General features: G+C 71.8%; 97 protein-coding genes, 1 tRNA gene and 5 pseudogenes (1 of these 103 running past the window's edge). 50 read left to right on the top strand and 53 right to left on the bottom strand.

Going from position 1 to position 112,437, the window contains the following annotated elements; all coding sequences use genetic code 11:
- The 4 genes from ACZ4SF_RS19455 to galU all read right to left on the bottom strand — a co-directional run.
- Positions 1-456, bottom strand: the 5' portion of a protein-coding gene (locus ACZ4SF_RS19455; protein WP_468385672.1) for a MogA/MoaB family molybdenum cofactor biosynthesis protein. The gene continues 48 nt to the left of window position 1, outside the view; 456 of the gene's 504 nt are visible here — the first part of the coding sequence; the start codon lies at positions 454-456; the stop codon falls past the left edge of the window.
- Positions 453-965 carry a cyclic pyranopterin monophosphate synthase MoaC gene (gene moaC, locus ACZ4SF_RS19450; protein WP_468385669.1) on the bottom strand — a complete coding sequence of 171 codons (513 nt, stop codon included), beginning with the start codon at positions 963-965 and terminating at the stop codon, positions 453-455. Before moaC ends, ACZ4SF_RS19455 begins: the two co-directional genes overlap by 4 nt.
- A gap of 85 nt (positions 966-1,050) precedes the next feature.
- The gene (glp, locus tag ACZ4SF_RS19445) at positions 1,051-2,373 is read right to left on the bottom strand and encodes a molybdotransferase-like divisome protein Glp (protein WP_468385666.1); all 1,323 of its coding nucleotides are present in this window, start codon (positions 2,371-2,373) and stop codon (positions 1,051-1,053) included.
- Positions 2,370-3,281, bottom strand: coding sequence for a UTP--glucose-1-phosphate uridylyltransferase GalU (gene galU / locus ACZ4SF_RS19440; protein WP_468385663.1), 912 nt, complete (start codon positions 3,279-3,281; stop codon positions 2,370-2,372). Before galU ends, glp begins: the two co-directional genes overlap by 4 nt.
- A 134-nt stretch (positions 3,282-3,415) precedes the next feature.
- Here galU and ACZ4SF_RS19435 point away from each other — a divergent pair, with 134 nt between their 5' ends.
- Complete coding sequence (locus tag ACZ4SF_RS19435) at positions 3,416-3,997, top strand: 5-formyltetrahydrofolate cyclo-ligase (RefSeq protein ID WP_468385995.1); 582 nt, start codon at positions 3,416-3,418, stop codon at positions 3,995-3,997.
- A gap of 124 nt (positions 3,998-4,121) precedes the next feature.
- Here the strand turns inward: ACZ4SF_RS19435 and ACZ4SF_RS19430 are convergent, their stop codons facing one another.
- A complete protein-coding gene (locus ACZ4SF_RS19430) occupies positions 4,122-6,953 on the bottom strand; it encodes a penicillin acylase family protein (RefSeq protein WP_468385661.1) in 2,832 nt (943 codons plus the stop codon).
- Between the two features lie 212 nt (positions 6,954-7,165).
- On the opposite strand from ACZ4SF_RS19430, the gene ACZ4SF_RS19425 reads away from it, so the two are divergent.
- The 6 genes from ACZ4SF_RS19425 to mscL all read left to right on the top strand — a co-directional run bounded on the left by ACZ4SF_RS19425 (position 7,166) and on the right by mscL (position 13,068).
- The gene (locus ACZ4SF_RS19425) at positions 7,166-8,671 is read left to right on the top strand and encodes a potassium/proton antiporter (RefSeq protein ID WP_468385993.1); all 1,506 of its coding nucleotides are present in this window, start codon (positions 7,166-7,168) and stop codon (positions 8,669-8,671) included.
- 424 nt (positions 8,672-9,095) lie between these two features.
- Positions 9,096-10,394, top strand: a complete 1,299-nt coding sequence (locus ACZ4SF_RS19420) for an MFS transporter (RefSeq protein WP_468385658.1) — start codon at positions 9,096-9,098, stop codon at positions 10,392-10,394.
- A 67-nt stretch (positions 10,395-10,461) separates the two neighbouring features.
- On the top strand, positions 10,462-10,758 hold the full coding sequence (locus ACZ4SF_RS19415) for an FmdB family zinc ribbon protein (protein ID WP_468385656.1): 297 nt from the start codon (positions 10,462-10,464) through the stop codon (positions 10,756-10,758).
- Positions 10,759-10,863: 105 nt separating this feature from the next.
- Entirely contained in the window at positions 10,864-11,697 is an 834-nt protein-coding gene (locus ACZ4SF_RS19410; RefSeq protein ID WP_468385653.1) for an S-methyl-5'-thioadenosine phosphorylase, read from the top strand.
- Between the two features lie 153 nt (positions 11,698-11,850).
- The gene (locus ACZ4SF_RS19405) at positions 11,851-12,453 is read left to right on the top strand and encodes a hypothetical protein (protein ID WP_468385650.1); all 603 of its coding nucleotides are present in this window, start codon (positions 11,851-11,853) and stop codon (positions 12,451-12,453) included.
- 138 nt (positions 12,454-12,591) lie between these two features.
- Complete coding sequence (mscL, locus tag ACZ4SF_RS19400) at positions 12,592-13,068, top strand: large conductance mechanosensitive channel protein MscL (RefSeq protein WP_468385647.1); 477 nt, start codon at positions 12,592-12,594, stop codon at positions 13,066-13,068.
- Between the two features lie 19 nt (positions 13,069-13,087).
- On the opposite strand, the gene ACZ4SF_RS19395 is transcribed toward mscL, so the two are convergent.
- Entirely contained in the window at positions 13,088-13,264 is a 177-nt protein-coding gene (locus ACZ4SF_RS19395) for a hypothetical protein (protein WP_468385644.1), read from the bottom strand.
- A 208-nt stretch (positions 13,265-13,472) separates the two neighbouring features.
- Here ACZ4SF_RS19395 and ACZ4SF_RS19390 point away from each other — a divergent pair, with 208 nt between their 5' ends.
- The 4 genes from ACZ4SF_RS19390 to ACZ4SF_RS19375 all read left to right on the top strand — a co-directional run bounded on the left by ACZ4SF_RS19390 (position 13,473) and on the right by ACZ4SF_RS19375 (position 18,076).
- Positions 13,473-14,711 carry a low temperature requirement protein A gene (locus ACZ4SF_RS19390; RefSeq protein WP_468385641.1) on the top strand — a complete coding sequence of 413 codons (1,239 nt, stop codon included), beginning with the start codon at positions 13,473-13,475 and terminating at the stop codon, positions 14,709-14,711.
- Positions 14,712-14,753: 42 nt separating this feature from the next.
- Complete coding sequence (locus ACZ4SF_RS19385; protein ID WP_468385639.1) at positions 14,754-15,779, top strand: P1 family peptidase; 1,026 nt, start codon at positions 14,754-14,756, stop codon at positions 15,777-15,779.
- Between the two features lie 172 nt (positions 15,780-15,951).
- The gene (locus ACZ4SF_RS19380; protein ID WP_468385636.1) at positions 15,952-17,172 is read left to right on the top strand and encodes a L,D-transpeptidase; all 1,221 of its coding nucleotides are present in this window, start codon (positions 15,952-15,954) and stop codon (positions 17,170-17,172) included.
- A gap of 157 nt (positions 17,173-17,329) precedes the next feature.
- A complete protein-coding gene (locus tag ACZ4SF_RS19375; protein WP_468385633.1) occupies positions 17,330-18,076 on the top strand; it encodes a DUF6227 family protein in 747 nt (248 codons plus the stop codon).
- A gap of 129 nt (positions 18,077-18,205) precedes the next feature.
- Here ACZ4SF_RS19375 and ACZ4SF_RS19370 read toward each other — a convergent pair whose 3' ends face one another.
- From ACZ4SF_RS19370 to ACZ4SF_RS19350, 5 genes are all read right to left on the bottom strand, one after another.
- Positions 18,206-18,466: a hypothetical protein gene (locus tag ACZ4SF_RS19370; RefSeq protein ID WP_468385630.1), complete on the bottom strand. Its 261-nt coding sequence runs from the start codon at positions 18,464-18,466 to the stop codon at positions 18,206-18,208.
- A 120-nt stretch (positions 18,467-18,586) separates the two neighbouring features.
- Complete coding sequence (locus ACZ4SF_RS19365) at positions 18,587-20,971, bottom strand: PTS fructose transporter subunit IIABC (protein ID WP_468385627.1); 2,385 nt, start codon at positions 20,969-20,971, stop codon at positions 18,587-18,589.
- 502 nt (positions 20,972-21,473) lie between these two features.
- The gene (pfkB, locus tag ACZ4SF_RS19360) at positions 21,474-22,421 is read right to left on the bottom strand and encodes a 1-phosphofructokinase (protein WP_468385625.1); all 948 of its coding nucleotides are present in this window, start codon (positions 22,419-22,421) and stop codon (positions 21,474-21,476) included.
- Positions 22,418-23,179 carry a DeoR/GlpR family DNA-binding transcription regulator gene (locus ACZ4SF_RS19355; protein WP_468385622.1) on the bottom strand — a complete coding sequence of 254 codons (762 nt, stop codon included), beginning with the start codon at positions 23,177-23,179 and terminating at the stop codon, positions 22,418-22,420. The genes pfkB and ACZ4SF_RS19355 overlap by 4 nt, the downstream gene beginning before the upstream one ends.
- A 360-nt stretch (positions 23,180-23,539) precedes the next feature.
- Positions 23,540-24,979 carry an MFS transporter gene (locus ACZ4SF_RS19350; protein WP_468385991.1) on the bottom strand — a complete coding sequence of 480 codons (1,440 nt, stop codon included), beginning with the start codon at positions 24,977-24,979 and terminating at the stop codon, positions 23,540-23,542.
- Between the two features lie 236 nt (positions 24,980-25,215).
- Here ACZ4SF_RS19350 and ACZ4SF_RS19345 point away from each other — a divergent pair, with 236 nt between their 5' ends.
- On the top strand, positions 25,216-26,208 hold the full coding sequence (locus tag ACZ4SF_RS19345; protein WP_468385619.1) for a helix-turn-helix transcriptional regulator: 993 nt from the start codon (positions 25,216-25,218) through the stop codon (positions 26,206-26,208).
- Positions 26,209-26,445: 237 nt separating this feature from the next.
- Here the strand turns inward: ACZ4SF_RS19345 and ACZ4SF_RS19340 are convergent.
- The 3 genes and pseudogenes from ACZ4SF_RS19340 to ACZ4SF_RS19330 all read right to left on the bottom strand — a co-directional run.
- Positions 26,446-26,610, bottom strand: a pseudogene (locus tag ACZ4SF_RS19340) (TetR family transcriptional regulator); the annotation flags it as partial.
- A gap of 621 nt (positions 26,611-27,231) precedes the next feature.
- Positions 27,232-27,306 (bottom strand): annotated as a pseudogene (locus tag ACZ4SF_RS19335) (TetR family transcriptional regulator); the annotation flags it as partial.
- Between the two features lie 589 nt (positions 27,307-27,895).
- Positions 27,896-28,894 (bottom strand): sigma-70 family RNA polymerase sigma factor, encoded by a 999-nt coding sequence (locus ACZ4SF_RS19330; protein WP_468385616.1) that lies wholly within the window; start codon positions 28,892-28,894, stop codon positions 27,896-27,898.
- Positions 28,895-29,086: 192 nt separating this feature from the next.
- On the opposite strand from ACZ4SF_RS19330, the gene ACZ4SF_RS19325 reads away from it, so the two are divergent.
- Complete coding sequence (locus tag ACZ4SF_RS19325) at positions 29,087-29,671, top strand: GNAT family N-acetyltransferase (RefSeq protein ID WP_468385613.1); 585 nt, start codon at positions 29,087-29,089, stop codon at positions 29,669-29,671.
- 111 nt (positions 29,672-29,782) lie between these two features.
- Here the strand turns inward: ACZ4SF_RS19325 and ACZ4SF_RS19320 are convergent, their stop codons facing one another.
- Positions 29,783-30,574, bottom strand: coding sequence for a dioxygenase family protein (locus tag ACZ4SF_RS19320; RefSeq protein WP_468385610.1), 792 nt, complete (start codon positions 30,572-30,574; stop codon positions 29,783-29,785).
- A 106-nt stretch (positions 30,575-30,680) separates the two neighbouring features.
- On the opposite strand from ACZ4SF_RS19320, the gene ACZ4SF_RS19315 reads away from it, so the two are divergent.
- Positions 30,681-31,193, top strand: coding sequence for a MarR family winged helix-turn-helix transcriptional regulator (locus ACZ4SF_RS19315; RefSeq protein WP_468385608.1), 513 nt, complete (start codon positions 30,681-30,683; stop codon positions 31,191-31,193).
- Positions 31,194-31,255: 62 nt separating this feature from the next.
- Here ACZ4SF_RS19315 and ACZ4SF_RS19310 read toward each other — a convergent pair whose 3' ends face one another.
- Positions 31,256-32,800, bottom strand: coding sequence for an MFS transporter (locus tag ACZ4SF_RS19310; RefSeq protein ID WP_468385605.1), 1,545 nt, complete (start codon positions 32,798-32,800; stop codon positions 31,256-31,258).
- A 198-nt stretch (positions 32,801-32,998) separates the two neighbouring features.
- Positions 32,999-33,646 carry a TetR/AcrR family transcriptional regulator gene (locus ACZ4SF_RS19305; protein WP_468385602.1) on the bottom strand — a complete coding sequence of 216 codons (648 nt, stop codon included), beginning with the start codon at positions 33,644-33,646 and terminating at the stop codon, positions 32,999-33,001.
- Positions 33,647-33,942: 296 nt separating this feature from the next.
- On the opposite strand from ACZ4SF_RS19305, the gene ACZ4SF_RS19300 reads away from it, so the two are divergent.
- Both ACZ4SF_RS19300 and ACZ4SF_RS19295 read left to right on the top strand, forming a co-directional pair.
- Positions 33,943-35,274 (top strand): M6 family metalloprotease domain-containing protein, encoded by a 1,332-nt coding sequence (locus ACZ4SF_RS19300; protein ID WP_468385599.1) that lies wholly within the window; start codon positions 33,943-33,945, stop codon positions 35,272-35,274.
- Positions 35,275-35,632: 358 nt separating this feature from the next.
- Positions 35,633-35,705: transfer RNA gene (locus ACZ4SF_RS19295), tRNA-Arg, on the top strand.
- Positions 35,706-35,787: 82 nt separating this feature from the next.
- On the opposite strand, the pseudogene ACZ4SF_RS19290 reads toward ACZ4SF_RS19295, so the two are convergent.
- Positions 35,788-35,952: pseudogene (locus ACZ4SF_RS19290) on the bottom strand (site-specific integrase); the annotation flags it as partial.
- 276 nt (positions 35,953-36,228) lie between these two features.
- Between ACZ4SF_RS19290 and ACZ4SF_RS19285 the strand changes: the two are divergent.
- The 4 genes and pseudogenes from ACZ4SF_RS19285 to ACZ4SF_RS19270 all read left to right on the top strand — a co-directional run bounded on the left by ACZ4SF_RS19285 (position 36,229) and on the right by ACZ4SF_RS19270 (position 38,628).
- A complete protein-coding gene (locus tag ACZ4SF_RS19285; protein WP_468385596.1) occupies positions 36,229-36,600 on the top strand; it encodes a GIY-YIG nuclease family protein in 372 nt (123 codons plus the stop codon).
- 87 nt (positions 36,601-36,687) lie between these two features.
- Entirely contained in the window at positions 36,688-37,104 is a 417-nt protein-coding gene (locus tag ACZ4SF_RS19280; RefSeq protein WP_468385988.1) for an HNH endonuclease, read from the top strand.
- A gap of 176 nt (positions 37,105-37,280) precedes the next feature.
- A pseudogene (locus ACZ4SF_RS19275) lies at positions 37,281-37,688 on the top strand (UDP-N-acetylglucosamine 1-carboxyvinyltransferase); the annotation flags it as partial.
- A gap of 145 nt (positions 37,689-37,833) precedes the next feature.
- Complete coding sequence (locus tag ACZ4SF_RS19270) at positions 37,834-38,628, top strand: alpha/beta fold hydrolase (RefSeq protein WP_468385594.1); 795 nt, start codon at positions 37,834-37,836, stop codon at positions 38,626-38,628.
- Positions 38,629-38,842: 214 nt separating this feature from the next.
- Here the strand turns inward: ACZ4SF_RS19270 and ACZ4SF_RS19265 are convergent, their stop codons facing one another.
- The 4 genes from ACZ4SF_RS19265 to ACZ4SF_RS19250 form a co-directional block, all read right to left on the bottom strand.
- Entirely contained in the window at positions 38,843-41,122 is a 2,280-nt protein-coding gene (locus tag ACZ4SF_RS19265; RefSeq protein WP_468385591.1) for a beta-propeller fold lactonase family protein, read from the bottom strand.
- Positions 41,123-41,367: 245 nt separating this feature from the next.
- Positions 41,368-41,529: an ATP-binding protein gene (locus ACZ4SF_RS19260; RefSeq protein ID WP_468385588.1), complete on the bottom strand. Its 162-nt coding sequence runs from the start codon at positions 41,527-41,529 to the stop codon at positions 41,368-41,370.
- A gap of 137 nt (positions 41,530-41,666) precedes the next feature.
- Positions 41,667-42,242, bottom strand: coding sequence for a DUF3995 domain-containing protein (locus tag ACZ4SF_RS19255; RefSeq protein WP_468385585.1), 576 nt, complete (start codon positions 42,240-42,242; stop codon positions 41,667-41,669).
- Positions 42,243-42,422: 180 nt separating this feature from the next.
- Complete coding sequence (locus tag ACZ4SF_RS19250; protein ID WP_468385583.1) at positions 42,423-42,674, bottom strand: hypothetical protein; 252 nt, start codon at positions 42,672-42,674, stop codon at positions 42,423-42,425.
- A 73-nt stretch (positions 42,675-42,747) separates the two neighbouring features.
- On the opposite strand from ACZ4SF_RS19250, the gene ACZ4SF_RS19245 reads away from it, so the two are divergent.
- A complete protein-coding gene (locus tag ACZ4SF_RS19245) occupies positions 42,748-43,113 on the top strand; it encodes a DUF6191 domain-containing protein (RefSeq protein WP_468385580.1) in 366 nt (121 codons plus the stop codon).
- A gap of 285 nt (positions 43,114-43,398) precedes the next feature.
- Positions 43,399-44,148: pseudogene (locus ACZ4SF_RS19240) on the top strand (slipin family protein); the annotation flags it as partial.
- A 22-nt stretch (positions 44,149-44,170) separates the two neighbouring features.
- Here the strand turns inward: ACZ4SF_RS19240 and ACZ4SF_RS19235 are convergent.
- Positions 44,171-45,436, bottom strand: a complete 1,266-nt coding sequence (locus tag ACZ4SF_RS19235; RefSeq protein WP_468385578.1) for an MFS transporter — start codon at positions 45,434-45,436, stop codon at positions 44,171-44,173.
- A gap of 127 nt (positions 45,437-45,563) precedes the next feature.
- Between ACZ4SF_RS19235 and ACZ4SF_RS19230 the strand changes: the two genes are divergently transcribed.
- The 3 genes from ACZ4SF_RS19230 (at position 45,564) to ACZ4SF_RS19220 (ending at position 48,132) form a co-directional block, all read left to right on the top strand.
- Positions 45,564-46,571 (top strand): ArsR/SmtB family transcription factor, encoded by a 1,008-nt coding sequence (locus ACZ4SF_RS19230; protein ID WP_468385985.1) that lies wholly within the window; start codon positions 45,564-45,566, stop codon positions 46,569-46,571.
- 125 nt (positions 46,572-46,696) lie between these two features.
- Positions 46,697-47,197, top strand: coding sequence for a glutathione peroxidase (locus ACZ4SF_RS19225; protein ID WP_468385575.1), 501 nt, complete (start codon positions 46,697-46,699; stop codon positions 47,195-47,197).
- A gap of 68 nt (positions 47,198-47,265) precedes the next feature.
- Positions 47,266-48,132 carry a MerR family transcriptional regulator gene (locus ACZ4SF_RS19220; RefSeq protein WP_468385572.1) on the top strand — a complete coding sequence of 289 codons (867 nt, stop codon included), beginning with the start codon at positions 47,266-47,268 and terminating at the stop codon, positions 48,130-48,132.
- Positions 48,133-48,520: 388 nt separating this feature from the next.
- Here the strand turns inward: ACZ4SF_RS19220 and ACZ4SF_RS19215 are convergent, their stop codons facing one another.
- From ACZ4SF_RS19215 to ACZ4SF_RS19205, 3 genes are all read right to left on the bottom strand, one after another.
- Positions 48,521-48,712 carry a DUF397 domain-containing protein gene (locus ACZ4SF_RS19215; RefSeq protein WP_468385570.1) on the bottom strand — a complete coding sequence of 64 codons (192 nt, stop codon included), beginning with the start codon at positions 48,710-48,712 and terminating at the stop codon, positions 48,521-48,523.
- A gap of 189 nt (positions 48,713-48,901) precedes the next feature.
- The gene (locus ACZ4SF_RS19210) at positions 48,902-49,759 is read right to left on the bottom strand and encodes a helix-turn-helix domain-containing protein (RefSeq protein WP_201833508.1); all 858 of its coding nucleotides are present in this window, start codon (positions 49,757-49,759) and stop codon (positions 48,902-48,904) included.
- A gap of 209 nt (positions 49,760-49,968) precedes the next feature.
- Positions 49,969-50,724 (bottom strand): GOLPH3/VPS74 family protein, encoded by a 756-nt coding sequence (locus ACZ4SF_RS19205; RefSeq protein WP_468385567.1) that lies wholly within the window; start codon positions 50,722-50,724, stop codon positions 49,969-49,971.
- 193 nt (positions 50,725-50,917) lie between these two features.
- Between ACZ4SF_RS19205 and ACZ4SF_RS19200 the strand changes: the two genes are divergently transcribed.
- Entirely contained in the window at positions 50,918-53,950 is a 3,033-nt protein-coding gene (locus ACZ4SF_RS19200) for a D-alanyl-D-alanine carboxypeptidase (RefSeq protein ID WP_468385564.1), read from the top strand.
- 199 nt (positions 53,951-54,149) lie between these two features.
- A complete protein-coding gene (locus ACZ4SF_RS19195; protein ID WP_468385561.1) occupies positions 54,150-56,024 on the top strand; it encodes an MFS transporter in 1,875 nt (624 codons plus the stop codon).
- Between the two features lie 94 nt (positions 56,025-56,118).
- Here ACZ4SF_RS19195 and ACZ4SF_RS19190 read toward each other — a convergent pair whose 3' ends face one another.
- Positions 56,119-56,967 (bottom strand): hypothetical protein, encoded by an 849-nt coding sequence (locus ACZ4SF_RS19190; RefSeq protein WP_468385559.1) that lies wholly within the window; start codon positions 56,965-56,967, stop codon positions 56,119-56,121.
- Positions 56,968-57,041: 74 nt separating this feature from the next.
- Here ACZ4SF_RS19190 and ACZ4SF_RS19185 point away from each other — a divergent pair, with 74 nt between their 5' ends.
- The 3 genes from ACZ4SF_RS19185 to ACZ4SF_RS19175 all read left to right on the top strand — a co-directional run bounded on the left by ACZ4SF_RS19185 (position 57,042) and on the right by ACZ4SF_RS19175 (position 60,213).
- Entirely contained in the window at positions 57,042-57,830 is a 789-nt protein-coding gene (locus ACZ4SF_RS19185; RefSeq protein ID WP_468385556.1) for an SDR family oxidoreductase, read from the top strand.
- A gap of 127 nt (positions 57,831-57,957) precedes the next feature.
- Positions 57,958-59,526 carry a sodium:solute symporter family protein gene (locus ACZ4SF_RS19180; protein WP_468385553.1) on the top strand — a complete coding sequence of 523 codons (1,569 nt, stop codon included), beginning with the start codon at positions 57,958-57,960 and terminating at the stop codon, positions 59,524-59,526.
- A gap of 69 nt (positions 59,527-59,595) precedes the next feature.
- Complete coding sequence (locus ACZ4SF_RS19175; RefSeq protein WP_468385550.1) at positions 59,596-60,213, top strand: hypothetical protein; 618 nt, start codon at positions 59,596-59,598, stop codon at positions 60,211-60,213.
- A gap of 2 nt (positions 60,214-60,215) precedes the next feature.
- On the opposite strand, the gene ACZ4SF_RS19170 is transcribed toward ACZ4SF_RS19175, so the two are convergent.
- Together ACZ4SF_RS19170 and ACZ4SF_RS19165 are read right to left on the bottom strand one after the other, a co-directional pair.
- Positions 60,216-61,331: an ADP-ribosylglycohydrolase family protein gene (locus ACZ4SF_RS19170; RefSeq protein ID WP_468385548.1), complete on the bottom strand. Its 1,116-nt coding sequence runs from the start codon at positions 61,329-61,331 to the stop codon at positions 60,216-60,218.
- A 145-nt stretch (positions 61,332-61,476) separates the two neighbouring features.
- Complete coding sequence (locus ACZ4SF_RS19165) at positions 61,477-62,217, bottom strand: TetR/AcrR family transcriptional regulator (protein WP_468385546.1); 741 nt, start codon at positions 62,215-62,217, stop codon at positions 61,477-61,479.
- Between the two features lie 103 nt (positions 62,218-62,320).
- Between ACZ4SF_RS19165 and ACZ4SF_RS19160 the strand changes: the two genes are divergently transcribed.
- Positions 62,321-63,346, top strand: a complete 1,026-nt coding sequence (locus ACZ4SF_RS19160; protein ID WP_468385543.1) for an alpha/beta fold hydrolase — start codon at positions 62,321-62,323, stop codon at positions 63,344-63,346.
- Positions 63,347-63,363: 17 nt separating this feature from the next.
- Here the strand turns inward: ACZ4SF_RS19160 and ACZ4SF_RS19155 are convergent, their stop codons facing one another.
- On the bottom strand, positions 63,364-63,534 hold the full coding sequence (locus ACZ4SF_RS19155; RefSeq protein WP_468385540.1) for a hypothetical protein: 171 nt from the start codon (positions 63,532-63,534) through the stop codon (positions 63,364-63,366).
- A gap of 194 nt (positions 63,535-63,728) precedes the next feature.
- On the opposite strand from ACZ4SF_RS19155, the gene ACZ4SF_RS19150 reads away from it, so the two are divergent.
- Entirely contained in the window at positions 63,729-64,244 is a 516-nt protein-coding gene (locus ACZ4SF_RS19150; protein WP_468385537.1) for a DUF2165 domain-containing protein, read from the top strand.
- 30 nt (positions 64,245-64,274) lie between these two features.
- On the opposite strand, the gene ACZ4SF_RS19145 is transcribed toward ACZ4SF_RS19150, so the two are convergent.
- The 4 genes from ACZ4SF_RS19145 to ACZ4SF_RS19130 all read right to left on the bottom strand — a co-directional run bounded on the left by ACZ4SF_RS19145 (position 64,275) and on the right by ACZ4SF_RS19130 (position 71,281).
- Positions 64,275-64,838: a hypothetical protein gene (locus tag ACZ4SF_RS19145; RefSeq protein ID WP_468385535.1), complete on the bottom strand. Its 564-nt coding sequence runs from the start codon at positions 64,836-64,838 to the stop codon at positions 64,275-64,277.
- A 135-nt stretch (positions 64,839-64,973) separates the two neighbouring features.
- Positions 64,974-67,670, bottom strand: coding sequence for a tetratricopeptide repeat protein (locus tag ACZ4SF_RS19140; protein WP_468385532.1), 2,697 nt, complete (start codon positions 67,668-67,670; stop codon positions 64,974-64,976).
- An 86-nt stretch (positions 67,671-67,756) separates the two neighbouring features.
- Positions 67,757-70,342, bottom strand: coding sequence for a bifunctional FO biosynthesis protein CofGH (locus ACZ4SF_RS19135; RefSeq protein ID WP_468385529.1), 2,586 nt, complete (start codon positions 70,340-70,342; stop codon positions 67,757-67,759).
- 78 nt (positions 70,343-70,420) lie between these two features.
- On the bottom strand, positions 70,421-71,281 hold the full coding sequence (locus tag ACZ4SF_RS19130; RefSeq protein ID WP_468385526.1) for an LLM class F420-dependent oxidoreductase: 861 nt from the start codon (positions 71,279-71,281) through the stop codon (positions 70,421-70,423).
- A 188-nt stretch (positions 71,282-71,469) separates the two neighbouring features.
- Between ACZ4SF_RS19130 and ACZ4SF_RS19125 the strand changes: the two genes are divergently transcribed.
- A complete protein-coding gene (locus ACZ4SF_RS19125) occupies positions 71,470-72,849 on the top strand; it encodes a CehA/McbA family metallohydrolase (RefSeq protein WP_468385982.1) in 1,380 nt (459 codons plus the stop codon).
- Positions 72,850-72,940: 91 nt separating this feature from the next.
- On the opposite strand, the gene ACZ4SF_RS19120 is transcribed toward ACZ4SF_RS19125, so the two are convergent.
- A complete protein-coding gene (locus ACZ4SF_RS19120) occupies positions 72,941-73,453 on the bottom strand; it encodes a PadR family transcriptional regulator (RefSeq protein WP_468385523.1) in 513 nt (170 codons plus the stop codon).
- A gap of 104 nt (positions 73,454-73,557) precedes the next feature.
- Here ACZ4SF_RS19120 and ACZ4SF_RS19115 point away from each other — a divergent pair, with 104 nt between their 5' ends.
- The 3 genes from ACZ4SF_RS19115 (at position 73,558) to ACZ4SF_RS19105 (ending at position 75,597) form a co-directional block, all read left to right on the top strand.
- A complete protein-coding gene (locus ACZ4SF_RS19115; RefSeq protein WP_468385521.1) occupies positions 73,558-74,118 on the top strand; it encodes a hypothetical protein in 561 nt (186 codons plus the stop codon).
- A 155-nt stretch (positions 74,119-74,273) separates the two neighbouring features.
- Positions 74,274-74,669: a nitroreductase family deazaflavin-dependent oxidoreductase gene (locus tag ACZ4SF_RS19110; protein ID WP_468385518.1), complete on the top strand. Its 396-nt coding sequence runs from the start codon at positions 74,274-74,276 to the stop codon at positions 74,667-74,669.
- 34 nt (positions 74,670-74,703) lie between these two features.
- Positions 74,704-75,597, top strand: coding sequence for a YwqG family protein (locus ACZ4SF_RS19105; protein WP_468385515.1), 894 nt, complete (start codon positions 74,704-74,706; stop codon positions 75,595-75,597).
- Positions 75,598-75,646: 49 nt separating this feature from the next.
- Here ACZ4SF_RS19105 and ACZ4SF_RS19100 read toward each other — a convergent pair whose 3' ends face one another.
- The 7 genes from ACZ4SF_RS19100 to ACZ4SF_RS19070 all read right to left on the bottom strand — a co-directional run bounded on the left by ACZ4SF_RS19100 (position 75,647) and on the right by ACZ4SF_RS19070 (position 84,856).
- Complete coding sequence (locus tag ACZ4SF_RS19100; RefSeq protein WP_468385512.1) at positions 75,647-77,098, bottom strand: aldehyde dehydrogenase family protein; 1,452 nt, start codon at positions 77,096-77,098, stop codon at positions 75,647-75,649.
- Positions 77,095-78,900, bottom strand: a complete 1,806-nt coding sequence (locus ACZ4SF_RS19095) for an N-acyl-D-amino-acid deacylase family protein (protein WP_468385510.1) — start codon at positions 78,898-78,900, stop codon at positions 77,095-77,097. The genes ACZ4SF_RS19100 and ACZ4SF_RS19095 overlap by 4 nt, the downstream gene beginning before the upstream one ends.
- Before the next feature lie 13 nt (positions 78,901-78,913).
- The gene (locus ACZ4SF_RS19090) at positions 78,914-80,032 is read right to left on the bottom strand and encodes an LLM class flavin-dependent oxidoreductase (RefSeq protein ID WP_468385508.1); all 1,119 of its coding nucleotides are present in this window, start codon (positions 80,030-80,032) and stop codon (positions 78,914-78,916) included.
- Positions 80,033-80,129: 97 nt separating this feature from the next.
- Positions 80,130-80,900, bottom strand: a complete 771-nt coding sequence (locus tag ACZ4SF_RS19085) for an SDR family NAD(P)-dependent oxidoreductase (protein WP_468385505.1) — start codon at positions 80,898-80,900, stop codon at positions 80,130-80,132.
- Positions 80,901-80,909: 9 nt separating this feature from the next.
- Positions 80,910-81,863, bottom strand: a complete 954-nt coding sequence (locus ACZ4SF_RS19080) for an LLM class F420-dependent oxidoreductase (protein WP_468385502.1) — start codon at positions 81,861-81,863, stop codon at positions 80,910-80,912.
- Positions 81,864-82,004: 141 nt separating this feature from the next.
- Positions 82,005-83,489 carry a VCBS repeat-containing protein gene (locus ACZ4SF_RS19075; RefSeq protein ID WP_468385500.1) on the bottom strand — a complete coding sequence of 495 codons (1,485 nt, stop codon included), beginning with the start codon at positions 83,487-83,489 and terminating at the stop codon, positions 82,005-82,007.
- 128 nt (positions 83,490-83,617) lie between these two features.
- The gene (locus tag ACZ4SF_RS19070) at positions 83,618-84,856 is read right to left on the bottom strand and encodes an amidohydrolase family protein (RefSeq protein ID WP_468385498.1); all 1,239 of its coding nucleotides are present in this window, start codon (positions 84,854-84,856) and stop codon (positions 83,618-83,620) included.
- 189 nt (positions 84,857-85,045) lie between these two features.
- On the opposite strand from ACZ4SF_RS19070, the gene afsR reads away from it, so the two are divergent.
- Both afsR and ACZ4SF_RS19060 read left to right on the top strand, forming a co-directional pair.
- Entirely contained in the window at positions 85,046-88,012 is a 2,967-nt protein-coding gene (gene afsR, locus ACZ4SF_RS19065) for an SARP-family global regulator AfsR (protein WP_468385495.1), read from the top strand.
- A gap of 202 nt (positions 88,013-88,214) precedes the next feature.
- Entirely contained in the window at positions 88,215-88,382 is a 168-nt protein-coding gene (locus tag ACZ4SF_RS19060) for a hypothetical protein (protein ID WP_468385492.1), read from the top strand.
- A gap of 339 nt (positions 88,383-88,721) precedes the next feature.
- Here ACZ4SF_RS19060 and ACZ4SF_RS19055 read toward each other — a convergent pair whose 3' ends face one another.
- Complete coding sequence (locus ACZ4SF_RS19055) at positions 88,722-90,320, bottom strand: FadD3 family acyl-CoA ligase (protein ID WP_468385491.1); 1,599 nt, start codon at positions 90,318-90,320, stop codon at positions 88,722-88,724.
- A gap of 86 nt (positions 90,321-90,406) precedes the next feature.
- Here ACZ4SF_RS19055 and ACZ4SF_RS19050 point away from each other — a divergent pair, with 86 nt between their 5' ends.
- From ACZ4SF_RS19050 to ACZ4SF_RS19040, 3 genes are read left to right on the top strand one after another with little or no spacing between them, the layout of a single operon-like run.
- Positions 90,407-91,561: a lipid-transfer protein gene (locus tag ACZ4SF_RS19050; protein WP_468385490.1), complete on the top strand. Its 1,155-nt coding sequence runs from the start codon at positions 90,407-90,409 to the stop codon at positions 91,559-91,561.
- Positions 91,562-91,563: 2 nt separating this feature from the next.
- Positions 91,564-91,971, top strand: a complete 408-nt coding sequence (locus ACZ4SF_RS19045; RefSeq protein WP_468385487.1) for a Zn-ribbon domain-containing OB-fold protein — start codon at positions 91,564-91,566, stop codon at positions 91,969-91,971.
- Positions 91,968-92,741, top strand: a complete 774-nt coding sequence (locus tag ACZ4SF_RS19040) for an enoyl-CoA hydratase/isomerase family protein (RefSeq protein ID WP_468385484.1) — start codon at positions 91,968-91,970, stop codon at positions 92,739-92,741. Before ACZ4SF_RS19045 ends, ACZ4SF_RS19040 begins: the two co-directional genes overlap by 4 nt.
- A gap of 46 nt (positions 92,742-92,787) precedes the next feature.
- On the opposite strand, the gene ACZ4SF_RS19035 is transcribed toward ACZ4SF_RS19040, so the two are convergent.
- The 3 genes from ACZ4SF_RS19035 to kbpA all read right to left on the bottom strand — a co-directional run bounded on the left by ACZ4SF_RS19035 (position 92,788) and on the right by kbpA (position 96,770).
- Positions 92,788-93,390 carry a hypothetical protein gene (locus ACZ4SF_RS19035; protein ID WP_468385482.1) on the bottom strand — a complete coding sequence of 201 codons (603 nt, stop codon included), beginning with the start codon at positions 93,388-93,390 and terminating at the stop codon, positions 92,788-92,790.
- A 124-nt stretch (positions 93,391-93,514) separates the two neighbouring features.
- The gene (gene afsK / locus ACZ4SF_RS19030) at positions 93,515-95,866 is read right to left on the bottom strand and encodes a protein serine/threonine kinase AfsK (protein ID WP_468385480.1); all 2,352 of its coding nucleotides are present in this window, start codon (positions 95,864-95,866) and stop codon (positions 93,515-93,517) included.
- A 169-nt stretch (positions 95,867-96,035) separates the two neighbouring features.
- A complete protein-coding gene (kbpA, locus tag ACZ4SF_RS19025) occupies positions 96,036-96,770 on the bottom strand; it encodes an AfsK-binding protein KbpA (RefSeq protein ID WP_468385478.1) in 735 nt (244 codons plus the stop codon).
- 134 nt (positions 96,771-96,904) lie between these two features.
- Here kbpA and ACZ4SF_RS19020 point away from each other — a divergent pair, with 134 nt between their 5' ends.
- Positions 96,905-97,540 carry a TetR family transcriptional regulator gene (locus ACZ4SF_RS19020; RefSeq protein ID WP_468385978.1) on the top strand — a complete coding sequence of 212 codons (636 nt, stop codon included), beginning with the start codon at positions 96,905-96,907 and terminating at the stop codon, positions 97,538-97,540.
- A gap of 80 nt (positions 97,541-97,620) precedes the next feature.
- On the opposite strand, the gene ACZ4SF_RS19015 is transcribed toward ACZ4SF_RS19020, so the two are convergent.
- On the bottom strand, positions 97,621-98,073 hold the full coding sequence (locus ACZ4SF_RS19015) for an Lrp/AsnC family transcriptional regulator (RefSeq protein ID WP_468385475.1): 453 nt from the start codon (positions 98,071-98,073) through the stop codon (positions 97,621-97,623).
- An 82-nt stretch (positions 98,074-98,155) separates the two neighbouring features.
- Between ACZ4SF_RS19015 and ACZ4SF_RS19010 the strand changes: the two genes are divergently transcribed.
- Positions 98,156-98,773, top strand: a complete 618-nt coding sequence (locus ACZ4SF_RS19010) for a LysE family translocator (RefSeq protein WP_468385473.1) — start codon at positions 98,156-98,158, stop codon at positions 98,771-98,773.
- A 20-nt stretch (positions 98,774-98,793) separates the two neighbouring features.
- On the opposite strand, the gene ACZ4SF_RS19005 is transcribed toward ACZ4SF_RS19010, so the two are convergent.
- Both ACZ4SF_RS19005 and ACZ4SF_RS19000 read right to left on the bottom strand, forming a co-directional pair.
- Positions 98,794-99,273 carry a nitroreductase family deazaflavin-dependent oxidoreductase gene (locus ACZ4SF_RS19005; protein WP_468385471.1) on the bottom strand — a complete coding sequence of 160 codons (480 nt, stop codon included), beginning with the start codon at positions 99,271-99,273 and terminating at the stop codon, positions 98,794-98,796.
- Complete coding sequence (locus tag ACZ4SF_RS19000) at positions 99,273-100,457, bottom strand: acyl-CoA dehydrogenase family protein (RefSeq protein WP_468385468.1); 1,185 nt, start codon at positions 100,455-100,457, stop codon at positions 99,273-99,275. Before ACZ4SF_RS19000 ends, ACZ4SF_RS19005 begins: the two co-directional genes overlap by 1 nt.
- Before the next feature lie 114 nt (positions 100,458-100,571).
- Here ACZ4SF_RS19000 and ACZ4SF_RS18995 point away from each other — a divergent pair, with 114 nt between their 5' ends.
- Both ACZ4SF_RS18995 and ACZ4SF_RS18990 read left to right on the top strand, forming a co-directional pair.
- Positions 100,572-101,744 (top strand): thiolase C-terminal domain-containing protein, encoded by a 1,173-nt coding sequence (locus ACZ4SF_RS18995; RefSeq protein WP_468385466.1) that lies wholly within the window; start codon positions 100,572-100,574, stop codon positions 101,742-101,744.
- Positions 101,745-101,818: 74 nt separating this feature from the next.
- Entirely contained in the window at positions 101,819-102,487 is a 669-nt protein-coding gene (locus tag ACZ4SF_RS18990; protein WP_468385463.1) for a pyridoxine/pyridoxamine 5'-phosphate oxidase, read from the top strand.
- A 120-nt stretch (positions 102,488-102,607) separates the two neighbouring features.
- On the opposite strand, the gene ACZ4SF_RS18985 is transcribed toward ACZ4SF_RS18990, so the two are convergent.
- Both ACZ4SF_RS18985 and ACZ4SF_RS18980 read right to left on the bottom strand, forming a co-directional pair.
- Positions 102,608-103,036, bottom strand: coding sequence for a Zn-ribbon domain-containing OB-fold protein (locus tag ACZ4SF_RS18985; RefSeq protein ID WP_468385460.1), 429 nt, complete (start codon positions 103,034-103,036; stop codon positions 102,608-102,610).
- Complete coding sequence (locus tag ACZ4SF_RS18980; protein ID WP_468385458.1) at positions 103,036-103,485, bottom strand: DoxX family membrane protein; 450 nt, start codon at positions 103,483-103,485, stop codon at positions 103,036-103,038. Before ACZ4SF_RS18980 ends, ACZ4SF_RS18985 begins: the two co-directional genes overlap by 1 nt.
- 252 nt (positions 103,486-103,737) lie before the next feature.
- On the opposite strand from ACZ4SF_RS18980, the gene ACZ4SF_RS18975 reads away from it, so the two are divergent.
- From ACZ4SF_RS18975 to ACZ4SF_RS18960, 4 genes are all read left to right on the top strand, one after another.
- Positions 103,738-104,925 (top strand): flavin-containing monooxygenase, encoded by a 1,188-nt coding sequence (locus ACZ4SF_RS18975; protein ID WP_468385455.1) that lies wholly within the window; start codon positions 103,738-103,740, stop codon positions 104,923-104,925.
- Between the two features lie 96 nt (positions 104,926-105,021).
- Entirely contained in the window at positions 105,022-107,250 is a 2,229-nt protein-coding gene (locus ACZ4SF_RS18970; protein ID WP_468385452.1) for an acetate--CoA ligase family protein, read from the top strand.
- Positions 107,241-108,032 carry an enoyl-CoA hydratase/isomerase family protein gene (locus ACZ4SF_RS18965; protein WP_468385450.1) on the top strand — a complete coding sequence of 264 codons (792 nt, stop codon included), beginning with the start codon at positions 107,241-107,243 and terminating at the stop codon, positions 108,030-108,032. The genes ACZ4SF_RS18970 and ACZ4SF_RS18965 overlap by 10 nt, the downstream gene beginning before the upstream one ends.
- Before the next feature lie 86 nt (positions 108,033-108,118).
- The gene (locus ACZ4SF_RS18960; protein ID WP_468385449.1) at positions 108,119-108,721 is read left to right on the top strand and encodes a flavin reductase family protein; all 603 of its coding nucleotides are present in this window, start codon (positions 108,119-108,121) and stop codon (positions 108,719-108,721) included.
- Positions 108,722-108,727: 6 nt separating this feature from the next.
- Here the strand turns inward: ACZ4SF_RS18960 and ACZ4SF_RS18955 are convergent, their stop codons facing one another.
- Positions 108,728-110,029: an MFS transporter gene (locus ACZ4SF_RS18955; RefSeq protein ID WP_468385446.1), complete on the bottom strand. Its 1,302-nt coding sequence runs from the start codon at positions 110,027-110,029 to the stop codon at positions 108,728-108,730.
- A gap of 71 nt (positions 110,030-110,100) precedes the next feature.
- Between ACZ4SF_RS18955 and ACZ4SF_RS18950 the strand changes: the two genes are divergently transcribed.
- A complete protein-coding gene (locus tag ACZ4SF_RS18950; RefSeq protein ID WP_468385443.1) occupies positions 110,101-111,129 on the top strand; it encodes a GlxA family transcriptional regulator in 1,029 nt (342 codons plus the stop codon).
- On the opposite strand, the gene ACZ4SF_RS18945 is transcribed toward ACZ4SF_RS18950, so the two are convergent.
- A complete protein-coding gene (locus tag ACZ4SF_RS18945) occupies positions 111,028-112,287 on the bottom strand; it encodes an MFS transporter (RefSeq protein WP_468385441.1) in 1,260 nt (419 codons plus the stop codon). The genes ACZ4SF_RS18950 and ACZ4SF_RS18945 overlap by 102 nt on opposite strands.
- Positions 112,288-112,437 lie beyond the last annotated feature (150 nt).

Raw genomic sequence — 112,437 nt, 5'->3', positions numbered from 1 at the left:
GATCTGGTCGACGGCGTGGATCAGCAGGGGCTCCAGGACGGCGAGGCCGTCCCGCACGCCGCCCGTGGAGCCCGGCAGATTGACGATCAGCGTCCGCCCCGCCACCCCGGCCACACCCCGGGAGAGCGCGGCGGCCGGCACCTTCTCCCGTCCGAACGCCCGGATGGCCTCGGCGATGCCCGGCACCTCGTAGTCGATCACCGCTCGGGTCGCCTCGGGCGTGCGGTCGGTGGGCGAGACGCCGGTGCCGCCGGTGGTGACGACGACGTCGTAACCGGCGTCGGCACCGGCGCGCAGGGCCGCCTCCACGGGGTCCCCGTCGGGGACGACCCGCGGACCGTCGACGCCGAACCCGAGGCCTTTGAGGCCGTCGGCGATCAGGGGGCCGCCCTTGTCCTCGTAGACGCCCGCGGCGGCCCTGTTGGAGGCGGTGACGACCAGCGCGCGGTAGGTCATGACCGGCTCCAGTCGCCCGACTTGCCGCCCGTCTTCTCCTCGACCCGTACGTCCGTGATGACCGCTCCCTTGTCGACCGCCTTGACCATGTCGATCACGGTGAGCGCGGCGACCGTCACCGCGGTGAGGGCCTCCATCTCGACACCCGTGCGGTCCGTGGTCTTCACGGTGGCCAGGATCTCCACGGCGTCGTCCGCGACCGACAGGTCCAGTTTCACACCGGACACCGACAACGGGTGGCACAGCGGGATCAGGTCCGGGGTGCGCTTGGCGCCCATGATGCCCGCGATCCGCGCCGTGGCCAGGGCGTCTCCCTTGGGAACCCCCTCACCGCGCAGCAGCTCGACCACGCGCGGTGAGACGAGGACGCGGCCGCTGGCGCGGGCGGTACGCGCGGTCACGTCCTTCCCGGAGACGTCGACCATGCGGGCCGCGCCCGCCTCGTCGATGTGCGTCAGTCGGTCCTGCACAGAGGGTCCGGGGGTCTCCCCCCGGGAAGGCACAGTCATGGTGTGTGGTGCTCCCGGTCCGGGCCCGTCGCAGTGCGGTGCGCGGGCCTGCTGTGCGCGACACGGTACCGCCAACCATGACGGCTCAGCTCAGCAGGACGACCTCGACCTCGGTACCGGGCTCGACGGACTCCACGTCCTCGGGGACGACGATCAGCGCGTCGGCCTGCGCCAGCGCCGCGATCAGGTGGGAACCGGCACCGCCCACGGGGACCACCTCGCCGTCGGCGTACGCGCCGCGCAGGAACTGGCGGCGCCCCTTCGGCGAGCGCAGCGCCTCGTCCGCTTTCAGGGCGGCCCGCGCGCGGGGCCGGTGGAGGTCGGTGAGGCCCATCAGCGCGCGGATGGCGGGGCGGACGAACAGTTCGAAGGAGACGTACGACGACACGGGGTTGCCGGGCAGCGCCAGCAGCGGGGTGTGGTCGGGGCCGATGGAGCCGAAGCCCTGGGGCTTGCCGGGCTGCATGGCGAGCTTGCGGAAGTCGACGCCGCTGCCCGCCTCGTCCTCGTCGCCGACGTACGACAGCGCCTCCTTGACGACGTCGTACGCACCGACGCTCACGCCGCCCGTGGTCACCAGCAGGTCGGCGCGGATGAGCTGGTCCTCGATGGTGGAGCGGAGGATCTCGGCGTCGTCGGCGACGGCACCCACCCGGTAGGCGATGGCACCCGCGTCCCGCGCGGCGGCGGTGAGGGCGAAGCTGTTGGAGTCGTAGATCCGGCCCGTGTCCAGTTCCGCGCCGGGCTGGACGAGTTCGCTGCCGGTGGACAGGACGACCACGCGCGGGCGCGGACGCACCCGTACCGTGCCGCGGCCGATCGCGGCGAGCAGGGCGATCTGCGGCGGGCCGAGGACCGTACCGGCCTCCAGGGCCCGGTCGCCGGCGCGCACGTCGCTGCCCTTGGCCCGCACGTGCGCGCGTGCCTCGACGGGGCGGTACACGTGCACGTGTCCCTCGGCGCCCTCGGGCGCCAGGCTGCGGGCGCGCATGCCGCTCACCGGGCCCTCGCCGAGCCCTCCGTCGGTCCACTCCACGGGGACGACGGCCTCGGCGCCGGGCGGCAGGGGCGCACCGGTCATGATGCGCGCGGCCTGTCCGGGGCCGACCCGGACCAGGTCGGCCGCGCCCGCCGCGACGTCCCCGACGACCTCCAGGGCGGCCGGGAACTCCTCGCCGGCGCCCGCCACGTCCGCGACCCGCACCGCGTACCCGTCCATGGAACTGTTGTCGAACGGCGGGAGTGAGACCGGCACCGTGACGTCGTCGACCAGGACGCAGCCCTGGGCGTCGAGCAGTTGCAGCTCGATGGGTTCGAGGGGACGGACGGTCGAGAGGATGTCCTCCAGGTGGTCGTCCACCGACCACAGGTCGTCCGGGCCGGCGGGGCGGGTCGCGGCGCTGCTCAAGACTGCTGCATCTCCTCGGCTACGTAACTGCGAAGCCAGGTCCGGAAGTCCGGGCCCAGGTCTTCACGTTCGCACGCGAGTCTGACAATGGCACGCAGATAGTCGCCACGGTCCCCGGTGTCGTAGCGGCGGCCCTTGAAGACGACGCCGTGCACCGGACCGCCGATCTTCTCGTCCTGGGCGAGCTGCTGGAGGGCGTCGGTGAGCTGGATCTCGCCGCCGCGGCCGGGCTCGGTCTTGCGCAGTATGTCGAAGATGTGCGGGTCGAGGACGTAGCGGCCGATGATCGCGTAGCTGGACGGGGCGTCCGCCGGGTCCGGCTTCTCGACGAGTCCGGTCACCTTCACGACGTCGCCGTCGGCGGTGCTCTCCACAGCGGCGCAGCCGTAGAGGTGGATCTGCTCGGGCGCGACCGCCATGAGGGCGATCACGCTGCCGCCGTGCTGCTCCTGGATCTCGATCATGCGCTGCAGCAGCGGGTCCCGCGGGTCGATCAGGTCGTCACCGAGGAGGACGGCGAACGGCTCGTGGCCGACGTGCGGGGCGGCGCACAGCACGGCGTGACCGAGGCCCCTGGGGTCGCCCTGGCGCACGTAGTGCATCGTGGCCAGGTCGCTGGACTCCTGCACCTTCGCGAGCCGTTCGGCGTCGCCCTTCTTCTCGAGCGCCGACTCCAGCTCGTAGTTGCGGTCGAAGTGATCCTCGAGCGGGCGCTTGTTGCGTCCGGTGATCATGAGCACGTCGTCGAGCCCCGCCGACACGGCCTCCTCGACCACGTACTGGATCGCCGGCTTGTCGACGACCGGCAGCATCTCCTTGGGAGTGGCTTTGGTAGCCGGCAGGAACCGGGTGCCGAGGCCGGCTGCGGGAATGACAGCCTTGCTGATCCTGGAGTGGGACTGAGTCATGCCCGCAACCATATCCGGTGCCTTTGCAGGGAATCTGGGGCTCCGGTTGCTTGACCCACATATGACCTGCATTGGGAAAGGTGCGAGAACGACCAGTGGAACACCACGGACGCACGGGCGAGCCTGACAAGCGCATGTTGCGGCGAGAGTTCCTCACGGTGAGGAACAGGTTGACGGCGGATGACGTGCGCGAGGCCGGCCGCGCGCTGGCGGAGCGCGCCCTGGAGCTGCCCGAGCTGGCACACGGGCGCACGGTGGCGGCGTACGTCTCCGTCGGGAGCGAACCGGGCACGCTCGCACTGCTGGACGCGCTGCGCGCGCGGGGCGTGCGTGTCCTGCTCCCCGCGCTGCTGCCGGACAACGACCTGGACTGGGGCGAGTACACCGGCCCCGGCTCCCTGGCGCGGGTTCAACACGGCGGGAAAATGGCGCTCTTCGAGCCCTCGGGCGCGCGTCTCGGCCCGGACGCCGTGACGGCCGCGGACGTCGTCCTGCTGCCCGGGCTCGCGGTGGACACGCGCGGGATGCGGCTGGGGCGCGGCGGCGGATCGTACGACCGCGTGCTGGCCCGCCTGGAGCGTGCGGGCGCTCGTCCCCGGCTCGTGGTGCTGCTCTACGACACGGAGGTCGTCGCCGACGTCCCGGTGGAGACGCACGACAAGCCGGTGCACGCGGTGGTGACGCCCTCCGGCGTGCGCCGCTTCCCGGGCGTCTGACCCGGCGCCCACGCCCTCGCGGGTGCTCCCGGCGTACGGGAAAGGGCCCTCCACGCGCGCGTGGGGGGCCCTTTTCCGTGGTGTGCCGTCCGGGTCCCCGGTCCTCAAGGGCACCGGGGGCGGCTCACGGCTCGAGGACGAGCGTGTCGCTCGTGCTTTCGCCGACCGCCTTCCGGGAGAACGACCAGGGCAGCAGCTCGCCCTTGACCCACTTGCCCGTCTGGTCGGTGTAGTGCGCGTTGTAGGCGTGCCCGGAGGCGCCGGTCAGGTTGATCCACCGGGACTTGTCCAGGTCGCGGAGGTTGACCACCATCCGCATGGACGGCACCCACACGACGTTGTAGCCGCCGGCGGCGTTCCAGCCGCTCGCGTTCACCGTGGCCTCGCCGCCGCTGAGCTTCCAGGGGCCGCGGTTGAGCAGGTACTGCAGGACCTTGGGCCCTTCGGTGCCGAGCGTCTGGTTCTTCAGGAACAGGCGGTGCAGCCGGCCCCAGCTCCAGGTGTCGATGTCCTTGCCGAGCTTGGCGGTCAGCTCCCAGCGGGCGTCGATCATGGCGCGGGCGAACAGCTCGTCGCGGTTCTCGGCCTTGGGCCGGGTGCCCGACGCGGGGGTCTTCCACCAGTCGCTGTCCGGCTTCTCCATCAGGGTCCGCACGACCTCGAACCAGCGGTCGCCGCCGTCCGGCTGCGCCTGGTCGGCATCGCGCTGGCCGCACTCGCGCACCTTGGTGTCGTCGTCCACCGGCCCGGTGCTGTCGATCTTGTCGACCCACAGGCACTGTCCCTTGACGCGCAGTTCCTTGGGCATCTTGTTGCCGAACGCGAGCTTCAGGATGTTGCGCCAGACGGCGTTGAAGTACGCGGCCGCGGCGGAGTCGGCGTCCTGGGTGTAGTCCCAGCCCTCCAGCAGCTTCTGCGCCTCGCGGACCTCCGGGTCGTCCAGGTTGAGCTTCAGCAGCTTGGGCACCAGGAGCTTGGCGATCTCGCTGCTGTTGTCCAGCTGCATCTGCCGCATGTCGTCGGTGGAGATCCGGCCGTCGCCCTTGATCTTGGACTCGATCAGGTCGGTGATGCGCTGGCTGCGGGCACCGTAGGCCCAGTCGGCGGTGAGCGTGTACGGGTACTTGCCCCGGTCGACCACGGCCTGGTTGGCGGTGACGATGTAGCCCCGCTCGGGGTCGTACTCGTAGGGCAGCTCGTCCTGCTCGATGAAGCCGGTCCAGCGGTACTTCGAGTCCCAGCCCGGTACCGGCATGGTGCCGGCGTCCTTGGCGGAGCGCGTGGGGATCTTGCCGGGCAGCGTGTAGCCGATGTGATTGTCCGTGCTGGCGAAGACCAGGTTCTGCGACGGCACGTCGAACAGGGCCGCCCCCGCGCGGAAGTCGCTCCAGTCCGCGGCCTTGTCGATGGCGAAGACGGCGTCCATGGAGGTGCCCGCGTCGAGCGCGGTCCACCTCAGGGCGATGCCGTAGCCGTCGCCCCGGTCGGGCGCGGCGGTGTTCACCGCGGCCTTCCTGCCGGCCTGGACCAGTTCGTCGTCACGGTCGGACAGCAGCGGCATCCCGTCCCGCGTCTGCCGGACGACGATCGTCTTCGGGGAGCCGCCGGCGACCTTGATGGTCTCCTCGCGGGTCTTGAAGGGCCGGACCTTGCCGTCGTACAGGTAGCCGCCCGAGCTGACCTTCTCCAGGTACAGGTCCGTGACGTCGACGCCGGAGTTGGTCATACCCCAGGCGATCTTGTCGTTGTGGCCGATGATCACACCGGGCATGCCGGCAAAGGTGTAGCCGGTGACGTCGAACTGGCACTTGTCCGAGACGGTCCGGCAGTGCAGGCCCATCTGGTACCAGACGGAGGGCAGGGACGCCGACAGGTGCGGGTCGTTGGCGAGCAGCGGCTTGCCGGTGATGGTGTACTTCCCCGCGACCACCCATGAGTTGGAGCCGATGCCCTGGCCGTTCACGCCGACGGCCGTGGGGAGATCGTCGAGGACCTTGTAGAGGCCTCCCAGCTGGCTCGTGAGGCCCGAACCTGTGCCTGCCGAGGTGGAGGAGCCGGTCGTGCCCGTCGTGCCCTGAGAGCCGCTCGTGGTGCCGCCGGCCGTGCCCTGGGAACCGCCGGCCGTGCCCTGACCGGTATTGGCGGATCCGCTCTGCTCGAAGGCCTTGGTCAGCTCGTCGTACCGGCCTTCCTGCACGATCGGCTTGTGACGGCCGTAGGGGTAGGCCGGGTACAGGTCCTGGATCTGCTGCGGGCCGAGGCGGCTGGTCATCAGGGCGCGGTCGACCTCGTCCTGCATGTTGCCGCGCAGGTCCCAGGCCATCGCCTTCAGCCAGGAGACCGAGTCGACCGGGGTCCACTTCTCCGGCTTGTAGTCGTTGTCGAAGCCCAGGGCCGCGTACTCCAGGGAGATGTCCTTGCCGTCCTTGCCCTGGAGGTAGGCGTTGACCCCCTTGGCGTAGGCCTGGAGGTACTTCTTCGTGGAGGCCGAGAGCTTGGTCTCGTACTCCTGCGCGGCGATCCGGTCCCAGCCCAGAGTGCGCAGGAACTCGTCGTTCTCGACCTGGCCCTTGCCGAACATCTCCGACAGGCGCCCGGAGGTCATGTGCCGGCGCACGTCCATCTCGTAGAACCGGTCCTGCGCCTGGACGTAGCCCTGCGCCATGAACAGGTCCTCGTCCGAGGACGCGTAGACCTGCGGGATGCCGTAGCCGTCCCGCTTGACGTCGACCGGTCCGGACAGGCCGTCGAGCTTGATGGTGCCCGTGGTCTGCGGGAAGGAGGCCCGGACGGTACTGATCGACCACCACGCGCCGTAGGCGATGCCTCCGATGATGGCCAGAACCAGCACAAGCACGACCAGTCGGGCTTTGCGCCCCTTCTTCCTGCCGGACTTGACGGACGTGGCACCCGTTGTGGCGGTGTCACCCGTTGTGGCGGTGGTGTTGGGGGGCATCGCTGTCCTTGCTGTCCTAACGCGAGCGGCAGGTCGGGCTGTGACTTTGAATGAGCGCTGGAGCAACCATAGGCGTAGGGCCCTGTCCCGCTTGACGCGGAGTCGGGAACCAGCGCGTACGAGCGTTCGATCTTGCCTTGGCGAACGTCAAGAAAGCGTCAAGAGTTAGGTAAGGTAACGAAGTAACCGGAGGTCCCCAGAGGAGGCGCCCGCTGACTGTCCACCACCTCAACCAGCTCCTGCTCGCCTGCTCCGTCGTCCTGCTCGTCGCCGTCGCGGCCGTCCGGGTCTCCTCGCGCAGCGGGCTCCCCAGCCTGCTCATCTACCTCGGGATCGGCGTCCTGATGGGCCAGGACGGCATCGCGGACATCCACTTCAACAGCGCCGAAGTGACCCAGGTCATGGGCTACGCCGCCCTGGTCGTGATCCTCGCCGAGGGCGGCCTGGGCACGAAGTGGAAGGAGGTCCGGCCGGTCCTGTCGTCCGCCGCCACCCTGGCGACCCTGGGCGTCGCGGTCAGCGTGGGGGTGACCGCGGCGGGCGCGCACTATCTGGTCGGGCTGGAATGGCGGCAGGCGCTCATCATCGGTGCGGTGGTGTCGTCGACGGACGCGGCGGCGGTCTTCTCGGTGCTGCGCAGAATCCCCCTCCCCGCGCGCGTGACGGGCACGCTGGAGGCGGAGTCCGGCTTCAACGACGCCCCGGTGGTCATCCTGGTCGTCGCCTTCTCCACGGCCGGCCCGGTGGAGCACTGGTACGTCCTGCTGGGCGAGATCGTCCTGGAACTGGCCATCGGCGCGGCCACAGGGCTCGCGGTGGGCTGGTTCGGCGCCTGGGGCCTCCGGCACGTCGCCCTCCCGGCGTCCGGCCTCTACCCGATCGCCGTGCTCGCCATCGCCGTCACGGCCTACGCCGCCGGCGCCCTGGGGCACGGCAGCGGCTTCCTGGCCGTCTACCTGGCCTCCATGGTGCTCGGCAACGCCAGGCTTCCCCACTGGGCCGCCACGCGCGGCTTCGCCGAGGGACTCGGCTGGATCGCCCAGATCGGCATGTTCGTCGTACTCGGCCTGCTGGTCACCCCGCACGAGCTGGGCGACGACATCTGGCCCGCCCTGGTCATCGGGCTGGTGCTGACCATGGTGGCCCGGCCGCTGAGCGTGGTGTTCAGCCTGACGCCGTTCCGGGTGCCGTGGCGGGAGCAGGCCCTGATGTCGTGGGCGGGACTGCGCGGCGCCGTGCCCATCATCCTGGCGACCATCCCCATGGTGAACGGCGTCGCCGGCAGCCGCAGCATCTTCAACATCGTCTTCGTCCTGGTCGTCGTCTACACCCTCGTCCAGGGGCCGACCCTGCCCTGGCTGGCCCGCACCCTGCGCCTGGGCGAGCAGGGCGAGGCCTCCGACCTCGGCATCGAGTCGGCGCCCCTGGAGCGGCTGCGCGGGCACCTGCTGTCCGTCTCGATCCCCGAGGAATCCCGGATGCACGGCGTGGAGGTCAACGAGCTGCGGCTGCCGGCCGGCGCTGCCGTCACCCTCGTGGTCCGCGAAGGGAAATCGTTCGTTCCGCTGCCCTCGACGGTGCTGCGGCGCGGCGACGAGCTGCTGGTCGTCGCCACCGACCCGGTCCGCGACGCGGCGGAACGGCGCCTGCGGGCGGTCGCCCACGGCGGCAAGCTGGCGGGCTGGCTGGGCACCGACGGGGCGGGCGGCTCACGCTGAGGCGGGCAGGCCGCACGGCGGGCAGTTCGCACCGAGGGCAGCTCACGCCGAAGCGGGCAGTTCGCCTGACGGCGGGCGGCTCATCTCAAGGGCGCACCCGCGCGCGCAGAGCGTCCAGGTCCCCTCAAGTACGGGCGGCTGCCGTGAAGGGCGGATTCCGTGCCGTTCGCGCCTTCCGAATCCCAGGTGACCAGGCCGCATGGTGCTCGCTTTCACAGCCGCACAAGGCGCTGGTCCCTGTAGGATGACGGAACCTGATCGAACCAACTCTGCCTGACGCAGAGCTGGCGCGACCGTATGGCGGCCGCGTCGCCCCCCACCCGCAGTGGGCGCCGGTATCTACCGCAGTCCGCGCAAGAGGACAGCTCTCGGCGCCCGGGCCCGCACGGGGCCCGCGCTACCAGGCGGCAGAAAGGCACGGGCCGTGGGATCCACGGTCACCACCACCGAGCCGGAGAAGACCTCGCCGGCGTCGTCCCGCCCGGGATACGGACAGCTGCTGCGCACCCGCGGCGCCTGGACCTTCCTGCTCCCCGGCTTCGCAGCACGTCAGCCGTTCGCGATGCTGACGATCTCCATCGTGCTGCTCGTCCAGCACACCACCGGCTCCTACGGCGCCGCGGGTGCCGCCGCGGCCGCGACCGGCGTCTCCATGGCACTGTTCGCGCCCTACAGCGGCCGCCTCGCCGACCGCTACGGCCAGCGCGCCGTGCTGATCCCCGGTGTCCTGGTGCACACCCTCTCCGGCCTGACCCTGACGGTGCTCGCGCTGGCCCACGCGCCCCTGTGGGCGCTGTTCCTGGCGGCCGTCCCGACCGGCGCCTCGGTGCCGCAGGTCGGTCCCATGGTGCGGGCGCGCTGGGGTGTGAAGCTGCAGGGTTCGCCGCTGATGGCGACGGCGGCGGCCTTCGAGTCGGTCACCGACGAGCTGACCTTCGTCCTCGGCCCCCTGCTGGCGACCGCGCTGTGCACCACCGTGACACCGTCGGCCGGCCTGGTCACGGAGGCCGCGCTGACCCTCGTCGGCGGTCTGCTGTTCGCCGCGCAGAAGAGCACCCAGCCTGCGGTGACCGCCCGGGACGGGCACGCGCGCGTGGAGCACGCCTCCGCCCTGCGCATCCCGGGCGTGCGGGTGCTGGTCGTGACCTTCCTCGGCATCGGTTCGGTCTTCGGCGGCATGCAGGTGGCGCTCGCGGCCTTCACCGAGTCGATCGGCGAGCCCGGCCTGAACGGCGTCCTGTACGGCACGTTCGCCGCCGGCAACATGCTCTCCGGCATCGCCTGCGGCGCGATCGCCTGGAAGGTGGCCCCGCACAAGCGCCTGGTCGTCGGCTACACGGCACTGGCACTGGCCGCGTCCGCCCTGTGGACGGCACACTCGGTGCTGCTGCTCGCCGCGCTCGGCCTGCTGGTCGGCATGTGCATCGCCCCGGCCCTGATCACGGGCTACACGCTGGTCGAGGGCCTGGTCCCGGCCGGCGCCCGCACCGAGGCCTTCACCTGGCTGACCGGCGCGGTCGCTCTCGGCCAGGCCGCCGCCGTCACGGTCGCCGGACAGCTGGAGGACCGGCTCTGGGGCGGCGCGGGATTCCTGGTGCCCATGGCCGGCACGGTGCTCGCGCTGGCGGTCCTGGTGGCGCTGCGGTCGCTGCTGATCGCGCGGCCGGTGAACCGTACGGTCGCACGTGGCGTCGGTCACCGCGTGCCGGTGACGGTGGACTGATCCCCGGGAATACGTCACTATGGACCGTCGTTAGCACTCATCGAGTGAGAGTGCCAGGAGGAAGACAGTGCCGACCTACCAGTACCAGTGCACCGAGTGCGGCGAGGGCCTCGAGGCGGTGCAGAAGTTCACCGACGACGCCCTGACCGAGTGCCCCGACTGCCAGGGCCGCCTGAAGAAGGTGTTCTCCGCGGTCGGCATCGTCTTCAAGGGCTCCGGCTTCTACCGCAACGACTCCCGCGGCTCCACGTCGAGCAGCACGCCGGCGTCGAAGCCGTCCAGCACGTCGACCGACTCGAAGGCGTCCTCGTCGACGACCTCGTCCTCGTCGTCGTCCTCGTCGTCCTCCAGCTCCGCCGCCTGAGGCCCGTCCTCTCACCCCGACCCTGCCGTCCGAGCGACGGCAGGGTCTTCGGCGTTCCCCGGCACCGTCTGCCCCGCTGTCCGGCCGCCAGCTAGTGTGCTGGTCATGGCGAACGCAGAGATCGGCGTAATTGGCGGCTCGGGTTTCTACTCGTTCCTGGACGACGTGACCGAGATCCAGGTGGAGACCCCCTACGGGCCGCCCAGCGACTCCCTCTTCCTCGGCGAGGTCGCCGGCCGCCGGGTCGCCTTCCTGCCCCGGCACGGCCGGGGGCACCATCTGCCGCCGCATCGCATCAACTACCGAGCCAACCTGTGGGCGCTGCGCTCGGTCGGGGTCCGGCAGGTCCTCGGTCCCTGCGCGGTCGGCGGGCTGCGGCCCGAGTACGGCCCCGGCACCCTGCTCGTGCCGGACCAGATGGTGGACCGTACGAAGTCCCGGGCGCAGACCTACTTCGACGGGCTGCCCCTGCCCGACGGCACCATTCCGAACGTCGTGCACGTCTCCCTGGCCGACCCCTACTGCCCCAGTGGGCGGGCCGCCGCGTTGAAGGCGGCGCGCGGCCGGGACTGGGAGCCGGTGGACGGCGGGACGCTGGTCGTGGTCGAGGGTCCGCGCTTCTCGACACGCGCCGAATCCCTGTGGCACCAGGCGCAGGGCTGGTCGGTGGTGGGCATGACGGGCCATCCCGAAGCGGCACTCGCCCGGGAACTGGAGCTGTGCTACACCTCGCTGTCGCTGGTCACCGACCTCGACGCGGGCGCCGAGACCGGCGAGGGCGTCTCGCACGAGGAGGTGCTGCAGGTCTTCGCGGCCAACGTGGACCGGCTCCGCGGGGTGCTGTTCGACGCGGTGGCGGCACTGCCGGACACGGAGGCACGGGACTGCCTGTGCTTGGACGCGCTCGGCGGGATGCATCCGGGGTTCGACCTGCCGTAGGGGACGCCCGGGCTGCGGCGCCGGGCGGAACTCATCGTTCGGGTGGGCGAGTTTTCCACAATCGGCCCGTATTCCACCGGCTCCGGCGAGATTCGGTGCGAGGCCTCATCGTGGCATCGCAAGCCGAATTCCTCGTCGCAGGCGGTGATTCCCGTGCCTTCCTCCTCGTCGACCCCGACGCCGTCCTCGCTCGCCCGCCCCACCCGCTCCTCTTTCCCGCCGCCGCTCCGGCCGCCGCGCCCGCTGGGCACGGACGCCCCGGCGACCTGCGCAGTACCGCCGTTCGACCCCGTGCGCGTGCGCGGCGGGCGGTACCAGCTGCAGCGGCTCGTACGGCATCGCCGGCGTGCCATCGCGGCCGGCCTCGCAGTGACCGCCGCGGCGCTCGTGGCCGCGGGGCCCCGGTCCGGTCCGGCCCCGCGGGAGGCGGAGCGGCCCCGCGGACCCGCGATCGCGGAACCGGTACGACGGCACCCCGCGGCGGACCTGGTGACGGCACCGGTGCGGATCGCCGACGCCGCCACGGTGCACCTGCTCCGGCCCGGTGACCGCGTCGACGTCATCGCCGCCGAGGACCCCCCGGCCGCGGGTGGCGCCCGGGTCCTCGCCCGCGGTGTGCGGGTGACGAAGGTGCCGGAGCCGCTGGACGGTGCCACCGAGAGCGGGGCTTTGGTCGTGCTGTCGGTGCCACGGGCCACGGCGGCACGGCTGGTCGGTGCGAGCGCCACCGCCCGCCTGGCGGTGACGCTGTGCTGAACCGGCTCTTACGTGTTCTCGGCGGCTTCCTGGCACATAACCGGATCGTGCCGGGGGACTGGACACGACGGCCGCACCGTGCCGTAGGTTGCGGAGCGTTTCGTTCCACACCCGGTGCATGCGAGGAGAGTTCTCTAGGTGAGTGCGAAGAACGAACCGAGCGTCCTGCGGGGCTTCAAAGCCTTCCTGATGCGCGGCAACGTAGTCGAGCTGGCGGTCGCGGTGGTCATCGGCGCGGCTTTCACGAACATCGTGAACGCGCTGGTGAAGGGGATCATCAATCCGCTGGTCGGAGCGATCGGCACGCAGAACCTCGACAACTACAGCTCCTGCCTGAAGGACCCGTGCAAGGTGACCGCGGACGGCACGGTGAAGAGCGGCGTGCCCATCCTGTGGGGTTCCGTCCTGGGATCCGCGCTCACCTTCGTGATCACCGCGGCGGTGGTGTACTTCCTGATGGTCCTGCCGATGTCGAAGTACCTGGCCCGGCAGGCGGCCCGCAAGGCGGCGCGGGAGGGCACGCAGAAGGTCGCCGAGGTGACCGAGCTGGAGGTGCTCAAGGAGATACGCGACGCTCTGGTCGCCCAGCGCGGCGCGGGGCACGGCGAGCGCTAGCACCGCTGCCGCGGCCGGCTCAGAGGTGGTGGGGCGGCTTCTCGTCGAGGAAGCGCTTCAGGTCGGCGGCGCTGTCGCGGTCCGAGCGCTCGCCCCAGCCACGGTCGGTGTCGTCCGAGGACTGCTGGTCCAGCGGGTCGTCGAAGACCAGCGCAGGCTTCTGGTCGCGCTGCTCGGGTCGGGGGGCGGTGCTCATGCCTCAAGGGTACGGCTCCTGCCGGGACGGCCCGGCCGGGCTCGCGCGGCGGGTGCCCGACGGCGGGGGGGCGCCGGTGGCCTCGGGGCACGGTGACCGGGTGGGAGAAGCGTTCCGCGAACCGGAGATATGGACGGACCTGGGCACTTCGTTCACTTGTGCGCCTGTTCGCAAGATTTTGGGCCGGTTTTCTGCTGTCCTGGGAATCATGACGTCGAGTTCCGCTCCGGCGCCCGCCCCCTCGGGCGCACCGCAGCCCTCCGGCCCCCTGCGACGGCTCACCGCACGCGAACGTCACGAGGCACACCGCGTCGCCTCCCCCCTGGAACTGTTCTTCGACCTGTGCTTCGTCGTGGCGGTCGCGCAGGCGGGCATGCAACTGGTGCACGCAGTCGCGGAAGGGCACGCGGGCGAGGGAATCCTCAACTACGCGATGGTGTTCTTCGCCATCTGGTGGGCGTGGATGAACTTCAGCTGGTTCGCCTCGGCGTACGACAACGACGACGCGCTCTACCGCGTCGTCACCCTGGTGCAGGTCGCCGGTGTCCTGGTCCTGGCCGCCGGTGTCTCCCGGGCGTTCGTGCACCACGACTTCCTGCTGGTCCTGCTCGGTTACGTGATCATGCGGCTGGCGGTGGCCGCGCAGTGGCTGAGAGCCGCCCGGTCGGCGACGGACGCGGAACGCTCCATGGCGGTGCGGTACGCGTGCGGCGTGCTGCTGTGTCAGGTGGGCTGGGTCGGCCTGGTGCTGCTGCCCGAGCCGGCCCGGCCCTGGGTGTTCCTGGTGATGGCGACCGCGGAACTGTGCGTGCCGCTGTACGCCGAGAGGCACCACGAGACCTCCTGGCATCCGCATCACATCGCCGAGCGGTACGGCCTGTTCACGATCATCGTGCTCGGCGAGACGATCGCCGCGGCCACGGTCGCCGTGAAGTCGGGCGTGGACGAGCACCGCGCGCTGGGCGAACTGCTGCCCATCGCGGCGGGCGGGCTGCTGATCGTCTTCTCCGCGTGGTGGATCTACTTCGTGGTGCCCATCCACGGTCATCTCCGGTCCAGCAGGCGGGCGTTCGTCTGGGGCTACGGCCACTATCTGGTCTTCGCCTCGGCAGCGGCGATCGGCGCGGGGCTGGAGGTGGCCGTGGAGCAGGCGGTCGGCAAGGCGCACATCTCGACGCTGTCCGCGTCCGCGGCCGTCACCCTGCCGACGGCGCTGTACCTGCTGAGCGTGTGGGCGTTGCACTCGCGCCACTTCAAGGTGGGCATCGCCGAGCAACTGGTGCTGCCGGCCGCGGCTCTCCTGGTGATCTGCTGCACCTTCCTGGGCGACTGGGCGGTACTCGCGGCGGGACTCGTGTCCTCGGCCGCGGTGGCGGTCGGGGTGACACTGACGGCGCGTACGAGCAGCCGGCAGCGAGAGGCGGACGCCACCGACCCGGCCGGCTGAAGTCCGCCGGGGGGCGTTGCCACCTGGGCCAGACTGGCCCGCATGACAGCTGACGCTTTGACGGACGTCGCCGGGCTGCGCGTGGGGCACGCCACCCGTACCGGCGACGGTTGGCTCACCGGCACCACGGTCGTCCTCGCCCCCGAGGGCGGCGCCGTCGCTGCCGTGGACGTGCGCGGCGGCGGACCCGGCACCAAGGAGACCGACGCGCTCGACCCGCGCAACCTGGTGCAGAAGGTGGACGCCATCGTGCTGACCGGAGGCAGTGCCTACGGGCTGGACGCGGCCTCCGGGGTGATGGCCTGGCTGGAGGAGGAGCGGCGCGGCGTGCGGGTGGGGACGGATCCGGCGCACGTCGTGCCGGTGGTGCCCGCCGCGTGCGTCTTCGACCTGGGGCGCGGCGGCGACTTCCGTGCGCGTCCGGACGCGGAGACCGGGCGCGCGGCGGTGGAGGCCGCCGCGGCGAGCAGGCCGGGCGCGCGGGTGGCCGAGGGGTGCGTGGGGGCCGGGACGGGCGCCGTCGTCGGACGGGTCAAGGGCGGGGTGGGCACCGCGAGTACGGTGCTCGGCTCGGGGATCACCGTGGCGGCGCTGGTGGTCGCGAACGCCGCGGGGTCGGCGGTGGATCCGGAGACGGGGGTGCTGTACGGCGAGTTGTTCCAGGGGCGGGTGCGGTACCCGAAGGCGCACGTGCACGAGGCCGCACGCCGGCGCCTGGACGAGAGCGCGGGCGGGAACCCGCCGGCACCGCTCAACACGACGCTGGCGGTGGTCGCGACGGACGCGGGTCTCTCCAAGGCACAGGCGCAGAAGCTCGCGGGCACGGCGCACGACGGGATCGCACGCGCCGTACGGCCGGTGCATCTCCTCAACGACGGGGACACGGTGTTCGCGCTGTCGACCAGCGGGCGTTCGCTCGACGTGCACCCCTTGGCGCTCAACGAGGTGCTCGCGGCCGGAGCGGATGTCGTGACCCGCGCGATCGTACGGGCCCTGCGCGCCGCCGAGTCGGTCGACGGACCGGGCGGGGCGTGGCCGTCGTACGGGGAGTTGTACGGGAGCGGCTGAAGCGCACGGGGACGGTGACGGGCCTCGTGGTGGCGGTTGTGGCCGTGGATTGTCGCGGTTCTGTCACGTGATGGCGTTCACGGGGGATGGATGGAACCTTCCCCGGCGTCGGCGCCCTCTCTCCTCACGGACGGGAACGGATCACCCACATCACACGAACTTGGAGCAGCCCGTGACAACGCCGGACATCACAGCGCGGCGCGTACTCGGGGCCTGTGCCGCCCTGATGGTCGGCGCCCTCACCCTGACCGCCTGCGGCGGGAGTGCCAACGCCAACAACGACGACGGCAAGGGCGGCAACAACTCCCCGAAGACGTCGACGGCGAAGATCAAGATCTCGGCCAAGGACGGCTCGACCGACGCGTCCATCAACGCCACCGGCGTGAAGGTCAGTGACGGCAAGCTGACCGACGTGAAGATGACCGCGTCGGACTCCGGCCAGGAGGTGCCCGGATCCATATCGGCGGACGGCAGCACCTGGAAGCCGAAGGAGCAGCTGGAGCGCGGCACGAAGTACCGGATAGCCGCGACCGCCAAGGACTCCGCAGGACGCACGGCGGCGGCCAACTCCATCTTCACCACCGTCACCACGGCGAACAGCTTCATCGGCACCTACACGCCGGACAACGGCGCGACGGTCGGCACAGGCATGCCGGTCTCCTTCACCTTCGACAAGGCGATCACCGACAAGAAGGCCGTGCAGTCGCACATCACGGTGAACTCCAGCAGCGGCCAGCAGGTGGTCGGGCACTGGTTCGGGAACCAGCGGCTGGACTTCCGGCCGCAGGAGTACTGGAAGGCCGGCTCCAAGGTCACGATGAAGATCGACCTGGACGGCGTGCAGGGCGCGAAGGGCGTCTACGGCGTGCAGAAGAAGAGCGTCTCCTTCACCATCGGGCGGTCGCAGGTCTCCACGGTCGACGTCAACACGCAGACCATGACGGTCGTGCGGGACGGCAAGACCATCAAGTCGGTGCCGATCTCGGCGGGCAGCGCGCAGCACACGACGTACAACGGGCAGATGGTGATCTCCGAGAAGTTCGTGCAGACCCGCATGAACGGCTCGACGGTCGGCTTCGGCGGGGAGTACGACATCCCGGACGTGCCGCACGCGATGCGACTGACGACGTCGGGGACGTTCATCCACGGCAACTACTGGTACAACAGGGGCAACCCGCCGTTCGGCCGGGAGGGCACCAGCCACGGCTGTGTCGGGCTCGCGGACGTGCAGGGGGCACAGGGCGCCACCTCGGCCAAGTGGTTCTTCGACAACTCGCTCGTCGGCGACGTCGTGATCGTCAAGAACTCCCCCGACACGACGGTCTCACCCGACAACGGCCTCAACGGCTGGAACATGTCCTGGAGCGCCTGGACCGCCGGGAGCGCCTCCTGAGCGGCGGGTTCTGACAGGTCAGCGGGCCGGGCGGGAACTTTCCGCGCGGCCCGCGCGTTTTCCCGGCGCACGTTTTCTCGGTTCCCGGACATGATGTCCGACCGAGGGGCTACGGTATGCACCCACAAGGTGACATGCAGCAACGCCGGGAGATGCCTTGAGCGTTCCGTACGAGACGGCAGCGTACGAACCAGCCGAGTCGCCCGAGTCTCCGGAGGAGCATCTCGCGCGACTCCTCGGCCGTGCCCTGAACTCCTTCGAGCTGCCCGACGAAGTGATACGGCAGCTCGACTGCGCGCTGGCGCACGACAGTTCGCTGCACTCGGCCTACCACAGCTCGGGACTGCGCCGTGAGACGTACCGGCACACCTGGCTGCTCGCCGACGGCTCGGCGGTCACCCTGTGGGAGCTGGTGCACAACCCCACGCCCGGCAGCGCCCCGGAGCACGAGGTGTACGTCGACGAGGAGGAGCTGCAGGCCGCCACGGCACGGCTCGGGCTGCCCCCGGACACGCAGGACTTCGAACTGCCCGCGCTCATGCGGCTGTGGGCGATTCCCGAGCCGAGGCAGATGTTCGCCTCCGACGACTCGGCGGACCACGCACGCCGGCTGCTGCGCCGCGCGGAGAACGCCGACCGGCCCGGCGCCGAGACGGCGGCGCTGCTCGCGACGGCGACCGCGCACGAGATCACGCAGGCGTTCGGGCGACCCGGCCGGGCCGGACGGGCGGGTCTGAGCTACGCGCTGTACGAGCACGCCTTCCTGCTGCCCGACGGCACCGAGATCTCCCTGTGGGAGGTCGAGCACACGGCGACCCCCGACGGGCGGCACATGTGCGAGGTGTACATGTCGGAGAACGCGGCCCGGGACGCCATGGAGAGGCGCGCGGCGCGGCAGGGGTAGCCGCCGCGGACACGGCCCGGTGCGCGCCTCTGCGCCGCCGGCCGGCTTCCCCCACCGGGCAGGACGGCACGGCCGGACCCGCGCCTTCGCGTCCGCCCGGGCGGGACGAGCCCCATCCCCCGTCTTGTCTCAGCCGTTGGCGAATTGCCGTACGAGGCCCGCGAAGGCGTCCCGTTCCGCGGGAGTCAGCTCGACCGACTCCAGCGCGGGTCCGACACGGTTCTGGCGCGGCAGGGCCGGGAGCGGCGCGCAGGGGCGCCGGACGGCGGCCGGGCGGCCGGTGCCGCGCAGCAGGCGCAGCAGGCGGTACAGGACGACGGCCCAGGCGACGGCCGCCACAGCGAGGACGGCCACGCCGATCAGCTGGAGAGGCGGGACGTGATCAGGCATGCGCCCCAGTACACACCACAGTCCGGGACTTTGGCCCCGGACCGTGATGTATCTCGCAGGTGCCGTGAACAAGTCACAGCGCACTAAAGGGACAAGGTGCCGTGCGCTCGGGTACGGCGGTCAGGCCGCTATCGGCTGCTTGGTCTCCTTCGGTGCGGCACCCGGGTCCGCCGCGGGGTCGGTGGCCGTGGCCTCCTCAACCCGCTTGCGCATGCCCTTCAGGAGGACGACCAGGACCGTGGTGGCGCAGACGCCGGCCACGATGGCGACGAGGTACAGGAACGGGTTGCCGATCAGCGGGACCACGAAGATGCCGCCGTGCGGGGCGCGCAGGGTGGTGTCGAAGACCATCGCCATGGCGCCGGTGAGCGCACCGCCCACCATCGACGACGGGATGACCCGCAGCGGGTCCGCCGCCGCGAACGGGATCGCGCCCTCGGAGATGAAGGACGCGCCCAGCACCCAGGCGGCCTTGCCGTTCTCACGTTCCGCCCTGGTGAACAGCCTGCCGCGCACGGTGGTGGCCAGGGCCATCGCCAGCGGCGGGACCATGCCGGCCGCCATCACCGCGGCCATGATCTTCATCGCGGAGTCGCTGGGGTTCGAGACCGCGATGCCGGCGGTGGCGAAGGTGTAGGCGACCTTGTTGACCGGGCCACCGAGGTCGAAACACATCATCAGGCCGAGCAGGGCGCCCAGCAGGACGGCGTTCGCGCCGGTGAGGCTGTTCAGCCAGTCGGTGAGGCCCTTCTGGGCGGTGGCGATGGGCTTGCCGATCACGACGAGCACCAGGAACCCGACGATCGCCGAGGAGATCAGCGGGATCACGACCACCGGCATGATGCCGCGCAACGCCGCCGGGATCCGCACCTTCTGGATCGCCATCACCACGCCACCGGCGACCAGACCGGCCGCCAGGCCGCCGAGGAAGCCCGCGTTGATGTCGAGGGCTATCGCGCCGCCGACGAAACCGGGGACGAGGCCGGGGCGGTCGGCCATGCCGTACGCGATGTAGCCGGCCAGGACCGGGACGAGGAACTTGAAGGCCACGCCGCCGATCTGGTAGAGCAGGGCGCCCCAGCTGCCGGTCTGGGTCCACGCGAAGTGGTCCACGACCGACGGTGCCTTGTCGACCTGCCACCCGCCGATCGCGAAGCCCAGGGCGATGAGGAGACCGCCGGCGGCGACGAACGGAACCATGTAGCTGACGCCGGACATCAGCCAGGTGCGGAGCCTGGTGCCGTAGCCCTCGGTGGCGTCGCCGGCGCGCTCGACCGGCGTGCCGGCCGGCGCCTGCGCCGGGGCGCTCGCCTCGCCTCGCGCCGCCTTCTCACGGACCTCCGTGATGAGTTCGGCGGGGCGGTTGATACCCGCCTTGACGCCCACGTCGACGGCCGGCTTGCCGGCGAAGCGGTCCTTGTCGCGTACGGGGACGTCGTGCGCGAAGATCACGGCGTCTGCCGCGGCGATCACCGCGGGGTCCAGCCGGGTGAAGCCGGCCGAGCCCTGCGTCTCGACGACCACCTCGACGCCCGCCTCACGGCCGGCGTTCTCCAGGGACTCGGCGGCCATGTACGTGTGCGCGATGCCGGTGGGGCAGGAGGTGACGGCGACGACCCGGAAGGGCGACGCGTCGGATCCGGCGCCGCCTTCGGCACCGGAACGGGAGCCGGCACCGGTGGCAGCGGTGCCGGTGGGAGCAGTGCCGGTGGCAGCGGTGCCGGTGGCACCGGTGCCGGCTGCGGCCTCGGCAGGGGGCGTGCCCTCGACACCAGCGCCCTCAGCGCCGGTGGCCGCAGCACCAGCACCCTCAGCGCCCGCATCCCCAGCTCCCGCGCGCCCGGCGTCTGTGCCCTCGACGCTTGCGTCAGCCCTGCGCGCCGTACTGCCCGCCGCGGCGCCGGCGGAGGCCGCCACCGGTGCCGCGGCGGTGTCTTCGGAGGTGCCCGCGGCACCCTGACCGGTGCCGGGGGCACCCTGACCGGCGCTCGCGTCACCTCGCGCGCTCCCGGCGGCCGGAGCAGCGCCCGCGGCCTCCTCCTGCGCGCCCTCACTCGACGGCACCTCGTCCCCCCGGATCAGCGCCGCAGCCGTCTCCGCGTCGCTCACCGCCCGCAGCGCGGAGGTGAACTCGGTGTTCATCAACTGGCGCGCCAGGGAGGACAGGATCGTCAGGTGGGCGTCGTCGGCGCCGGCCGGTGCGGCGATCAGGAAGATCAGGTCCGCCGGGCCGTCCGGGGCACCGAAGTCGATGCCGGCGGCGCTGCGGCCGAAGGCGAGGGTCGGTTCGGTGACATGGGCGCTGCGGCAGTGCGGGATGCCGATGCCGCCGTCGAGCCCGGTCGGCATCTGGGCCTCGCGGGCGGCCACGTCGGCGAGGAAGCCGTCCAGGTCGGTCACCCGGCCCTGGGCCACCATGCGCTCGGCGAGGGAGCGCGCCGCCGCTTCCTTGGTTTCGGCGGACAGGTCGAGGGCGACCAGGTCCGCGGTGATCATGTCGCTCATCGCGGGCTCCTAAGCACGCGTATCGCCCGGGGGGAGGGATGGGCGGAGGTGGGGACGGGGGTGTGGTGCGGGAACGGGACGGTGTGGGAGACAGGGCTGGGGGAACCCTGACTCCCCGCGACGGCGCGGCGGTTCGGACGACCCGGACTCCCCGACGCGACGCGGCAACTCAGACCGCCCGGACCCCCCACGACAGCGCAGCAGCTCAGACGGCCCGGACTCCCCGACGCGGCGCGGCAACTCAGACGGCGCGGACCCCCCACGGCGGCGCAGCAGCTCGGACCGCCCTGACTCACCGACGCGGCGCAGCAGCTCGGACGACCCTGCCTCACCGACTCTGTGCGGTGGTTCGGACGGCCGTGTCGCCGCGGGGCCGCGGCGAATGGCGGGGAGCATCGGCGCTTGGGGACGGGTCGGGTGGGTGCGTCCGGGCGGGCGGGCGTGGGCCGTCCGCCACCCAGGTGCCGGGTTCCGGGGCGAGTTCCGCGGAGCGTGAGGGAGTTCATGACGTCGGCTCCGTGAGTGCTCGGTCGACCGGGATGTCCGCCGTGACCGTGACCGCCGTCGGGTCGAGGTCGGCGGGAGTCGGCATCACGCTGCCGGGGAGCCGTACGGCGGCGGCGCCGTGGGCGACTGCGGAGGCCAGGGCCTCGGGGCCGGTGCCGCCGGCGATGAGGAAGCCGGCGAGTGAGGCGTCGCCGGCGCCGACGTTGCTGCGGACGGCGGCCACGCGTGCGCAGCCGAACCAGGCACCGGTGTCCGACACCAGGAGCTGGCCGTCGGCGCCCAGGCTCGCGAGCACGGCGCGTGCGCCCAGCGCGCGCACTTCCTCGGCCGCCTTGAGCGCGTCGCCCACGGTTGCCAGGGGGCGCCCGACCGCCTCCGCCAGCTCCTCGGCGTTGGGCTTCACCACGTCGGGTTGCGCGCGCAGCGCCTCCAGCAGCGCACGCCCCGAGGTGTCCAGGGCGATGCGCGCGCCCCCAGCGTGCGCTCGCATGACGACGTCGGCGTACCAGGAGGGCGCAAGCCCCCGGGGGAGGCTGCCGCAGCACGCGATCCAGTCGGCGCTCCGCGACTGCTCGCGCACCGTCTCCAGGAGCCGCTCCTGCTCCGCCGGCGACAGCTCGGGCCCGGGCGCGTTGATCTTCGTGAGCACTCCGCCGGACTCTGCGAGGGCGATGTTGGAGCGGGTGGCGCCGGCGACCGGCACCGGCGCGACCTCGATGCCCTGCAGGTCGAGCAGGTCCGCGAGGAGCGCCCCCGGCGCACCGCCCAGGGGCAGGACCGCGACCGTGCGCCGGCCGCCGGCGGCGACGGCACGCGACACGTTCACGCCCTTGCCGCCGGGGTCCATGCGCTCGGCGTCGGCGCGGTTGACCTCGCCGCGCTCCAGGGCGGGAACCTCGTAGGTGCGGTCGAGGGAGGGGTTGGGGGTGACGGTGAGGATCATGCGCGTACTACTTCCGTGCCGCCGCGTTCGATGGCGGCGGTGTCTTCGGGGCTCATCCCGCTGTCGGTGATCAGCAGGTCCACGTCGCTCAGGCCGCCGAACCGGGCGAAGTGCTCCTGACCGTGCTTGGCGGAGTCGGCCAGCAGCACCACGCGCCGCGCGGCGGTGATCGCCGCGCGCTTGACCGCGGCCTCGGCGAGGTCGGGGGTGGTCAGACCGTGCGCGGCGGAGAAGCCGTTGGCGGCGACGAAGAGGACGTCGGCGCGGATCTCGCCGTACGCGCGCAGCGCCCAGGCGTCCACGGCGGCGCGCGTGCGGTGCCGTACCCGCCCCCCGACCAGATGGAGCTGGATGCCCGGATGGTCGGCGAGACGGGCGGCGATGGGCAGGCTGTGCGTGACGACGGTGAGGGAGGCCTCCAGCGGGATCGCGGCCGCCAGGCGCGCCACCGTCGTGCCGGCGTCGAGGATCATCGTGCCCTCGGCCGGCAGTTCGGTGAGGGCGGACTTGGCGATCCGGTCCTTCTCGTCGGCGGCGGTGGACTCGCGTTCGGCGAGGTCCGGCTCGAAGTCGAGACGGCCGGCCGGGATGGCGCCGCCGTGCACCCGGCGGAGGAGCCCGGCGCGGTCGAGGGCCTTCAGGTCGCGGCGGATGGTCTCCGCGGTGACCTGGAACTCCTCGGCCAGCGACAGTACGTCCACCCGGCCGCCGTCACGGGCCAGCCGGAGGATCTCCTGCTGCCGTTCCGGTGCGTACATGTCCGCTCGCCTCCGCCTCGTTGTCCGGTCGCTTCCGCCTCGTTGTCCGGTCACTTCCGAAGTCATGCCCGAACGTGTGGTTTCACTCGAGAGTACGTCTGGATTTCCCGGAAAGTAAATAGGTTCGGGCGAAAGCGGGCATGAACGGACTTCCGGGTCCGGGCTGGGACTCTCCCGCACGACCGGCAGCACGAAGCGGTACGCCACGGGAACAGCCGGTACGCGACCAGAGACCCGATGCACGGCGGAGGGCCCGGTACACGGCGGACGGCCCGGTACACGGCCGAGGACCACCGGTACGCGGCGGAGGGCCCGGTACCTGGTCGGTACCGGGCCCTTCCTCGCGTCTGTCCCGGACACTCAGGACACGAGTGCGCGCTCCTTCTCCACCACCGCGGGCTCCTCCTCGCCGGCCCCCTCCACATGCTGGGCCGGGCGCTTCGGCAGGGCGAACATCAGCAGGAAGATCGCGCCCATGATCCCGGCGACCCACCACAGCGCGTGCTGGAAGGCGTGGACGAAGGCCGGGCCGATCTGGGCCGAGGTCAGCCGGTCACCGATCTCCCCGAAGAACACGACCGACACGAGACCCAGTCCGAGCGCGTTGCCCATCTGCTGAACGGTGTTGATCAGCCCGGACGCCGAGCCGGCGTGCTCGCGCGGCACCTCCGAGAGCACCGCGTCGGTCAGCGGGGCGACGATCAGCCCCATGCCGACGCCCATCACCACGAGCGGCAGGGCCATCTGCCAGGAGGCGATGCCGAGGCCGTACCGGTGGGCCTCCCAGAGGTAGAGCAGCACGCCCACGCCCATGACCAGCGCGCCCGCCTGGAGCACCTTGCGGCCGAACCGCGGGACGAGCTGCTGCACCGACAGTCCGGCCGCCGTGGACACCGCGATCGAGAACGGTACGCCCGTCAGTCCGGCCCGCAGCGGGCGCCAGCCCAGGCCGATCTGCATGTACAGCGTCCAGACCAGGAAGAAGATGCCGAGCGCGACACCGAAGACGGTCTGTACGGCGATGCCCGCGGCGAAGCTCTTCACCTTGAACAGCGACAGTTCGACCAGCGGCGAGCCGTCCCGGGCCGCCTTGCGCCGCTCGTACGCCACCAGCGCCACGAAGACACCGAGGGCGCCGGCCATCGAGACGTACCCCCACAGCGGCCAGTCCAGCTCCCGCCCGCGGGTGAGCGGGTAGAGCAGCATCAGCAGGCCCAGCGAGACCAGGGCGACACCGACGAGGTCCAGCTTCAGCGCCTTCGGGGCGCGGGACTCCGTGATGAAGCGGCGGCCGAGGAGGAAGGAGACGACGCCGACGGGCAGGTTGATCAGGAAGATCGGACGCCACTCGAGTCCGAACAGGTTCCACTCCGTCAGCAGGGCGCCCAGCAGCGGACCGGAGACCGCGCCGAGACCGACGACCGCACCGAACAAGCCGAAAACCTTGCCGCGCTCGTGGGCCGGGAAGGTGGCGTGCACGATCGACAGCACCTGCGGCACCATCATCGCCGCCATGCCGCCCTGCAGGATGCGCGAGGCGACCAGCATCTCCGGGTTCGCGGCGAAGCCGCACAGGGCGGAGGCGAGGGTGAAGCCGCCGATGCCGATGAGGAACACCCGCTTGCGGCCGTGGATGTCGCCGAGCCGGCCGCCGGTGATCAGTCCGGCGGCGAAGGCGAGGGCGTAGCCGGCGGTTATCCACTGGATCTGGCTGACCGAGGCGTGGGCGGTCCGCTCGATGGACGGGATGGCGATGTTGACGATCGTCACGTCGACCAGGTCCATGAAGGCGGCGGTCATGACGATGGCGAGGGCGAACCAGCGGGTGCGGCCGGAGGCCGGTCCGGAGGACCCCGTCGTGGCGCCTGCGGCGGGCAGGCCCTCCGTCGCCGGGATCGGCCGGCTGTCCGTCGTCCGGGTCTGCTCGGGCAGTTCCCCGCGCACCTTCGGGGTTTTGCGGTCGTTCGGTGTCATGAGTTCAAGGTAGGACCTCACTAGGTCAGGTCGTGTCCTATATCTCCGGCATCCTCGTTGTTATGACGACCGACACTCCGGCACGGCTGCTGCAGCTTCTCTCCCTCCTCCAGACGCCCCGCGAGTGGCCCGGCGGCGAGCTGGCCGATCGGCTCGGGGTGTCCCGGCGTACCGTGCGCCGGGACATCGACCGGCTGCGCGAGCTGGGCTATCCGGTGCAGGCCACCAAGGGGTCCGACGGCGGGTACCGGCTGGTCGCGGGCAAGGCGATGCCACCGCTGGTGCTGGACGACGAGGAGGCGGTCGCCATCGCGGTGGGCCTGCGGGCCGGCGCCGGGCACGCGGTGGAGGGCGTGGACGAGGCGTCCGTACGGGCCCTGGCCAAGCTGGAGCAGGTGCTGCCGGCCCGGCTGCGCCACCGGGTGTCCACGCTGCAGGCCGCGACCACACCGCTGACCAGTGGTGACGGGCCGAGCATCGCGCCCGAGACGCTGACCGTGATGGCGTCGACGGTCGCGGGGCACGAGCGGCTGCGGTTCGCCTACCGCGACAAGGACGGCAGCGCGTCCCGCCGCCTGACCGAACCGCACCGGCTGGTGTCGACCGGGCGGCGCTGGTACCTGGTCGCCTACGACCTCGACCGGACGGACTGGCGTACCTTCCGGGTGGACCGCGTGAGCGAGCCCTTCGCGACCGGAGTCCGGTTCGCACCAAGGGAGTTGCCGACCGGCAGCGCCGCCGAGTACCTGCGGCAGTCCATCCACCGGCGCCAGGACACGTACACCTTCGAGGTGCGGTTCGCCGCACCGGCGGAGCAGGTCTCCGCACGGGTGCCGGGATGGCTCGGGACACCGGAGGACGACGGCACGGACACCTGCGTCCTGCGGGGCACCACCGGCGACCCCGTGCAGTGGCTGGCGGTACGGCTGGCCATGGCGGGGTGCGAGTTCGAGGTACGCAGGCCGAAGGAACTGGTGCTGTGCGTACGCGAGATGGGCGGCCGACTCGCACGGGCGGGGGGCGGCACCGCACGCCCGGACACCGGGGCCCACTAGGAGAACCGACGCCTCGGGAAGCCCCCTCACCCGGGGGTGTCGTTCGGATCAGGTCGGATCGGGCCGCGGCGTCCGGTGCGGTGCATCGCACGGCGGAGGATCTCGCGCGTACCGGGCATACTCGGGTGATCCGACGACGCGACGAGGTACCGTGCCAGGCGTCGCGGGGTGCCGTGCCAGGCGTCGCGACCCCGGGCTGAACCACACGACATGCCCTGGTCGTCCTCCCGGCAGGGCCTAGTCCTTCTCCCCCCACGCGAACCCTCGCAGCGCGGCCAGATTGCGCAGCGCCAGTGCCGCCGGGCCGGCCGGGCCCGTCGGCGGGGCCTCCGTGCCGGCCCAGGACTCCACGGCCACACGGACGGCGGCGCCTGCGACGGCAGCGGCGAAACGGAGATCGGGGGCGACAGCCACCGGGCTGGTGGTCCGAACCGGATCCGAAGACGCCGCCACCCGGCCCGCAGCGCCCTGCACCGGCCCCGCCGCACCCGGCTCCGAAGCGCCCGGCGCCCAGCCCGGTTCCCCGGGCGGTGCGCCGGCATTGGCGGCATCGGCGTTGGCAGCGCCAGCGTCGGCGGCGTTGGCGGCGGCGTTGGCGCCAGCGTCGGCAGCATCGGCGTTGGCGGCGCCTGCGTTGGCGGCGCCTGCGTCGGCGGCATCGACGGCATCGGTGTCGGCGGCGCCCTCGCCAACCGTCCCCGGCCTCCGCGCCGTCAGGATCTCCGCCAGCACTCCTTCCGACGCCTGGCACACCTCCGCCCAGACCTTGCGCAGAGCCGTGCTGGTGCCGGCCATGCGGATCAGGGTGCGAACCCACTCCCAGGACGCGGCGGAGACAGCGGCTCCCGGGGTGAGGGTGTGGCGGACGGCGTGTTCCAGTGCCTCCGCGACTGGAAGGTGGGCCGGGGCCGCGCGGACCGCTTCCGCCCAGCGCTGGGCGCCGGCCGCGTAAAGGGGGGCCACCGCCTCCTCCTTGGTGGCGAAATAGCGATAGAACGTGCGCGGTGCGATGCCGGCGGCCTGGGCGATGTCCTCGGCGCGGGTTGCCCGCAAGCCCTGCTGGACGAAGAGCGCTGCCGCCGCCCGCGCGATCTCCATCCGGGTCTCGGCCTTCCGGCGTTCCGTGAGGGAGGGCTGCGCGGAGGCGGAAAACGGCTGGTGGGCGGTGTTGCGGGTGGTGCTCATCCCGGCAGGGTATGCCCGTGTGGCAGAATCTGCCATCCGGCGGTCCACCCCGGGGTTCAGGTACGGGGTGGGCCGCCGTTCCAGTTGCGGTCTCCCTGCCTGGGCCCATGGGGAAACGAAGAAGCCGGACTCCGGCGCCCGGGGGGATAGGCGCCGAAGTCCGGCTCGGGGACGTCCCGGCGCCGGGGGGGATTGCGGCGGGACGCGGCTTGCGTGGGGTCGGCCGAGATCGGCCGGGTGCGGTTGGTGGGGAGTGCGGTACCCGGGGCTCCTGCTCCTGGGCTCGGAAGGGTTTTTCCCGCGGGCCCTCGGGTTGAAGCGACGGGACTACGTCATGTTTGCGCCGTCTTTCGCCACCGGGCGTGCGCGCCGCGCGAGGCACCGTACGCCTCGCGCGCCACCCCGCCGTACGGCCGTTACGGCAGCCTTCGCACATCCGTCAGGGCACCCCGTGCCTCACCCCGGGCGCGCCCGGGCATCGACATCCGTTGCGCCGCCGCCGTCACGCCGCCGCGTCGAAGCCGGTGCTGCGGGCCAGCTTCTTCAGTTCGAGGAGGGCGTGCTTCTCGATCTGACGGATGCGCTCGCGGGTCAGTCCGTGTTCCTTGCCGACCTCTGTGAGGGTGCGCTCGCGGCCGTCCTCGATGCCGTACCGCATCTTGATGATGGAGGCCGTGCGCTGGTCCAGGCGGCCGATCAGGTCGTCCAGTTCCTCGCTGCGCAGGAGGGTGAGGACCGACTGCTCGGGAGAGACGGCGGAAGTGTCCTCCAGCAGGTCGCCGAACTGGGTCTCGCCCTCGTCGTCCACCGACATGTTCAGGGACACCGGGTCGCGGGCCCAGTCGAGGACATCGATGACGCGCTCCGGCGTCGAACCCAGCTCCGCGGCGATCTCGGCCGGCTCAGGCTCGCGGCCGTTCTCGCGGTTGAACTCGCGCTGGATGCGGCGGATACGGCCCAGCTCCTCCACCAGGTGGACGGGGAGCCGGATCGTGCGGGACTGGTCGGCGATGGAGCGGGTGATGGCCTGACGGATCCACCAGGTGGCGTACGTCGAGAACTTGAAGCCCTTGCGGTAGTCGAACTTCTCCACGGCGCGCACCAGGCCTGCGTTGCCCTCCTGGATCAGGTCGAGCAGGGGCAGGCCGCTGCGCGGGTAGCGCCGGGCGACCGCGACGACCAGGCGGAGGTTGGAGCGGATGAAGACGTCCTTGGCCCGCTCACCGGCGGCGACCAGGGCCTCGAGCTCCTCGCGGGAGGCGTCCGACTTGGACTCCTCCTCGCCGTCGAGTACCTGCCTCGCGAAGACACCCGCCTCGATGGTCTGGGACAGCTCGACCTCTTTGGCGGCGTCGAGCAGCGGCGTACGCGCGATCTCGTCGAGGTACATGCCGACCAGGTCGCGGTCTGCGATCTCGCCGCCATGAGCGCGAACACTGCTTGCCGAGTCGGCCGTCTCGCCGGTGGCGGACTGACGACGGGCGACGGCACGGGTTGCCATGCGTGCTCCCTTGCGTTGGTGGGCTGGCGGGTGGTCCGGGTGAACGCTCGGCACGGGGAGGGCTGTCTTGGGGACTCTCTCCGAGTGCCCTGCATCCGTGGGGAACAACGACTGGAATCCGGACAGAATTCCCAACCCACCCCTCTATTTTTCTGATCATGCAGTACCCTGTCGGCCACGCAGGGAGGCATGATGCCGTCGGAACATGCTGAGGTGCAGGTCAGGCCAGGAGCCGAGGAGGACCTCGATGCCCTCACGGCGATCTACAACCACTACGTTCGCGAGACGGCCATCACGTTCGACACCACGATCTTCACCCCGGAGGAGCGCCGCCCTTGGCTGCTCTCCCACCCGGAAGACGGGCCCTACCGGCTGATGGTTGCCAGGCAGAAGGACTCTCGGCGAATTCTGGGGTACGCCACGTCCAGCCCCTTCCGGCCGAAGCCGGCGTACGGGACGTCCGTGGAGACGTCGGTGTACCTCGCCCCGGCACCCTCAGGGGGCACGCCCGGCGGGCGCGGGATCGGCAGCCTGCTCTACGGCGCCCTCTTCGAGGCCCTGGCCGGCGAGGACGTGCACCGCGCGTACGCCGGGATCGCCCAGCCGAACGAGGCGTCAACCCGGCTGCACGAGCGCTTCGGCTTTCGGTACGTCGGCACGTACCGCGAGGTGGGCCGCAAGTTCGGCCGCTACTGGGACGTGGCCTGGTACGAGAAGGAACTGCAGGCCGCGGGGAGCCGTGGGCCGCGAGGAGCTGTCGACCGCGAAGAGCCGTGAGCAGCCATGGATCCGGGGGGAAGCCGTGGGTCGCAAGCAGCCATGGATCCGCGGGGAAGCCGTCGGTCGCGAGCAGCCTTGGCGGCGGGGAGCTGTGGGCCGCCGGGAGGCTCAGCCGAACTGCACCGACCGCTTCGCCATTCCCATCCAGAACCCGTCGATCACCGACTTCTGCGCATCCGGTTCGCCGCCCGCCTCGGCCGCACCCATGGTGACGAAGAGCGGGGCGAAGTGTTCGGTGCGCGGGTGGGCGTAGCAGCCGGCCGGGGCCTTGTGCAGGAAGTCGAGCAGGGCGTCCCAGTCGCGGGCCTCCAGCGCTCGCCGGCCCCAGTCGTCGAACTCGGCCGACCAGCTCGGCACGCCGGGGCCGGTGTGGCGCAGGGCGGCGAGGTTGTGGGTGAAGAAGCCGGAGCCGACGATCAGCACGCCCTCGTCGCGCAGCGGGGCGAGCTTGCGGCCGATGTCCATCAGACGGACGGGGTCGAGGGTGGGCAGGGAGATCTGCAGGACGGGGATGTCGGCGGCGGGGAACATCTCGACGAGGGGGACGTAGGCGCCGTGGTCGAGGCCGCGGTCGGGGATGTCCTGGACGGGGATGCCGGGGGCGCGCAGCAGCTTGCGGACGGAGTCGGCGAGCGCGGGGGCGCCGGGGGCGGCGTACCGGACCCGGTAGTAGTGCTCGGGGAAGCCCCAGAAGTCGTACACGAGGGGGACGGTCTCGACCGCGCCGAGGGCGAGCGGGGCCTCCTCCCAGTGGGCGGAGACCATGAGGATCGCCCGGGGGCGGGGCAGGCCGGCGGACCATGCGGCGAGCTGAGCGGGCCATATCGGGTCGTCGGCGAGCGGCGGGGCGCCGTGGCTGAGGTACAGGGCGGGCATGCGTTCCTGGGCGGTGGCGGACATCGCGGCGGCTCCCTGCGCTTCCAGATACTTTAATTCTCAAGCTCTCAGGGAAACCCTACGCCGCACTTGTTCAAGTTTCAAGGAGATGCCTCGTACAGTGGAACGCATGAACAGGGCACCGGACCCCGCCGCCGCACCGCACCGCTGGCTCACCGATGAGGAACAGCGCGTCTGGCGCGCCTACCTGCACGCCACCACCCTCCTGGAGGACCATCTCGACCGGCAGCTGCAGCGCGACGCGGGCATGCCGCACATCTACTACGGCCTCCTCGTGGGTCTCGCCGAGGCACCGCGCCGCCGGCTGCGGATGACCGAGCTGGCGATGCAGGCGAAGATCACCCGCTCCCGGCTCTCGCACGCGATCGCCCGGCTGGAGAAGAACGGCTGGGTGCGCCGGGAGGACTGCCCCTCCGACAAGCGGGGCCAGTTCGCGGTGCTCACCGACGAGGGCCAGGAGGTGCTGCGGCGCACCGCGCCCGGCCATGTGACCGCAGTACGGCTCGCCCTGTTCGAGCGGCTGAGCCCGGAGCAGCAGAAGACCCTCGGCGAGATCATGGAGATCGTCGCCGAGGGCCTCCAGCCCGACGAAGCGGGTGCGGACCTGCCCTGGCTCCGCTAGGGGGCGTTCGGATCAGGCCCGGACCGATCCGAACGACACCTCCTGGATCACCGTACGGACGCTCAGTGGGCCACCACCGGCACCGGCACCTCGTCCTCGACGCCCTCGCCCGCACCCGAGGCCACCGTGACGGAACCCGGACGGCCGGCGTTGACGAAGGTGAAGGCGATCAGGGAGGCGAGACCCAGGATGCCGACGGCGAACCAGATCGCCGCGGCGTAGCCGTGCACCAGGCCCTGCAGCTCGACCAGCGCCTGCTGCGGCTTGGCGGTGACACCCGCGCTGTGGTCCTTGACGAACGACGTCGTCGCGGAGGAGGCGATCGTGTTCAGCAGGGCGGTGCCGATCGCTCCGCCCACCTGCTGCGAGGTGTTGACCATCGCGGAGGCGACACCGGCGTCCCGGGGCTCGACGCCCATGGTGGCCAGGGACATGGCCGGCATGAACGCGGTGCCCATGCCGAGGCCGAGCAGCAGCATCGCGGGCAGCAGCAGGGCGGGGTACGAGGAGTCGACCTCCAGCTGGGTCAGCAGCAGCATGCCGATGCCGGCGACCAGGAAGCCGGGGCCCATCAGCAGCCGGGCCGGGATCCGGGTCATCAGCCGGGTGCCGATCTGGGTGGAGCCGGCGATCATGCCCGCGATCATCGGGAGGAACGCGAAGCCGGTCTTGACGGGCGAGTAGCCCTTCACGAGCTGCAGGTAGTAGGTCAGGAAGAGGAACAGCCCGAACATGCCGATGATCGCGAGGCCGAGCGAGAGGTAGATGCCTCCGCGGTTGCGGTCGGTCACCACGCGCAGCGGCAGCAGCGGCGCCTTGACCCGGGACTCGACGACGACGAAGGCGAGCAGCAGCACCACGGACGCCACGAACATCGACACGGTCACGGCGTCGCTCCAGCCGTCGGACTCGGCGCGGGTGAAGCCGTAGACGAGGGCGACCAGACCCAGGGTGGAGAGGATCACGCCGGGGACGTCGAGCGGGGAGCGGTTGCGGCCGCCCTCCGGCTCACGGATGACGAAGTAGGCACCGAGCGCGGCGACGACGGCGAACGGGATGTTCACGAAGAAGGTCCAGCGCCAGTTCAGGTACTCGGTGAGGAAGCCGCCGAGGATCAGGCCGACGGCACCGCCACCGCCCGCGATGGCGCCGTAGATGCCGAACGCCTTGGCGCGCTCCTTGGCGTCGGTGAACATCACCGCGAGCAGGGACAGCGCGGCAGGGGCGAGCAGGGCACCGAAGGCACCCTGGAGGGCGCGGGCGCCGAACATCAGCGGGCCGGAGGTTGCGGCACCGCCGAGCGCCGAGGCGAGGGCGAAGCCGGCCAGGCCGGTCACGAAGGCGCGCTTGCGACCCCACTTGTCGGCGATCCGGCCGCCGAAGAGCAGCAGGCCGCCGAAGGCGAGGGCGTAGGCCGTGACGACCCACTGCCGGTTGCCGTCGGATATGCCGAGGTCGGTCTGGGCGGAGGGCAGGGCGATGTTCACGATGGTGGCGTCCAGGACGACCATCAGCTGGGCGAGCGCGATGAAGACGAGCGCCTTCCAGCGGTTGGCATCGCCGGCCGGGACGGCGACGCCGGGAGCCTTGAGGGCTGTTTCGGACATGGGGGTACCCACTTCGGGACTTCGGGACTTCACAGGGAAGGCCTGGGTGACGGAGGTCGTGGTGAAAAAGGGCGAAAAAACGCAGTAAGGGGGTAAGGAACCGTCGTACTGTGTGCGGTACTTGCCTGGGGCTGGAGTCGGGCCGAACCGATCGGGTGGCCGGTCAGGGCAGGAGCCGACCGGTCGGCGGCTGATCGGTCAGCAGTCGCGCAGCTCCTTGATGTTCACGGCCCGGCCCGGCAGGGCTGAACGGGCGGGGGCCCGCAGACCGTCGAGGAACAGCTGCAGATGGCGGTGGACGAACCGGTCGCCGCGGACGCAGTCCGTGCCGGCCGGGGGCCGGCTCAGCTGGGCCACGACGATCAGCAGGTCACCGACACCTACATCCGGTCGGAGCTGACCGGCCGCCTTGGCCCGGCCCATGATCTTCTCGACGAGCTGCTCGATGCGCTCCCGGGAGGCTTCCAGGTCGGGGTGGTGCTGGTCGAAGGTGCTCGACACCATGGGGCACAGCGCGCTGATCCGCTCGTCGGCTGCGGTGTGCACGAAGCGCTCCAGGGCGGCGAAGGCGTCCCCGGTCTCGGCGAGGGCCAGCTCGGCCGCCTCGGCCGTGCGGTCCATCACGGAGCACACGACCTCGCGGACGAGGGCGTCCCGGTCGGGAAAGTTGCGGTACACCGTGGCGTTGCCGACGCCGGCCCGGCGGGCGATCTCGTCGAGCGGCACGTCCGGCCCGTACTCGACGAACATCTCGCGGGCGGCGGTGACGATCCGCTCCCGGTTGCGCAGGGCATCGGCGCGGGGCCGGGGCGCCTTGCGCACGGCGGGGGCGGTGGTGGCCGACACAGTGGACTCCTTGGGCTGTTGGACGGCGAGGTATCGAGGGCGGCGATCCGGGGACCGGGTCCCCGTTTCGCTCGGACGCTGGGTTAAACGGGGAAAGCGTCCCCGGTTATTTCCCGACCTTCCGACCAATCACTGTGACCTGAGACACACTCACCATTCGCCGGGATTCACCCCCGTGCGGACCCTCATTCCCACGATCGGTCTCCTCCAGCGCGCGTCCCCCTCCCCACCGACACAGGGTGAGCGCAAGGGTGCAGCCGGAGACCGGCGGCTGCCGCGGAGCGAAGGGTCCCTGCATGCAGCCGCAGCCGCAGCGCCACCGCATACGCCCACGCCACCGCACCGGCCCGCGTCATCGCGTACGCCCACGCCACCGCATACGCCCGCGCCGGGTGGCCGCCCTCGCCGTCGTGACCGCACTGACCCTCACGGTCAGCACCTCGGCCGGAACCGGACACCTGCCGGCGCCCACCGCAGCCGGGCCGATCAGTCTGGCCCGCTCCTCCGCCCTCGTACCCTGCCTGATCCACAGCGGACCGGACGTGCAGATGACCGAGGGCCTGCCCACCCCGTCCGGCTACTCCCGCTCCACGGGCACGGTCCACGCCCTGACCCTGATGGTCGACTTCGCCGACGCCCCCGGCCAGGGCAGCGCCATGGACCGCTTCCACGAGTTCTTCCCGCAGACCGAGGAGTGGTTCCGCACCGCGTCGTACGGCCGGCTCGACTACCACGCCGAAACCCCCGTCACCTCCTGGCTGCGCATGCCGAAGCGGTTCCGGGAGTACGGCATAGAGCGCGGCGCCCCCTTCGACCCCGGCTACCGGCGTCTGGTGCAGGACATCGTGGCCGCCGCCGACCCGGCCGTCGACTTCCACAGCTACGACCTGCTCAACGTGCTCATCACCCCGAACGCCGGCCCCTCCGCCCTGGACACCGTGCTGTCCGTGACCTTCGCCGGCAACGACGACGCCCCGGTCGCCGACGGCATCCGCATATCCAACGCGTCCTTCGTCTACTCCCGCCAGGACGACGGCTCCGGCTCCTACACCCAGACCGGATACCGGGTGCTGCCGCACGAGAACGGCCACACCTTCGGCCTGCCCGACCTCTACACCCAGGAGGGCGGGGGCGCGGTCGGGCACTGGGACATCATGAGCGAGGACTGGGGGGCCAACAACGACCTCCTCGGCTGGCACAAGTGGAAACTCGGCTGGCTGGACGGCAACCAGGTCGGCTGCGCGGCGGCAACCGGCCGCGCCGAGTACACGCTGACACCGCTGTACAAGACGGGCGGTGGCAAGCTGCTCCTGGTCCCGGTGACCGCGCGCAGCACCTACGCCCTGGAAGTACGGGCCCAGGGCGGCAACGACGAGGCGGTGTGCCGGCCGGGCCTGCTCATCTACAAGGTCGACGCCTTGGTGGACACCGGCCGCGGCCCGGTCACCGTCTACGACAGCCACCGCGGCAGCGGCGGCTGCACCAGCAGCCCCAACGTCCACGCCGAACTCTCGGACGCCCCCTTCGCACCGGGCGAGAGCTTCAAGGATCCGGGCCACGGGGTCACGGTGGAGGTGATGAGCATGGACACGGAGGGGAACTGCCGGGTACGGATCACTCGGGCGTGAGGGTGGCCGATCGCAGCGCTGAACGTCTCCACGCACCCCGCGCCCACGCACCCTGCGTCCACGCACCCTGTGCCCACGCACCCCGCGTCCACGCACCCTGCGCGCCGCACCCTGACCGACTGCGGCGGCGAACTGCTCCCCGCGCGCCGTACCCTGACCGACTGCGTCGGCGAACTGCTCCCCGCTCTCCGCCGGACGGCCGCCGACATCCAGACGGACCTGCACACCGCATCCAGACCGACCTGCACACCGCATCCCACTTCACCCGAGTCCCCCTGACCTGACCCCAGGTCCCCACCCCACCCACGCCCTGATCCGGTACCCTGTGGACCGAGCGCCCACCAGGACGCCCACCCATGCCTTCGTAGCTCAGGGGATAGAGCACCGCTCTCCTAAAGCGGGTGTCGCAGGTTCGAATCCTGCCGGGGGCACAGCGAGAAGGGCCAGCTCAGGGAGGAATTGCCTCCCAGGCTGGCCCTCCGGCGTTCCAGGGGTCGTGCCGCAGGCGTGCCACTACGGGCCCGCAGGGCCCTTCTCGGAGGGCTCGGGAGCCACTCCCCCACCGCCCCGGATCATGGCACCGAGCCGGTCGGCGATGGCACGGTCCCGGTCGCTGGTCATGTGCTGATAGATCAGCGCGGCTCGCGAGCTGCTGTGGCCCATGCGGGTCATCAGCTGAGTGTCTCCTGTTGTCGGAGCCGTGGCCCGCATGCCGTGGACGTCTCGTGTCGTTGTCGCCGAGTAGCCTGCCCCATCGCACTTTCCAGCGTTGGAGGTTCCGTGGATGCGACCGCCCTCACCAGTCCTGCACGGCTGTGGTCGGCGCGAGAGGTCTTGGTGCGGCAATGCCCTGTACCAGCAGCGGCCGGAGTCTACGGGTGGCACTTCAAGGAGGCGCCACACCCCGACTTGGCCCCCGGACGACTGCTCTACGTCGGCATAGCTCCGCGCCACATGTCAAACCGGACCAGCACACAGAACCTGAGGAAGCGCGTCCGATACCACTACCGGGGCAACGCGGCTGGATCAACTCTGCGGCTCACCCTTGGCTGCCTGCTCGAGCTCGAGCTACGCCGCGTTGGTAGTGGGAACCGCCTGACGTTCGGTAAGAGCGGGGAAGCCAGCCTCAGCCAATGGATGGCCGACCACGCGCAAGTGTGCTGGCTGGAACACGACGAACCGTGGACGTTGGAGTCGGAGCTCATCGCTCAGCATGACCTTCCCCTGAACCTCGACCAGAACCGCCGCAATGGCTTTCACGACCGCCTCAAAGAAGTGCGTGCCAAAGCTCGGCAGCGGGCAAGGGCCTTGCCCATCAGCGAGTAGAAGGAAGCACAGGTGAGCAACGCAGACCTGCCCACCCCTCGGCACAGCGAAGCCAAGCGCGCCCAGGATCGGCGTCGCCGTGAGCGCATGCGGAGCAATGGGAGCGTCGAACGCTACACAGCGGTAGAGATCGGTGAACGAGACGGCTGGATCTGTGGCCTGTGCCAAGATCCAGTGGACCAGGCCTATCGGCATCCAGACCCTCGGTCGCCGAGCATCGACCACGTCCGGACTATCGCGGCCGGCGGCGCTGACACGCGCGACAATGTGCGCCTCACCCATTGGGGCTGCAACCATGAGCGCAATGCCAGCACCCCGCTGGGGACTGTCGAGGAAGCCGAAGCACAGCGCGCTGTCCTCCTCCGGATACCTGCGCTCCAGGCCTACGCAGAAAGCCTCAGGGCCGAGGACATGGTCCGCCGCTCTCAGGCTTTCCATTCACCTGAGAGGTATCGCGCCAAGTTGGCGCGTCGAGTGGAACGCTACGAACGCGAAGGACGCTGACCGCGCACGCCTCTACGAAGAAGGCGCGTGCCACAGCCGTGCCAGATGCGACGGTCAGCCACGGTCAACCAGGGTGGCTGACGGGCGCACTCGTGCCCGCTGGCTCGGCCGGCAGAGCCTCAGGTCACCCGCAGACGCGGGAGCCGATTGGCCTCACCCTCCGCGCCCAGGGGACAGCCCCCACTGGTCGTCCCCTGCGGGCCATCGCCTCCCTGAGCCCGGCCGGGCTGGGCGCTGACTTCGGACCACCGCTCATGGCGCTCGCTCTCGGACTGCCCGGCGCGCATCTGCTCGCCGATGCCGTCGATCCCGGCCGCCACGGCAACCTGCTGCCGCAGCTGACCCGCCTGGGCGCCGGGGTCGAGGAGATCTCCCCCACCCTATGCGGCCTGACCGGGCCTCAGCAGTTGGCGGGCGCGGGCGTCGAAGCCACCGGCATCCGCACGGAATACGCCCTCATGGTCGCCGGCCTCACCGCCCGAGGAGTCACCACCGTCGGCGGCCTCGGCCAGTTGCGCCGCGGCCACGCCGACCTGTCCGGCAAGCTGCGCGCCCTGGGCGCCGGCATCTGCGAGGTCAATCCGTGGCCACGGACGGCCGGCACCTGCGCAGATCGCTGTCATGACGGACGTCCGCGATTCGTCGGACTGGGCAGGCGGCGCCAAATTCATACGCCCGTATTACACAAACGTCTTGTACGACTGTATAGATATCGGCTACGGTCGACCCATGAACACCGACCACGCCAAGCGTTCCGCACTCAGCATCGACGGCCGCACCCTGTCCTACGTGGACTTCGGCGGACCGGGCCGCCCGCTGATCGCCCTGCACGGACACATGTCCGAGGGCATGTCGTACGCCGATCTCGCCGCCCGTCTCGCCCCGGACTGGCGGGTCATAGCCCCCGACCAGCGCGGCCACGGAGACTCCGACCGGGCGGCCGACTACAGCCGGGAGGGCTACCTCGCCGACCTGGAAGCCCTCATGGACCACCTGGCACTGGACCGCGCTGCCCTCCTCGGCCACTCGCTCGGCGCGATCAACGCCTACCAGTTCGCCGCCCGCCACCCCGATCGCGTGACCGCGCTGGTCAACGGCGAGGGCTGCGCCGAACTCGGCCTGGACGGCAGCAACCCGCTGGCGTTCGTGCTGAACCTTCCGGAAGGCACCTGCCCCAGCCGGGAGGCGTTCGTGGCACAGCTGGGCCCGTTCGCCCCCTTCCTCGAATCCGCCGTCCGCGAGCGGCCGGACGGAGCGTGGGGCCTGCACTTCCATCCCAAGGACATCTACGAATCGGAGGACCAGGTCCACGGCGACCACTGGGCCGACTGGACCGGCTCCACCTGCCCGGCGCTGCTGATCCGCGGCGCCGAAGGCGGTGTGCTGTCGGCCGAGCAGGCAGCGCAGATGGTCTCCCGGCGACCCGCCACCCGCCTCGTCGAACTCGGGACGGACCACTTCCTGTACGCCAACGACCCGGTCGGCTTCGCGGCCGCGGTCCGGGACTTCCTCGCCTCGGCGTAGCCATGGCCCGCAGCCTTTCCGACCCCTGGGTTCGCGCCGGCTTCCTGACCGGCTCGAACAGCCGGGACACGCACACGTTGACGAGTCCCGGCTGTCCCCGGCCTGCTTCGGCCTGTTTCGGGCTGCGACGCGGCTTCCCCGTCACAGCCGCCACTTTCAGGAGCCCGGCCGGCGGCGGCTCGGCGCTTCTCCACCGACGGCCCGGTCCCGCTGATCAGTTGGTGAAGTAGATGTACTTCCAGGAGCTGTAGGTGGTGGAGTTGACGTTGTCTCCGGAGGAGTCGTTGATGTAGGCCGACCGGACCCGGACGCGGACGCCCGCCTCGTCGGAGCCGCCGAGGTCGATGACGCTCTTGCCGTCGGCGCCCAGCTCGAAGAACTCCTCGTCACCGCGGTGCCACGCGCCCTGGTAGTAGACGTCGATGTCCAGCCGGTGGCTGCGGCCCGGGTAGTAACTCATCGTGGTCGTGAACAGCGGGCCGGTGTTCTTCCGGTACCAGTAGTACGTCGAGGAGTTGGCGCTGACCTTGCCGGTCTTGTAGTACTTCGTCAGCGAGGTGGAGACGCTCACCTTGGCGTACGCGGTGACCTTGACCGACTTCGGGGCGGTGCGGGCGTCACCGGCGAAGACCGCGGTGACGGTGGTGTCCCGCTTCATGTCCACCACGGCGGAGACGTTTCCGCTGGAGTTGACGGTCGCCTTCTTCACCAGGACGTTGGGCTTGTCCGAGCCATAGGGGTTGGCCCAGATCTCCACCGTGCGGCTCTTGTAGGTGGTGCCCAGGTGCGCGGTGAAGGTGACGTCCTGACCGTAGGAGTACACCTTGCCGCTGTTGTTCAGGCTCAGCGTGGTGGCGGTCCGGGAGACGGCCACCGTGTCCGAGCCGGAGGCCGGGGCGCGGGTGGCGTCGCCCGCGTAGGAGACGGTGTACTTCACGTCGCCGCCGGCAGGTGGGGTGTCGGTGAAGGAGAAGGTGCCGTCCGCCTTGGTGTTCACCGAGGTCAGCGACTTGCCGGAGGGCGACTCCAGGTCGGTGCGCTTGACGGTCAGCGCCGTGCCGGCCGGCAGCGCGTCGGCGTTGGCGGCCTTGCCGGTGACGGTCAGCGTCTTGGCGCGGGTGGCCGTGGCGGGCGCGCTCACCGTCACCGTGGTGGCGGTCCGGGAGACGGCCACGGTCCGCGAGGCGGACGCCGGAGCGTGGCCGGCGTCGCCCGCGTAGGAGACGGTGTACTTCGCATCGCCTTCGACCGACGGGGTGTCGGTGAAGGAGAACGTCCCGTCCTCGCCGGTCGTCACCGGGGCCAGCTCCTTGCCCGACGGCGACTCCGCATCGGTCCGGGTGACCGTCAGCGGCGTCCCGGCCGGCAGCGCATCGCCGCCGGTGACCTTCCCGGTGACGGTCAGCGGCTTACCGGGAACAGCCGAGGAGGGCGCGCTCACCGTCACGGTGGTGGCGGCCTTGGTGGGCGCGTCCAGCGTGTTGAGGCGGTACGTGCTGCCGCTGCCGGTGACCGCGAAGAGGTGGTTGCCGTCCGGCTCCCAGGCCAAGCCGTCCGGAACCAGGGTGCCGGTGCCGGTGTCGGCGAATTCGTACTTCCGGACCGGCTGGGTGGTACCGGGCTTGAAGATGTAGACGTCCGGCTCGTACGAGCCGTCGATGCCCGCGGCGACGGTGCCGTCCGCGGCGATGTCGACGGCGTTCGGGTAGGCGTCGGTCGGGTAGCTGCCGACTTCCTTCAGGTCGGTGGTGGACAGCACCTGGTGCTTGTAGGGCCAGCCGCTGGCCGTGACGACCTGGTTGCCGTCGGGGGTCACCGCGAGATCGCGCAGGTTGCTGCCGGCCTCGCCCTGGGCGATGAGCCTGGGCGCGTCGGCGCCGGAGACGTCATAGGTCGCCACGGCGGCGGGGCTCATGCCCGGCTCGGCGGCGGCCAGCACACCGGGCGCGGCCGGGTTGGACTCCAGCCGGGGCGCGTAGTACCAGCGGCTGCCGCTGTCCTGGGCCACGTCGAGGACGGGATCCGGGCCCGAGAGGTCGAGGGAGCCGATGTCCCCGTGCGTCGTCGTTCCGTAGCCGAACCACAGCTTCCCGCCGGCGCGGGCGAGGGTCGTCGGGGCGTCGGCGGTGCCGGTCGAGTAGCGCGCGGACTCGGTGAGGCCGGCTGTGTCGATCGCCACGATCTCGTCGCTGCCCGCGACGGCCACGTACAGCGTCTGAGAGTCGGCCGAGAGTTCCAGGCCGTTGGCCTCCGGCAGCGAGCCGAGCGTCCCGACGACGTTGCCGCTGTAGTCGGTGGCGACGACCTTGCCGTCGGTCCGGTCGCTGACGAAGACGCGCTGGTGCACGCTGTCCACGACGATGTCGGCGACCGAGGCGACGGGCAGGACGGCGTTGCCGTCGGCGTGGGCGGCCGTGGACCCGAGGCCCGTCAGCGCCACGGAACTGAAGAGGACGGCGAGTGTCGTCGCGGTGGAGATTCTGCGGTTGCGCAAAGTGGTTCAAACCCCATGAGCCGTGGGAGGCCGCGCGTCACCGGAGGTCGGAAGGCAACGGGCGCGGCATGTTCCGGATGCCTATGACACGGGTGTGACAACGGAGCCGCCGGAATGGTTGTGCGCGGGAAGAAGGGATTCCGGGGCCCCCTCCCACGGCGATGTCCGCAAAGCCGTCCCTCTGCACGAAGCCACCCTGATGCACGAAGCCACCCTGGTGATCGACTCGTAGCGGCGGAGCTTCTTCAGCTCCGCCTCCAGCCGGCCCGAGTAGTGGCGTCGGCCAGGCGGGCGATCCAGTTGCCGGCAGTGCCGGACAGGACCGAGTAGCCGGCGTGGGCGGCCATGACGCCGAGGCCGATGCCCAGGTGCGTCTTCCCGGTCCCCGGCAGGCCGAGCAGGATCACGTTCTCCGGTCGGGTCCAAGGGACACGAGCTTCCCAGGCCGATGGCTCCCCTGTGTGCCTGCATGCACCGACCATGCTTGACATCAAGGACACCGAACGCGGGCACCCTGGTCGGTGGCCGAACCCGTGTCACCTGGTCAGAGGGTGACTGCGGTTCTCTCTGCCGTCCGGCTCGCCATGTTCTTGGCGAAGCCGCGCGTTGCCAGCCCGAACAGCAGGCCGCCGAGAATGAACCAGGGGTTCCATAAGGCGAGCGTCCAGAATTTCTGCGCGGCACTGACCTCGCCGACGGTGGACGCCCCGGCGATGAGCAGCACCTCGATGAGGAGCCCCCGGACCAGCAGCAGTGTGCAGATCGCGACGCCGAGCCACCGGAGCGCACGCCACCGGCGCCCCTGCACCCCGCGCTGCTGCAGCCCGAGTGCCACCGCGGCGCCGACCAGGCACAGAAAGCCCACTCCCCAGAGGCCTCCGGCCACGAACCAGGCCGGCCGTTCGGACGCGAGACGCTCACCGGACGAGACGTCCAGCCCTGCTTGCCCGCCGAGGGCCCAGAAGAAATGCAAACCAGCGAAGGCCACCGCCCAACCGGCAGCAAGGTACCCGTAGCAGCGCGACGAACCGAACCGCAACTCGCCACCCCCGTACTGCGCACCCCCTCGCAGTACCCTGCGACACTGCCGATTCTTTACCAGCAGCATCAGTCGCGGCAAGTACCCACCTTTGATACGGCAATCAACTACCCGTCGTGCAGGCGATGTTGAACAGCAGGTCCGGCCGGGGACCCTCGTCCCGCCGGGACGGCCCGCCTCAGCGATCGGCCGCCGAAAGCCTTGCCCGCAGGGCGGGAGCGAGCTGCGGGCAACACCTTCGATTCCGTCGTCCGATCGTGCTCACAATCGATCTCGATCTCCGTGATCCGGCCCGCGGTCAATGGTTGCCGGCGCAATGCGAAGTCGGGCACATCGGGATGCCTGCCCTTCGTCGGGGCGGCCGGCGATGGGCGAGCCGAGCGGGAGGTCCGTGCCGGCGCCCAGTCGGCTCAGCAGCGCGGCGAGCACCGCGCGGCTCAGCAGCGCGGCCAGCGCCGCCTGCACCACCGTGTACCGGTCGTCCTCGCCGCCGAGCAGCTCCTGCTGCCACATCCCGCGGGAACGGGCCTCGGTCGGCGGATAGCCTCGAATCTTCAGTCAGGAGGCTTATCCGATGACAGGTGTGTTGAGCCAGGCCGTGATCCCCGGGCTCGCGTTGGTGCTGTTCATCTGCTGCGGATCGGAGCTGGTGCTGCGGCGCTTCTTCAAGCGCAGCATCCTCTTCCGGCGCGGCAACTCACGGCGCCCTTTGACCGGTTCCGCGTTCGACGAGTTCAACCTGATCTTCAATGCCAACAAGCGTGTCGAGATCAAGCAGCAGCAGCGGATGGAACTGCAGCGTGACGAGGTGGGCGACGGCGCCCCGCCGCGGACGCGCATCGATCTGACGAACGGCACCGCGCATGTCGTCCTGCCCGGCGAGGACGGGGTTTCCGGTCCGCGTCCGGCCGCCGACCGCCCGTCGGGCGCCGAGGAGGATCGCTCCCGGTGACGCCGTCGCAGACCTTGTATCTCCTCCTGGACCTGGCTCTGATCCTCGGCCTCGCGCGCGCCCGGCCGGTTCCCCGTCGTCGACCAGGGTGAGCATGGGCTTGCTTGCCCGGCTCACAGATCATGGTGGCGGCGAAAGGCGGTTTCGCGGACTGCAGCCGGCTTCCTTGTGGTGACAGCCCTGGATCGGCACTTCTTTACGTTTCCCTGACGCCCGGCGCGCATCCGCCGGCCCGTCTCACGGTGTCCTCCCCGTTGTCCGTATCGCGTCGGAGATGGGAGTGCCATGGAGGGCACCGTCGTCGCAGTGGTGGTCGTGGCCGCGCTTCTGCTGCTCGTGCTGAAGAGCGGGATGCGGGTCGTCAACCAGGTGGAGCGTGGGGTCGTCTTCCGGTGGGGCAAGGCCCTGCCGAGCCACCGGCAGCCCGGCATCACCTTCCTGATCCCGTTCGCCGACCGGATGCGCAAGGTGAACGTGCAGGTCGTGACCATGCCGGTGCCCACCCAGGAGGGCATCACCCGGGACAACGTGTCGGTGAAGGTCGACGCCGTCGTCTACTTCCGGGTGACCGACCCGGTGCGCGCGGCCATCGAGGTGCAGGACTACGTCTTCGCCGTCGGGCAGGTCGCCCAGTCCTCCCTGCGGTCCATCATCGGCAAGAGCGATCTCGATGATCTGCTGAGCGACCGGGAGCGGCTGCACGAGGGCCTGGCGTTGATGATCGACAGCCCGGCCGCGGGGTGGGGCATCCACATCGACCGGGTCGAGATCAAGGACGTACAGCTTCCGGAGTCGCTGAAGCGGTCCATGTCGCGGCAGGCCGAGGCCGAGCGGGAGCGGCGGGCCCGGGTCATCACCGCGGACGGTGAGTTCCAGGCCGCGCAGCAGCTCGCCAACGCGTCCCGGATCATGTCGGACACGCCCGAGGCGATGCAGCTGCGGCTCCTCCAGACCGTCGTCGAGGTGGCCGCCGAGAAGAACTCCACGCTCGTGATGCCGTTCCCGGTCGAGCTGCTGCGTTACTTCGACCGGGCCGTGGCGAAGATCGACACCGACCTCAGCCAGAAGCAGCGCGAGAAGAGCCGGGAGAACCGGGAGAGCGGGGAGGGTGAGGAGAGCCGGGAGCACCGGGAGAGCGGGGAGACGGTTCCGGTGCAGCGGGGGCAGGAGCTCGGCGAGCAGCCGTAGCCAGCGTCAGCGTCACGAGCAGCGACACCACCGCCATGGCCGTCATCGCGGCGGCCGGTGAGGTCAGTTGGGCCAGCGAACCGGCCAACGCCGCGCTCACGCCCTGCAGGGTCAGCATGCCCGCCGAGTGCAACCCCAGGGCGTGACCGGCGAGTTCGTCGGGGGTCAGGGCCATGAGCCGTTCCTGCTGGGCCAGGCTCGCACCGAAGCCCACGGAGGCCACGGTCGCGCAGACCGCCGCGAGCGGCAGTGGCGGGTGCAGGAAGAAGAGAAGGTAGGGCGCCGCCAGGAGGAGGAGCAGGCGGGTGGCCGCGCGGGGGCGGGCGGCGGGCGGAAGCAGCCGGCCCACCGTCACGTCCCCGGCGAACATGCCGAGCGCCGCGCACGCGAACAGGGTGCCGGCCGCGCCGGGGGCGTACGACACGTACAGGGACTCGCAGCCGACGATCAGACCGTTGGGCAGCCACAGGCCCAGGTAGGTCAGCCGGCGCGGGCGGGACGACCACAGCTCGGCGTTGGTGCGCCAGGTCGCCGACGGTGAGGGCCGGCCCGTGGAACGGGGCGGGCGGGCGGTCAGGCCCAGGCGCAGGGTGAGCGCGGCCGTCAGGTACAGGGCGGCGGCGAGCAGCAGGCAGGTCCGCGGGGAGAGGGCGGTCAGCAGGGCGCCGCCCGTGGCGTAACCGGTGATCTGCGTCAGGCCACTCATCATGTTGAACAGCGAACGGCCGGGCAGGTAACCGTCCTTGGCGAGGATCTCGTTCAGCAGGCCCCAGCGGACACCGCCGCCCAGCGAGGCGACCAGGCCCAGCAGGAGTACGACGGTCAGCAGCGCGCCGGCCGGGAGGCCGGGCAGCGCCTGGACCGCCGTACCGGCCGCGAAGGTCAGTGAGACGGCGGTCAGGGTCGTTCGCGGGGGCAGCCGGTCGGCGCCGGAGAGCAGGAAGGTCGCGCCCAGCACCTGGGCGAGCGACTGGCCGAACATGCTCAGCGCCGACAGCAGCGGGGAGCCGGTCGCCCGGTACACGAGCGTGGCGAGGGCGAGGCCGCCGATGGTGCCGGCGGCGTTCTGGGCGGCGGTGCCAAGGAAGAGCGGCATGAACTCCGCGGTGCGGAACAGGGATCGGTAACCGGGCATGGCCCGGAGTCTCGGGCGGATGGAGAGGGACTCGTTATTGTTTCGCCGGCACGCGAAAGGTTGCCGGGCGGCCGGGCGTACTGCTCAAGGTGGTGCTCGGCAGGAGTGACAGGCGGAGGGCGGAGTCCTGGGGTGGTGGCAGCTCAACGCGGACACGCTGGCGCGCTGCCGGTTCGTGGTCTCCCCGCTCGCCGAGACCTTCGCGAGCCTGAAGCTGCTGCACGCGGGTGCGGGCTCCCACCCTGGTGAGCGGGAGTGGCTGCACGCACATCTGTCCGGCTACCGGGCGCGGCTCTCCGCCGATCCGGTGACGGCCCGGCTGGTGCGGGCGGGACTGGGGCGGGACTGGATCGCCGACTTCCTCACGCCCACGCCGCGCGGTGACGAGAGCTTCGGCGAGGAGCTGGCCCGGGTGCGCGCGGCCGGGGCCGGCGACGCCCGTGCCCATCTGCGGCTCTCGCTCGCCGGGCCGCTGCCCGCCGTACTCGACCGGGACGACCTTCCGGCGCGGGCCGCCTCGCTGCTGGAGTGGGTGTGGCAGGAGACCGTACGGCCGTACTGGGAGCGGCGCCGGCGGGTGCTGGAGGCGGACGTGGTGGCGCGCACCGCGCAGGTGAGCCGGGCCGGCTGGGCGAGCGTGCTGGACTCCTTGCGGCCGGGCGGCACACGGTGGCTCGGGGAGAACCGCTTCCAGGTCAACCTGCACGAGTACCCGCCGCGTGAGATCTCCGGCGCCGAGTTGTTGTTCGTACCGGTGACTCCGCAGCGGGTGGGGTGGGTCGCGTGGGAGGAGCGGGAACGGTACGCCGTCGTCTATCCCTGCGCGGGTGTGCTCGCGGGGGACGGCGCCGGGGCCGTGCCCGCCGGTCTGGGCGCGCTGCTGGGGGCCGGCCGGGCCGCGGTGCTGGTGCTCCTCGCCTCCCCCATGAGCACCACCCAGCTGACCGCGGTGACCGGGCAGGGGCTGGGCTCGGTGGGGCGGCACCTGAAGGTGCTGCGAGAGGCGGGGCTGGTGGAGCGGCGGCGGGCCGGGCGCTCGGTGCTGTACGCGCGGACCGCGGCGGGAGACGTGCTGGTGGAGGCGGCGGGCGGGGCGTGGGGCCGGCGAGAGCCGCGGGGGCGGAGGGAGGCGTGAGCGGCGGGCCTCGGGCGAGGAACCGGTGCAGGGGGCGGGCGGGGCGTGGGGCCGGCGAGGGCGTACCGGGCGTACCGGGAGGCCCTCGGGCGAGGGGCGTGACCCGGCGGGGCTAGCATCCCGGCATGACGACTGCTGACCACAACGTGCTGAATGTCGAGATCGGGGCCCTCACCGGCGGCTCCGCCAACCTGCCGCAGTACGCCGGCAAGGCCGTGCTCATCGTGAACGTGGCCTCCAAGTGCGGCCTCACCCCGCAGTACACGGGCCTCGAGAAGCTCCAGGCGCGATACGCCGAGCAGGGCTTCACCGTGCTGGGCGTGCCCTGCAACCAGTTCCTCGGGCAGGAGCCCGGCACCGCCGAGGAGATCGCCGAGTTCTGCTCGGCGACGTACGGCGTCACCTTCCCGCTGACCGAGAAGGTGGAGGTGAACGGGGAGGGCCGGCACGCGCTGTACGAGCGGCTGGTCGGTTTCGCGGACGCCGAGGGCCACACCGGGGACATCCGCTGGAACTTCGAGAAGTTCCTGATCGGGCGGGACGGCCAGGTCGTCGCGCGGTTCTCGCCGCAGACCGAGCCGGAGTCGGCCGAGGTCGTCGCCGCCGTCGAGGGCCAGCTCGGCTGAGCCCTGCTTGACCTTGTCCCTGGGGCAAGGACCAGCGTCCTCCTCACCGGGCGGAACGGAACCGCCCGGTGACGGAGGATGGCATCGTGAACGAGGAGCTGCTCACCATCGGCGCCTTCGCCGCGCGGGCCCGGCTGTCGGCCAAGGCCCTGCGGCTGTACGACCGGCTCGGCCTGCTGGCTCCGGCCCAGGTCGACGAGGCGAGCGGCTACCGCTACTACCGCGCCGACCAGGTCGAGCGCGCTCGTCTGGTCGCCATGCTGCGGCAGCTGGACATGCCGCTCGCCCGGGTCGCCGAGGTGGTCGGGGCCGAGGGCATCGAGGCCGCCGACCGGCTCGCCGCCTACTGGGCCGACGTGGAGGCCCGGATGGCCGGGCAGCGCACCCTCGCCGAGTACCTCCGTGGACGACTGTCGGGGAGGAACTCCGAGATGTACGAGAAGTTCGTGATCGAGACCGCCGAGGTGCCGCCACAGGTGGTGATCACCGAGTCCCGGCACACGCTGGCGGACGAGCTGCCGGCCTGGATCGGCGCGTCCCTGGGGCGGCTGGAGGCGGCGGCCCGGGAGTGCGGGGGCGTCACGGGTGCGCCGTTCGTCGTCTACCACTCCGAGGTGTCGATGGAGAGCGACGGACCGGCCGAGTCCTGTGTGCCGGTGGCGGACGAGGCGGCGGCCCGGGCGTGGGCCGAGCGGCAGGGCCGGGCCTGGGAGACGACGGTCCGGGTGGAGCCCGCCGCCCGGCTGGCCTACACCCGGATCACCAAGGCTCAGGTGGCGCACCCGCAGATCCTGGCCGCCTTCGAGGCGGTGGAGCAGTGGATGGCCGCGGAGGGGCTGGAGATGGCGGGGCCCTGCCGGGAGGTGTACTTCGCGGACTGGGAGGCGGCGGGAGCCGAGGATCCGGTGTGTGACGTGGCGTTCCCGGTGCGGTGACCCCTGCGGGCTTCCGCACGGCGGCCTACGGCCGGTGAGCCGAAGGGCGCGCCGTGCAGCGCGCCCGGAGGCGGAGCGAGGTCCTGAATGACCCCGGCCTGGTGAAGGCCCTGACCCGGCAAGGACCAGGTTCACAAGACCCGGGTCCAGAAGACCCCGGCTCTGAAGACCCCGGGCCCAGAAGACCTCAGGTCCACAAGCTCCCGAAGCCAGGAGACCTCAGGTTCACAAGACCCCGGATCCAGGAGACCTCAGGTCCACAGGACCCCGGAGCCAGGAGACAGGAAGGCCCGGAGAAGAGGGTGCCCTCTCGGCAAGGACGGCGACTGGTCGAGAGGGCTTTCCTGGTGGTGCTTGTGCAGTTGTCCGGACCAGGGTCAGGGGCCCCTTACGCCTTGACCGAGGCCACGAAGACGTTCCACGCGTCGGCGGGGAACGCCAGGATCGGGCCCTCGGAGACCTTGGAGTCGCGGACGGCGAGTTCGGTGCTGGTGGGCGACTTGACCTCGACGCAGGCGCCGTTGCCCGCGGAATAGGAGGACTTCATCCACGTCTCCGAAGCGCCCTGAATCAGTGCCATGTCCACTCCTGTTGCGAGTTGCGGTAGTGCGGTTCACGCCAACCATGTCGTCTGATTGGCGTGATCGACGCTACCGGGCAACTGCTTCCGCCGGAGGAGTCGTTCACTCGACCGGATGGCATATTCCAGGTGAGCCTTCCACTGGAGTGGACCAACGGTGTACGATCCGGCGCCCTCTGTGAGAGGACCTCAGTCCGCGTACAGTTTCGCCACATCGGCGATGTATTGCCGGGATGCCTCCACATTGAGGGACTGTGCCCGCAGATGCTCGTACATCACGGCGTACTTCTGCACGTCCTGCGCCTTCTCCAAGTACAGGTCGCTGGTGACGCCCTCCAGGTACACCACACTGGAGTCGGCCGCGTCGGCGAACTCCAGGATGGCGTACTGGCCGTTGAGCCCCGGGTGCGCACCCACCTCGAACGGCAGCACCTGCACGGTGACGTGCGGAAGCTGGGACATCTCGATCAGGTGCTCCAGTTGCTCGCGCATCACCAGCTTGCTGCCGACGACCCGGCGCAGCGCAGCCTCGTCCAGCACGACCCACAGCCGGAGCGGGTTGATCTCGGCGGTGATACGTTCCTGTCGGCGCATCCGCACCTGGACCCGCTTCTCGATCTCGGCCGTCGACGTCTCCGGCAACGCGCCCTGCACCAGGGCCTCGGCGTAGGCGCGGGTCTGCAACAGGCCGGTCACCAGTTGGGGTTCGTACACGCGCAGCGACTCGGCGTCGGTCTCCAGGCCGATGTAGACGCTGTACGGGATGTCCCCGAAGGTGTGCCACCACCCCTGCTGTCTGGAATCCCGGGCCATTTCCATCAGCGAGTCGACGATCCGCTGGTCCTCGACCTCGTACACCCCGCACAGATCGCGCACATCACGCTGACTGATGCTTCTGCGGCCGTTCTCCAGCCGGCTGATCTTCGACTGCGACACGAGCAGCCGCTCCGCCACTTCTTCGGCCGTCATGCCCTTGAGCTCGCGGAGCCTGCGCAGCTCCTGGCCCAGCCGGCGCCGCCGGACGGTGGGATTGACATTGGACGCCACGGGACGTGCACCTCCGGCTGCCTGCCTGTTACTTGACACTTTCCGTATCTGCTGTTGAGCAGACTGCCACCAAGGTGGTTTCTACCGCTGGGAAACGGAGGATATGCAGCGCGGACACAGTCGAGCGGGGCGGCGAGACCGCAAGCGTCTCGCCGCCCCGCTCGGACCAGCGGCTCCCGAACCGGGTCTGTGGGGACCGGGGTTACGGCTCAGTGGGCCACGGCGCGTGCCATGGACCCGTGGCGCGGCTGCATCGGAACTCCACGTGCGGGTTCCACCGCGGGCCGGGCGCCGGGCGCGGCCTGCCGGCCTGCCGAGGCCGGGCCCCGGCGCGGCTGGGCGGCCGCACCGTTCTGCACGTCCATCACGGCGTGGGCGACGAGCCCGCCCATGGGGTCGTGCCGGATCAGGTCCCGCAGCCGGGACCGCGAGGACCGGCCCTCGTTGCCCGGATACAGGTGCTTGCCGAGCCCGACGGCGTGTGCCAGGGCGGCGAGCGCCGCGGTCCGCGGGTCCGGCGGTACGCCGGTGCGGATCGCGGAGTCCAGCCGGGCACGGATCTCCCGGCTGATGTCGTTGTCGGTGGCCTGGTAGCGCGTCGTCGGCAGCACCCCGCACATCTGTCCCGGCACGGCGGCAACCATGCCGCACCGCTCCAGATGCGAGAGATAGGTCTGCCTGAGGCCCAGCCGGGGCCCACCGATCCAATGGACGGCACGCACAGGAGCGCCACGCCTTCGCAGCAACTCCAACGCGCAGTCCAGGGTCGGATCTCCTGTCGGCCGTGGCACCACCACGGCGATACGATCCCCGTCTGGGGCTATCCGTCCGGCCAGCGCCAGCTCCACTAGCTGTGCTCCGGCCAGACCGAGGTCGAGCGACTGCGGCTGTGCAGTGGTACCCGTGGCCGGGTCCAGTGCCAGCAGCAGAAGCTCCTCCGGAAGTGTTCTGCGGCTCCTGCCCATCCATGCCTCCCCGCGTGGATGAATGACAGGGTGACCCCTCTCACATTGGTCTGTCGAGGGTGCGTGACCGGTTCGTGAGGGAACCGGCAGGTATGTCGTTCTCGTCTACCGCAGGGGCCAAGCCCTCACACAGGACACTGGTACATGGTTCGGACAGGGCGCGCTTAGGCGTGCGGCGCATGAGGAGGCATCGGTGGCGGGCGAGTCCCCCGACAGGTCGAAGCAGCGCGAGTCGTCGGCGAAACCGACGTCGGGGAGCGCAGGTTCGGTTCCCGAGGCGCGCGATCCGCGGCTCGCAGTGGCCCGCGAAAAGGATTCCTCGGGTGACGCCGCGGACACGGCGACGAAGATCCTGACGGTACGGCCCGGAACCCCGTCCGCACCGGACGAACCGGTCGGCCCGGACCCCGAGGACGCCGCCCTCCGCGCGGCGGTCTCGGCGTGGGTGCGCGAGCCGCGAACGGACGCGGGTGCGAAGCAGGCGGAGTCCGCGAGCACCGGGGACGAGAAGGACGCCGGTACGGCCTCGCCGACGGACACCGGGGCAGGCACGTCCTCCGACACCGCCGCCAAGGCATCGAAGGGCGACACAGAAGCAAAGAGCACCACGGACACCGAGGCTGACGTGAGGCCAGAGGACGACTCGCACCGCAAGGCTGACGCAGAGCGAAAGGCAACCGCGCCCAGCGAGACCGGCACGGACGCCGACGCGGCCATGGAAGCCGGCACGGACGCAGAGGGCGGCTCGGACGCCGACGCGCCCATGAAGGCCGGCGCGGACGCCGACGCGGCCACGAAGGCCGGCACGGACGCAGAGCGCGGCGCCGACGCGAACGCTGAGGACGACGCGAACACCGAGGCTGACGGCGAGACCAAGGCCGCCTCGGAGGACACGGCCGCTGCCGAGGGCAAGACTGCCCCGAAGACCGGGGCGGGCGCGGCCACGAAGGCCGAGGAGAGCGCCAAGCCTGAAGCAGACGCAAAGCGTGACGCCCCCGCAAAGACCGACGCAGGGACGAAGGCCGACACGGACACTGAGGCCGAAGCAGCCGCAAAGGCTGACACCCCCGCAAAGGCCGACGCGGACGCCGGGACTGACGCGAGCACGAAGGCTGACGCGGAGACCAAGACCGGCGCCCCCGCTAAGGGCGACGCGGCCGCCAAGGCCGACACCGCCGCAGAGGCCGACACGGACGCCGAGGTTGGCGCGGACGCGAAGGCCGGCACGGACGCCAAGGCCGACACCCCCGCGAAGGCCGACGCGGACGCCAAGGCCGGCACCCCCGCGAAGGCTGACGCGGACGCCAAGGCCGGCACTGCCGCGAAGGCGGCCGTGGGCGAAGGCGTAGCCGAGGCGGGAGAGGCCGGTGACGGGCCGGAGGCCGCCGACGGCGAGGACGACCCGCAGGGGCCACCCGCAGCCGACGACGAGACCCGCACGGGTGGTGCGGGTGGGAACGAGGACGCCGAAGGCGAAGCCGAGGCGGCGGCCGAACCCGCCGACGCGCCGCAGGCAACCGGTGCGGGTGGGAACGAGGACGCCGAAGGCGAAGCCGAGGCGGCGGCCGAACCCACCGACGCCCGCCCCGTCGATCAGCCGACCGCCGTCTTCAAGGCCGTACAGCCCAAGAAGCCCGCCGTCGATCAGCCGACGACCATGCTCAAGCTCGGCGGCCAGTCCAAGCCCAAGCCCCCGGAGTCCGACTCCGAGCGCACCAGCAAGTTCGTCGCGCTGAAGGACGACATGCGCCCGGCCGGTAAGGCGAAGGCACCGGCACCGGCCCAGACGCAGCCGCCGGCACCCGCACAACCGTCGGCACAGGCGCAGCCGTCGGCAAAGGCCCCGGCGCCCGCATCGGCATCCGCATCCGCACCCGCACCCGCCCCCGACGCCACCACCACCGTCCCTCAGGTCGGCCCCGAGCGCACCACCCAGCAGCCGCTCCCGCCCAAGCCTCCGCTGGACCTGCTGGCCGAGCTGACGAACACCCCGCCGCCCCCGGAGACCCCGGTCCGCACGATCGTGCGCCGGGTCAAGATCTGGACCCCCCTGGTCCTGCTCCTGGTGATCGTCTTCGCGGTCGTACAGGCGTTCCGCCCGCTGCCGTCCCCCACGCTCCAGCTCACCGGCAAGGACAGCTACACGTTCGCCGGTGACAAGCTGCAGCTTCCCTGGCCGAACGAGGGCCAGGGCTGGATAGAAGGTGACGGCATCGGCACGATGGGCTCCTTCGGCAAGCAGACCCCCGTGGCCATCGGCTCGGTCGCCAAGACCATGACCGCGTACATCATCCTGAGGGAACATCCGCTGAAGCCCGGGGCGGAAGGCCCCAAGATCGAGATCGACGAGAAGGCCGAGACGGAGGGCGGCTACTTCAAGGACGGCGAGTCCACGCTGAACACCGTCAAGGCCGGCGACCACCTCACCGAGAAGCAGGCCCTGTCGGCCGTCATGATCCCCTCCGCCAACAACATCGCGCGGCTGCTCGCGCGCTGGGACGCGGGTTCGGAGGCGGCGTTCGTCAAGAAGATGAACGCCACCGCCAAGGAGCTGGGGATGACCCACACGACGTACACCGATCCCTCGGGCCTGAAGGAGACCACCGTCTCCACCGCCGAGGACCAGGTGAAGCTCGGTCAGGCGGTCGTCAAGGTCCCGGCCCTGGTCGCCATCACCAGTGCGGCCAGCTGGACCGACCCCTCCGGGCAGTACTGGAACAACAACAACGCGCTGCCGTACCGGATGGGCGCGATCGGCATCAAGACCGGCAGCACCTCCGCGGCCGGCGGCAACCTGCTCTTCGCCTCCCGCAAGCAGGTCGGCGGGCAGACGGTGACGATCGTCGGCGCGATCCTCGACCAGCAGAAGCCGAAGATCCTCGAGACGGTCAACGCGGTCAGCGAGACCGCGCTGCGCGCCGCCCAGTCCGCGCTGACCTCGTCGAAGATCCTGAAGAAGGGCGACGTGGTCGGCTACGTGGACGACGGTCTCGGCGGTCACACTCCGGTCGTGGTCACCAAGGACGTCCCCGCCGTCGGCTGGGCCGGTCTGAAGGTGAAGCTGTCCTTCGCGTCCGGCACCGTGCCCCACACCGCGAAGGCCGGCGCCACGGTCGGCACGCTCACTGTGGGTGACGGTTCGGCCGGTGCCGTGAAGGTCCCGGTGGCCCTGCAGAAGGATCTGGCGGAGCCCGGTTTCGGTGCGAAGCTGACCCGCCTGGGCTGATCACGCCTCCCCTGTCCCACCCGCGCACCCCGCCTGCGGAGCCCCACCCGGGAGCCCCGCGGCGGGGTGCGTGCTAGCGTCACGAATCGGGGCAGCTCGCCGGTCCGGGGGAACGGGGCCGCGAACTGGACGGGAAGCGGCCGGGAACCTCGCGGGAAGCGGCCGAGAACAGAAGACGGGACACGGGGAGTGCCTTCAGGTGGCCACAGCGGAGCCGACACGCGCCGACGACGCAGATCCGGGCCCGGTATCCGGCCCGCGAATACGCCTGTCCATGACTGACACCGCGACCGGCACGGTGACGGACAGGGGGACGGACACGGCCGCCGGCACCGCGGCGCTCGCGGCGTCGCACACGGAGAGTCACCGCGCCGAGACCGAACTCGGCGCACGTGCCCGTCTGCTCGCGGCGCTCGAACCCCTCCGGCAGCGGCTGCTGCGGCACCCGGTGCTGTCCGTGACCGCCCTCGCGGGCGTACTGCACATCGTCTGGTTCTTCACGTTCGCGAACAGCGGTGGCGATCTCGCGGCGCAGGACGCCTGGGCGGAGTTCGTCGGCCGGCACCCGGACTCGGCGTACAACCTCGCCTGGTACGGGGGCATGCACCCGGTGTCGTACAGCGTGGTGTCGCCGTACCTCATGTCGGTCCTCGGCGTCCGTACGACGATGATGATCGCCGGGACGGTGTCCGCGGGGCTGCTGACGCTGGTCCTCATCCGCAGCCGGGCGGTGAAGAACCCGCTGTGGGCTTCGCTCGCCGGGGTCGTCGCGCTCCTGTGCAACGCGATATCCGGCCGGGTGACCTTCGGGCTCGGCACCATGTTCGCGCTCGGCGCGACCGCGGCCGTCTTCTGCTGGCCGTACCGGTGGCGGTACAAACGCTGGGCGAAGGCGCTGGTCACCGCCCCGCTGGCCGCGCTGGCCACGATGGCCTCGCCGGTGGCGGGTCTGTTCGTGGGTCTGATCGCGGCCGGGCTGTTCCTGCAGAAGCGGCGGCCGGGCGCCTGGGCGCTGGGGCTCGCGCCGTCGGCGGTGGTCGCGGTGTCCGCCTGGCTGTTCCCGTTCTCCGGCACCCAGCCGATGGCGTTCGCCTCGGTGATCCTGCCGCTGTCGTACGGCCTGCTCTGCCTGTTCCTGGTGCCCAAGGAGTGGCGGACCGTCCGGCTGACGGCCGCCGTCTACAGCCTCGGCGTCGTCCTGGTGTGGCTCATCAGCTCGCAGATCGGCACGAACATCTCCCGGCTGCCGATGCTGTTCGCGGGTGCGACACTGGTCGCCGCCCTGCCGTACACGGTGCCGAAGTCGCGCAAGTGGTACGTGACCGTGCTCGCGCTCCTGGGCTTCACCGGCTGGGTCGGCTTCAAGACGGTGGACGACATCATCCACACCACCCCGGCGGCGTCGTGGGCGCGGGAACTCGCCCCGCTGGTGAACGAGCTGCAGAAGAACGGCGCCGAGAAGGGCCGCGTCGAGGTGATCCCGGCCCGCTCGCACCGCGAGGCCTCCGCGCTCGCGCCGTACGTCAACCTGGCCCGCGGCTGGAACCGGCAGGCCGACATGGAGCGCAACCCGCTCTTCTACGACGACACCCTCAACTCGGCGAACTACCACGAGTGGCTCCAGCGGTGGGCCGTGCACTTCGTGGTGCTGCCCAAGGACAACCCGGACGGGGACGGCGGCGTGCGCGAGCGGGCGCTGGTGCGGCGTGGGATGCCGTATCTGCAGCAGATCTGGGGCGACGCCAACTGGCAGTTGTTCAAGGTGACCGACCCGGCGCCGCTCGCCGAGCCGAACGCGGTGGTGCAGCGGGCCGAGCAGGGTGAGATGACGCTCGAGGTGAGCAAGCCCGGGCGGATCCTCGTCAAGATCCCTTACTCGCCGTGGCTGAGCATCGTCGACGAGGACGGCAAGAGCCTTCCGTACGAGAAGGTCCACGCGTGCGTGATGGGCACGGAGGAGGACGCGGACGGGGACAAGTGGACCGTGCTGATCGCGCCCAAGGCCGGGACGTACCGGCTGGCCGCGCCCTATCAGCTGCCACGCGGTACTCCGTGCCCCGACGACCTGAGATGAGCCTGCCCGGCCGGCTCGGCCTACCCGGCCGGCTCGGTCAGCCCGGTCGGCCCGGCCGGCTCGGTCGGCCCGGCCGGCCCGGCCGGCCCGGGTGCTACTCCGCTCCCCGTAGCTCGGTCACGTAGCGGTCGGTGCCCGGTACCGTCGGGATGAACGGCGCCAGCAGCTCCACGCGGCCGAGCCCCGACCCGGCCACCTGCTCGTCCAGGCCCGTGAAGTGCTCCTCCCAGCACTCCCTGGGGTCGGCCTCCAGGAACCACAGCAGTGTCAGCCGGGTGTCGACGCCCTCCACCTGCTTCACGTACGTCATCCGGTCGCCCGGCAGCGGCGTCGGCCGGAACACCGTCACCATGGCGGACGGGGAACCCGCGAGGCGCCGGGGCAGGTGCCGGGTGCCGAGCCAGTCCAGCAGTTGTGCCCGCTGCTCCGCCGACTCCGCGTCGATCACCTCCAGCACCAGCCCCGCGTAGGGGTGGTCGAGGGCGTGGTGGTCCCGCGGGCCCGCCGCGCCGTCCCGGTACACCGTCGTCTGGTGGTCCTGGAAGGCCGTGAAGACGTGGGTGCGGCCGTGATGGACGCGGGCGTCCCTGTTGAGGCGCTTGTTGATGGCGACCGTCCACTTCATGTGGTCGTCGTAACGGCCGTCGGTGATCCAGTACGTGGAGAGGTAGCAGCCGGCGGTGACCGGCTGGGCGACGGCCGACTTCTCGGGGCGGCGCAGGAGCTGCAGGTCACGGGTGGCGACCCAGCGGCGGCCGGCGTACATCCAGGGCATGGCCATCGCGCCGGCGTAGTAGTGGTCGTCCTCGTACCAGCGGTTGTAGGCGTACTCGTGGCCGGGGTGCGGCTCGACCATCGTGATCAGGGCGTGCCCGGGGCGGACGCCGTAGGGGCCGACGGCGGCCAGTTCGGCGTACAGCTCGCTGCGGGTGTCCTCGCTCATGCGGTTCCCCTTTCGTGCGGTCGCCCATACTCTGACGCCCCGTCAGATGAAGCGCCATAGCAGGGGAGGCCGGAATGTCTCTGCTCGCGGGCAAGACCGTCGTCGTCTCGGGGGTCGGGGCCGGGCTCGGCCATCAGGTCGCGGCGGCCGTCGTACGGGACGGCGGGAACGCGGTGCTGGGGGCGCGCACCGAGGCGAACCTCGCCAAGAGCGCCGCCGGGATCGATCCGGAGGGCGCGCGCACGGCGTACCGGGCGACCGACATCACCGACGAGGGGCAGTGCGAGGCACTGGCCGCGCTGGCGTGGGAGCGGTTCGGCGGGATCGACGCCGTGGTGCAGGTGGCGGCCTGGGACTCGTACTTCGGCGGGCTGGAGGACGCCGACTTCGCGACCTGGCAGTCGGTCATCGACGTGAACCTGCTGGGGACCCTGCGGATGACCCGGGCCTGCCTGCCGGCGCTGAAGGCGGGCGGGGGCGGGTCGGTGGTGTTCATCGGGACGCAGTCGGCGGTGGCAGCGCCCTCGCAGGTGCGGCAGGCCGCGTACGCCGCCTCGAAAGGGGCGCTGAGCAGCGCGATGTACTCGCTGGCCCGGGAGCTGGGGTCGCACCGGATCCGGGTCAACACCGTGTTGCCGGGCTGGATGTGGGGGCCGCCGGTGCAGGCGTACGTGCAGTTCACCGCGCAGGCCGAGGGGGTGCCGGAGGACGAGGTGCTGGGGCGGCTGAGCGAGCGGATGGCGTTGCCGGAGCTGGCCACCGACGGGGATGTGGCGGACGCGGCGGTGTTCCTGGCCTCGGACCGGGCACGGGCGATCACGGGTCAGTCCTTGCTGGTCAACGCGGGTGAGCTGATGCGCTGACGACAGAAGCGACTCCAACGACCCTGTTCATATGCATGAATAGAGGTCAATGACACGAACAATTTTGCCGTGACTTGACCTTACACTTGCTTGTCGTGTTCATGTGCTCGCACCCACGATCGGGCACATGAACAGTCTCGACTGGGCCGTGCTCATCGGCTACTTCGGTGTGATGGTCGCGATCGGCGTCTGGTCGCACAAGCGCGTGGACAACGTCTCCGACTTCTTCACGGCCGGCGGCAAGATGCCCTGGTGGCTCTCGGGCATCTCGCACCACATGTCGGGCTACAGCGCCGTGATGTTCACCGGGTACGCGGGCATCGCCTACACCTACGGCGTCACCTCCTTCATCACCTGGTCCTTCCCCATCGCGATCGGCATCGCCATCGGGTCGAAGCTGTTCGCGCCGCGCATCAACCGGCTGCGGTCCCGGCTCCATGTGGCCTCCCCGCTGGAGTACCTGAAGAACCGCTACAACCAGCCCACCCAGCAGGCGCTCGCCTGGTCCGGCATGCTGCTGAAGATCGTGGACGTGGGCGCCAAGTGGGCGGCGATCGCGACGCTGTTGTCCGTGTTCACGGGGGTGTCCCTGAACCAGGGCATCCTCATCACCGGTGCGATCACCGCGGTCTACTGCACGATCGGCGGACTGTGGGCGGACGCGCTGACCGAACTCGGCCAGTTCGTCATCCAGTTGCTGGCCGGCATCTCGATGTTCGTGGCCGTCGTGGTGAAGCTGAGCGACAAGGACATCGGCTTCCTCGGCGCCTGGGACGAGCCCGCGCTGCACGGGCACGGCAAGCCGCTGGTCGGCCCGTACGGCACGGTGTTCCTGCTGGCGTTCCTGTTCATCAAGCTCTTCGAGTACAACGGCGGCATGCTCAACCAGGCCCAGCGCTACATGGCCACCGGCAGCGCCTACGAGGCCGAGCGCTCGGCCCGGCTGTCGGCGATCCTGTGGCTGGTGTGGCCGGTGGTCCTGTTCTTCCCGATGTGGATGTCCCCGCTGCTGGTCCACGCGCAGAAGCCGGACGGCTCGGACTCCTACGCCCTGATGACCGAACAGCTGCTGCCGCACGGCCTGCTGGGCCTGGTCATCGTCGGCTTCTTCTCGCACACCATGGCCATGTGCTCCTCCGACGCGAACGCGATAGCGGCGGTGTTCACCCGTGACGTCGCTCCGGCGCTGTCCTCCCGTGCCCGGGCGTGGGGCGACCGCTCGGGCCTGATCGCGGCCCGGATGACGACGGTCGTCTTCCTCGGGCTGTCCATGGCGGTGGCGACCCAGGTCAACTCCCCTGCCTTCAAGGACATCATCACCGTCGTCATCAAGTGGGTGGCCGGTCTGATGGGCCCGATCGCCATCCCGATGATGCTCGGCCTGCTCCGCCCGTTCCGCCGCTCCGGCCCGACCGCGGCGCTCACCGGCTGGGCGGCGGGCCTCCTGGCCTTCTGGCTGGTCAACTACCCCGTCACCTGGAACGTCGACGGCGGCGTCCCCCTCCAGTACCAGGTCTCGGTCCCGCTCGCGGTCTCCCTGGTCCTGTACATCCTGATCGGCTACGCGAAGCCGGAGGACACCCCGGAACGGCTGGCGGTCATCGAACGGGTCAACACGGACGGCGACGCGTCGGCGATCCCGGTACCGGCCGCGGCGGGTGACGACATCGTGGGAGCACCCAACCAGGCCTTGTAGATCGTGGGAGCACCCAACCCGGCCTTGTAGTCTGCCCGTTGATCTTCAAAGGGCAGGAACGGGGAAACGATGAGTCTGGACGAAGTGCGGGCGGCCTCCCGGCTGGTGGGCCGCCGAACCACCCTGCGGTATCTGGCCATCGGTGTCGGCGCGTCGCTGCTCGCCGCGTGCAAGGGCAACGGGAACGACAAGGGCCACGAAAGCGGCGACAACGGCAACGGCAACGGCAAGACGAGCGGCGGCGGCAGCCAGAGCGGGGCCACCGGCGTGACGGGCAGGGCGTTCGCGGCCTTCGTGCGCGGTTCGTGGAAGGTCACCTCGCAGCCGCCGGGTGCGAGCGCCGAGCCGTACAGCTACACCGTCACCGTGGGCGACGGGACGTGGGCCATGAACGCCGGCGACCGGTCGCCGAAGGGCACGTGGGCGCTCCAGGGCGGCCGGCTCGCCCTCCAGGTGCCCGAACGGCTCGACCCCGACAGCAGCGACATGGACGAGGCCGCCGCCGCGAACGTGCCGGCCACGGTGGGGGACTCCGTCTCCCTCATGCTGCCGTGGCAGCCGCCCGGTGTCTCGGGCACCGCTTCCGGCGAGCGGCTGGACGTGCAGTACAACAAGCAGGCCGGCCTGCGCATCCGCCACTTCGACGCGCACGGCAGCATGACCGTCCACCACTGCGTCCGCGCCTGAGGTCAGGCACGCGGATACCGTGCCAGCCAGCCCGGTGACGACCCGGCGGGGCCGTGCAGGGCCGGGCCCTGGGTCATTTCCATGGCGAAGTCGTCGGCCAGTTCCAGGGTCGTGGGGCGGCCCTCCAGCTCGGCCAGCCAGGCCGGGGGGAGGGCCGTTTCGCCGTGGAGGGCGCCCAGGAGGCCGCCGGTGAGGGCGCCCGCGGCGGCCGAGGGGCCACTCTGGTTCACCGCCAGGCACAGGCCGTGCCGTACGTCCTCCCCCACCAGCGCGCAGTACACGGACGCGGCCAGCAGCCCGTCCGCCGTGCCGTCGCCGGCCAGCTCCTCCACCCGGGCGGGGGTCGGCATCCCCTGCCGTACCGCGCCCAGTGCGTGCTGCAGTGCGTCCGAGACCGGCTGGTGGCCGGGGCGGACGGCGAGCAGGGCGAGGGCCCGCTGCACCGCGCCGTCCAGGCTGTCGCCACGGGCCAGCGCGTGCACGATCACCGCGTACGCGCCCGCCGACAGGTAGGCGATGGGGTGCCCGTGGGTCTGGGCCGCGCACTCCACGGCCAGCTGCACGACGAGCTGCGGCTCCCAGCCGACCAGCAGTCCGAACGGCGCCGAGCGGGCGACGGCCTCCGGCCCCAGCTCGCCGGGGTTCTTCGGGGACTCCAGTGTGCCCATGGTCTCGTCGCCGAGTCCGACGAGCAGGGCCCGGGTCGGGTCACGGCGGGCGTACAGCCACTCCTCCCGGGCCAGCCACCCGTCGTCCTTGCGGCGCTCGTCGGGGCCCCAGTCCCGCTGGGTGGCGGCCCAGCGCAGATACGCCCGGTGCAGATCGGTCGGCGGATGCCAGGCGCCGGTGTCACGGCGCACCTGGGCGCGGATCAGCCCGTCGACGGTGAACAGGGTGAGCTGGGTGTGGTGGGTGACCGTGCCGCGCCGGCCGTGTCCGAAGGCCAGGTCCAGCAGGCCCTCGCCGCCGTACGCGGCCCGGATCTCCTCCAGGGACAGCGGGTCGGCCGGCCCGCCCAGCGCGTCGCCCACGGCGACCCCGAGCAGGGTGCCGCGCACCCTGCTGCGGAAGTCCTGCTGTTCGGCGCGGCCCCAGACGGCACCGGACGTCATCGTCACCAGACCTCCTCACGGCACCGTCCGCCCGTACGACGCTAGGCACTGTAATCGACCGGGAATGGTCCGTTCAGCGGGGCGAAACAGCCACCGGAGGGCATTTCCGGTCAGTCGATCCGGCCTGGCCCTCCTGGCCGTGCGGTCCGTCCTACGCCCCGGAGGCGACGAGCGCTTCGACGCCGTCCAGGATGCGGTCGAGCCCGAACTCCAGCGGATCGGTGCCGTCCGGCTGAAAGGCGCCCTCGGCGACGGCCTTGGTGAGGGCCGGGAAGCGGTCGGCGTGCCGGGCGAGGAGGTCGGCGGTGAGCCGGTCCCACTCCCGTCCCTGCGCCTCCTCGTGGTCGCTGCGCTGCTGGGCGAGGTTGCGGACCAGGCCGATGAGCAGCAGGAAGATCTGATGGCGCCGGGCACCGCCGAGGCCGGTGGGCTCCAGGGCGGCGAGAGCGGTGTCCAGCCAGTGCAGCTGGCAGGGGCCCATGATCTGCCGGCGCATGGCGGTGGCGTGGAGCAGCCAGGGGTGGGCGGCGTAGACGCGTGCGCACTGGCGGGTCCATTCCCGCACGGCCGTACGCCAGTCACCGTCCGGTACGTCGGACAGGTCCGGGCCCTCGGCGAGGACCGACTCCACCATCAGCTCCACGAGTTCGGTCTTGCCGGGGACGTACCGGTACAGCGCCATGGCCGAAACGCCGAATCCGCCGGCGACCTTGTTCATGGACACGGCGTCCAGGCCCTCGGCATCGGCCAGTTCGGCGCCGGCCGCGGCGATGCGCTGCGGGCTCAGCTTGGGCTTGGGACCGCGGGTGGGCTGCTCCTGTTCACCCCAGAGCAGCGCGAGGCTCGCCCGTGGGTCGCGTGACTTGTCCTGGTCCTTGTTCCGTCCGGCCATCGGCCCCTCCCTCTGTGCTCCGGCGAAGCCCGTTGACTCCGCACTCCAACTGTATATACCGTAAACACAACTGCTGACGACATAAACAGTTCAGGGGGGCACCATGCTGCTCACCTACCGCGCCCTCAAGCGCCGCGCCCACGCCAAGAACCTGCGGATCACGGCCCCGCACGGCATCGACCAGTCCTCGTACGTCCGCATCGGCGGCATCGACCAGTGGATCTCGATCCGCGGCGAGGACCTGGCGAATCCGGTGATCCTGGAGATCCACGGCGGCCCCGGCGCCTCCAACCTCGTCTTCGCGCCGCGCACCCGCGCCTGGGAGCGGCATTTCACGATCGTCCGCTGGGACATGCGGGGCGCCGGCAAGACCTTCACGGCGGGCGGCCCGCAGGGCCAGGGCGAGATGACCCTCGACCGCCTCTACGCCGACGCCCTGGAGGTGACGGCCCATGTCCGCGCCCGTCTCGGCGTCGCCAAGGTGCTGCTGGTCGCCAACAGCTTCGGCACGGTCACCGGTCTCCGCCTGGCCCGCAACCACCCCGAGCTGTACTCGGCGTACGTGGGCACCGACCAGAACATCATCGGCGGCGGCCGGGACACCTCGGCGTACCAGGCGCTGCGGGAGCGGCTGCGGAAGGCCGGCAAGAAGAAGGAGCTGGCGAAGGTGGTGGCCATGGGAGCGGACCGGTCCGTCTGGTCGGCGCGCGAGTGGTCGGAGTACGCGAAGATCGTGGCCACCACCGATCCGCTGACCTACGACACGATGAAGACGGTCGTCATCCGCTCCCTGTGGTTCTCGCCCCTCCACGACCTGCGCGGACTGCGCACGTACATGAGAGGCATGAACTTCTCCGAACAACTGGGCCCGCAGGCGACGACGATCGACGAGCGGGCCGAGGGCACCGCCTTCCGCCTGCCCTTCTTCCTCTTCCAGGGCGACAGCGACGTCCTCACCCCGCCGGAGCCGGCCCGCGCCTTCTTCGAGGACGTCACGGCCCCGGTGAAGGACTTCGCCCTGATCCGGGGGGCGAGCCACTTCGCGTCCTTCCGGCACCCCGACCAGTTCCTGGACCTGCTGCTCACCAAGGTCCGGCCGGTGGTGACGGGCGAGGCCGCACGGCACTGAAAGCCGTCAGGGCGGGCTCAGCCGTACCAAGTGATGTTGCAGACGTAGACGCGTTCGTGCCGGAGTACGGCGAGGAAACCGATGACGCCGCGCCCGCCGAGGATGTCGAACTCGCGCAGTCCGCCCTCGCGGTCGAACCAGGTCGGCTTGCGTCCCGCCGAGTTGACGACTGACCTCCGTGCCGACATCGAGCACCTGGTGCACCGGGTCGTGGATACGCGGGACCCGGCCTCCCGGGACTCCCCACTCTCATGGGCGACGATCCCGACACGTAGGGTGAGCCACGAAGGGCGAGGAGGCCGCCGCTGACGGCAAGCCGGGCGCCGTCGCCTCGCGGCCGAAAACGGCTGACAGCCAGGGGGGATCGGGAAGAATCCCGGTCATGACCATGACCCCCACCACCCCCGCGCGCCACACCGGCCTCCAGCTTGCCGCCGGTGTGCTCACCGGCATACTCGCCCTCTACATCGCCCTGGTCGCCCTCGGGAACATCACCGACTTCGGGACCAACCAGCAGTTCGTGCGGCACGTGCTGGCGATGGACACGACCTTCAAGGACGACGACCTGATGTGGCGGGCGATCACCAGCACCGCCCTGCAGGACACGGCCTACGTCCTGATCATCGTGTGGGAGACGGTTGCGGCGCTCGTGCTGATCCGGGGGACGTGGCTCTGGGCGCGGCGCGATGACGACCGCGCCCGGCGGTTCTCCACCTACGGGCTGCTGATGCTTCTGCTGCTCTTCGGCGCCGGGTTCATCGCGATCGGCGGTGAGTGGTTCTCGATGTGGCAGTCGAAGACCTGGAACGGGCTGGACGCGGCGGCCCGGGTGTTCCTGCTCAGCGGGGTGGCGTTGATCGTCAACCACCTGCCCGTCCCGCGGCGGGACGCCAGTTGACGGCCGCCATGTCGGTGTCCTGAACGGACGCTAGTCGACGACGGCCACCTTGGTGCCCTGATCGCCGAAGGACCAGAGCGCGGCTCCGTCCTCCTTGTGCATGCGGATGCCGCCCAGCTTCTGGCCGTTGGCCGGCGGCGGCGACGCGCCGTCGAGGGCGTTGGAGAAGGCGACGTTCACACCGGCCACCTTGGTGAAGTACATGACGTGCTCGATCTCCACGCCGTCCGAGCCCTTGAGGGACTGGGTGCGCAGGGTGATCGAGTAGCGGCCGGGCTGCGGGCTGACCGTGCCCGGCCACACGGTGAACGTGCGGGTCGCCCGGCCGGTCGCGTCGACGAGCCAGACCCGCTTCTCGCCCACCGAGTAGACGATCCGGCGGCCCTCACCGGACTGGTCCGGCAGCGCGGGGGCCGCCGGTGCCTCCGGGCTCGTGCTCGGGTGGGCGCTCGGCGACGCCGATGCGCTGGGCCGGGTCGTCGCGGCCGTGGGATGCGGCCCGTGGTCCGCCTGGACGGCGAGGACGACCACGGCCGCGGTCGCTCCCGCCGTCAGACCGGTGACCCAGGCCCACGAGGGCAGTCGGGCAGCCACGGGTACGCATCTCCTCGCTACTCAACCCCTCCGCCGGGGGTCGCATCATCGTACTGCTGCCCCGCGGCCCCTCCCCTCGCCGGTTCCCGCCCCAGTCCGCCCAGCCCGCCCCGGTCCGGCCCCTCCGCCCCTCCGTCACTCCTCGTCCGGGACGGCGCGGGCGCCGTCCCGTCCGGACATCCGGGCGAAGGCCGGGTTGGCGGCGGCCGAGGACTCCACACGCGCCGCCTCGACCGAGGCACCCTCGGCGTGCAGCGCCCGGACCAGGTCGTGCAGCACGATCGCCTCGTTCCACTCGTAGGCACCACCCCGGTAGACGGCCAGCGCCGCCTCCAGATCGGCACGTGCCTGCTGCGGATGACCCAGTTCGCGGTGGGCGACTCCGCGCAGGTGCAGGGCCATGGCCTCGGCGTAGGCGTCGCCGGCCCGCTGTGTCACCTCCACCGCCTCCGTGAGCGGAGCCGACGCCTCGGCGGGCCGGCCCTGGCGCAGGTGCAGCCAGCCGACGTCGCGCTGCGTATGGGCGTGCCACACCTCGTGCCCCAGCTGCCGGAAGACGGCGAGGGACGCCTGGGCCGCGGTCCAGGCGTCGTCGTAGCGTTCCATCCCGGCGTACACGCGGATGCGCGCGTTGTCGATGCGGCCGACCCAGAGCCGTTCGCCCATGGGGCCGAAGATCTCCTCGGCCTTGTCGTACTCCTGAAGCGCCTTCTCGCGGCGGCCGAGCAGCCGGTAGATCTTGCCCAGCGCGTACCGGCTCGCGCCCTCCCAGAAGCGGTCGCCCAAGACCCGGAAGTCGTGCACGGCCTGCTCCAGGAGCGGTGCGGCCTCCTCGGGCCGGCGCAGATAGCCGAGCGTTTCGGCCAGGGTGCGGCGCAACCGGGCCTGGGACCGCCGGTCCTCGAACTCCTCCGCCAGGCTCAGCGCCTCCCGCTGGCTCTCCTCCGCCTTCTCGGGCTGCCCGCGCCACCGCTGGAACTCGCCGAGCTTCTCCAGGGAGGACAGCACGTGCCACCGGTCGTGGTCCGCGCGCAGTTCCCGCACGGCCGTCGTCATGTGGTCGAGGGCCGCCGGGTAGTCGCTCTTGGCCGCGTAGGCGCGCGCCACGACGATCCGGTCCCGCGCGGCGAGCGGAGCGGCGGAATCGGAACCGCCCCCGGGCAGGAACACGTCCAGCGCCGCGTCCGGTCTGCCGTTGTTCAGGGCTGCCGCGGCGCGGCCGCGCCGCAGACTGCCGAGCACCCGGGCCCGCTGCTCGGTGGGTGCGTCGAAGAGCCACTGCTCGGACTCGCCGGGCAGGGTGACGTCGTCGAGGAAGTAGGTGAAGCCCTCGGCCAGCTCCGCGCCCTCGGATTCCAGGCCGAGGCGCCGGGCACGGCCGATCGCCCACTGGATGCGTGCGCTCTCCCCCGCCACCCAGACTCCCGCCGTGCCGCGGTCCAGGTTGCCTGCGCGGTCGCGCGACGACTCCGCCCCGAGTTCCGGAGCACGGGCCGCGGCCAGGTACACGACCGCTTCACGATAGGCGCGGACCAGGCGCTGTTCGGCGGTGCGGCGCTCCTGCGGCGGCAGGGCGTCGTACTGCTCCTGAGCGAAGACACGCACCAGGTCGTGGAGGCGGTAGCCGGATTCCTCGGCACCGTCACCGCTGCCCTGCGCCTCCATCAGTCCCACGCCGACGAGTTCGTCGGCGACGACGCCCGCCCCGGCCGCCGTCGGCAGGCACCGGCCGACGTGCCAGTCGGTGAGTCTGCCCACGGGCAGGGCGGCCATCAGCGCGAACGCGTGCCGGGCGGTCTCCGGGAGGTCCCGGTGGATGAGGGACAGGCAGGCCTGCAGATTCCAGTTCTCGAAGACCAGTTCCTGCAACCGGTCGCGCTCGTCCTGGAGACGGGCGTGCATCCGCCGCAGCGTCAGGTCGTCACGGGTCGCCAGCTTTCCGCCGACGATGCGCAGCGCCAGCGGAAGCCGTCCGCAGAACCGCACGATCTCCAGGGCCGTCACGGGGTCCGCGGCGATCCGCTCCCGGCCCGCGTGCGCACTCAGGACCTCCAGGGCCTCGTCCTCGTCGGGGAGCACCACCTTCTCGCTGTGGCGCCGGGTGCTGCTCCCCGCCGACAGGGAACGCCGGCTCGTCACCAGCACCGAGCAGCCGGATCCGACGGGCAGAAGCGGCTGGATCTGTTCGGTGCTGTGCGCGTTGTCGAGGACGACGAGCAGCCGAAGGTTGTTCGTCAGGCTGCGGAAGCGCGCGGCCCGGTCGTCCGTCCGGCGGGGGATGTCCTCGGAAGCCGTGCCGAGGACGTGGAGGAACTCCCCCAGGACCTCGCCGCTGTCACGCGGGCTGTCCCCGTCCCCCCACAGGTCGACGTACAGCTGCCCGTCCGGATAGTGCTCCACGACCCGGTGCGCCACGTGCACGGCGAGAGCGGTCTTGCCCGTTCCGGCCGCGCCGTGCAGCACGATCACCGCTGCCTGCCCTGCGGCCGGATCTCCCGGCAGGGTGCCGCTCGCCGGGGTCGGTACGTCCCGGAGCCGGGCGACCAGGCCGGCGCTCAGGACGTCGCGGCCCACCAGGACGTCCGCGCGGGGGAGTTGGCGGGGTGGGTTCGGTCCCAGGTGTGCCGGCTCGCTCCGTTCGCCCTCCGAGTGGCGGTGCATGACCGCGGTCAGGCCCCCCACCAGCGCGACCGCACCGGCGAAGGCCCCCAGGGCCCACTCGCCCTTCAGCTCACTGAAGATCAGGTCACCGGACATCCCGGTCACGGCCAGCGCCACCGCGGTGCCTATCACCAGCCGCCGCGTGCGGCGGGCCTGAACCTCGCTCGACACCCTCACGCCCCCTGGAGTCAACGTGGCGGGATGATGGCACGGATCTTCCCGCCCGTGAGGTGCGCAGGCGCGGTATCCGGACAGGCTCAGTCCAGGACCGGCAGCAGCTCGGGGAGGTGGCCGTCGGACGCCTCGGCCGCCCGCCGGCGTTCCTCGGGGACCTCGCCGTAGAGCGTGGTGCGGGGCTTCGCGGGCCGGCCGGCCGCCTCGGCCACCGCCACCAGGTCCCGGACCGACTTGTACGAGCCGTACGACGAGCCCGCCATCCGGGAGATCGTCTCCTCCATGAGGGTGCCGCCCAGGTCGTTGGCGCCGGAGCGGAGCATCTCGGCCGCCCCCTCGGCGCCCAGTTTCACCCAGCTTGTCTGGATGTTGGGGATCCAGGGGTGCAGGAGCAGCCGGGCCGTCGCGGTGACCGCCCGGTTGTCCCGCATCGTCGGGCCCGGGCGGGAGATGCCCGCCAGGTAGACCGGTGCGTTGGTGTGGATGAAGGGCAGGGTCACGAACTCGGTGAAGCCGCCCGTCTCGCGCTGGACCCGGGCCAGGGTGCGCAGATGGCCGAGCCAGTGGCGGGGCTGGTCCACGTGGCCGTACATCATCGTGGAGGACGAGCGGATGCCCAGCTCGTGCGCCGTCGTGATGACCTCGATCCAGGTGGCCGTGGGCAGCTTGCCCTTGGTCAGCACCCAGCGGACCTCGTCGTCCAGGATCTCCGCCGCCGTACCCGGGACGGAGTCCAGCCCGGCCTCCTTGGCGGCCGTCAGCCACTCCCGGATCGGCATGCCCGTGCGGGTGGCACCGTTCACCACCTCCATCGGCGAGAAGGCGTGCACATGCATGCCGGGGACCCGCTCCTTCACCGCCCTGGCGATGTCGAAGTACGCCGTGCCCGGCAGGTCCGGGTGGATGCCGCCCTGCATGCACACCTCGACCGCGCCCACCTCCCAGGCCTGCTCGGCCCGGTCGGCCACCTGCTCCAGCGAGAGCGTGTACGCGTCGGCGTCCGTGCGGCGCTGTGCGAAGGCGCAGAAGCGGCAGCCCGTGTAACAGACGTTGGTGAAGTTGATGTTGCGGGTGACGATGTAGGTGACGTCGTCGCCGACCGCCGAGCGGCGTACGTCGTCGGCGATCCGGCACAGCGCGTCCAGCGCCGGGCCGTCCGCGTGCAGCAGGGCCAGGGCCTCGGCGTCGGTCAGCCGGGTCGGGTCGTCGGCCGCGGTGCGCAGCGCCTCGCGCACGTCGGCCTCGATGCGCTCCGGCGCCATGCCGGGGGCCGCCGCCTCGCGCAGCGCCTCCCAGTCGCCGTACACCTCGTCGAAGTCGGCGCGCCGGTCGCCCGTACGGCCCTCGGTGTCGATCGAGGTGTGCAGGTCCGTACGGCCCGACGCCACGAAGACCTCCTCGGGCTCCTGCCACGGGTGCCCCTGGACCACCGCGTCCGGGAGGGCCAGGCCCGTCTCCGGGTCGGCCAGGGCGCTGACGTGCGGGCGCAGCCGGGGATCCAGCCAGGGCTCGCCACGGCGGACGAACTCCGGGTACACACAGAGGCGTTCGCGCAGCTCGAAGCCGGCGGCCCGGGACCGCTCGGCCAGCTCCTCGATCTGCGGCCAGGGGCGTTCCGGGTTGACGTGGTCGATGGTCAGGGGCGACACCCCGCCCCAGTCGTCGATGCCGGCGCCGATCAGCCGCCCGTACTCGGAGTCGACGAGGTTCGGCGGGGCCTGGAGGCAGGCGCTCGGGCCCATGATGTGCCGGGCCACGGCCACCGTGGCGACGAGTTCGTCCAGTTCGGCGTCCGGCATGCCGCGCATCGCCGTGTCCGGCTTGGCGCGGAAGTTCTGGATGATCAGTTCCTGGATGCCGTGGTGGGCGCGGGAGACCTTCCGGAGGGCGAACAGGGACTCGGCGCGCTCCTCGTGGGTCTCGCCGATGCCGATGAGGAGGCCGGAGGTGAACGGCACGGAGGAACGGCCGGCGTCCTCCAGGACGCGCAGCCGTACGGCGGGTTCCTTGTCCGGGGAGCCGTGGTGCGGGCCGCCGGGCTCGGACCAGAGCCGCTCGGCGGTCGTCTCCAGCATCATGCCCATGCTCGGCGCGACCGGCTTCAGCCGCTGGAAGTCCGTCCAGCTCATCACGCCCGGGTTGAGGTGGGGCAGCAGGCCCGTCTCCTCCAGGATGCGGATGGAGACGGCCCGGACATAGGCGATGGTGTCGTCGTAGCCGTGCGCATCGAGCCACTCGCGCGCCTCGGGCCACCGGTCCTCGGGCTTGTCGCCGAGGGTGATCAGGGCTTCCTTGCAGCCGAGTGCGGCCCCCTTGCGGGCGATGTCCAGCACCTCGTCCGGGGACATGAACATCCCGTGCCCGGCGCGGCGCAGCTTGCCGGGCACGGTGGCGAAGGTGCAGTAGTGGCACTTGTCCCGGCACAGCCGGGTCAGGGGGATGAAGACGCTCTTCGAGTACGTGATGACGCCGGGCCTGCCCGCCGCCTGCAGCCCCGCGTCCCGTACCCGGGCAGCGGACGCGGCGAGGTCGGTGAGGGCCTCGCCGCGCGCCTGGAGCAGGACCGACGCCTCGGCGACATCGAGGGCGACGCCGTCCCGGGCACGTTTGAGGGCGCGACGCATGGAGTTCTCGGTGGGGCCGGTTCCGGGGGTCGCGGAAGTCGTCATCCCTTGAGCATACGTAGGGGCTGCGCCGGTTCGGCGAGGTCAGGGGCCCGGCAGGACACGCCGCCCGAGCCGGTGCCCTCACGCACTGTTCGCCCGCAGGAAGTTGCCGTACGCGTCCAGCGTCTTCAGCACCTCCGCCTCCCCCGCCGGCGGCAGTTGCAGGACGACTTCCTGCACGCCGAGTTCGGCGTAGTGCGCGAGTTTGCCGGGGCTGGGCAGGACGGCGTACGGGACCACCTGGAGGGACGCCGGGTCGCGGCCCGCGTCTGCCCAGACCGAGCGCAGCACCGGCAGGGACTCGGCGAGACCGCGCCCGCCGATCGGCATCCAGCCGTCCGCGTACTCGGCGATGTGCGCGAACAGCCTGGGCCCCGCGGCCCCGCCGACGAGCGTCCGCGGGCCCACCACCGGACCCCGCGGCTTCTGCACCGGCTTGGGGAACGCGAAGCTCGGCCGGACGCCGCCGAAACGCCCTTCGTGACCCGCCGGTTCCTCGGACCACAGGGCGCGCATGAGGCCCATCCGGTCCCGGACCAGTTCCCGGCGTTCGCGCCACTCGACGCCGTGGTCGGCGGCCTCCTCGACGTTCCAGCCGAAGCCGAGGCCGAGGGTGAAGCGACCGCCGCAGAGGTGGTCGAGGGTGGCGATCTGCTTGGCCAGGGCGATCGGGTCGTGCTGGGCGACGAGTGTGATCCCGGTGCCGAGCGCCAGCCGCTCGGTGACGGCCGCGGCCTGGGCGAGGGCGACGAAGGGGTCGAGGGTGCGGCCGTACTCGCGGGGCAGGTCGCCGCCGGCCGGGTACGGGGTGGTGCGTTCGACGGGGATGTGGGTGTGTTCGGGGAGGTAGAGGCCGGCGAAGCCGCGCGTTTCCAGCTCATGCGCGAGCCGGACGGGGGTGATGGTCTCGTCCGTGAGGAAGATCGTGACGGCGATACGCATGGGCCATCTGTACCGGGTGCGATGCGAAGTGTCCATACCGACTGGTTGGTTGTCCGCGGCCGGCGGGACCGGCCGATCGTCCACCGGCGGGGGCGGGCACCCTGTGGCCGATCGGGCCCGTGCGGCGAAGCCGCAAATCGGTACTGTCCCGCGCCCCTGTGGTGCCTTACGTTGAGGGAGTGACGACGATGCGCGGCACCCTTCCCGCGGGCTCCCCCGACTACGTCTACCTCCCGGTCGAAGTCCCCCCCGGCACGGCCGAGTTGAAGGTCACCTACACCTACGACAAGCCCTCCGTCCCGCCCGGCACACCCGGCAACGCCCTCGACATCGGGCTCTTCGACGAGCGCGGCCACGAACTGGGCGGCCGGGGCTTCCGGGGCTGGTCGGGCGGCGCCCGGACGGAGTTCTTCGTGCGGGCCGACGAGGCGACACCCGGCTATCTCCCCGGACCGCTGCGTCCCGGCACCTGGCACATCGTGCTCGGGCCCTACACGGTGGCGCCGCAGGGGCTGTCGTACGAGGTCACGGTCACGCTGACCGCCGGGGAGAGCGGGAAGGCGCCCGCGCCGGTGTATCCGCCCTCCCGGGCGCCGGGCCGGGGCTGCGCCTGGTACCGGGGCGACTGCCATCTGCACTCCTGGCACTCCGACGGCCGCCGCACCCCGGCCGAGATCGCGGACCTGGCCCGGGCGGCCGGGCTGGACTTCATCAACAGCTCCGACCACAACACGAACGCCTCGCACGCCCACTGGGCCGACGCCGCGGGCGACGACCTGCTGGTGCTGCTCGGCGAGGAGGTCACGACCAGGAACGGTCACGTCCTGGCGCTCGGCATCGAGCCGGGCACCTTCGTCGACTGGCGTTACCGGGCCCGGGACAACCGCTGGGCCCACTTCGCGCGGGCGGTCCGCCGGGCCGGCGGTCTGGTCGTACCGGCCCATCCGCACGCCACCTGTGTCGGCTGCGGCTGGAAGTTCGGGTTCGCCGAGGCCGACGCCGTCGAGGTGTGGAACGGAGCCTGGACGCCCGACGACGAGGTGACCCTGGCCGCGTGGGACGCGCAGCTCGTCGCGTCGGTGCGGGACGGGCGGGCGTGGCTGCCGGCGATGGGCGACAGCGACGCGCACCGCGATCCGGACGTGGTCGGGATGCCGCAGACGGTCGTCCTGGCCGACGAGCTGACCAGGGAAGCCATCCTGGAGGGGCTGCGGGCGGGCCGCTCCTACGTGGCCGAGTCGAAGAGTGTCTCGCTGTCCTTCTCGGTGACGGCCGAGGGCGGCGAACAGGCGGGCATCGGCGAGCGGTTGGCGGTCGCCCCCGGCACCACGGTGACCGCCCGGCTGGAGGTGTCCGGCGCGCCGCGCTGCTCGGTCCGGTTCGTCACCGACCAGGGCGTCCTGTTCACCGGCGAGCCGCTGCCCGTGTCCGGCACGGGCACGGTGGAGTGGCGGACGACCCCTGCGTACGCGGCCTACGTCCGGGCGGAGCTGCGGCACGAGACGGCGGCCGGACCGGTGCCGGGGGTGATGGCGGCCTTCACCAACCCGGTGTTCCTGGGACGGTGAGGCGGGCACCCCCCGGCCGCACGCCGGCCGCCCCGCGCCCTGATCCTCGCCACCGACCCCGTGTGATCCGGCGCCTCGCGCCGCCCGGCCGCTACCCGATCTGCTCCACGGCCCACTCGGCCCACTCCTGCCGCATCGCGTTGAAGCGCAGGCCGTACTCGAGGGTGATCCGGCCGTGGACCGAGAGGTTGTCGTCGTCCCAGTCGATGGAGTCGGCGAGCTGCCGCAACTGCTCGTGTTCCGTACGGGACATCTCGATCAGGCCGGTCAAGTAGGCGCGTGCCTGGGCGGGTTCGAGCACGCCGAGGAAGAAGACCCGCAGCAGGATGTCGCTGCGGGTGTTGCGCTGCGGCCGGGTCTCGGTCAGCCACTGGCGCAGTTCGGCCATGCCCGCGTCGGTGAGGGCGTACTCCTTGCGGCCGCGGGGGCCCTCGGCGGCCACGGTGATCAGCCCGGAGCCCGCCAGCTTGGTCAGCTCGGTGTAGATCTGGCTCTGGGTCGCCGGCCAGACGTTGACCAGCGACGTGTCGAACGTCTTCAGCAGGTCGTAGCCGCTGGCCGGACGCTCCGACAGCAGGCCGAGCAGTGCGTGTCTGAGGCTCATACCACCACCTTACCTTCCAGTATTGACATGTCGAGGGTTGACCTTCTAGTTTTGACATGTCGAAACAGGAACCATCCTGTGGACCGGACCGATCGGGGGATCCCATGTCGTACCTGCGCACCTTCCTGCCGTGGATCGTCTTCGCCGTCTTCCCCTCGGGGGACTGGCAGTGGGGCGCCCTGGCCGCCCTGGCGGTCTCCGCCGTACTCATCGCCCGGGAGAAGCGGTCGGGCTCCGGGTTCGACGCCCTCGTCATCGAGACGGGCTCCGCCGTCTTCTTCGCCGTCCTCGCGGCCGTCGCCTTCGCCGATCCGCACTCGGGCGTGCACGACTACTCCGCCGCCCTCTCCTCCGGCACCCTCGCCGTCATCGCCGGCCTCTCGCTCGCGGTCGGCCGGCCGTTCACCCTGGGGATCGCCAAGCGCACCACCCCGCGCGAAGTCTGGTCCCTCAAGCCGTTCGTCCGGACCAACGTGATCATCACCGGTGTATGGACCGCCGCGTTCGCCCTGACGGCCGGTGCCCTCGCCCTGGTCGCCCACGCCGGACAGGGCCACTCGACGCCCGCCACCCTGATCCAGGTCGCCGGCTTCGTCCTGCCGATGGTCTTCACCGTCCGCTACGTCGCCCACGTCCAGGCGAAGGCCGCGCAGGTGACCCGCTGACCACCGTCCCGGCCCCCCGTTGCCGACATCACGGAGGCGCGGGAGGCTGCACGCGTCCGCACACGACCGTGGACGCGTCGCACACCCCGCACGGGCCGCCACAGCATCCCCGCAGCGCGCAGTCCGTGCCGCGGGAGAGCAGGAGAACCGGAGACATGTCAGGCCGCGCCGACCGCAAACACCGCATCGTGACCCGCTTCCAGCGGCACCTCGCCAACCCGCTCAACCGGCGGCTGCCGTTCCAGACCCTGCTGGAGACCACCGGCCGCAAGTCCGGCCTGCCCCGGCAGACCCCGGTCGGCGGGCGCCGGGTCGGGGACTCCTTCTGGCTGGTGTCGGAGTTCGGCCTCAGGTCACAGTACGTACGCAACATCCAGGCCCGTCCCGAGGTACGCGTCCGCATCGCCGGCCGCTGGCACCACGGCACCGCCCACCTGCTCCCCGACGACGACGCCCTGGCCCGGCTGCGCGCCCTGCCCCGCTTCAACAGCGCGGCCGTACGCGCGTTCGGCACGGACCTGCTGACGGTCCGGGTGGACCTGACGGACTGAGGGGCCGGCCCGGCGGGTCTGCGACACTGCGCGCGTGACCCTCACCACCGCACCCTCCGCCGTCGACCCGGCCGTCGACTTCCCGGAGCTGGCACCCCACGCCCGCACCACCGTCCGGCTGCATCCGCGGCGCGGCACACCCGGTCCGCGCGACAGCCACATCGGGGGTCCGCTGTGGTGGCCGGCGGCCGAGCCCTGGCCGGAGTGCACCGGGCACAAAGACGTCAACGGCCGCCCGAAAGGGCCGTACCCGCTGGTCGCGGTGGCCCAGTTCACGGCGGTGGACTTCCCCGGGATCCGGTTCCCGGCGGGCACCGACCTCGTCCAGCTGCTGTGGTGCCCCGACTGGCACGACCAGCCGCACCCGGAGGGCTGGGGCCAGGGCTGCCGGCTGGTCTGGCGCCGGGCCGCCGACGTGACCGATCCGCTCACCCGGCAGCCGGATCCGGAAGAACACTGGGCCTACGACAGGGACATGGTCCCGCGCGCGTGTGTGCTGCACCCGGAGCGGCTGACCGAATACCCGTGGCACGAGGAACTGCCGGCGGGCCTGGCGGAGCGGTTCGAGGCCTGGCTGGACGAACGGGAGCTGCCCGACGACGTCTCGGTGATCCCCGGCTGGAAGCTGGGCGGCAGCATGGGCTGGGGCGTCACGGACATGCCCCGGCGGCTCGACTGCGGTGCGTGCGGGGCGCCGCTGGAACTGTTCCTGCAGTGCGACACGTGCGAGTACGAGCCTGGCCCCTTCGGTCCCGACGGCATGCCGCACCGCTTCCGGCCCCTCGAGGAACGCCACCTGGAGCCGCGCACCGAGCAGGAGAACGCGGCCCGCGAACCGACCGGCATGATGGTCGGCCGGGGCGGTCACGCGGGCCTGTACACCTGCTCGGCGGATCCCCGGCACCCGGCGTCGCTCTTCACCCAGTGACCCCGCGCGGCCGGTGCCCGGGGTCAGCGGTCCGCTCACGGCGGCGGACTCAGCCCGGCCAGACGAGGGCCTGGACCTCGCTGTAGGCGTGCAGGGCGTACACGCCCACGTCCCGGCCGACCCCGCTCTTCTTGAACCCGCCGAACGGGGCCTCCATGTTGCGGCCGACCGTGTTGATGCCGACGCCGCCGGCCCGCAGCCGCCGCGCCACCCGGAAGGCGCGGGCCACGTCACCGGACCAGACGTAGTCGATGAGCCCGTAGTCGGAGTCGTTGGCGAGGGCCACGCCTTCGTCCTCGTCGTCGAAGGGGATCACCACCACCACGGGTCCGAAGATCTCCTCCCGGGCCACCCGCATGTCGTTGGTGCAGTCGGCGAGCAGGGTGGGGGCGACGTAGAACCCGGTCTCCGCCGGCGGCCGTTCCCCGCCCGCCACCACGGTGGCCCCTTCCTTGCGGCCGAGTTCGACGTACGACTCCACGCGCGTCCGGTGCTCGGCGGAGATCAGCGGCCCGACGACCGTGTCCGGCTCCCGCGGGTCCCCCACCTTCAGCCTGGCCGCGTAGGCGGCGAGTTGCTCGACCAGGGGCTCGTACACGCCACGCTGCGCCAGCACCCGGGTCGGTGCCGTGCAGATCTGGCCGCTGTAGAAGGAGAAGGTGGTGCCGATGCCGGCGACGGCCGAGGCGAGGTCGGCGTCGTCCAGGACGAGCGCGGCCCCCTTGCCGCCCAGCTCCATCAGCTGGCGTTTCATGTCCCGCCCGCACACCTCGGCGATGCGCTGCCCGACGGCCGTGGACCCGGTGAAGCTCACCATGTCGACGTCGTCGGACGCCACCACGGCCTCGCCCACCGAGACGTCCCGCCCGGAGACCACGTTCACCACGCCCGGCGGCACCCCGGCGTCCGCCAGGGCCTCGGCCATCCGGTACACGGACAGCGGGTCCTGCGGCGCGGGTTTCACCACCACCGTGTTGCCCATGGCCAGGGCCGGGGCGATCTTCCCTGCGGGGTTGGCCCACGGGTTGTTGTACGAGGTGATGCAGGTGACGACCCCGACGGGCTGCCGTACGGCGAGCGCCCCCATCACCCCGGCCTTCCCCATCGGCCCGGCTTCGTTGATCTGCGGGGCGACGGCCCACTCGGCGGGCTCCACGCTCGCGTACCGGCGGAAGCGGGCGGCGGCCACCCCGACCTGCATCGCGCGGGCGGTCGCGAGGGTCGCCCCGGTCTCGGCGCAGGCCAGGTCGGCGTAGGGCACCAGCCGGTCCCGGATGATCCCGGCGGCCCGCCCCAGCAGCTCCGCCCGTTCCCCGGGCCGGGTCCGCGACCACGCCCCGAACGCCTCCCGGGCCGCGGCGCAGGCCGCCCGCGCCTGCTCCGGCGAGGCCTGTGGGGCCCAGCCGACGGTCTCCTCGGTGGCCGGGTCGGTCACCGGGTGGTGTCCGCCGCCCGGCTCCACCCACTCCCCGCCGACGAACAGCCGCTGTCCCTCGCTCACCGGGTGCTCACCGTCCGCGTGTCCCGGCCGGACCGCAGCACCCGGCCCGGTACGGCCCCGGTCACCACGTCGTCCCGGATCGCCTCGACACCGTTGACCCACACGGCCCGCACCCCGAGCGCCCGCGAGTCCAGCCGGGGGCTGTCGCCCGGCAGGTCGTGCACCAGACGGGCCCGGCCCGCGTCGATCCGCTCCGGGTCGAAGAGAACGAGATCCGCGTGCCAGCCCTCCCGCACCTGCCCGCGCTCACGCAGCCCGAACAACCGCGCCGGGTCGCCGGTCAGCATCCGTACCGCCTGTTCGAGACCGACCAGCTTCCGGCCGCGCAGACAGTCCCCGAGGAACCGGGTGGTGTACGGCGCCCCGCACATCCGGTCCAGGTGGGCGCCCGCGTCCGAGCCGCCGAGCAGCACGTCCTCGTGCTGCCAGGTCTCGGCGCGCAGCGCCCAGGAGGCGGGGTCGTTGTCGCTCGGCATCGGCCACAGGACCGTACGCAGTTCGTCGTCGGCGCAGATCTCCACCAGGCAGCCGAAGGGGTCCTGGCCCCGCTCCCGCGCGATGTCCCGTACGACCCGGCCGGTCAGCCCGCGGTTGGCCTCGCTGTAGGTGTCGCCGATGACGTACCGCCCGAAGTCCGCCAGCCGCCGGAAGACCCCCGCCTCCCTGGACTCGGCGCGCCGCAGCATCTCGGCCCGGACGCCGGGGTCCCGCAGCCGGGCGATCCGCTCGGGAACCGGAAGCCCCAGGATCTCGCCCCAGCCGGGGATCAGGTTGAGCGCGCAGAAGGTGCCCAGCGACATGTTCATCGGCGTGAGGATCGGCATGGTGAGGGCCACCACCCGCCCGCCGGCCTTCCTGGCCCGCTCGCTCGCGCTGAGCTGCCGGGGCACGCGCTCCGGAACGGCCGCGTCGATGGTCAGGACGTTCCAGTTCAGGGGCCGTCCGGCGACCGCGCTCAGCTCCACGAGGAGGTCGATCTCGTCGTCGCTGAACTGGTCCAGGCAGCCGGCGACGATGGCCTCGATCTGGGTGCCCTCGTGCTCACCCACGGCCTTCGCGAGGGCCAGCAGTTCCGCGGGCCGCGCATGCCGGGAGGCCACGGGCTGCCCGTCCCCGTCGGAGTGGGTGCCGGACTGGGTGGTGGACAGCCCCCAGGCCCCGGCCGCCATGGCCTCGTGGAACAGCCGCAGCATCTCCCCGAGCTGCGCCTCGCTCGGCTGCCCCCCGACGGCCGCCGGCCCCATCACGTACCGCCGCAGCGCACAGTGCCCCACCATGAACCCGGCGTTGACGGCGATCCGCCCTTCCAGGGCGTCCAGATACTCCCCGAAGGAGTGCCAGGACCAGGGCGCCCCCTCCTCCAGCGCGACCAGGGACATGCCCTCGACCTTGGACATCATGCGGCGCGTGTAGTCGGCGTCCTCGGGGCGGGCCGGGTTGAGCGGCGCGAGCGTGAACCCGCAGTTCCCGGCGGCGACGGTGGTGACGCCGTGGTTGAGGGAGGGGGTGGCGTAGGGGTCCCAGAAGAGCTGGGCGTCGTAGTGGGTGTGGGGGTCGACGAAGCCGGGGGCGAGGACGAGACCGTGCGCGTCCTCGGCCGTACGGGCGTCTTCGGCGACCTCGCCGACAACGGCGATACGGCCGTCGCGTATGCCCACGTCGGCGGTGCGGGCGGGGGCGCCGGTACCGTCCACGACGGTCGCACCCCTGATGACGTGATCAAGCATGGGGCTCCCTTTTCGACTGCGGTGTTGAGAAGAGGGGCGCGGGGAAGTGCGCGGCCGGCCGCAGACGGCCCGCACCCCGCAACGGCGCTTACACAGCCGCCCGGAACCGGGACGTCCGGTGCACCGGATCCGTGTCGATCTTCGGGATCACGTGCTCCCCGATCAGCCGGATCGTCTGCAGCGTCTCCTCCTTCGGCACCCCCACCGGCAGCCCGAAGCTCAGCTGGTCCGCACCGGCCTGCTCCCACCGCTTGCACTGCCGCAGCACCTCGTCCGGGTCGCCGCAGATCAGCAGCTCCTCCTCGATGAGCAGCTCCACGAACTCGGGCGTGTACTCGGGCAGCGTCTCCGGCCACACCGGGAACCCCTCCGGCCGGGGGAAGGTGTCGTGGTACCGGAAGACCAGCGAGGGCAGGTAGTGCAGCCCGCCGTGCACCGCGATGTCGATGGCCTCGGCGTGGGTCGGGGCGCAGATGGCCGTGGTCGTGACCATCACGTTGTCGTTGACGAAGTCGCCGACCGGCTCCGCGTTCACGACCGCCGTCTTGTACTGCTCCAGCACCCACTCCATGTCGGAGACCTTCTGGATGCTGAAGCCGAGCACGCCGAGCCCCTTCTTCGCGGCCATGGCGTACGACGGCGGGGAGCCGGCCGCGTACCACATCGCCGGGTGCGACTTCCCGTACGGCTTCGGCAGGACCTTGCGCGGCGGCAGCTGCCAGTGCTTGCCCTGGAAGCCCGCGTACTCGTCCTGGAGCCACATCTTCGGGAACTCGGCGATGGTCTCCTCCCAGATCTCCTTCGTGTGATTCATGTCGGTGATGCCGGGCAGGAAGCCGAGGATCTCGTGCGATCCGGCCCCGCGCCCGCTGCCGAACTCGAAGCGGCCCTCGCTGAGGTGGTCGAGCATGGCGACCTTCTCGGCGACCTTGACCGGGTGGTTGACCTGCGCGAGCGGGTTGAAGATCCCGGAGCCCAGATGGATCCGCTCGGTCGCGTGGGCGAGGTAGCCGAGGAAGACGTCGTTGGCGGAGAGGTGCGAGTACTCCTCCAGGAAGTGGTGCTCGGAGGCCCAGGCGTACTTGAAGCCGGACGTGTCCGCCTGGATGACGTACTCGGTCTCCTCCATCAGCGCCTTGTGCTCGGCCAGCGGGTCGGTCTCGGCGCGCTTGCCCACGTATCCCTGTACAAAGAGCCCGAATTCCACGGCGGTTCACCGTCCCAAGTTTTCTGACGCATCGTCAGATCGGTTTGTTGGCCGACTGTGGCACCGGCCGTCGCGACCGTCAATAGCTGACGAGTCGTCAGATAACGCTGACCCCGGCCAGCCACCCGCCGTCGATCACGAACGGCTGCCCGGTGATGTACGAGGAGTCGTCCGAGGTCAGGAAGAGGGCCAGCCGGGCGACCTCCTCCGGCTGCCCGACCCGGCCGAGCGGCACGAGCTTGCGGTACAGCTCGTCCAGGGCCCGGCCCGTCTCCACCGGATCGGCGTCCGGGTCCAGCCGGGCCGGGTTGGACATCGCCGTGTCGATGGCGCCCGGGCAGATGGCGTTGACCCGTATCCGCCGGCCCGCCAGCTCCAGCGCGGCCACCCGGGTCAGCCCGAGCACCGCGTGCTTGGTGGCCGTGTACGTGCCCACGGCCGCCATTCCGGTGAGCGCCGTGTAGGAGGCGGTGTTGACGATCGTCCCGCCGTCCGCCAGCTCCGGCGCCACGGTCTTCATACCCAGGAAGCAGCCGACCTGGTTGACCTGCACGACCTGCATGAACTCCTCCAGCGGGGTGTCCACGAGGGCGTTGAAGCGGAGGATGCCCGCATTGTTGACCAGCCCGTCGATGCGCCCGTACGTCTGCTTGACGGTCCCGACGGCCCCTCGCCATCCGTCCTCGGTGCCCACGTCGAGATGGACGTACAGCGCCCCGATCTCCTTCGCGAGCGCCTCCCCCTGCTCGTCCAGCACGTCGGCGACGGCCACCTGCGCGCCCTCCGCCCGGAAGAGCCGCGCCTCCTGCTCACCCTGCCCGCGCGCCGCCCCGGTGACCAGGACGACCCGCCCGTCCAGCTTGCCCATACCGCCTCCTCAGTCCAGCCGGGGTGCGACCTCCGCCCCGAACAAGCCGATCTGCTCGATGAGTTCGGCCCGGCTCCGGCTGCGGAACCGCACCTGGATCTGGTCCACGCCCAGCGCCCGGTACGCCCGCAGCGACTCGGCGATCCCTTCCGGCGCCCCGGTGATCGTGCGCCGCCCGACGTCCCAGCCGGCCCGGCCGACGTACAGCGGCTCGGTGATGGCACCGACGGTGTACGCCCCGTCGAGACCGGCCTCCTCGCGCAGCCGCCGGATCCGGGCGATCTGCGCCGGCAGCCGTTCCCGCGGGTCCCCCTGCGGCAGCCAGCCGTCGCCCTTGAGTGCGGCCCGGCGCACGGCGGCGGGCGAGGACCCGCCGACCCAGAGGGGCACGTGCCGCTGGGCCGGCCGGGGCCGCTGGCCCAGGCCGGCGAAGTCGTAGAACTTCCCGTGGTGCTCCGGGAACTCCTCGGGCCCGAGGGCGGCCCGCAGCGCGTCGACCGCCTCGTCCAGCACGGGCCCGCGCCGTTCGAAGTCCACGCCCAGGACCTCGAACTCCTCCCGCACGTGCCCGGCCCCGACGCCGAGGACCAGCCGCCCGCCGGACAGGTGGTCCACGGTGGCGTACTGCTTGGCGGTGAGCAGCGGATGCCGGAGCCCGACGACGGCCACATGGCTGAGCAGCCGCACCCGCTCCGTGACGGCGGCGAGATGGGCGAGGGTGGCGACGGGGTCGTACCAGACCGTGCTCATCGTCGGTGCGAGCCGGCGCGGGATGGCGACGTGGTCGCAGCAGGCGACGTAGTCGAACCCCGCGCGGTCGGCGGTACGGGCGATCTCGACCAGGTCCGCGGGGCCGGCGGAGGCTTCCCAGGGCTCGGCGTAGATGGTGCTCTGGGACTGCACGGGGAGCTGGATGCCGTAGGCGAGGCGTTCCTGGAGGCGCTTCTCGGGCGAAACGGGCACGACGACCCCCTGTCTGACTGACGGTCCGTCAGGTCTGACATGACTCGCACATCGTCATGGCTGACGCCTCGTCAGACAAGGGGCAGCCCCGGCGGAACATGTCCGCCGGGGCTGTTGCTCGGGCGAGGCCCATGGGGTGTGTCAGCGAGCGAAGCCTTCGCCGAAGTGGGCGTCGGTGACGGGCGCGCGGAGGGTGGCGGGCCCGAAGGAGACCGAGCCGGAGGCGGTCGGGCCGCTGCTGGTGGAGCGGAAGCCCCAGACGGCGCCGTCATAGGTGTTCTCGCCGTGCGCGGCGACGTACAGCTCGGCGCGGCCGTCGTGGTTGGTGTCGGCAAGCGCGGTGTGCCCGCCGAAGAGGTCGCCCTTCTCGGCGGTACCGGGCACACCCGTGGTGTCCTGGGTGAAGGACGCGGCGCCGCTGCCGGTGAGGCCGGAGGCTCCGCCGCGCAGCACGGCCACGCCGCCCGCCGAGGCGACCGTGCCCACGGCCTCACCCGGGGAGCCGACGGCGACGTCCGCGTACCCGTCGCCGTTGACGTCCCCGACGGAGATGCCCAGGCCGAAATCGTCGCCGTACTCGGACACTCCGGGCACACCCGCCGTGTCCTGGTTGATCACCGTCGTACGGGAGGCGTCGGGCCCGCTCGCCGAGCCGTACACCACGCCGACCTGCCCGCCGAGGAGCGCCGGGTCGCGGGAGTCCTCACCGTGGCCGTCGACAGGGCGCCCGATGAGGAGGTCGGCGTACCCGTCCTTGTCCACGTCGCCGATGCCGAGGCTGGAGCCGCCGGGCACGTTGGTTCCGTCGGTCTGCTTCAGGGCGACCGGGGCGCTCAGCCCCTGCCGGGTGCCGTGGAGGTAGGCGACGCGGTAGCCGATGCCCGGCCCCTCCTCGTCGTAGGTGTGGATGAGCCCGACGAGGTCGGTGATGCCGTCGTGGTCGACGTCCCCGGCGGCGACGTCGTCGATGATGAAGCCGGCGTCTTCGTAGCCGGGGTCGAAGGCGATGTCCGCGGAGGCCGCGGCACCGGAGGTGCGGGTGAACGGACCGGTCAGCAGATGGTTGTCCGTGGCCACGTCGAGCCGGCCGTCGCCGTTGAAGTCGCCGACGGTGGCGTGCCGGGGCTTGACCTGGTCGAGCATGGCGCCGGTCGCCACGACCTTGCCGCCGGACAGCCCCGCCTTCCCGCCCCAGACGACGGTCAGGGTGCCCGCCTCCTGCACGGACCCGACGTCCTCGCTCGGGGCGCCGACGACCAGGTCCGTGCACCCGTCGCCGTCCAGGTCGCCGAGGGACAGGCCCCAGCCGAACCAGTCGCCGGTCTCGGCGGCGCCGGGTATGCCGGCCGTGTCCTGGCTGATGAGCTGCCGGTGCGTGGTGTCCAGCCCCTTCGAGGAGCCGTACACGACGCTCACGTACCCCGCACGGGCGTACCCGCCGACCGTGGCCCAGGGGGCGGCGACGGCGAGGTCCGTGTACCCGTCGCCGTTGAAGTCGGCACGCACGCTCTGCGCCCCGGCACTCGCCGTACCTGCCGCGTGCGCGCTCACCGGGCCGACGACGGCTCCGGCGACGGCCACGGCGGCCACGAGTCCGAGGCGGGAACGAAACCTGCGCTTGCTCATGTGGAACCCAACTCCTGCAGTGGAAGCACTTGCCCGACGCAGGAGTCAAGATCCTCCCGCCGTCGCCCGGTACGACTCCCCTGGTGGTGGCAGGGTTGCCCTGGAAGACGGCGGGTGTTTCCAGATCGTCAACCGGCGCCGCCCCCGGGCCACAGCCCGTCCTTCGTCAGCCCCAGCAGCTCGACGGCGTTGCCGCGGACGATCCGCTCGACCACGTCGGCCGGCAGGTGCCCCATCTGGGCCTCGCCGACCTCCCGGGACTTGGGCCAGGTGGAGTCGGAGTGCGGGTAGTCGGTCTCGTACAGGACGTTGCCGACGCCGATGGAGTCGAGGTTCCTGAGCCCGAAGGCGTCGTCGAAGAAGCAGCCGTAGACGTGCTCGGCGAACAGCTCGGACGGCGGCCGGCTGACCTTGTCGGCGACCCCGCCCCAGCCCCGGTTCTCCTCCCAGACGACGTCCGCGCGCTCGAGGATGTACGGGATCCAGCCGATCTGCCCCTCCGCGTACATGACCTTGAGGCGGGGGAAGCGCTCGAACTTGCCGCTCATCAGCCAGTCCACCATCGAGAAGCAGCAGTTGGCGAAGGTGATGGTGGAGCCGACGGCGGGCGGGGCGTCGGCGGAGGTGGACGGCATGCGGCTGCTGGAGCCGATGTGCATGGCGACGACCGTGCCGGTCTCGTCGCAGGCCGCGAGGAACGGGTCCCAGTCGTCGGTGTGCACGGACGGCAGCCCGAGGTGCGGGGGTATCTCGGAGAAGGCGACGGCCCGGACGCCGCGCTCGGCGTTGCGCCGCACCTCCTGTGCCGCCAGCCCGGGGTCCCACAGGGGGATGAGCGTGAGCGGTACGAGCCGGCCGTGCGCCTGGGGCCCGCACCACTCCTCCACCATCCAGTCGTTGTAGGCGCGGACGCAGAGCAGGGCGAGGTCCTTGTCGGCCGCCTCGGTGAACGTCTGGCCGCAGAAGCGGGGGAAGGTCGGGAAGCAGACGGCGGACTGCACGTGGTTGACGTCCATGTCGGCGAGGCGGGCCGGCACGTCGTACGACCCGGCCCGCATCTGCTCGTAGGTGATGACCTCGAGCCTGACCTCGTCCCTGGCACACCCGACGGCGGTGTCGAGGCGGGTGAGCGGGCGGTGCAGGTCCTCGTACACCCACCAGTCGCCGACCGGGCCGTCCGTGCTGCCGGGATCGCCCATGACGGGCTTGAACCGCCCGCCCAGGAAGGTCATCTCCTTCAGCGGCGCGCGCACGATCCGGGGCCCCGCGTCCCGGTACCTGCGTGGCAAACGGTCCTGCCACACGCCGGGAGGCTCCACGGTGTGGTCGTCGACGGAGATGATCAGCGGGAACTGTGTGGTCTCCATGCCGCTCACGGTAGCGCTGATCTGACGACCCGTCAGCTATCGTTCCCGGGCAACCGGTGTGCGAAGACCGTGTGAGGGCCTTGTGGACCGCCGGCCGAGCCCTGTGATCGGCGTCTCGCACGGCTGACGCAACCGGCCGGAACAAGGCAAACTGACAGGGTTGTTCGTGACGCCGAGGGGGACGAACGCATGGACGGTGGGCCGCGGGTACCTGAGCAGCGGCGTGCCGGCTCCGCGGCCATCGCGGAGCCGGACCTGCTGCGCTTCGGCGTGCTCGGCCCCGTGCGGGCCTGGCGCGGCGAGGTGGCGCTCAGCACCGGCTCCCCCCAGCAGCGCGCCCTGCTCGCCGCCCTGCTGCTGCGGGAGGGCCGTACGGCCACGGCGGCGGAACTCATCGACGCGCTGTGGGGGTCCGAGCCGCCGTCCCAGGCACTGGCGGCGGTCCGCACCTACGCGTCCCGGCTGCGCAAGATCCTGGACCCCGGGGTGCTGGTCAGCGAGTCCGGCGGCTACGCCGTCCGCGGGCTGCGCGACGGCGCCCTGGACGCGGCGGTCGCGCAGGACCTCGCGGCGGAGGCCGAGAAGGCCCGCGGTGCCGGGGACCTGGGCCAGGCCCGGGACCTGCTGAACCGCGCCCTGGCGCTCTGGGAGGGAGAGCCGCTCGCGGGCGTCCCCGGCCCGTACGCCGAGGCCCAGCGGGCCCGGCTGGAGGAGTGGCGCCTTGGCCTGCTGGAGTCCCGCCTGGACATGGACCTGGAGCAGGGCTGCCACGCCGAGGCCGTCTCGGAACTGACGGCACTGACCGCGGCGCACCCCCTGCGGGAGCGGCTGCGGGAACTGCTGATGCTGGCGCTGTACCGCAGCGGTCGCCAGGCGGAGGCCCTCGCGGTGTACGCCGACACGCGCCGCCTGCTGGCCGAGGAACTCGGCGTGGACCCGCGCCCCGGCCTCCGTGAGCTCCAGCAGCGGATCCTCCAGGCCGACCCGGCCCTGGCGGAACCCTCGGCCCCGGTGGCGGAGCCGACCGTGGCCGCCGTCCGCCCCGCCCAACTCCCCGCGTCGGTTCCCGACTTCACGGGCCGCACGGCCTTCGTCACGGAACTGAGCGAGGTGTTGTCCTCCGCGTCCGAGGCGGAGGGCCGGGTCATGGCGGTGTCGGCGCTGGCCGGGATCGGCGGCGTGGGCAAGACGACGCTGGCGGTGCACGTGGCCCACCGCGCGCGCCCCTCGTTCCCGGACGGCCAGCTGTACGTGGACCTGCAGGGTGCGGGCCCGCGCCCGGCGGAACCGGAGACGGTGCTGGGTTCGTTCCTGCGCGCGCTGGGCACGGCGGACTCGGCGATCCCGGACAGCCTGGAGGAACGGGCGGCCCTCTACCGCTCGGTCCTGGACGGCAGACGGGTGCTGGTCCTGCTGGACAACGCGAAGGACGCGGCCCAGGTACGACCGCTGCTGCCCGGCACGGAGGGCTGCGCGGCCCTGGTCACTTCGCGGGTCCGGATGCTGGACCTGGCGGGCGCCCACCTGGTCGACCTGGACGTCATGTCCCCCGACGAGGCGCTGGCCCTGTTCGTCAGGATCGTGGGCGAGGAGCGGGTGGCGTCGGAGCGGGAGGCGGCACTGGACGTGGTCGCGGCGTGCGGTTTCCTGCCGCTGGCGATCCGCATCGCGGCGTCCCGCCTGGCGGCCCGCCGCACCTGGACGGTGTCGGTGCTGGCGGCCAAGCTCGCCGACGAACGCCGCCGCCTGGACGAACTCCAGGCCGGCGACCTCGCGGTCAAGGCAACCTTCGAACTCGGCTACGGCCAACTCGAACCGGCCCAGGCCCGCGCCTTCCGCCTGCTGGGTCTGGCCGACGGCCCGGACATCTCCCTGCCGGCCGCGGCAGCGGTCCTGGACCTCCCCGCGGAGGACACCGAGGACCTGCTGGAGTCCCTGGTGGACACGTCCCTGCTGGAGTCGGCGGCACCCGGGCGGTACCGGTTCCACGACCTGGTGCGCCTGTATGCCCGGTCATGCGCGGAGAGGGACGAACAGCCACCGAGCGAGCGGGAGGCGGCGCTGTCGCGGCTGCTGGACTTCTATCTGGCAACGGCGGCGGGGGTTTATGCGATCGAACGGCCCGAGGACCGGCTGGTGGATCACCTGGAGGCAACGCAGTACCCGGGGCTGACGTTCGAAGACCGGCATCAGGCTCAGGACTGGCTGTATGCCGAGGCAATCTGCACGCTGGCGTGCGTGCGGCAGTCAACCAGTCCGGACAGGCTGCCACGCGCTGTCGATCTGTTGTGGGCGGCCATGGATCTGACGGAGTCCGGCGCCAACTCCAGGGAGTACGAGACGACCGGGACGTCCATGCGCGCGGCCGCGCGTACGGTGGGGGACCTACGCACAGAAGCCAGAGCTCTCGTCACCTTGGCCAACGGCCACCATGTCTCCGGCCGGTTCGAGCTCGCGGATCAAGAGGCCGCCGAGGCCTACCGGCTGGCGCAGGTGGCGGGAGACCCTCTCACCAGTTGCTGGGCATCCAACGTGCTCGGAGTCATCGCGCTCTACCAGGGGCGCAACGAAGACGGTGAGACGCACCTGACCCGCGCCATCGAGAGCTTCCGCAACCACGGAGACCGCGCCGGTGAGGCGGCTGCCATGTGCAACCTGTCCCGGATCCACCTGGCCTTGGGGCGGATGGCGAGCGCGGTGTCTGTGGCCCAGCAGGTCACCGACATGTACGACGACATGGGGCACGCCTTGAGAGGGGCCAACGGGCGGTACGCGCTGGGCCTCGCACTCACCCAGAGCGGGCAGCTCGCGGAGGCCACCCACCGCCTCCAAGAGGCCCTCGACGTCTTCCGCGACAGCCGGCAGCGGCTGTGGGAGGGCATGACCCTCTTCCGCCTGGCAGAGGTCGACCTTGCCGCGGGGCGTCTGGCGCAGGCCGCCACCAACGCGGAATCGGCACTGACCCTCCTCCGTGGAATCGGCGGCGAGTGGCGGCGCGGAAACGTACTCACGGCGCTCGGGCGGGCGCTGAGCGGCATCGGACAGAGCGGTCGTGCGCAGGTCTGTCTGCAAGAAGCGCTGACCATCTTCGAGGCGCTGAGTGCCCCAGAGGCCGACGACGTCCGGGCTCTGCTCAAGCCGCTCACAGTGGCCTGAGCAGGCTCCCTGGACGTTCATCGTTCGTTTATCGCCGCAGGGCACTCTCAGTCCTGTCGTTCCGTCGTGTCGGGGGGCAGACGGGGCGTCACATGGGCTCACCTTAAGGTGTAGCGGCCCATAAGTACCCGCCCGGCGGCTCTCGGGGGAGCTGCCGAGCGGGCCCTTCCGACCCATCGCACAGAGCATCAGGGGAGCAGTCATGAGCGACGCCAAGAACACGACGCAGACAGAGACCTCGATCGACGAGGTGACCACGCTGAACACGCACGCCACCAGCGAGCCGATCAAGCCGATCACTCTGGCCACGGGTCAGGACGGCGGCGTGGCTACTCCGGACAACACACACGCCACTGACGAGAAGGCCTGACAAGACCTTCCACCACAGGGGGATCGGCCGCGGCGGCGCGGAGGGGGAGCCGTCGCGGCCGAGGTGTGTCCGGGGTGGGGGAACACTCGTCCCGCTGCGAGCAGCCGTCACTCACTCCACTGACCTGAGCGACGTCGTGCGGCGCAAGAGCAGCTGCAACAACCGCACTGGCGGCGAGTGCGTCGAGATCTCGGACGCTCGCCCCGGCATGATGATCCCCAACTCCGAGGAGGCGCAGGACGGCCCCCGTACTCCCGGCGTCCAGGCGGAGCGCGGGTGCGCGGCACGTCAATGGCGGAGGAGCGGCGGCCCAGGACGGTCGATGGGTGCCGGGCCGGGTCACCTCCTCCCCCGCAACTCCCCCTTCACCACCTTGCCGCTCGCGTTCCGCGGCAGCTCACCCACGAACTGCACCGCCCTCGGCACCTTGTAGTTCGCCATCTCGCGGCGGGCCCAGGCGATCAGGTCGTCGGCGGTGAGGAGCGAGCCGGGGCGGCGGACGACGTAGGCCTTGCCGACCTCGCCGAGGCGGGCGTCCGGTACGCCGATGACCGCCACGTCGGCCACGTCCGGGTGGATGCCGAGCAGTTGCTCTATCTCCGCCGGGTAGGCGTTGAAGCCGCCGACGATGTACATGTCCTTGATGCGGTCCGTGATGCGCAGGTTGCCGGACGGGTCCAGGACGCCCACGTCGCCCGTGCTCAGCCAGCCGTCCGGGGAGATCACCTCCGAGGTGGCCCTGGCGTCCTCGTAGTAGCCGCGCATGACGTTGAAGCCGCGGACCAGGACTTCGCCCGGCGTGCCGGCGGGCACCGGGGTGCCGTGTGCGTCGGCCACCCGTACCTCCGTGCCGGGGATCGCCCGCCCGGAGGAGGCGGCGATCACCGACGGGGCGTCACCGCGCCGGCACATCGTGACGATGCCGCTCGCCTCGGAGAGGCCGTACGCCGTCAGGACCGTGTCCACGCCCAGTTCGCCGCGCAGGCGTTCCACCAGCCGCAGCGGCACCACCGCCGCGCCCGTCACCACCAGCCGCAGGGCCGTCAGGTCGTACGCGCCCCGGGCGGGGTGGTCCAGGAGCTGCTGGTGCAGGGTCGGCGGGCCCGGCAGCACCGAAACCCGTTCCGCCGCGATGTTCGCCAGCGCCGTGTCCACGTTGAACACCGGCTGCGGGATCATCGTCGCCCCGCGCATGAGACAGGCGAGCACCCCCGCCTTGTAGCCGAAGGTGTGGAAGAAGGGGTTGATGATCAGGTAGCGGTCCGTGTGGCGCAGGCCTGCCAGGTCCGCCCAGATCTCGTACGCGCGCAGGGTCTGGCCGTGTGTGATCACCGCACCCTTCGGGCGGCCCGTCGTGCCGGAGGTGTAGACGATGTCCGACACCGCCGACCCGTCCAACCGGGCCGACCTCGCTCGCACTTGCGACGGCGGCAGCCCTTCTCCGGTCGCCAGGAAGTCCTTCCACGTGTGGAAGTCCGGCGGTGCGTCCTCCGACAGGACCACCACCCGCTCCAGCTCCGGCAGGCCGGGCAGCGGGCCCCGGCCGTCGGACCCGCCATCGCCCGCCGCCCGGCGCAGTGCGGCGACGTAGGACGCGCCCAGGAAGGTTCCCGTCACGAACAGCAGCCGGGCCCCGCTGCGGCGCAGGACGTCCGCCGCCTCCGTGCCCTTGAAGCGGGTGTTCAGCGGGACGAGGACCGCGCCCGCCGTCACCGCGCCGAGGGACGCCACGATCCAGTCCAGGGAGTTGGGGGCCCAGACGGCCACCCGGTCGCCCACCCGCACGCCGCTCGCGAGGCAGGCCGCCGCCGCGCGTTCGACGCGGGCACCGAGTTCGGCGTAGGTGATGCGGGTGCGGCCGTCGACCACGGCCTCGGTGTCCGCGTAGCGCCCGGCCGCCGACCGGACCAGTTCAGGGATGGTGTCCCACGCGACCACGGCCGCCTCCCCGCTCAGTGACCCCACGAGCTGACTAACCGTCAGATTAGCGGTAATCTGACGACCTGTCAGGAGAGGGGGTCCACATGGCAGGACCAGGACTCAAGGACGCCACCGCCGTCGTCGGGATCGGGCAGACCGCCTTCGCCAAGCACCTCCCGGAGGACGAGAAGACGCTCGCCTGCCGGGCCGTGCTCGCCGCCCTCGACGACGCGGGCATCGCACCCGGCGAGGTCGACGCGGTCGCCTCCTACACCATGGAGGAGACCGACGAGGTGGAGCTGGCGAAGGCCGTCGGGTTCGGGGATCTGACCTTCTTCAGCAAGGTGGGGTACGGGGGCGGCGGCTCCTGCGCCACGGTCGCGCACCTCGCCGCCGCCATCGCCGCCGGACAGGCCACCGTGGGCGTCGCCTGGCGGTCCCGGAAGCGGGGCAGCGGGCCCCGGCCGTGGACGAACACCGCGGTGCAGCTGCCCACGCCCGCGCAGTGGACCCGGCCCTTCGGGCTGCTGCGGCCGGCCGACGAGATCGCCATGCTGGCCCGGCGGTACATGCACGAGTACGGCGTCACCCGGGACCACCTCTTCAACGTGGCCCTGGCCTGCCGCAACCGGGCCAACCAGAACCCGGCCGCCGTGATGTACGAACGGCCGCTGACCCGGGAGATGTACATGACCTCCCGGTGGATCAGTGAGCCGCTGTGCCTCTACGACAACTGCCTGGAGACGGACGGCGCACTGGCCTGTGTGATCGTCGGACGGGAGCGGGCCCGGGACTGCGCCCGGCAGCCGGTGTACGTGCATGCCGCCGCGCAGGGCCTGCCCGCCCAGCACCACGGCATGGTCAACTACTGGAACGACGATCCCCTCACCGGCCCCGCCTGGACGGCCGCCCGGCACCTGTGGAAGCACGCGGACATCACCCCGGACGACGTCGACGTGGCCCAGATCTACGACGCGTTCACGGCCCTGGTCCCGCTGTCCCTGGAGGGCTACGGCTTCTGCGCCCGCGGCGAGGGCGGCGCCTTCACCGAGCAGGGCGCCCTGGAGACCGGCGGGCGGCTGCCGGTCAACACCGGGGGCGGCGGGCTCAGCGAGGCGTACGTGCACGGCTTCAACCTCATCAACGAGGGCGTCAAGCAATTGCGCGGGACCAGTACCGCCCAGGTCCCCGGCGCTGCCACCTGCCTGGTCACGGCCGGTGAAGGCGTTCCCACCTCCGCTCTCCTCCTCAGGAGCTGATCATGCTGATTCCGGTCAGGGACCCCGCCGGCGCGCCCTTCTGGGAGTACGCGGACCGCGGCGAGCTGCGTGTCCAGGCGTGCGGCGACTGCGGTGAACTGCGCTTCCCGCCCCGGCCCTGCTGCCCGCACTGCCAGTCCTTCGCGAGCCGGTGGCGGCCGGTCTCCGGGCGCGGGCGTGTGTGGTCCTACGTCGTCCCGCATCCGCCGCTGCTGCCCGACTACGCGGAACAGGCCCCGTACAACGTGGTCGTCGTGGAACTGGCGGAGGACCCGGGCATACGGCTGGTCGGGAATCTGGTCAGCGGTCCGGGGGCGCGGCTGGACTCCGTCGATCCGGCGCGCATCCGGATCGGCGCCCGGGTGCAGGCGGTCTTCTCCGGCGGGCTTCCGCAGTGGGTGCTCGCGTGAACACCGTCCGCCTCGCCACCGACAAGGACACCGGTGTCGCCGTGGTCACGCTGGCCCGGCCCGAGCGGCTCAACGCCATCGACCTCACGATGGCACAGGAACTCGCCGCGCTCTGGCGCGAGCTGCGGTTCGACGACTCCGTGCGGGCCGTCGTGCTCACCGGGGCCGGGGAGCGGGCGTTCTGCACGGGCATCGACCGCAGCGCCGTCGTGCCGCAGCCCTCGTCGCCGTACATGCAGGACGATCCGCTGCTGGGCGTCGGCCCGAAGGCGAACGACCTGTGGAAGCCGGTCGTGGCGGCCGTGCGTGGGATGGCCTGCGGCGGGGCCTTCTATCTGCTGGGCGAGGCCGAGTTCGTGATCGCCGACGACACCGCGGTCTTCTTCGACCCGCACACCACGTACGGCATGGTCAGCGCCTACGAGTCCGTGCTCATGGCCGGGCGGATGCCGTACGGGGAGGTCGCGCGGATGATGCTCATGGGCACGGCCGAGCGGATCTCCGCCCGGCGGGCCCATGAGGTGGGGCTGGTCTCCGAAGTCACGGTGGAGGGAGGCGCGCTGGAGAGTGCCGTGCGCTGTGCCGCCGTCATCGCCGGGTATCCGTCGGAGGGGGTGCAGGGGACCGTGCGGGCGCTGTGGTCGGCCAGGGAGGCGGCGCGTGCGCAGGCGTTCGCGCAGGCACCGCATCTCATCGCCCTCGGCAATCTGCCGGCCGGACGGCAGGCGGAGCTGTTCGCGGGAAGGCCGAGGGAGTACCGGGTGCGTTAGACCGTGCCTTTCGGCACGGCCCGGCTAGCCTTCCGGCACGGCCTGGCTAGGTCCCGAGCCGGGCGACCGGGTCCACGGTGCAGTGGTCGAGCCTGAGGACGAGGCCGTCGTCGCGCACCCCGAAGCTGCCCACCAGCTCCACCTGGACGCGCGCCGTGCCATGGGCCGGGACGGTGACCGTGGCGGCGTTGTCGCCGATCGCCGAGTCCTGCCCGTCGTCGAACTCGACGTGCGCCTTGAAGTCGGCTTCGCGGCCGTTCGGGTTGCTGACCTCGACGGTCGCGTACTGCGCCTTCTCGGTGGCGCAGCTCACCAGTCTCGCCTTCCCGTCCTTCAGCGCCGTCCCGCTGCCCGGGGAGGACGTGGAGCGCTGGGTGGGCCGGCGGTGGTAGGCGCCGCCACCGGTGCCGCCCGAGGTGTTCGTGCCGCCGCTGCCGTAGGTGTCGTCGTCCGAGTCGTCGTAGGAGCCTCCCGAGGACGACGAGGACGAGCTGTCGTGGTCCTGGTGGGAGCTGCTGCAGCCGCCCCCACCGCCTCCGCCCCCGTGGTGGTGGCCGTGCCGGCCGGTCGAGAAGCCGGTGAGAGCGAGGACCGTGAAGGTCAGTACGGCCGTGAACTTGAGCGTGCGCATCCGTGTATGCATGGCCATGACATCACCCTAACCATCGGCTCCGACCCTCTGGCGGGTGCCCGGCGCCGGGGGTAGCGTCAGCCCTGGACGGCCGCCGTCTGGAGCCCTTCCGTGAAAAACCCGGTACGACGGCCGTCACGCACTACGCGCTCCGCGCGGTTCCCGTGCCCTTCTCCGCATCCAGCGCGTACACGCACCGGTCCTTGCTGCACGCGTACACCACGCCGTCCTTGACCACCGGGGAGCCGGTGATCTCGCCGCCGGTGGCGAGCTTCCAGCGCAGCCGGCCGTCGTCGGCCTTCAGGGTGTAGAGGAGGTGGTCGGTGGAGCCGAAGTGGATGCGGCCCTCCGCCACCGCGGGGGCGCCCACCACGTCGCCGCCGGCCTGGAAGCGCCACTTGGGCGTGCCGGTGACCGCGTCCAGGGTGTACAGGCCCTTGCCGCTGCCGACGTGCACGTGCCCGGCGGCGACCAGCACCGGCTCCACGGACGAGCGGGCCTCGGTGGCGATGCGCCAGCGGTCACGGCCGTCGTTGGCGTCCAGGGCGTACACCGTGCCGAGGTAGTCGGCGAGGTAGATGCCGCCGCCGGTGACGGCCGGCCCGGGGGCGAAGGCCGGCGGGCACAGGAAGACCGCCGGGGCCTCGAAGTGCCAGCGCACCATGCCGCTCGCCGCCTCGACGGCCAGCACGCGGGTGCCGGCGGAGACGTACACGTGACCGTCGGACGCCGGGGCCAGCCGGACCGGGACACCGCCGCAGGAGGCCGCGTCGCCGATCGGGTACGACCAGCGCTCCTCGCCGGTGCGGGCCTCCAGGGCGCGCAGCCGGGCGTCCTGCCAGACGTAGACCGTCCCGTCGTGCACGACCGGGCCCGCCTCGGGGGACTCGAAGTCGGTCTGGCAGCCGGTGATCTCCCACAGCTTCTGACCGTTCGACGCCTCCCAGGCCTGGACGCCGCCACCCCGGGTGCCGGTGACCACCGTGCCGCGGTCGGCGTTCAGGGAGTACACCCAGGCGTCCGTGGAGAGCCGCCACAGGTCGGTGCCCTCGCGGGCGTCCAGGGCGAACAGGGTCGGACCGTCGGAGGCGTGGATGCGGCCGTCGGCGACCGCCATGGACCAGGCGACGTCCCGGGTCTTGAAGCGGCGGCGGCCGGTGGCCACGTCCAGCGCGTGCACCTCGAAGGAGGTGACGTAGACCAGGTCGCCGTCGACGGACGGGGTACCCCAGACGTCGTTGGACATCCGGAACCGCCAGGGGCGCCAGCCGCTCGCCGTCTCCGGGGACGTGGCGGGCACGGGCGGTACGGCCGGGTCGGCGCCGGCCACGCCGGGCCGCGGCCGGGACCAGCCGGCCACCAGGCCGGCCTCGGGCGGAGGCGCCTTCACCGCGGCGGCGCGGGCATCGGCCACGCGGGGGCCGGGGCCGATGGGAACCGGGGCGCCGGCCAGCCGGACCGGGCCGGTGTCGGGGGCGCCGACCGGGGCCGGGGCGGGCGCGGGGACCGGCGGGTCGTACGGCGGGGGCGGGGGCACGGCCGGGCGGCCGGCACTGCGCGGGCCGGCGGTCGCGGCCGGAGCGGGCTTGACGGCGGGTCTGCCGCCGCGGCGGGACTCGATGAGGCCGACGGCCTTCTCGGGCAGCCAGGCGGAGGCGGTGCCGCTGTCGTCGGAGCCGGAGCCGAAGAGGTGGGGGGCGAGCTGGGCCTGCAGGTCGGCCGGGGTGGGGCGGGCGGAGGCCTCCATCTGCATGCACAGCTCGATGAGCGGGCGCAGCTCGTCGGGCAGACCGGTCAGGTCCGGACCCTCGCGGAGCAGCATGAAGACGGTCTCGACCGGGTTGGCGCCGTGGAAGGGCGGGTGACCGGTGGCCGCGAAGACCAGCATGGAACCGAGGGAGAAGACGTCACTGGCGCCGGTGACGCTGCGGGAGTCCTTGGCCTGCTCCGGAGACATGTAGGCGGGGGTGCCGACGGCGACGTTCGTCATCGTCAGCCGGGTGTTGGAGACACCGGAGGCGATACCGAAGTCGATCACCCGGGGGCCGTCCTCGACCACGAGCACGTTGGACGGCTTCAGGTCGCGGTGGACCAGGCCCGCACCGTGGATGGACTGCAGGGCCTCCGCCACGCCGGCCGCCAGCCAGCGCACGGCCTGCGCCGGGAGCGGCCCGCACTCGTTCACTATCTCTTCCAGTGAGGGCGCGGGGACGTAGGCGGTGGCCAGCCAGGGCACGGCGGCGCGCGGGTCGGCGTCGACCACGGCCGCCGTGTAGAAGCCGGAGACCGCCCGGGCCGCCTCCACCTCACGGGTGAAGCGGACCCGGAAGAGCTGGTCCTCGGCCAGCTCCGTGCGGACCGTCTTGATCGCCACGCGCCGGCCGGACGCCGAGCGCGCGAGATAGACCAGCCCCATGCCGCCGGCGCCCAGCCGGCCCAGCACCTCGAACGGCCCGATCCGCCGCGGATCGTGCTGCGTCAGCTGATCCACCACTTGCCTGCCACCTCCCCGTACGAGCCGCGCCACCCACATATGTACGCGACCGAAGTGCAGCGTCTCACCACCGCACCGCCTTGGCGGCACGCACCCTGATTCTTCCTGGCCGGGCGGCTGGTTGCGAACCCGGTGAGAAATCGGGGTGTCTTACAGCAAAGCGGACGAATCAGCGCTGCAGCAGTGCGAACGACGCCCCCTGATTGTCGGTGACGACGGCCACTCGTCCGTACGACGTCTCGAAGGGTGGCGCCTGCACCCGGCCGCCGAGCCGCTGCACGGCTGCGACGGCGTCGTCCAGACCGGTGACCCGGAAGTGGGTGACGAAGTGCGGGGGCATCTCGGCGGGGAACACGTCGGTGACGTCCGCGCGGCCGAAGTCGGGCTCGGCGCCGGTGCCGAACAGGGCGTCGTGGAAGAGGCCGCCGTAGAAGACGTTGGCCCCGGCGGTGTCCCGGGTGTACAGCTGGGCCCAGACGAAGGTGCCGGGTGCGTGCCGCCGCCCGAAGCCGGGGTGGGTGCCGGGCTGCCACAGGCCGAACACCGCGCCTTCGGGGTCGGTGGCGAGGGCCGCGGTGCCGAGTTCGCCGACCGGGAACGGGGCCATGACCACCTGCCCGCCGCCCGCGGTGATCCGCCGGACGAGGGCCGCGGCGTCCGAGGTCGCGAAGGAGACCGTCCAGACGGTGGGCATGCGGCCGTCCGTCTTGGGCGCCAGCGAGGCGACGCGGTCGCCGTCCAGCAGGGCCCACACCGAGGAGCCGTACGACTCCTCGAAGGTCCACCCGAAAAGCTCACCGTAGAACCGCTTGCCCGCCTCGACGTCGGGCAGCTGGGCGTCCACCCAGCAGGGGACGCCCTCCCGGTACACCTCTTCGTCGGCGGATGCCCTGTTTTCGGCCATGCCGTCAAAGTAACCGGGCCACGCGCACCGCGCAGACCAGGCACACCACCCCCGCTGTCCCCGTGCACCCCATTTGCAGTCGGCCGAATCGCGCTCCGATCACCCCTCGGTAAGCTGACGGCATGACAGGACAAGTGCGTACCGTCGACGGCCGCGTGGCCGGCCGGCGTGGGCAGGCGACCCGGCAGAAGCTGCTCGACTGCCTCAGCGAGATGCTCAGCTCCTCCCCGTACCGGGACGTCAAGGTCATCGATGTCGCCCGGAAGGCGGGCACTTCGCCCGCGACCTTCTACCAGTACTTCCCCGACGTCGAAGGTGCCGTCCTGGAGATCGCCGAGCAGATGGCGGCCGAGGGCGCAGGGTTGACCGAACTCCTCGAAGGACGCACCTGGACCGGCAAGGCGGGGTGGCAGACGGCACAGGAACTCGTCGACGGGTTCCTGGAGTTCTGGCGGAAGAACGATGCGATCCTGCGCGTGGTCGACCTCGGCGCGGCCGAGGGGGACAAACGGTTCTACAAGATCCGCATGAAGATCCTGAACTCCGTCAACAACTCCCTCGCGGACTCCATCGCGGAACTGCAGTCCAAGGGCCGGGTCGACAAGGACGTCAACCCGGCGGCGGTGGCCGGTTCGCTGGTCGCGATGCTCGCGGCCGTGGCCTCCCACCAGAAGGGTTTCACGTCCTGGGGTGTGAAGCAGGCCGAACTCAAGCCGAATCTCGCACTGTTGGTGCACCTGGGCGTGACCGGCAAGAAGCCGTCCAGGTAGCGCCGCGTCGCGCACTTTTTTCCAGGGTCCAAGTCCTGTCTGGCAGGCGGTGGTTCACTCGGTGAGCCACCGCCTGCGGTCTACGCGGGCCACGGCCGGTCCCGCACCACGTGCTTCATCACCAGCGTCGACGTCAGCCGCTGCACCCCCGGCAGGGTGGCCAGCCGCTCGTCGTACAGCCGCTGGAAGGCGGCCAGGTCGGCGGTGGCGACCCGGAGCAGATAGTCCGGCTCCCCGAACAGCCGCTGGGCGTCCAGCACGTGATCCAGTTCGCTGACGGCCCGCTCGAACTCGGCGACCGTGTCCCGGTCCTCCTGCCGCATGGACACGAAGACCAGCGCCTCGAAGTTCAGCCCGAGTGCCGCGGGGTCCACCTGCGCCCGGTAGCCCTGGATGGCGCCGGACCTCTCCAGCTCGCGCAGCCGACGGTGGCAGGGCGAGACGCTGAGCCGCACTCGGGCGGCCAGCTCGGTCACGGTCAGCCGCCCGTCCTGCTGCAGCTCGGCAAGGATTTTCCGGTCCACGTCGTCCATGAAGAAGATATTTGCTCAGATGCGGCGATCATGAGCAAACTTCGGGAACACTTTCGGGCCATTCACGCCTAATGTCCCCAGTATGGATCCGGGACTGCTCTTCTCCTTCCTCGCCGTGGACCTGCTGCTGGTGTGCGTGCCGGGCGCCGACTGGGCGTACGTCATCGCGACCGCCCTGCGCGGCGGGTCGGTCGCGCGCGCGGTCGCGGGCCTGGTCTGCGGCTACGCTCTGCACACGGTCCTGGCGACGGCGGGCCTGGCAGTCCTGGTGGCGGGCTCCCCCCGGCTGCTGACGGCCCTGACGGTGGCGGGCGCGGGCTATCTGCTCTGGCTCGGCTGGAGCGTGCTGCGCCGGCCGGCGGTCCCGGGTGCGGCCGGCGAGGCCGCCGACGACCGGCGCCTCTTCCTGCGTGGAGCCACGATCAGCGGCCTCAACCCCAAGGGCCTGCTCCTCTACTTCTCCGTACTCCCCCAGTTCCTCACCCTCCGCGGCGCCCACCTGCCCGTCCCCGCCCAGACGGCGGCCCTCGGCCTGCTCCACATGGCCTGCTGTGCGGCGGTCTACCTCACGGTCGGCGCCCTGGCCCGCGCGCTGCTCGCCGCGAAGCCGGTCGCGGCCCGGGCGGTGACGCGGACGTCGGGGGCGGCAATGCTGGGGATCGGGGCGTTCTTGCTGGTGGAACGACTGGCGACGTGGTAGCCGTGCCGCTGGTCGCGTCTTCAGGGCGCCGCGGTGAGCCGGAAGAGCCGGATCTCCCGTGTCACCCGGGCCTGGTACGTGGCGTACGGCGGCCAGAACTCCAGCAGTGACCTCCAGACGGCGGCCCGCTCCTCCCCCGTCAGGAGCCTGGCCGTGACCGGGACGTCGTGGCCCTTCCAGCTGATCGAGGCGGTCGGGTGGGCGAGGAGGTTGTGGGTCCAGGCGGGGTGTCCGCTGCGGCCGAAGTTGGAGCCGACGAGGATCCAGCCGGTGCCGCCCGGCTCGGGCATGCAGGCCAGCGGGGTGTGGCGGAGCTGCCCGCTGCGGGCACCGGTGGAGGTGAGGACCACCCCGGGCAGCATCCGGGTGCTGAGCAGGAACCGGCCCCGGGTGAGCCGGTGCACGGCGCGGTCGAGGGCCGGGACGACATGCGGGGCGACCTTGGCGAACGCCCGGGTGGAGGACACCTTCTGCACGAACCGCACGCCGGCGCCGGCCATCACACCGCCACCTCGCCGCCCGCGAACAGCCCCGCCGCCTCGGCGGCCCGGTCCCGCAGCCGGTGCGCGGGCCCGAAGAGCAGCTCGTCGCCGGCCGCCCGTTTGAAGTACAGGTGGGCGTCGTGCTCCCAGGTGAACCCGATGCCGCCGTGCAGCTGGATGCCCTCGGCGGCGGCGCACCGCAGTGCCTCCAGCGCCTGGGCGAGCGCGAGCGCACCGGCCCGCCGCCCGTGGCCGGCTCCCCATGCGGCGTAGTACGCGGCGGACCGGGCCGCCTGCACCGCCACGTACACGTCCGCCAGCCGGTGCTTCACGGCCTGGAAGGACCCGACGGGCCGCCCGAACTGGACCCGCTGCGCGGCGTACTCCACGGTCCGCTCCAGCGCCCGGTCCGCCGCCCCCACGGCCTCGGCGGCGAGCACCGCGGCGACGGAGTCCCCGAGTGCGGCGAGGGTGGGCAGTACTTCTGCCTCCTCGGATCCGAGCAACTCCGCCGGCGCGTCGCGCAGTTGGATCCGCGCCTGCGGGCGGGTGGCGTCCAGGGCGGTCTGCCGGGTGCGTACGACCCCTGCCGCGTCCCCTGTCACCAGGAACAGCAGCGTCCGCGACCGGGCGTAGCCGCCGGTGTGCGCGGCGACGAGCAGCAGTCCGGCGTGGTGCCCGTCCAGCACCTGCTCCACCTCCCCGTACAGCCGCCAGCCGGTCTCGGCCCGCCGCGCCTGCACCCCGCCGGCCCGTCCGCCGCCGGCGCTGTAGCCGTCGTTCCCGCCGGTCAGGGCGAGGGCGGCGGTGAGGGCGGGCCCGGCGACGGCGAGGGCGGCGGTGAGGGTGCCGGCCGCGATGCGCGGGAGCAGCCCGGCGCGCTGGGTGCCGGTGCCCAGGGCGAGGATCAGCGGGGCGGTGAGGACAGAGGTGGCGAGCAGCGGCGAGGGCGCGAGAAACCGGCCCGTCTCCTCGCAGGCCAGGGCCAGCTCGGTGACCGAGCAGCCGACCCCGCCGTACGCCTCGGGGAGCGCGAGCCCCGGCAGGCCGAGCCGGTCGGCGAGGGCGGACCACAGCAGGGGGTCGTGTCCGGCGGGCGTCTCGACGGCGGCCCGCAGCTCGGCCGGGCCGCAGCGTCTGCGCAGCAGCTCGCGCAGGGTCCGGCGGATCTCGTCCTGCTCGGGGCTGAGGCGCGTGTCCATGGCTGATCCCTCCCATGCAATCTGACGGCCCGTCATGTTAGGTGTCCGGCGAGGGGATGCCCATACCCGCGACACCTGCCACGGGGGCCCATATCTGATGTACCGTCAGTTTCCATGAAGCCAGGGAGCAGGAAAGTCGCCGTGGCCGGCGTGGCCCTCTCCGACTGCGGACGCGTGGACGACGCGACGCCGTACGCCCTGCACGCCCAGGCGGCCCGGCGCGCCCTCGCGGACGCCGGCCTGGACCGCGCCCGGGTCGACGGCTTCGCCTCGGCGGGCCTCGGCACGCTGGCCCCGGTGGAGGTGGCCGAGTACCTGGGCCTGCGGCCCACCTGGGTGGACTCCACCTCGGTCGGCGGGGCGGCCTGGGAGGTCATGGCGGCGCACGCGGCGGACGCGATAGCGGCGGGCCACGCGAACGCCGTACTGCTGGTGTACGGCTCGACCGCACGGGCGGACATCCGGGCCGGCCGCCGCACCGGAAACCTGTCCTTCGGCTCCCGCGGCCCCCTGCAGTTCGAAGTGCCCTACGGCCACACGCTGATCGCCAAGTACGCGATGGCGGCCCGCCGGCACATGATCGAGTACGGCACGACGATCGAGCAGCTGGCCGAGGTGGCCGTCCAGGCGCGGGCGAACGCGGCCCTGAACCCGGAGGCGATGTTCCGCGACCCGATCACGGTCGACGACGTCCTGTCCGGGCCGATGATCGCCGATCCCTTCACCAAGCTGCACTGCTGCCTGCGCTCCGACGGCGGCGCGGCGGTCCTGCTGGCCGCCGAGGAGTACGCACGGGACTGCCGTGCGGCCCCCGTCCGGATCCTCGGCACCGGCGAGCACGTCTCGCACGCGGCGATGTCCGAGTGGCCCGACTTCACCGTGTCCCCGGCGGCGGTGAGCGGCCGGCTCGCCTTCGAGCGGGCCGGGGTGACCCCGGCGGACATCGACTTCGCCGAGATCTACGACGCCTTCACCTACATGACCCTGCTGACCCTGGAGGACCTGGGCTTCTGCGCCAAGGGCGAGGGCGGGGCCTTCGTGGAGAAGGGCCGGCTGCTGGTGCGGGGCGGGGAGCTGCCGGTCAACACGGACGGGGGCGGCCTGTCGGCCCAGCACCCCGGGATGCGCGGGCTGTTCCTCCTGGTGGAGGCGGTACGGCAGCTGCGCGGGGAGGCCGGGGACCGCCAGGTGCGGGGACGCGACGGAAGGCTGCCCCGGCTGGCAGTGGCGTCCGCGACCGGCGGATGGTTCTGCTCGTCGGGGACCGTGGTGCTCGGGCGGGAGTGAGCCCGGTGTGCCCGTCTCCGGCACATGCCGTGCGGGGCCGGGGTGCGCCGCCCGGTGCGGGTGATACTCGGCGCATGGCACAAAAGGATCTCCACGAACTGCTCCTGTCGCTGCGGGTCTGGGAACCCGGGGTGACCCAGTTGCGGCCCTTCGATCCGGAGACGGCACCTCCCACCCCGCTGGCCCTGTTCACGAGCTGGTTCGCGGACGCGGTGGCGGCCGGGCAGCCGGAACCGCACACCATGTCCCTGGCGACCGTCGACGAGGAGGGCAGGCCGGACGTACGGATCGTGATGCTGCACGGCGCCGACGCGGACGGCTGGGCCTTCGCCTCGCACGCCACGAGCCGCAAGGGCCGCGCCCTGAGCGCCCGGCCGCAGGCGGCCCTCGCCTTCTACTGGCCGGCGCTGGGCCGCCAGGTGCGGGTGCGGGGGCCCGTCGTCGCGGCACCGTCCGAGGAGAGCCAGGCCGACCTGCACGCGCGCTCCACGGGCGCACTGGCCGCCGCGCTGACCGGGCGGCAGAGCGAGGACCTGTCGTCGGTGGCGGAGTTGCGGCAGGCCTCGGAAGCGGCCTGGGAGCGGGCCCGGAAGAACCCGGACGAGCCGTCGCCGACCTGGACGCTGTACCGGCTGCGCCCGGAGACCGTGGAGTTCTTCCAGGGGGACGTGGAGCGGCGGCACGTACGACTGGAGTACCGCAGCACCGGGTTCGGCTGGAGCAGGGCGCTGCTGTGGCCGTGAGACGGGGCGGCCGCACGCCGTCGCCGGGACCGGTGGCGCTGCTCCGTCGCGATCCGTCGGGGCGGTGAGAGCATCACGGACCCCGGGCGGCGCCGGCCCTCGTGGCAGCCGTGCCCGGTCTCATCCCCGATCCGGTGCCCGGCCGCTCCTTTCCCGCCCCGTGGAGGTGAACACCGGGATCCCCTCCCGGAACGTCACCTCCAGCGGCATCCCGGCCCGCACGGTGTCCTCCGCACAGTCCACCAGTTCCGTCATCATGCGGGGGCCCTCGGCCAGGTCGACCACCGCGGCCACGTAGGGGGTGCGGTCGGTGAACGGGGTGAGGTCGTTGCGGTGGACCGTGGACCAGGTGTAGAGCACGGCCCGGCCGCTCGCCTCCTCCCAGCTGACCTCCTCGCTCCAGCAGTGCGGGCAGAACTCCCGCGGGTAGTGGTGGGCCCGGCCGCAGGCGCCGCAGCGGCGGACCAGCAGCCGGCCTTCGGCCGCGGCCGCCCAGTAGGCGCGGGTGAAGGCGTCCGCCTCCGGGACGTCGTGGCGCGGCCCGTCCATCAGAACCACCCGAGCCAGGCGTCCACCGACCACGTCTGCCACGCCATCCCGAAGAGGCCGACCAGCGAGATCAGCGCCATCATCGAGTTCTGGCCCTGCTCCGCCCAGTCGTGGATCATGAGGACGAAGTAGATCGCGTTCAGCACCAGCCCGCCGAGCAGGGCCACCGGGGTCAGGAAGCCGAGGATCAGGCCGAGACCGAGGGACAGTTCGGCGTAGGCGACGACGTACGCCATCAGCTTCGGGTACGGCTTCACCACCGCCTCGAAGCCCGTCCGCACCGGTGCCCAGCGGTGTTTCCCGGCGATCTCCGCCGCCCACGCGATGCCGCTGCCCCGCTCGAACCAGGCCTTCTTGTCCTTGTGCCGCCAGCTCTCCAGCCACCACAGGCCGAGGCCGATGCGCAGCACCGCCAGCCACTCGGCACCGTCCAGCCATATCGCATCCATGGATCTGACGGTACGTCAGATGCGGCGCCTTGCCGAGGGGTGCGGCAGGGGTCTGCGTGCGCGCGGGCCCGAGCCGCCCCTTCCCCGTCCGCGGCGCAGGGCGCCCCCGCATCGCCGGGCCCTGCACACCCGGGCCCGGTGGCCGGTTTCTTCACCCCGTGGACGCCGTTCCCGTCCATCCGTGATCAATCCGCAACCAATTCCGGTCTTGACCGAGACCCATCAACCCGGTGTGTGATTACGCTCCCGCTCATGGCCGTCTCCCGTCCTTCTCCCGTCCACCTGTCGGCGACCCCCGCCGACCGCCCGGTCTACGTCATAGGCGCCGGTCCGGGCGGCCTCGCCGCCGCCCACGCGCTGCGGGCGCGGGGCATACGGGCGGTGGTCCTGGAGAAGGCCGACCGGCCGGGCGACTCCTGGCGCAACCACTACGACCGACTGCGCCTGCACACCACCCGCCGCCTCTCCGCGCTGCCCGGTCTCGGCATGCCCCGCCGGTTCGGGCGCTGGGTGTCCCGGGACGACGTCGTGCGCTACCTGGAGAAGTACGCCGAGCACCACGAGCTGGAGATCGTCACCGGGGTGGAGGTCCACCGCGTCGAGCGGACCGGGGACGGCACCGGCTGGCTGCTGCACGCCTCCGGCGGCCGGGAGCTGACCGGCAGCGCGGTGGTCGTCGCCACCGGCTACAACCACACCCCGCACCTGCCCGACTGGCCCGGCCGCGAGGGCTACCAGGGGGAGCTGCTGCACGCCGGCGGCTACCGCAACGCCGAGCCGTACGCCGGCCGTGACGTGCTCGTCGTCGGGATCGGCAACACGGGCGCGGAGATCGCCGTCGACCTGGCGGAGGGCGGGGCCTCGCGGGTGCGGCTGGCGGTGCGCACGGCACCGCACATCCTGCGCCGGTCGACCCTCGGCTGGGCCGCGCAGTACACGGGCGTACTGGTCCGGCGGCTGCCGGTGGGGCTCGTGGACCGGCTCGCCGGGCCGGTGGGGCGGCTCAGCACCCCGGACCTGTCCGCGCACGGGCTGCCGCGTCCGGAGAGCGGGCTGTACAGCAGGGTGAAGGAGGGCTCGATCGCGGTCCTGGACGTCGGCCTGATCGACGCCGTGCGCGGGGGGAAGGTGGAGATCGTGGCCGCCGTGGAGGCGTTCGAGGACGGCAAGGTGGTGCTCGCCGACGGCAGCCGGATCTCGCCCGACGCGGTCGTCGCGGCGACCGGGTACGTCCGCGCCCTGGAGGGACTCGTCGGCCACCTCGGAGTACTGGACGGGCGCGGGAAGCCGGTGGTGCACGGCGGCCGCACGCCCGCGCAGGCGCCCGGTCTGTACTTCACCGGTTTCACCAATCCCATCAGCGGGATGTTCCGGGAGCTGGCGATCGACGCGGGGAAGATCGCGCACGCCGTGGCCAAGGGATTTCGCACCCGGCGGTAACTTTATCTTTCCGACCCGTTCCTGACGCTTCGTCAGTTCAGTAATCTGACAGAGCGTCAGTTGCACATGGCTGTCTCACGGGAGGCGGGCGGAACGATGCTCGGATCGACCCACGGCACACTCACCACCGACGCCCGCCGGGCCCGGGTCATCGCCTGCGGCGAGCAGCGGCCCGGCCCGGCCGTGCACGGCCGAACCGACGACATGGACGACCTGGACGTGAGCGGGCGCCCGCTCTACGCCGACGTGCCCGACCTGGCCCGGTTCTTCCGGCCCGAGTCCGTGGCCGTGATCGGCGCGTCCGACGCCGAGGGGCGGCCCAACACCGGGATCACCCGGCAACTGCTCGACTGGGCCGGCCGGGTCGGTGCGCGGGTGCACCCGGTGCACCCCGCCCGGCCGTCCGTCTTCGGCCACCCGTGCGTCGCCTCCGTCGCGGACCTGCCCGAACAGGTCGACCTGGCCGTGCTGCTGGTGGCCGACCCGCTGCCGGTGATCGAGGAACTCGCGGAGGCCAAGGTGAAGTTCGCGGTCGCCTTCGCCTCCGGGTTCGCCGAGACCGGGAAGGCGGGCGCCGAGGCCCAGGAGCGGCTGGCCGAGGCCGTACGGCGCTCGGGGCTGCGGCTGCTGGGCCCGAACACCAACCTCAACGCCTTCGAAAGGTTCCGGGAGGACCTGTCCGGGCCGGCCATCGCGCTGATCACCCAGTCCGGACACCAGGGCCGGCCCGTCTTCGCCCTGCAGGAACTCGGCATCCGGCTCTCGCACTGGGCGCCCACCGGCAACGAGGCCGACCTGGAGACCGCCGACTTCCTCTCCTGGTTCGCCGAACAGCCCGAGGTCGGCGCCATCGCCGCCTACGTGGAGGGCCTGAAGGACGGCCGCGCCTTCCTGCTGGCCGCCGACCGCGCCGCCCGCCGCGGGGTCCCGGTGGTCGCCGTGAAGGTGGGCCGGACCGAGGCGGGGGCCCGAACGGCCGCCTCGCACACCGGCAAGCTCACGGGCGCCGACGACGTGGTGGACGCGGCCATGCGGCAGTACGGCGTGATCCGCGTCGACGCCCTGGACGAACTCCAGGACACGGCCGCCCTGCTGGCCCGCGCGAAGGCACCCCTGGCCGAAGGGGTGGCCGTCTGCTCGATCTCGGGCGGCACGGGCGCGCACGTCGCCGACCTGGCCACCGGGGCGGGACTGCGGCTGCCGCGGCTGTCCCCGGACAAGCAGGCCGAGCTGCACCAGTGGATACCGGAGTATCTGAACGTCGCCAACCCGGTGGACAACGGCGGCCACCCGGTCGGCGACGAGCGCGGCCGGAAGATCATCGACGCGATCCTGGCCGACCCGGACGTCGGCGTGCTGATCTGTCCGGTCACCGGCCCCTTCCCGCCGCTCAGCGACAGGCTCGTGACGGACCTGGTCGCTGCGGCCGAGCAGACCGACAAGCTGGTGTGCGTGGTGTGGGGCTCGCCGGCCGGCACCGAACCGGCGTACCGGGACGTCCTGCTCGGCTCCTCCCGCGTCGCCACCTTCCGCACGGTCGGCAACTGCCTGACCGCCGTCCGCGCCTGGCTGGACCACCACCGGTTCGTGAGCGAGTACCGCTCCCCCTTCGACGAGGCCCCGCGCACCCCCTCCCCCTCCTTCCGCAAGGCCGAGGCGCTGATGCAGCCCGGCCGGCAGCTCAGCGAGCACGCGGCCAAGCAGCTGCTGCGCGCCTACGGCATCCGGGTGCCGCGCGAACAGCTGGTCACCAGCGCGGCGGCGGCCGTACGGGCGGCCGGGCAGGTCGGCTATCCGGTGGTGATGAAGGCGTCCGGCGCGCAGATCGCCCACAAGACCGAACTGGGCCTGGTGAAGATCGGCCTGACCTCGGCGAGCCAGGTCCGCGACGCCTACCGGGAACTGAACGACATCGCCCGCTACGAGGGCGTCGAGCTGGACGGCGTCCTGGTGTGCCAGATGGTCGAGCAGGGCGTGGAGATGGTGGTCGGGGTGACGCACGACGATTTGTTCGGCCCGACGGTGACGGCCGGACTCGGCGGCGTCCTGGTGGAGGTCCTGCACGACGCGACGGTCCGCGTCCCGCCCTTCGGCGAGGACCAGGCCCGCACCATGCTGACGGAACTGCGCGGCCGGGCCCTGCTGGACGGCGTCCGGGGCCGCCCGCCGTCCGACGTGGACGCACTGGTGGAGGTGATCCTGCGGGTCCAGCGCATGGCGCTCGAACTGGGCTCGCAGATCGCCGAGCTGGACATCAATCCGCTGATGGTGCTGCCGCGGGGGCAGGGGGCGGTGGCGTTGGACGCGCTGGTGGTGTGCCGGTGAGCGGCATCGCGCACGAGGTCCGCGACCACGTCTCGCACATCACCCTCGACCGCCCGGACTCCCTCAACGCGCTCACCCCCGCCATGCGGGACCGGATCACCGACCTGCTGGCGGAGGCGTCCGCGGCCCCGGACGTCCGGGCGGTGGTCCTGACCGGCACGGGCCGCGGCTTCTGCGCGGGTGCGGACCTGCGGGGCGGTTCCACCGGAACGGAGCGGGTCACCGGGGACGTCGCCCGCACCCTGCGCCTGGGAGCGCAACGCCTGATCGCGTCCGTCCTGGACTGCGAGAAACCGGTCCTGGCCGCCGTGAACGGCACGGCAGCCGGCCTCGGCGCACACCTCGCGTTCGCCTGCGACCTGGTCCTGGCCGCCGAATCGGCCCGCTTCATCGAGGTGTTCGTCCGCCGCGGCCTGGTCCCGGACGGCGGCGGCGCCTATCTCCTCCCCCGGCTGATCGGCCTCCAACGGGCGAAGGAACTCATGTTCTTCGGAGACGCCCTCCCGGCCCCGGAGGCGGAACGCCTGGGCCTGGTCAACCGCGTGGTCCCCGACGGGGAACTGGAGAAGACGGCGCGTGACTGGGCGACCCGCCTGGCCCTCGGCCCGACCGGCTCCCTCGCCCTGACCAAGCAGCTGATCAACGCCTCCCTGGACAGCGGCCGCACGACCGCCTTCGCGGCGGAGGCCTGGGCCCAGGAGATCAACCTCACGACGCAGGACGCCCAGGAGGGCCTACGCGCATTCACGGAACGCAGACAGCCCGATTTCCGGGGCCGCTGACGGAGCTCGGGCCCGTGTGCAGGGACGGCACGGGCTCCTCCACCGGACTTCCCATCTGACAGCCCGTCAGGTTCAATGGGACGGTGATGGGACACGCAGGGGCGGCGGCTGCGGCCGTCCGGTATCTGAGAGCGGCGCCGGGATCCGTGGAGGCCTTGCCGCGGCCGGAGTTGCGGTGCGTCCGTGAGGACGAGCGGGCCCCGGTGGGGGCGGGGGAGTTCCGGCGGGTGCTGGGCTGCTTCGCCAGTGGGGTCACGGTGATCACGGCACCCGGAGCCGAGGACGCGTCCGGGCCGGCCGGATTCGCCTGTCAGTCCTTCTCCTCCCTCTCCCTCGAACCGCCCCTCGTCTGCTTCATGGTGGGCCGCACCTCCACCACTTGGCCGCACATCGCCCGCGCCGGCGTCTTCTGCGTCAACGTGCTCAGCGCCGGCCAGGGCGAGCTGTGCCGGGCCTTCGCGGTGAGCGGTGCGGACAAGTTCGCGGGGGTGGCGTACGAACCGGCACCCGTGTCCGGCTCGCCCCGGCTCTCCGGGGTCGCCGCCTGGATCGACTGCACCGTGCACGCCGTGCACACAGGGGGCGACCACCTCATCGTCGTCGGACGGGTGGACGCCCTCGGGGCGGACGGGCCGCAGGAGCCGTTGCTCTTCCACCAGGGGCGGTTCGGGCGGCTCCAGGAGAGCTGAACCGGTTCAGGACAGGGCGGCCACGGGAGCCTGGTGGCGCCTGATCACCAGGGCCATCAGGGCCGCCGCCGCGCACAGGGCGCCGGAGGCGTACCAGACCACGTCGTACGAGCCGAAGACGTCGCGGGCGACTCCGCCGAGGTAGGCGACGACGGCCGCACCGACCTGGTGCGAGGCCAGCACCCAGCCGAAGACGATGGCGCTGTCCTCGCCGTACTGCGCGCGGCACAGGGCGAGGGTCGGCGGCACGGTGGCCACCCAGTCGAGGCCGTAGAAGACGATGAAGAAGAGCATCGGCGGATGCACGGCGGAGTCCAGCAGCATCGGCAGGAAGAGCAGGGAGAGGCCGCGCAGGGCGTAGTAGACGGCGAGCAGCCGGCGCGGTTCGAAGCGGTCGGTGAACCAGCCGGAGGCGATCGTGCCGACGACGTCGAACACCCCGATGACCGCGAGCAGCGAGGCCGCCGCCGTCACGGGCATGCCGTGGTCGTGCTCGGCGGGCACGAAGTGGGTCTGGATCAGGCCGTTGGTGGACGCCCCGCAGATCGCGAAGGTTCCGGCGAGCAGCCAGAACGGGCCGGTGCGCACGGCCGAGGCAAGGACGCTCAGCGTGCGGCGGGCCGCGCCCGGGACCGCAGCCGGCTTCGCCACGAACTCCTTCGCCCCGTACGGCCTCGCGCCCACGTCGGCCGGGTGGTCGTGCAGCAGCAGCCACACGAAGGGGACCACGGCGAGCGCGGCCAGGGCGACGGTGACCGCGGCCGGCCGCCAGTCGTGGCGCTCGACGATCCAGGACAGCAGCGGGAGGAAGATCAGCTGGCCGGAGGCGGAGGCCGCGGTGAGGATGCCGCTGACGAGCCCGCGCCGCTCGGTGAACCAGCGGTTGGTGACGGTCGCCGCGAAGGCCAGCGCCATGGACCCGGAACCGAGCCCCACCAGCAGCCCCCAGCACAGCAGCAGCTGCCAGGCCGCCGTCATCCACACCGTCAGACCGGAGCCGACCGCTATCACGGTGAGCGCGACGGCGACCACCCGGCGGATGCCGAAGCGGTCCATCAGCGCGGCGGCGAACGGGGCGGTGAGGCCGTAGAGCGCCAGGTTGACCGAGACGGCGGCGCCGATCGTGCCGCGCGACCAGCCGAAGTCCTCGTGCAGGGGGTCGATGAGCAGACCGGGCAGGGAACGGAATGCCGCCGCGCCGATGATCGTGACGAAGGTGACGGCGGCGACGAACCAGGCGCGGTGCACCCGGTGGCGCCGGGCGGGCGGAACCTGGACGGGGGCTGCGGCGGGGCTTGTCTGAGTCACGTCATACAGACTCCGGGATGCATGCCCGCACATCGAGTGGCCGAGTGGACAGCCTTCGCTACGATCGGGCCATGACGAGCGCAGAGGAGTACCGCCCGCACCGGGTCGCCGTCCTCGCCCTGGACGGCCTGCTCCCCTTCGAACTGGGCATCCCGCACCGCATCTTCGGCCGGCCCCGGGACGCCCGGGGACGGCACCTGTACGAGGTCGTGACCTGCTCGGTACGGCCGCCCGGCCCGGTCGAGACGGACGCCGACTTCGCCGTGCACGTCACCCACGGCCCCGAGGTGCTGGCCACCGCCGACACCGTGATCGTCCCGGCGTCGTACGAACTCGGCCCGGTCTACGAGGAGGGCCGGCTCACCGATGAACTGGCCGCCGCCCTCGCCCACATCCGCCCCGGCACCCGGCTCGCCTCCATCTGCACCGGCGTCTACGTCCTCGCCGCCGCCGGCCGTCTGGACGGCCGCCCGGCGACCACGCACTGGGCCGACGCCGAGCGCTTCCAGCGGATGTTCCCGCAGGTCCGCGTGGACGCGGACGTGCTGTTCATCGACGACGGGGAGGTGCTGACCTCGGCCGGGGTGGCCGCCGGGCTCGACCTGTGCCTGCACATGGTCCGCCGCGACTTCGGCACGGCCGTCGCCAACGAGGTCGCCCGCATCACGGTCGTACCGCCCCACCGCGACGGCGGCCAGGCCCAGTACGTCCACCGCCCGGTCCCCGACCCCCAGCTGGCCACGACGACCGCCGCCCGCGCCTGGGCGCTGGCCCGGCTGCACGAGCCGATCCAGCTGCGGGACATGGCCGAGCAGGAGGCGATGTCGGTGCGCACGTTCACCCGGAGGTTCCGCGAGGAGGCCGGTGTCAGCCCCGGCCAGTGGCTCACCCAGCAGCGGGTGGAACGCGCCCGGCACCTGCTGGAGTCCACCGGCCTGCCGATGGACCGGGTGGCCCGCGAGTCGGGCTTCGGCACGGCCCAGTCGATGCGCCAGCACCTACAGACGGCGCTCGGGGTCACGCCCACCGCCTACCGGCGGACCTTCCGGACCGGCGGCAGCGGCGTCGAGCGGCGCGGGCGCACCGGCACCCCGCGCTGACCGGCCGGCGCGTGTCTCGCCCCACCAGCCGACCGCCGTCAGCAGCACGGTCAGGGCCACCCCCGCCAGGATCGCCGTCGACGGCGCGGCCACCGGCAGCAGCACACCGGCGAGGGAGCCCGTCGCGGCGTAACCGGCGCCGACTGCGGCGTACATGACCGAGTAGCCGGCGGCCAGGGCACCCGGCGGGAGGACCTCGCGCAGAGACAGGTTGCGGGTGAGCATCGCGCCGGACTGCAGCAGTCCGGCCACGGCCAGCGCCACCGCCATGCCCGGCGCGGCGGGTATCAGGGCGAGCAGGGTCACCGCCACCGACATGCCCGCCATCAGGACCGCACTGCGGGTGCTGAGCCGGCCCGGCCAGGACCGCAGGCCGTAGAGGAAGGCGCCGACGGCCGAGGCCACCGACATCGCCGTGAGCAGCGGGCCGGCCCAGCCCACGCCGATGCCGCGCTGTTCCAGCAGGGCGGGCAGCACGAGTTCGGCGAGGGCCAGCAGGGACAGGCTCGCCGCGCCCGTGACGTACACCGGCCAGGCGCGGGCCAGCGTGCGCAGCTTCGACGTGCCCTGCCCGTCCCGCTCCTGCGCCGCCCAGCCGGCCGGCAGCAGCCACAGGCCCACGACGGCCGCGGCCATCAGGGCGGCTTCGAGCAGCAGGGGCAGACGGGGGCCGACGCCGAGGGCGAGCGAGGTGACGGTGGCCGGGGAGACGGCCCAGACGCCGAAGGTGAGGACCGACTCGAAGGACAGCGCCTGGGCCGCCGCATGCTCGGGCACCAGGGTGGTGAGCAGGGTGCGCAGGCCGCCGGGGACCGCGGCGGGGCCGGCCCCGGCGAGGAAGGCGAAGATGCAGAGCACAGCGGCGGGCGCGCCGGGGAACGCGCCGAGGCCGGCGAAACCGACGGCGCCCGAGGCGAGACCGGCGGCCAGGTGCGGGCGGGCCCGCGCGGGGTCCAGGCGCACGCCGAGCGCGGGGGCGCCGACGATCTCACCGATGACGTAGGCGGCGGCGAGGACCGCGCCCAGGGAGTAGCCGCCGGGCCGCTCGCGGACCAGGAAGACCAGGGCCAGCGGGGCCATGGCCACCGGCATACGTGCGCCGACGGCCACCAGGGCCCAGGTCAGGACCGGCCGTGAAGCGACATCGCGGTAGCTCATGCCCCGACGGTAGGGGCCGGCACCGACAATCGCCGACCCGATTTCCCGCACCTGTGGAAAACTCCCCCGGACCCGTCTGACGGCGGCTCAGAAGAGCAGCACCGCCCGGGCCACCCGGCCCGCCTCCACCTCCTCCCGGGCCTTCCCGAA

This window comes from Streptomyces sp. NPDC027663 (assembly GCF_055566415.1).
This window is presented reverse-complemented; position numbering and strand designations above follow the sequence as displayed.

What these genes read in the sequence shown, in the direction of transcription:
- moaC (WP_468385669.1), bottom strand. Translation starts at nt 965, where the DNA reads ATGACTGTGCCTTCCCGGGGGGAGACCCCCGGACCCTCTGTGCAGGAC.
- galU (WP_468385663.1), bottom strand. Translation starts at nt 3,281, where the DNA reads ATGACTCAGTCCCACTCCAGGATCAGCAAGGCTGTCATTCCCGCAGCC.
- ACZ4SF_RS19435 (WP_468385995.1), top strand. Translation starts at nt 3,416, where the DNA reads ATGTTGCGGCGAGAGTTCCTCACGGTGAGGAACAGGTTGACGGCGGAT.
- ACZ4SF_RS19430 (WP_468385661.1), bottom strand. Translation starts at nt 6,953, where the DNA reads ATGCCCCCCAACACCACCGCCACAACGGGTGACACCGCCACAACGGGT.
- ACZ4SF_RS19410 (WP_468385653.1), top strand. Translation starts at nt 10,864, where the DNA reads ATGGCGAACGCAGAGATCGGCGTAATTGGCGGCTCGGGTTTCTACTCG.
- ACZ4SF_RS19395 (WP_468385644.1), bottom strand. Translation starts at nt 13,264, where the DNA reads ATGAGCACCGCCCCCCGACCCGAGCAGCGCGACCAGAAGCCTGCGCTG.
- ACZ4SF_RS19390 (WP_468385641.1), top strand. Translation starts at nt 13,473, where the DNA reads ATGACGTCGAGTTCCGCTCCGGCGCCCGCCCCCTCGGGCGCACCGCAG.
- ACZ4SF_RS19385 (WP_468385639.1), top strand. Translation starts at nt 14,754, where the DNA reads ATGACAGCTGACGCTTTGACGGACGTCGCCGGGCTGCGCGTGGGGCAC.
- ACZ4SF_RS19370 (WP_468385630.1), bottom strand. Translation starts at nt 18,466, where the DNA reads ATGCCTGATCACGTCCCGCCTCTCCAGCTGATCGGCGTGGCCGTCCTC.
- ACZ4SF_RS19365 (WP_468385627.1), bottom strand. Translation starts at nt 20,971, where the DNA reads ATGAGCGACATGATCACCGCGGACCTGGTCGCCCTCGACCTGTCCGCC.
- pfkB (WP_468385625.1), bottom strand. Translation starts at nt 22,421, where the DNA reads ATGATCCTCACCGTCACCCCCAACCCCTCCCTCGACCGCACCTACGAG.
- ACZ4SF_RS19355 (WP_468385622.1), bottom strand. Translation starts at nt 23,179, where the DNA reads ATGTACGCACCGGAACGGCAGCAGGAGATCCTCCGGCTGGCCCGTGAC.
- ACZ4SF_RS19350 (WP_468385991.1), bottom strand. Translation starts at nt 24,979, where the DNA reads ATGACCGCCGCCTTCATGGACCTGGTCGACGTGACGATCGTCAACATC.
- ACZ4SF_RS19345 (WP_468385619.1), top strand. Translation starts at nt 25,216, where the DNA reads ATGACGACCGACACTCCGGCACGGCTGCTGCAGCTTCTCTCCCTCCTC.
- ACZ4SF_RS19330 (WP_468385616.1), bottom strand. Translation starts at nt 28,894, where the DNA reads ATGGCAACCCGTGCCGTCGCCCGTCGTCAGTCCGCCACCGGCGAGACG.
- ACZ4SF_RS19325 (WP_468385613.1), top strand. Translation starts at nt 29,087, where the DNA reads ATGCCGTCGGAACATGCTGAGGTGCAGGTCAGGCCAGGAGCCGAGGAG.
- ACZ4SF_RS19320 (WP_468385610.1), bottom strand. Translation starts at nt 30,574, where the DNA reads ATGTCCGCCACCGCCCAGGAACGCATGCCCGCCCTGTACCTCAGCCAC.
- ACZ4SF_RS19315 (WP_468385608.1), top strand. Translation starts at nt 30,681, where the DNA reads ATGAACAGGGCACCGGACCCCGCCGCCGCACCGCACCGCTGGCTCACC.
- ACZ4SF_RS19310 (WP_468385605.1), bottom strand. Translation starts at nt 32,800, where the DNA reads ATGTCCGAAACAGCCCTCAAGGCTCCCGGCGTCGCCGTCCCGGCCGGC.
- ACZ4SF_RS19300 (WP_468385599.1), top strand. Translation starts at nt 33,943, where the DNA reads ATGCAGCCGCAGCCGCAGCGCCACCGCATACGCCCACGCCACCGCACC.
- ACZ4SF_RS19285 (WP_468385596.1), top strand. Translation starts at nt 36,229, where the DNA reads ATGTCAAACCGGACCAGCACACAGAACCTGAGGAAGCGCGTCCGATAC.
- ACZ4SF_RS19280 (WP_468385988.1), top strand. Translation starts at nt 36,688, where the DNA reads ATGCGGAGCAATGGGAGCGTCGAACGCTACACAGCGGTAGAGATCGGT.
- ACZ4SF_RS19270 (WP_468385594.1), top strand. Translation starts at nt 37,834, where the DNA reads ATGAACACCGACCACGCCAAGCGTTCCGCACTCAGCATCGACGGCCGC.
- ACZ4SF_RS19250 (WP_468385583.1), bottom strand. Translation starts at nt 42,674, where the DNA reads ATGTGGCAGCAGGAGCTGCTCGGCGGCGAGGACGACCGGTACACGGTG.
- ACZ4SF_RS19235 (WP_468385578.1), bottom strand. Translation starts at nt 45,436, where the DNA reads ATGCCCGGTTACCGATCCCTGTTCCGCACCGCGGAGTTCATGCCGCTC.
- ACZ4SF_RS19225 (WP_468385575.1), top strand. Translation starts at nt 46,697, where the DNA reads ATGACGACTGCTGACCACAACGTGCTGAATGTCGAGATCGGGGCCCTC.
- ACZ4SF_RS19215 (WP_468385570.1), bottom strand. Translation starts at nt 48,712, where the DNA reads ATGGCACTGATTCAGGGCGCTTCGGAGACGTGGATGAAGTCCTCCTAT.
- ACZ4SF_RS19205 (WP_468385567.1), bottom strand. Translation starts at nt 50,724, where the DNA reads ATGGGCAGGAGCCGCAGAACACTTCCGGAGGAGCTTCTGCTGCTGGCA.
- ACZ4SF_RS19190 (WP_468385559.1), bottom strand. Translation starts at nt 56,967, where the DNA reads ATGAGCGAGGACACCCGCAGCGAGCTGTACGCCGAACTGGCCGCCGTC.
- ACZ4SF_RS19185 (WP_468385556.1), top strand. Translation starts at nt 57,042, where the DNA reads ATGTCTCTGCTCGCGGGCAAGACCGTCGTCGTCTCGGGGGTCGGGGCC.
- ACZ4SF_RS19180 (WP_468385553.1), top strand. Translation starts at nt 57,958, where the DNA reads ATGAACAGTCTCGACTGGGCCGTGCTCATCGGCTACTTCGGTGTGATG.
- ACZ4SF_RS19175 (WP_468385550.1), top strand. Translation starts at nt 59,596, where the DNA reads ATGAGTCTGGACGAAGTGCGGGCGGCCTCCCGGCTGGTGGGCCGCCGA.
- ACZ4SF_RS19165 (WP_468385546.1), bottom strand. Translation starts at nt 62,217, where the DNA reads ATGGCCGGACGGAACAAGGACCAGGACAAGTCACGCGACCCACGGGCG.
- ACZ4SF_RS19160 (WP_468385543.1), top strand. Translation starts at nt 62,321, where the DNA reads ATGCTGCTCACCTACCGCGCCCTCAAGCGCCGCGCCCACGCCAAGAAC.
- ACZ4SF_RS19155 (WP_468385540.1), bottom strand. Translation starts at nt 63,534, where the DNA reads ATGTCGGCACGGAGGTCAGTCGTCAACTCGGCGGGACGCAAGCCGACC.
- ACZ4SF_RS19150 (WP_468385537.1), top strand. Translation starts at nt 63,729, where the DNA reads ATGACCATGACCCCCACCACCCCCGCGCGCCACACCGGCCTCCAGCTT.
- ACZ4SF_RS19135 (WP_468385529.1), bottom strand. Translation starts at nt 70,342, where the DNA reads ATGACGACTTCCGCGACCCCCGGAACCGGCCCCACCGAGAACTCCATG.
- ACZ4SF_RS19130 (WP_468385526.1), bottom strand. Translation starts at nt 71,281, where the DNA reads ATGCGTATCGCCGTCACGATCTTCCTCACGGACGAGACCATCACCCCC.
- ACZ4SF_RS19125 (WP_468385982.1), top strand. Translation starts at nt 71,470, where the DNA reads ATGCGCGGCACCCTTCCCGCGGGCTCCCCCGACTACGTCTACCTCCCG.
- ACZ4SF_RS19120 (WP_468385523.1), bottom strand. Translation starts at nt 73,453, where the DNA reads ATGAGCCTCAGACACGCACTGCTCGGCCTGCTGTCGGAGCGTCCGGCC.
- ACZ4SF_RS19115 (WP_468385521.1), top strand. Translation starts at nt 73,558, where the DNA reads ATGTCGTACCTGCGCACCTTCCTGCCGTGGATCGTCTTCGCCGTCTTC.
- ACZ4SF_RS19110 (WP_468385518.1), top strand. Translation starts at nt 74,274, where the DNA reads ATGTCAGGCCGCGCCGACCGCAAACACCGCATCGTGACCCGCTTCCAG.
- ACZ4SF_RS19085 (WP_468385505.1), bottom strand. Translation starts at nt 80,900, where the DNA reads ATGGGCAAGCTGGACGGGCGGGTCGTCCTGGTCACCGGGGCGGCGCGC.
- ACZ4SF_RS19075 (WP_468385500.1), bottom strand. Translation starts at nt 83,489, where the DNA reads ATGAGCAAGCGCAGGTTTCGTTCCCGCCTCGGACTCGTGGCCGCCGTG.
- ACZ4SF_RS19070 (WP_468385498.1), bottom strand. Translation starts at nt 84,856, where the DNA reads ATGGAGACCACACAGTTCCCGCTGATCATCTCCGTCGACGACCACACC.
- afsR (WP_468385495.1), top strand. Translation starts at nt 85,046, where the DNA reads ATGGACGGTGGGCCGCGGGTACCTGAGCAGCGGCGTGCCGGCTCCGCG.
- ACZ4SF_RS19060 (WP_468385492.1), top strand. Translation starts at nt 88,215, where the DNA reads ATGAGCGACGCCAAGAACACGACGCAGACAGAGACCTCGATCGACGAG.
- ACZ4SF_RS19050 (WP_468385490.1), top strand. Translation starts at nt 90,407, where the DNA reads ATGGCAGGACCAGGACTCAAGGACGCCACCGCCGTCGTCGGGATCGGG.
- ACZ4SF_RS19045 (WP_468385487.1), top strand. Translation starts at nt 91,564, where the DNA reads ATGCTGATTCCGGTCAGGGACCCCGCCGGCGCGCCCTTCTGGGAGTAC.
- ACZ4SF_RS19035 (WP_468385482.1), bottom strand. Translation starts at nt 93,390, where the DNA reads ATGGCCATGCATACACGGATGCGCACGCTCAAGTTCACGGCCGTACTG.
- kbpA (WP_468385478.1), bottom strand. Translation starts at nt 96,770, where the DNA reads ATGGCCGAAAACAGGGCATCCGCCGACGAAGAGGTGTACCGGGAGGGC.
- ACZ4SF_RS19015 (WP_468385475.1), bottom strand. Translation starts at nt 98,073, where the DNA reads ATGGACGACGTGGACCGGAAAATCCTTGCCGAGCTGCAGCAGGACGGG.
- ACZ4SF_RS19010 (WP_468385473.1), top strand. Translation starts at nt 98,156, where the DNA reads ATGGATCCGGGACTGCTCTTCTCCTTCCTCGCCGTGGACCTGCTGCTG.
- ACZ4SF_RS19005 (WP_468385471.1), bottom strand. Translation starts at nt 99,273, where the DNA reads ATGGCCGGCGCCGGCGTGCGGTTCGTGCAGAAGGTGTCCTCCACCCGG.
- ACZ4SF_RS19000 (WP_468385468.1), bottom strand. Translation starts at nt 100,457, where the DNA reads ATGGACACGCGCCTCAGCCCCGAGCAGGACGAGATCCGCCGGACCCTG.
- ACZ4SF_RS18995 (WP_468385466.1), top strand. Translation starts at nt 100,572, where the DNA reads ATGAAGCCAGGGAGCAGGAAAGTCGCCGTGGCCGGCGTGGCCCTCTCC.
- ACZ4SF_RS18990 (WP_468385463.1), top strand. Translation starts at nt 101,819, where the DNA reads ATGGCACAAAAGGATCTCCACGAACTGCTCCTGTCGCTGCGGGTCTGG.
- ACZ4SF_RS18985 (WP_468385460.1), bottom strand. Translation starts at nt 103,036, where the DNA reads ATGGACGGGCCGCGCCACGACGTCCCGGAGGCGGACGCCTTCACCCGC.
- ACZ4SF_RS18980 (WP_468385458.1), bottom strand. Translation starts at nt 103,485, where the DNA reads ATGGATGCGATATGGCTGGACGGTGCCGAGTGGCTGGCGGTGCTGCGC.
- ACZ4SF_RS18975 (WP_468385455.1), top strand. Translation starts at nt 103,738, where the DNA reads ATGGCCGTCTCCCGTCCTTCTCCCGTCCACCTGTCGGCGACCCCCGCC.
- ACZ4SF_RS18970 (WP_468385452.1), top strand. Translation starts at nt 105,022, where the DNA reads ATGCTCGGATCGACCCACGGCACACTCACCACCGACGCCCGCCGGGCC.
- ACZ4SF_RS18960 (WP_468385449.1), top strand. Translation starts at nt 108,119, where the DNA reads ATGGGACACGCAGGGGCGGCGGCTGCGGCCGTCCGGTATCTGAGAGCG.
- ACZ4SF_RS18950 (WP_468385443.1), top strand. Translation starts at nt 110,101, where the DNA reads ATGACGAGCGCAGAGGAGTACCGCCCGCACCGGGTCGCCGTCCTCGCC.
- ACZ4SF_RS18945 (WP_468385441.1), bottom strand. Translation starts at nt 112,287, where the DNA reads ATGAGCTACCGCGATGTCGCTTCACGGCCGGTCCTGACCTGGGCCCTG.